Raw genomic sequence first — 98796 nt, 5'->3', positions numbered from 1 at the left:
TTATTCATTTTTTTTGTCATAATCAAGTATTGCATATAATTGTACCGTACTCATGATAATGATTTAGGATTGCTATATCGAAAATACATACAGTTGCCACTTGACTCAAATTTGTAATTCCCATGAAGCGCGGATTTGAGATGAAGCGGTTATAGTGCGATCGAGGCTAAAGGGCGAGATCCTTTTCCACGAGCATTTGAGTTAAAAGTAGACGCAATATTCGGTCATAGTTGAGTGAATTTAAATCATCTATGATAGCAATCCTATTTCAGTGGTGAACAATTTTTATGCCCAGCACGCGAGCGAGTCGAGGTGGGGGTTTTAACGATTTCCCCCCTTCCCCTTCTAGTTAAAAATCCCTCAGTTGAGCAGTTTGAACGGCAACTTCTTTAATCTGGGCACCGCGGCGCACCTTCAGTTCCAGAATTTGACCGATTTTGCTGTTTTCCACCAAATTTTGCAACTGTTCGGGCTCAGTCACTCCCTCACCGTCAATTTCAACGATGACATCCCCCTTGCGAACCCCTGCTGCCTCAGCAGGCGTATTTGGCACAACTCGCATCACTAACACCCCTTTCACTTCCGGCACAATTAAAGGAGCATTGGGGTCAGAATTATTCTCTCTGGCCATTTCAGGAGTCAAAGCAATCATCTGAATCCCCAAAAACGGATGGCTGACTTGTTCTCCCTTGGCTAACTGCGCGTAGATGGCCTTGGCTTTGTCGATCGGAATCGCAAAGCCAATACCCATTGCGTCGGCTCGAATCGCCGTGTTGATGCCAATCACTTCTCCTCTGCTGTTTAACAGCGGGCCACCGGAATTGCCGGGATTGATGGCGGCGTCGGTTTGAATGAAATCGAGCCGCTTGTCGGGAATGCCGACGGCTGCACTGGAGCGTTTGAGGGTGCTGATAATGCCCAAGGTGACGGTGTTGTCAAATCCCAGGGGGTTGCCCACGGCGATCGCCCAATCTCCCACTTTCACCGCGTCAGAATCTCCCAAGGTGGCCGTCGGCAGGTTTAATTGCTTGGTATTAATTTTGACAACAGCCAAATCTGTTACTTCGTCAGTACCTTGGACTTCTCCTGGAAATGTCCTGCCGTCGTTTAGGGTGACAGTCACTCGATCGGCTTTGTCAACTACGTGAGCGTTGGTTAAAACAATCCCGCTTTTGTCAATGATGAAGCCAGAACCTTGACCGCGTAAGCGTTCTTGTCTGGGGGTCATGCTGCGTAAATCTTCTCCCAAAAATCTACGGAAGAATGGGTCTTCCATTAAGGGGTCGAGGTTGCGACTGACAGTGCGCTCGGTATCAATGCGGACAACTGCCGGCCCGACTCGATCAACTGCCGCCGTCACAAAACTGCCGGTATCCCCCGGCAGTTCCCCGCCCCGTAGTGCTAACAGTTGCGGATTCGGGGGAGTGGCTGGGAAATTCTGGAACTGTAAGTTGGGCGGATTTGTGCCATCAGCGGCGGCAGCGGGTGCAGCATTGATTGTTAAAGCACTCAGGGCGATCGTCATTCCTAAAATTAGGGCGAACCAACGAGCACTGATTCGAGGTGCGGGGCGAAAAAACTTAAATAGTCGCATAGCGTCAATCTTTGTTAGTCTGGGTTAGTCTGGTAAACGTGTGCGATCGTGCGGACTCAATAATCTGCCACTATGAAGATCCTAAATATATTTAGACAGTTACAATACATGAGTCACGAACCCGCACCAACTCAACCTATTCTGAATTCTAACTTTTAAATTTCCTTCGTAACCCCCATGATTGTATCTGATACTTCTACTGACAAATCCTTGCCCTCAAATTCCCACCACCATCACGACGATAAATCAGTCCACCCTCACCATCACGATGAAGAATCGATGCGGCGGCTGGTAAATCGCTTGTCTCGGATTGAGGGACACGTCCGCGGCATTAAAACAATGGTGCAAGAAAACCGTCCCTGTCCCGAAGTTCTCGTGCAAATTGCTGCGGTTCGAGGCGCGCTCGATCGCGTGGCGAGAATCATTCTTGACGAACACTTAACAGAGTGCATTGCCCGAGCCGCTAAAGAAGGTAATATCGATACGGAAATCGAAGAGTTGAAAGCCGCTTTGGATCGGTTTTTGCCTTAGCCTCTGCCAATTTTTACATCCATATAACAAAACCTGCAAATTAGACAAAACTTGCAAGCTATGATTTATGGCGAATTTTTTGAGCATCTTTCAAAAACACGGGAAAACCATCCAATCTTCTCCCCCTCACCCTCATTGCCACAACATATAATTTATATGCTCAGCAGTTTAGGAGAGCGAGTTGTGTGAAAAAAGAATTAGTCAGGTTTGTCGTGATTACGCAACTCCTCAAAATCTTCAAAAGCTGACGGGAAACAATTAGATAATCGGTGCTTAATCCGACTTAGTATGAACTGTCTAGACTTTCGTCAGCTTGGCTTTTAGGTGGTATCTGACTGTTGCATAAACGGCTTTATAGGAAGCTTGGATGCTGTATTCCTGCTGCAACCACTCTTGAATCTCTCCATAGCTTTTAAAACCTTCCTGGGGGTCGCTGAGGCGCATTGCCAAACTAGCGCGGGCCAGAGGAGGAATGGCCGGCTTACGGCCGCCGCTGTGCTTTGTTTCGAGGAGTCCTTCGAGTCCGTCAGATCGGTACTTTCTCAGCCACCGCTGCACTGTAATTCGATTGACCCCGATCGTCATTGCCAATTCTTTAACTGTCTTAACATGACAAATTTTGAACAGGTAAAGTGCTTGAATTTTTTGAAATCCGCTGGCTGTTTTTTGTTCAGTTAACAGGTTTTTTAGTTCTTCAATTGTCTCTGTGATGCTAAGCTTACATACTCCAGCCATATCAATTACCTCAAGATTCGCGTTCTACAATACCTTTGTTGGACAATGGAGCCAAAGCTGCTCCTATCCTAAATGCTGACCTTTTGTTGGCCCTGAAGCCATACAAAAGCGATCGTTCTCATTAAACTTTTTCCTTCCGGGAGGCACTCAGACGCTCAGAAACCGCATTATTTTACCCTGGAGCAAGGTGGCAACGATTTTTTTTGGTAAAAAACCCGGTTTCGGGGTCAGTTTTGTATTTGATGGACAAGCGTCATTGCTAATACTGATAGCCGTTAACCGATCGACTCTAAGATTAGCGGCAATAGGTGACTCTTAAGGAATACCATTTATTCTTTTATTGTTAAACATCTATCATGGTTTTCCTGGTATCTATTGGTAATTTTTGCGAACGTATGGGCGATTTTTAGTCATTAGGTTCTAGCAAACAGGCGAATGTCTCTACACCAGCGATCGCATTTTTATACAGACATTCCCCTACTCCCAGAAGTACATTTCTGGCTTTCGCTGTGCGAGAAATCTTGATATATCAACACTCTCATCACCCGGAGTGGGTAGCGCCGAGTGACATTGCAACCTACTTTCACAGCAAGCGGGCAAGTATCCGTGAAACTACTGGCTTTATCGCCAATTGAGTAAAACACGACGAGGGTGGCATTGTCAATTTCTCAGCATTACAGTATAAGTATCGGCTATTTTTGCCCGCCTGCTGTGATCGAAAGCCGAGTTTCTATGTGATCCTACTAGCATTTTTTTGTGATCTTAGTCACACGAATACTCAGTAAGCTCAACTACCCACAAAAAGTTATGGGTAGTTGAGCACTTTCCACCTCAAATCTTGCAGATTGAGGGAAGTCTCACCCTGGGTGTGAATCTTTCAGAATCTAAAATTGCAGAACATCCGGTGTAACCAGCTTGCTGACAGTATTCTTCATTTAAAAGGTGTAGAGAAGCCACAATGAACGTTGACGAACTGCTCAAGCTATATGCAATAGGAGAAAGAAATTTTAGCGGGGTCTACCTGCACGAGGTCTACCTCTACGAAGCAGAATTGATAGGAGCCAATCTGTATGAAGCCGACCTGATAGGAGCCAATCTCAGCAAAGCCAAACTTAACAGAGTCAATTTTGGCAAAGCCAATTTGTGCAAGATTAATTTGAGCAAAGCAGACTTAGGTGGAGCCGACCTCACAGAAGCACTTTTAGTTGAAGCTAACCTGCATCGAGCTGAGTTGATGGGAGCGAATCTCAGTAAAGCAGACTTGAGCGGAGCTTCCCTGATCCAAGCAACTTTAATTGGAGCCAACATATCTAGGGCAACACTCAGTCATGCAGACTTGCACGGAGTAAATCTTTACGGAGTAAACTTGCGTAGGGCGGTACTCACAGAATGCGATTTAATTGGCGCAAACTTGAGCAAAGTAGACCTTAGCGGAGCCGACTTAATGGGGGCGAGTCTAATTAGGGCAGACTTGACTGAAGCGATTTTAAGTGCGTCAGACTTAAGCGGAGCAAACCTGTTGGGAGCAAACCTTACAAAAGTTAACTTGAGCGGAGTATATCTTAAGGGTACAACGATGCCCGACGGCACGATTCACGACTAATTTATTTGTTAATTTTTATGGTTGCCGAGAACAGCGGCTAAAGGGTAATGAGTAATTCATTACCCTAATTTATTGGCAGCGAAATCTTTATTTGACATTCAGGTAAGGCCGAGAACTTCAATGTAGGGTGCTGATGGCGGACAGAACTCCTACATACGGCAAGTCAAAAGATTTGTTGGGTGAACTTGTGTTATGGTGATTTTCAATTGCTTCGATAAAAGCTATTTTAGATTTAATATTTTGGATTTTGGACGGTTAAAATGAAACTCAGAATCTTCGCTGCTGCAACGCTGCTAAGCGCGATCGCCCCGATCGCTCCTGCTGCAGCCGAGAACATCCAACACACGCAACAATTACTAGCCACCCGACAGTGTCCCAACTGCGACCTCAGCAGTGCGGGCTTGGTTTTAGCAAACCTAACCGGAGCCAATCTCAAAGGTGCGGACTTGAGGTTGGCTAACCTCAGTCGAGCCAACCTGACGGGGGCTGACCTCAGCGGTGCCAACCTCAGCGGCACTAGCCTGTTTGGCGTCAACCTGACAGGGGCGAACCTCAGCGGTGCCAACCTCAGCGGTGCTGACTTGAGAAGTGCCTATCTCAGCGACGCCAATTTGCTCAACGCCAACTTAACTAACGCGCAACTGCTCGGAGTTAGAGGAATGCCAACCAATATCGGCACCGCTGAAGACTTCTACCGCTTGGGAGTGCTGGAAGCTCAAGCAGGAAACTACAGAAACGCCATTGATTATTACAATCAAGCCCTGAATCTGAAATCGGATTTAGCAGCCGTTTATTTTGCGCGCAGTATGTCTCGCGCTGACTTGGGAGACTTCGCCGGCGCGGCTCAAGACGCTGCAATAGCAAACCAACTCTTTGCAGCTCAAGGAAATCCGCAAGGTCAGGAGTTGTCAAAGCAGTTAGGCGAAGCCATTGTTGCACGTCAAAAGCCTACGGAACCCCGCACTTCCAGCCGGGGCGACTTTATGAGTCTTCTCGGTTCGATCGGTTCTGTGCTGGTGAAGTTGATCTTGCCTTGACGGTTACCTAATTCAGGGGAATCTCGATCCAGAACTCTGTACCATGACCGGGTACAGAAACACACTTAAGTACGCCTTGGTGTTTCTCAACTACAATTTGGTAACTGATAGACAGTCCTAAACCCGTGCCCCGACCGACGGGTTTAGTAGTAAAAAACGGATTAAATATGTGAGAGATTAACTCTTGGGGGATGCCGTGACCATTGTCGGCAATGCAAATTCCTACCGTTTTTTCATCGATTAATTCAGTGCGAATCCGAATGCAAGGGGATGGGAAATCAGGAATCAAACGCTCGGTGGTGGCATTTATATCTCCTGACTCGATAGGCCGTATTTGGGAGCTTAAATGTGTCGCCGCTGCACTTGCCGCTTTCAAGGGAAGATTTATAACTCGCTCTTTTTTTCCCATTTCTAGGGCGTCAAGGGCATTACCGATCAGATTCATAAATACCTGATTGAGCGAGCTGGCATAGCATTCTACTAAGGGCAAATTGCCGTATTCTTTAATAATTTCTACGGTGTTGCGCTCGGAGTTGGCTTTGATCCGGTGCTGCAAAATCAACAGGGTACTGTTGATGCCCTCGTGAATGTCAACGGCTTTTTTCTCGGCTTGATCGGTTCTGGAAAAATTACGCAAAGATACAACTAACTGGCGGATGCGCTCAACTCCAACTGTCATGGAACCCAAAATCTTTGGCAAATCTTCGGCAAGAAACTCGATGTCGATTGCTTCGGAGCACTCGCTAATTTCTGGGTTGGGATTGGGGTAGTGCTGGCGGTAGAGTTCCACCAAGCAGAGCAAATCTTTGGTGTATTCGCTGGCGTGGGACAGATTGCCGTAGATAAAGTTAACGGGGTTATTGATTTCGTGGGCGACTCCGGCCAGGAGTTGTCCGAGACTGGACATTTTTTCGGTTTGAATCAGTTGGGCTTGGGTATTGTGCAGTTCTGTGACTGTTTTAGCTAGCTGTTCGGCTTTTAATCGCTCGGCAGTTGCTGCGTTGAGACTTTCTTGATAAAGTTCTGCTTGGTGAATGGCGATCGCAGCTTGAGCCGCTAAATGTTGCACCAATTCCTGTTCTGCTGTTTGCCAAACTCTCGGCCCCGAACACTCATGGGCAATCAACAACCCCCACAATTGGGAATCTTTGCCTCTCATCGGCACAATTAAACTTCCTCTCACCTGCAACTCTTCCAAAAATTCGCGGTGACAGGGTGTTAAATCCTCAGTATAAATATCATTAATTGCTCGCACCCCTCCGGCTCGATAAAAGCAGTCTGAGAATTCGGGAAAGCATTGTTGTGGAGATGTGATACCTAAAATTGACCGCCACTGGCCGCAAACAGCTTCGACAACTACCTCGCCCTGTTTGTCGGCTGCAAATTGGTAGATTACCGTGCGATCGGTATCCAACAAAACTCTGACTTCTCGCACAATAGTTTGCAGTATGATTTTTAAATCTAAGGTGCTGCGAATCTGGTCTCTAACTCGCGTCAATACTTTGGCAAAGTCCAAGGATTGTTGCAATTGGGCGGTGCGTTCTTGAACTTGGCGCTCCAAGTTGGCATTCAGAGTCTGCACTTCTTTATAAAGAACGTACTGCCCAATTGCCGAACAAAATTGGCTGCCTATAGCTAAAGCTTGCTCAATTTCCTCGTACTTCCACTCGGGCGACTGACCTTTTTTTATTTCTCGCCAGAGTTCAAAGGATTGTCTGGGAAGGGTTTGTGCAGCGCTGGTGTCAAAGCGCCCCGCCCACATTGTTTCGGTATCTATTGCATTGCGAAAAATGGTCAAACAGCCGACTACTTGTTGTTTATAGTGGAGGGGAATTACCAGCAAACCCCTAATTTTAGTAGATTGGAAAGCGGGAACTAAAACTCTAAATAGAGGTTCTTTGTATAAGTCAGTAATTATCAAAACTGGGAATTGACAGTTAGTAAAAGTTGAAATTCTGGAAATTTCTTCACTATTTTTCAATCCTTTGGTTAGCCATTCATGCCAGAGGGGATGAGCTTCGATAGCCTTAACTTTTTCCCAATTGGGAAGTGTCGGTTGTTCTCCTGTGGTGAACAGTTCAAAGGTAGCCTCGCGGTGGGTCGGGGCAATTGCCAATTCTCCTTCAATCTTGGGAACGGATAACTTTTCACCGTTGATTTTCGACTGGTTGAGATAGAGTCTGCCACCGCTGCCGCCCAAAGCGGTGACGGTGGCTTCTAAACCCTGTTGCAGTTGAATGTTGACGTGACCGTACAACAGGGCTGCTATGCGGCTCACGGTAGCTTCGCGGGCGGCTTGAGAGCGGGTTTGCTGGAGGAGGAGCGCGTGGGCTATAGCGCTAGACAATTGATCTGATACGAGCTGAACTACTTCTAAATCTGCTGGTGAGATATTGAGGGGCGCAGAGTGGTGAGACACTAAAAGTCCCCACAGTTCGATGTGAATTTTTTGATTATTTCCTGGCTCGTATCGAGTCAGACACGTGGCCGCCTCGCAGATATCTGTTTTGCTGTTTGGCGACGCGATCCTACGGTGCAAAATCGGCACGACTAAGGAAAATTGCACTCCCATTGCCATCAGGTAAGCGGTGTGGCAAGGATCGAGCGCTCGGTAGTGCATCTCCTCCTTTACTAAAGGTTGACCGGTGTCTGCTGCATCGAGGGGACTCAGGACGATCGTCCCTGAGTTAACATCTATTATTGTCCGCTGGCGCAAAGCGACATACATCTCTCGGGCGCTCGCGGGAATGTCGTCTGCTGGAAAGTGGAGTCCTTTCAAGGAAGGGAGACAGTTGTTATTAATTGACTCGGCAACAACTTCTCCACTTCCGTCGGCACTAAACCTGTAAATCATAATGCGATCTGTTTTCAAAAAAGACCGCACTTCTGCTACCGTACTTGTTAAAATATCTTCTAATTCTAGAGATTGGCGGATGCGTTCAGTTATCCGCCGTATCAAAACTTCTCTGTCTAGTTTATAATGTAATTCTTCCGTATTTTCTGTGAGTTGCATAAATCTCCTTTTGTACTTATACAATGATAATAAGAAGTTTTGATGTGCTGTTGGAGCGTTCAAACTCAAATGGCTCACCCTGAGTTTTTGACTCAACCGATCTGTACAATTAATCGGTGGCGCATGGGTGAGAGACGACGGCGTATCGCCTCGGGTGGGCTGGGGCAAGTAAAATCTGCGATCGCGCCAGTTTAATCCTTGCCTTCAACAGGCAGAGCGACTCAAGCAAATAATTATTATTATTTTAATGCTCTTATAAATTTCTCGCAATCTTCAACTCTCACTATGAGAATTCTTCATTGTTAGGATAACTTGACATTTGTTGTATAACTTCATATAATGATAATTAACGAAAGAATTTGAGTTTCTATCAGTGCGCAAAGCGCTGACCAATTTCTTGGCGCACGCTCATCAGAATTTTACCCAAATGATTTTCACCGGTTCGGTCCCAGCCACAGCCCCAGTAGTAATCCGTTGGCGAATCCTCGACAATCACTCGATCCCCTGTGGCGAGTAGAATCGCTTGAATGTCTGTATGAGCGAGAAACTTAGTTAAAACTGCTTCGCGCATAATGGGAATTTTCACCGCTTCCCAATCATCGCGAATCCGGTGGTTGGGATCTCGACCTAGTTTAGCGGCTTCTTGAGGAGTTGCTACGGCTTGAATCGCCGCCACTAATCTTTTATCCGTGCTGACAAATTTTTGGGCTTGATAGTAATGTTCCACAGTCAACCAATATTGACCGTGGAGAGAAATCTCGTGTAGTGAAAAATTAGAAAAGCAGCCGTAAGGCTCCTCTACTTTATAAAAGTAAATTATCATTAGATTTGAGATTTTATATTTTACAGGATGTAGGTAGAATGTAATTATTTAAGCTGCCCCTGAAGCGCCTTACCGCGCTCTTAGTAACGTGTCAAACCACTTGTTGCCTCCAGGAGTATTTGAGATTGATTGTATAAGTAGCGCGGGGCTTGTACTAAAAACTCCTCGCATAGACTTTATTTAAAATAGCAGGTACGCTTTTAAACCCAGTTTATTGGAAAAAAGCGGGTTGGGCAAGTAAAAATCTAGGAATCAACAGGCTTTCTGAGGAATAAGCTGTTGTGCATTTAAGTTTTGTGTTGAGGGCGGGCTTTCCGGCCCACTCCACAAGAGTGAAAATTTATTGAGCCATGCAATTTAAAGGCGGATTAGCTTAGTGCGTAATTCCTATTTTTAAATTAAGGATTAAGAATTTGAAATCAAGAATAAGCAATGAGGATTTAAGAGTATTTATTATTCCCTCTTCCTTCATTATAAAACGGCCTCAGAAGAATGAAAAGCACGGTTAGCGATATCGGCATAACGCAGTTCGCTACACAAAATTTTGCTGATCAACTGAGTAGTCCTCGGAAAGTGGAGGCCCGCTTGATAAACCGCTCCTGTAAACTGATAGAAGGCTCGGGCCAAGCGACTAGCCCAAACCATATCAGTGTTGCATTCTTGGGCGATCGATTGAGTGTACGGCTCCTTAGCGTTGTCGGCACCTCCAAGAGCTAGATCAATCTCCTCAGCAGCCTTAAATCCGCTAACAATGGCAGGACGAATTCCTTCACCGGACAACTGGTAATGGGTGATTGGTCATGGGACAGGAGGAATTGGTAAGTTAATGAGTGTTAAATCTTGAGTTTTTAACTTACAACTCACAAATCATTAAGCGTTTGCTCGTTGTTCGCGGCCGTATCTCGGCAATCTCAAAACTATTCCTATTCCCCCTGCCAAATTACCGATTCCCTAAACAGTCGTGATATCTTTCTCTTTCGCTGCCAGAACTTCTTCTATTTTGCCAATGTACTTGTCCGTCAGCTTTTGAATTTTATCTTGTAAGTCCCGGGATTCATCTTTAGAGATATCGCTGCTTTTTTCCTGCTTGCGAATTGAGTCAACGGCATCGCGGCGGATATTGCGAATTGCAACTTTACCTTCTTCAGCAAACTTCCCGGCCATTTTGACAAATTCTTGGCGTCTGTCGCTCGTCAGCGGCGGAATGTTCAAGCGAATAACTGAACCGTCGTTGTTGGGAACGAGTCCTACATCGGACAGGGAAATTGCTTTTTCGATCGAGTTGAGCGCTGTGCGATCGAACGGTTGAATAGTAATCGTAGTCGCATCCGGGGTGCCGATGTTGGCAAGGGATTTGATCGGAGTTGGAGAGCCGTAGTAGTCTACCATGACTCGATCGAGGAGAGAGGCGTTGGCCCGTCCCGTCCGAATAGTATTAAAAGACCGTTGAGTAGCCTCAACTGCCTTTTGCATATGATCTTCTGCGTCAGCTAACTTCACAAAAACCTCCGACAAGAGTTCCAATAGATTCTCCCATTACAGCTCGGTAGATGTTGCCCGACACCGAGAGGTCAAATACCATAATAGGAATATTATTTTCTTTGCAAAGGGCGATCGCCGTACTGTCCATCACCCGCAAATCTTGATTCAAGACGTGGGCATAGGTGAGGGTTTGATACCTGCGCGCGTTGGGGTTGAGGTGGGGGTCGGAATCGTACACCCCATCTACCTTAGTAGCTTTAAAAATCACCTCTGCATCAATTTCAGCCGCCCGCAAAGCGGCTGTAGTATCAGTAGTAAAAAAAGGGTTGCCAGAACCGGCACCAAAAATCACTACTCGTTTTTTTTCGAGGTGGCGAATTGCCCGCCGCCGGATGTAGGGTTCAGCTACTTCTTGCATGGCGATCGCCGATTGCACCCTCGTTGGCACTCCTGCTTGTTCCAGGGCATCCTGCAAAGTGATAGCATTCATCACCGTCGCAATCATGCCCACATAATCAGCCGTTGCCCGATCCATCCCTGCCGAAGCCGCTTTCACCCCGCGAAAAATGTTGCCGCCACCGACAACAATCGCGATTTGAATGCCTTGCGACACGACTTTGGCAACTTCCTGGGCGATCGACTGAACGACTACCGGATCGATGCCGTAGCCCAAGCTACCCATAAGCGCTTCACCGCTGAGCTTCAGCAAAACTCGCTGATAAACCATCCCCATGCCGCCACTATTTTTTTACTCTTTTTGCCTCCACCATAAGATACCAGTACGGGTGCATTTTGAACATCAATTACCCAGAACAGACCCAAAAGTCTGTTCCAGAACAGTTGACTGAGAACGGTTGACTAAATTTAATCCTTGGGGACGAAATTAAGAGCAGCAGAATTCATGCAGTAACGCTGACCGGTAGGTTTCGGCCCGTCGTTAAATACGTGACCGAGATGAGCGTCGCAAACAGCGCACAGTACCTCTGTTCGGCGCATGAACAAGGTGTTATCCGACTCGCACTTGACATTTTCTTCGCTAACGGGAGCGTAGAAACTCGGCCAACCGGTACCGGAATCGTACTTTGTTTCTGATTTAAATAGCTCTGTGCCGCAGCAAATACACTTATAAGTTCCTGGTTTTTTGTTGTCGTGATATTCGCCGCTAAAAGCTCTTTCGGTTCCTTTTTTGCGGGTGACTTTAAATTGTTCTGGCGTGAGTTGTTGTTGCCATTCAGCGTCGGTTTTTTTAAATTTTTCAGTCATGATTAGAGGTTGGGTTAAGATGTATTTAGCTGTTGAGTGTTGACAGTTAACTGTTGAGTGTTGAGTGTTAACGGTATATTGCTAGTTAACTCAGGCTTCCATTAATATTAACCTAATTGGCTCGAAATGAACATACCAGGGAAAAGGATTGTCCTTAATAGCCCTCCACTTTTCCTTGAAAACTTCGGCTTGCAAGTGATAATCTTGGGAATCATTGGGAGGCGAGTGCAATTTGAGATATAATGTCACCCGGTGCGGAGTTTCCACAGTCGAGGCGATCCAACAAGCAAAAGTATTTTCACGATCGCACCCGCTAACAAAAATCAGTTGATGAGCCCGAATTCCCACAGAAACTAGAGATTTGGGAATGGGTTCGACTACACTCAGAGTACAGCCCCAGTCGATCGCCTCCACAAGAGTTTCTGCGATCGGTTTAGCTGCTGAGAAGTTCTTACAGCCAGTCAACTGGGCGACAGTGAAATTGCCTGGGCGATCGAAAATGTTCTCTTTGGTATCAAAGGCGATCGGCCTTCCCTCAGCCAATACCAACAGATTTTTGCACACCCGGTAAACTTCCTCTAAATTGTGGCTGACAAACAAAGTAATTCCCCGATAATTAGCCAGAGTCTGCATTAACTCCCGTTCAAGTTGACTGCGTAAGTGAGTATCCAAAGCAGAAAACGGTTCGTCTAACAGCAGCAATTCTGGAGAAGGGGCGATCGCCCTAGCCAAAGCCACCCGCTGCTGTTGGCCCCCCGAAAGTTCGTGCGGGTAACGGTTTTCCAGTCCCGACATTTGCACCGAAATTAATTGTTCTTTTACCCGAATTTTTTGATCGCTTTCAGATAAATGCTGCAAGCCAAACGCAATATTTTGAGCAACACTCAGGTGAGGAAATAAAGCATAGTTTTGAAACAAAAAACCGATGCGGCGGTCTTTAGAAGCTACATTAATACCCTGTGCTGAGTCAAATAAAACCCTGCCATTGACTGAAATTTGACCGCTCCTTGGAGTTTCCAAACCAGCGATGCAGCGCAGAGTCATGCTTTTGCCGGAACCCGACGCGCCCAAAATTCCCAGCACTTCCGGGCCGATATCGAAGCCGACATCCAAGGCAAAGCTGGAGAGAGGTTTAAAAATGCTTAAACAAAGTCCGATTTTCTGGTGTTGTTTTTGGGAATTTGTGGTAAAAATAGACGCGACTTTAGGAAGATTTGATTGCAGTCTTTGGCTAGAATTCGGTTTGGGCGCTCTCTTTTGTAAATCACTCCAAAAATTAACAGCAGTTAGCACGCTCAAAGAAATACTCAGAATAATCAAAACCCAAATAGCAGCTTGCCTCATATCCCCTGCTTCCACAGCAAAATAAATTGCCATCGGGATAGTTTGAGTTTGTCCGGGAATGTTCCCCGCTAACATCAGCGTCGCGCCGAATTCACCCAAAGCGCGAGCAAATGCGAGAATAGTTCCTGCTACAATTCCCGGCCATGCTAGCGGCAACATAATGCGCCAAAAGACTTGCCACTCCGAGGCTCCCAAAGTGCGGGCTGCATTGAGAAGATTGGCATCAATTTGCTCAAAAGCTCCCAAAGCAGTTTTGTACATGAGGGGAAATGATACAACTGTGGCAGTAATGGCGGCGGCTTGCCAAGTGAAAATTATAGTTAAGTCGAATTGTAGCAAGAATTGACCGATCGCCCCATTTCTCCCAAACAGCAGCAGCAGCAAAAATCCGACGACTGTCGGCGGCAAAACTAAGGGACAAATGAAAATCCCTTCAATTAAAGCTTTACCTCTGATGCGAGTTGAAAGCATCCACCGGGCGGCCGCTATTCCCAGGAAAAACGTGATAAATGTCGCAATAGCGGAGGCTTTTAGAGATATCCATAGCGGAGAAATATCAAATTCCATCTATAATAAATAAATCCGCGTTAATCAGCGCTTATCCGCTTTCATCAGCGGTAAAAAATCCATAATTAATTAGTTATCGAACTATGCCAAATCCGTATTTCTGAAATACTATTTTAGCCCGATCGCCCGCCAAAAAGTCAACAAACGCTTTCGCAGCAGCCGGATTGCGGCTGTTTCTAATAACTGCCAGCGGATAAACAATGGGCGAATGCAAATTTTCGGCAGCCGTTAGCAGCACAGTTACTTTGTCGGAGGCTTTGGCGTCAGTCGCATAAACTATGCCAGCATCAACGTTAGCGCTTTCGACGAATGTCAGCACTTGGCGGACGTTATTTCCTAGCACTAATTTTGGCTGGAGTTGCTGCCACAATCCAAGCTTACTTAGCATTTCCTGAGCGTATTGGCCCACAGGTACGCTTTTCGGTTCGCCGATCGCAATTTTCTTGATTCTGGCATCTGTCAACTGTTTGAAATCGCTCAAAGCAACACCGTTTTTGGGAGTAATCAAAACTAGGCGATTTGTCAGTAAATTGCGGCGCGTGTCGTTAATTAGCAGGTTAGATTGCTGCAAAGCATCCATTGGCTTGGTGGCGGCACTCAAAAATACATCTACCGGGGCGCCTTGCTGAATTTGCCGTTCTAGAGCACCGGAAGCACCAAAATTATAAGTAATAGTAAAATTCGGATTACTGCTTTGATAAACAGTTTTGATTTCCCCTAAAGCTTTCGAGAGACTGATAGCAGCGGATACGTTTAAAGAAGTGCGCGGCAGCGTATCGACTGAGGAAAAGTTCTTAAATAAGTTCCAACTAATCAGCAGTGCTACCATGAAGGCGACTGCGAGAATTAAGTTGGGAATACGTCTACTTTTTAAGTTCACAGAAAATTGTTTTGAATCTTTTTACTCCTTACCAGGCTCTGCCTAGTCAAGCAGATTCGGAGGCTGTACCTCCAATTTTCATCCAGTCTTTGACGAGGCAGAGCCTCTGGAGATAGGTTCCCAGGCACAGCCAGGGAACCAGTTAATAATTAGTGTCGGAACGTTAATTTTAAATCTGCCTATGCTCGCCATTTGACGGAACAGCCTATTGCCTCTGTAGTTGAAGGCTCAACGGGTTGACTGTTGAGCAATTGGTCGATCGCACTCCGCAGATAAGAAACCTGCACCGCCGCCGGATCGTCAGCGTTGTCGTCAATTAAACCTTTATAGCGCAGTTTGCCGTCTTGGTCTAACAAAAAAACCTCCGGCGTTTTAGAAGCCCCAAAACTTTCAGCCACATCTTGAGCAACATCTCGGATGTACGGGAAGTTGAGTTGATTGTTGGCTGCAAAAATTTTCATGTTCTCAAAACTGTCGTCGGGATACTGGTTTGCATCATTAGCATTAATCCCGATTAAAGTAACATCTCGATCTTGAAAATCTGCTTGAAGTTCTTTCATACGATTGAGATACAACTGCACGTAAGGGCAATGATTGCACATAAATATCACCGCGATCGCCCGAAATTTTTCTAAATATCGAGCTAAATGGTGAACTTCTTCGTCCACTCCCGGCAGTTCAAAATCGGGAGCGTAGCCGTTAATGGGAGTACCGGTTGTATCGATTAGTAAACTCATGTTTTCAGGAGGTGAAGAGCAGTATTTGCCAGCATGAAAGATGAAACTGTCAGCACGAATAAAATTGGCTGTTGTTTAGGTTTAGCTTAATTCTAGCCTTGCCAACAGCCTATTGTGATTCGTACTTGGGGATTTATTCCTCGTCTGGCTTTAGCCAACCTTGAGCCAGAGCTTGGTATCCAATAAGTTTGTATGCTAATTTGGCAGCGGTAAATTCTGAGACTACAGAATCTACAATAGGTGCTAATTCCATAATGTCACACCCGATTACTTCGTAGGACTCGAAGATGCGGCGCAAAAATGCGGTAAGGGAATACCAATTTAACCCGCCCGGTTCGGGTGTTCCCACCCCTGGAATTAAAGTCGGATCGATGCCGTCTAAGTCGATCGTCAAAAAGACTCGCTTAGTTGTGATGCTGGCAATTGCCCGATCGGCCCAATCCGGTTGAGTAGCGATTTCGCGAGCTCGAATCACGTTTAGCTGTTTTGCTTTAATCAAGTCGGCTTCTTCCTTGCAGATAGCGCGAATCCCGATTTGGAGTGTCGGTAAGCCCATATCTACAATACGTCGCATCACGCAAGCGTGGTTGTGAATCGAGCCTTCGTACTCGTGCCGCAAGTCGCCGTGGGCGTCGATTTGCACGACTGTGAAAGGTTCGTTCGGGTATGCTTGGCGATAACCTTCGACAACGCCGGCAGTGATGCTGTGTTCGCCTCCGAGGGAGATGACAAATTTATTTTCGGTAACTAGCTGGTGGACTGCGGCTTGGGTGACTTGCAGCATTTCTGAGGATGAAACCGGTTGCCTGTTGCGGGTATCGGCGATCGGCTCTTGTGTATAAATTCCGACATCGTAGCAAACTTCGGAATCTAGTTCTTCGTCATAGCACTCGAGTTGATGAGAAGCTTCTAGAAGTTTCGCTGGCCCGTTTTCGCACCCCCGGCGGTAAGTGGTGGTAGCTTCGTAGGGAATTGGTAAGATAACTACTTTGGCGGTGTCGTAGTCGGGTACAATTTCCGACCCCAGAAACGGTACGACAGCAGTGGAAATGATGGTTGGCATAAGGGAAATTTCAATAAGGCAAAGAAGTCAGCATCTTTAATCGTGACATAATATCGGCTCTAACTGCAAAGTCCGAAGGAAGAAGGAAGAAGGAAGAAGGAAGAGGGAAGAGGGGAGAGGGAAGGAAGGCTGAGGATTTATGCAGTGGGGGCCATCTCCCCGTGGTTGCCTCGAATTGCGATACCGTTTGTAGTAATGACTTGAGTTCTTTGCAGCCTTGCATTCATCTAAAATCTAAAATCTAAAATCTAAAATCGCATGACATCTTCTACTCCCACTTCGTCAACTGCTGTTGTCCCTCAAACTTGGCTGTGGAAAGGCTTTCCGATTTGCTACCAGGCTGCGGGTTCCCAGGGGCCTGCGGTGGTGTTTGTCCACGGTTTTGGTGCGTCTTGGGGCCACTGGCGCAAGAATTTGCCGGCGCTGGCTGCTGATTGCCGCTGTTATGCGATCGACCTCATCGGTTTTGGCGCTTCTGCTAAACCCGCGCCCAAACTTGAGATTGACTATACTTTTGAAACTTGGGGACAGCTAATTGCTGATTTTTGTCGGGAAGTTGCGGGCGGGCCGGCTTTTTTGGTGGGAAATTCGATCGGCTGCGTGGCAATTATGCAAGCCGCTGTGGATTTTCCCGATATTGCTTCTGGCGTAATTTTACTCAATTGTTCCCTGCGGTTGCTGCACGATCGCAAACGCGCCGAATTGCCTTGGTATCGCAGTTTTGGAGCGCCAATCGCACAAAAAGTTTTAAATGTCAAGTGGATAAGCCAACTATTTTTTAAACAATTAGCAACGCCAAAAACAGTAAAAAAAGTGCTTTTGCAAGCATATCGCCGTCCTGAAGCTGTCAGCGACGAACTGGTAAATATGCTGCTGGAACCTGCCAAAGACAGCGGCGCAGTCGAAGTATTTGTGGCATTTATCAGTTATTCTCAAGGCCCGCTACCGGAGGATTTGTTGCCACGTTTAAGCTGTCCGGCTTTGATTTTGTGGGGGACAGATGACCCTTGGGAGCCGATGGCATTGGGGCGAGAATTGGCAAAGTTTCCGGCTGTTGAAAAGTTTATTCCTTTGGAGGGAGTGGGACACTGCCCGCAAGATGAAGCGCCGGAATTGGTCAATCCTATTTTACTCGATTGGATTAAAGAGCGATCGGTAAGTGCAGAAAATTAGGGCTTTTACTTATTTCCGGCAGGAATAATTGGTTTGATTGAAACGCTTCGAGGTGCGTTAGCGAAGCGGCGCGTAAGCGCTCTTATCACGAAGGAAGAAGAAATTAGGACACGGCAGTGCCGTGTCCTCGGTATCATAAGGATTGCAGCCGGAATTGATATTACACAAAAAGGAAACTATCAGGAGTAAAGCCGCCTTGAATTACAGCAATTTGGTCAGATGTACCAGCCAAATTGATGGAGTTACCAACAATATTGTAGTCAGATAGACTCCCGCGTAACTGAATGCGATCGATTCCCTGTTGGAAATCCTGAATCAGTGCAAATCCTGTTCCCTGATAGTAGCTAATTGCCGCATCACCGAGAACAAAAATATCTCTACCCCGACCCCCAATCAGCACATCCGTATCATTGCTTCCCGGTGTAGCACTCAATGGATTTACTCCAATCAGGGTATCATTGCCGCGCAAACCTGAGAGTGTATCGTTACCATCTCCCCCTACTAAAGAATTGTTTTGGATGTTTCCGGTAAGGACATCTACATTCGGAGTACCTGTGACATTAACGAAATTCTCTACAGTAAAATTCAGAGTGCCGATACCGGGTAAATTGTTAACCCCCAAACGATTCTGCGACAAATCCACATTAATAGAAGCTGTGCCACTACCTGTAGAAGCATCGATGGTATTAATCTGTCCTAAAGGAGCAATTATTTGTTCTATATTTTGCAGGGTATCTGTACCGGCTGCGCCTTTATCTACAATACCTTTAGCCTCAATGGTAATGCCGCTGCCCAAGGAAAGATAGCTAATTGCATCCGTGCCAGCTCCTCCAGTTATGGTATCTGTGCCGCTACTGCCTAGGATAAAGTTATCTAAACTATCTCCGGTAATATTGTCGTTTCCTGCGGTGGTGCTAATACTGTTAGCTGGCGGAGGGGGTGGAGTTTGGTTTTGGGGAGGTAAAGCAGAATTCGTAAGTTGTGCGTCCTGATTTTGAGGACGAGGATTGCCCGGTGCGCCTTGGTTTTGAGGAGGAATATTGCCCATTTCGCCCTGGTTTTGAGGAGGAATATTGCCCATTTCGCCCTGGTTTTGAGGAGGAATATTGCCCATTTCGCCTTGATTTTGGGGAGGTTGGTTTGCCAGTGCGCCTTGGTTTTGGGGAGGTTGGTTGCCCGCTGCGCCTTGATTTTGGGGAGGTTGGTTGCCCGCTGCGCCTTGATTTTGAGGAGGAGGATTGCCCGGTGCGCCTTGGTTTTCGGGAGGATTGCCCGGTGTGCCTTGATTTTGGGGAGGTTGGTTGCCCGCTGCGCCTTGATTTTGAGGAGGAGGATTGCCCGGTGCGGCTTGATTTTGAGGAGGAGGATTGCCCGGTGCGGCTTGATTTTGGGGAGGTTGGTTGCCCGGTGCGGCTTGATTTTGGAGAGGTTGGTTGCCCAGTGCGCCTTGATTTTGAGGGGGATTGCCCGGTGCGCCTTGGTTTTGGGGAGGTTGGTTGCCCGCTGCGCCCTGATTTTGCCCTGGAGGATTGCCCGCTGCGCCTTGGTTTTCGGGAGGATTGCCCGGTGCGCCTTGGTTTTGAGGAGGTTGGTTGCCCGCTGCGTCTTGGTTTTGGGGAGGTTGGTTGCCCGCTGCGCCTTGATTTTGAGGAGGATTGCCCGGTGCATTGATTGAATTAGGAAATAGTTGTGGCATGATGTAATTACCCGGATTAGTTTTTTAAGTTTGAAGCAGTTGTCAGGCTAAAGAAATGAATTTTCGCTCGGCCTTTGAGTTAGTCTCTACAATCATTAAGTTGGTTGAATATGACATTTATCCCTGTCCTAGGATTACAGTTTTGTAATCTGGAGAAATTAGCGTTTTTCCGAATTTTGAGGTAAATTACGATCGCCGGGTGGACGCGGTGGAATGCCCAGAATTTTAATCAACTCTGCTTCGGTGACTCCCAACTTTTTCGCTGCACCGGGAATATCTAAACGAGGACGGGGCGGTGGGCTGGACGGGCGATTATTTTCGCTTGGTGGTTCCGGGGGTTTGGCGGGTAGGCCCAAAGCTTCGATTAACTCCGCTTCGGTGACTCCTAATTGTTTGGCTGCAGCGGAAAAATCTATACGGGGCGGGCGTCTCCGCTCTTGACTGGGTTCTGGTTGGCTCTGGGCTAGTACAGTATTAGAATTAGCTGTAGTTCGATCGGGAAAAGTCAAGCTGCTAAATCCCAGCAGCAAGGCTGTAGCAGGTAACGCGAGCAGTGAAGTAATTTTCATGAGAGTTACGATCGCCGACCTAAAAATGTTTATAACTACATCAAATTCCCCAAACATTACCTGCAACAGTGCGGATGGATTACAGTTTTGTAATTTAAGTAATTCCCTGATGGCCGTATAATCGCAACCGGATAGGTAAATTTATGAATGTTCTATACGTTGAAGATGAAGAAAAAATCGCCAATTTTGTTTGTATGGGCTTGAAAGAACAAGGCTTTGTTGTGGATTATTGCGATAATGGCAATGATGGCTACGATCGGGCGATGGATAATGAGTACGATGCGATCGTCCTTGATATTGTATTGCCGGGAAAAGATGGATTATCTATTCTCAAACATCTGCGAAAGGCGGGACGCAACGTACCCGTGATTTTATTAACGGCTCGCAATGAACTAGACGATCGCATTGAAGGGTTACATCTCGGTGCTGATGACTATTTAGCTAAACCGTTTTTTGTTGAGGAGTTAGTGGCTCGGATTTATGCTGTGGTGCGACGGGCTTCAGGCGGTGGGCAAAATATTCTGAGCGTTGGCCCAGTTAAGCTCGATCGCATTCTCCGAGAAGTTACTTGCGATCGCCATGCGGTAGAACTTACAAGCCGCGAGTTTAATCTGTTGGAATATCTAATGCGATCGCCCGGTAGGGTACTCACGCGCACACAAATCCTTGAACATATCTGGGGCTATGATTTCAACCCAAACACCAATGTAGTAGATGTATGTATTCAACGCATTCGCAAGAAAATTGAACCTATCGGCGGTACAGGATGGGTTGAGAGTGTGCGCGGCGTTGGCTATCGGTTTCGCAAACCAGATTCACCATCATGAAACTCCAATCTTTCCGTTTTCGTATTGCTCTATCCTCTTCTGTTCTTGCAAGTATTGCTCTGATTGGCTTTGGTGTTGTTTCGTGGTGGTTGATTTACGATGCTAAAGTCAAGCGTCTTGATGCTGGAATAGAAACTCAATTAATCCACGCTACCCGCCCGCGATCGCCCGAATGGGATGCTTATACTGATTCTTTGCCATTACTTTTGGGCATGAATGGAGAAACAACCGTGGCTTTGCTAGTGGCTCAAAGAGATGGTAATTTAATCTACAAATCGAGCCAGTGGCAAGATGGACTTGATGCGAATTCTATCTGGCGATCGTTGCCGCTACATCCTGGTAATCCTGACGTAATAGATGTTGAATCAGAACCTCCCCCCCGACAAAATCCACTATATCCACCACCTCCGGATCGCCTCAATTTATTTCCAGCGCCCGAAAGCAGACCCCCACACGATCGACCCCCACACGATCGACCCCCACACGATCGACCCCCACACGATCGACCCCCACACGATCGACCTCGACAGGATAGACCTCCATTTGATAGGCCGCCATTCGATTCACTTCATCCTCCTCAAGTGCCCAAACCTAAGCTAGCAACCCAGCATACTAGGACTGCAATTTGGCGTGTTGGCGCGATTAATTCTCCTTATAATCAAGCAGCCATCGCTGTTAACTTACAAGCGATCGATCGGGAAATGGCATCGATTCGCAATATCTTTCTAATTTCTATTCCCGTAGTGCTTTTACTCGTAGCGGGTGGAGCCTGGGTCATATCGCGGAGTATTCTCTATCCAATTGAGCGACTCACGATGGCAATTCGCAATGTTACCGTGCAGGGGCTAGATCGGCGCGTCCCTGACGGAGCAACCGATATAGAGTTTGTAGAATTAATTTTTGTGTTCAATCAGATGTTAGAACGCCTGGAACGAAGTTTTAAACAAGCTTCTCGTTTTAGTGGAGATGCTGCCCACGAATTAAAGACTCCGCTGGCAATTTTGCAAGGTCAACTAGAACGGGCTTTGCATCAAGTTGAATCTGGTTCTGAGGTGCAGCAAACGCTGAGTAATTTATTGGATGAAGTGCGCCGTTTGAGTGAAATAACCCGTAAACTCCTCTTACTTTCTCACGCCGATGCCGGACGTATGGGTTTACATTTGGTTAAGGTGAATATGTCGGCTTTGCTATCGGAAATTGCCGAAGATATGGAACTACTAGCACCGCATTTAGATGTGCAAATGGCAATTGCTCCTAATTTATATATCAAGGGCGATCGCGATTTGCTGGTGCAGGTTTTGCAAAATCTGGTTGGTAATGCGATTAAATATAATTTACCGAAGGGTTGGCTCAGGTTACAGGCTAACTGTCAGGGTAAAAGAGTAATTGTGAAAATTGTCAATAGTTCTCAGGATATTTCTTTGAGGGAGCGCGATCGCATTTTCGAGCGCTTCCATCGCGGTGACTCCACTCATATCCAAAAAATAGAAGGATCGGGATTGGGACTAAGTTTAGCAAGGGAAATCGCACGGGCCCACGGCGGCGATATCAAACTAGATGCTGCCATACTTGGTCAAACAGGGTTTATACTGAGCTTACCGGTGGGCGATCGCGATTAACCTTATAGCCGTGAAGCAGGACGAGTTATCTTAGCTAAGACTTGGGCTAATTCGGATTTTTAAACTTCATAGATCCCTAGTCCATCATAGGCCTGTTGAGGATTAATGCTCTTGCTGATAAGTACAGTAAAATACCATTACAAAGATGCCAAAAAAAATGGGTGCCAGTTGAAAAGTAAGGACAAATTGCCTGATCTAGAGTGCGGAATGAAAGGGCTAACAGAAATACCGCCGATGCTCCTAATAGAACAAATGGCTCACGCTTTTGCTGCTGATAGTGATATACTCCAAGCCCTAGTAACACTAAAAATGCAGGAGCATAAGAGAGAGAACCGTTGAGAACATTTGTAAACTTATTGCTGAAGTTGCTGGCAAAGAAAAATCCTACGAGCAATCCTCCTGCATATCCATATTTCATTCTAACTACTTGACGGCTATAGAGCCATAAAAACCCAAGCTGAAAGAGCATAATAGGAATCACATCTAGTAATCTTGCCCATTGTGTCGCAAATGTATGAAATAGGGCACTTCCAATACCAATACTGGTGGCTAAAGTAATCAATATCCAAATACCAGTGGGTACTTTTTGCTCTCGCCGAGCCAATTGAAAAATAGCCCAGGCTGCAATGAGGAAAGAAATATTAGATAGAGCATTTAGTGGTTCACTCCATAAACCAGGCATGGTACGTTCGCAGTAAATATCAATGTAATCATTCATCTCATGTCACTATTGTGGGAGTAGACTCAATACTAAAGCCAAAGTGTTAAAGTGAACAAAAAAAACTGTCTCTAATTTAATGACTGCCCCAATTTCTCCCCATCGCCGTTTTTTAAAATATCGAATTGCCCTGCTCATCAGTATAATCGTGATTATCCCTTTAGGTTACATAGTGAGATTTTCTCGCGGCCCTGCACCTGAATGGTTCAACGACTCTTTTGGGAGCATAGCTTATGAGGTATTTTGGATTTTGCTGGTTGTTCTGATATTGCCGCGATTTTCGCAAATTAGGGCGGCTGTAGCTGTGTGTCTAGCTACCTGCGGAGTAGAGTTTCTCCAACTGTGGACACCTCCGTTTTTACAAGCAATGCGAGCTACTTTACCCGGAAGGCTGATTTTGGGAAATCACTTTACTTGGTCAGATTTTATCTCTTATTTGGTGGGGAGTTTTTTAGGTTGGTTGTGGGCGCGATGGCTTCATTTCACTTGCTTCCGCTTGTAATTTGTACTGCATTTAAATTGTATATTTCCCTGACCATATCCAAAATCGTCACATCCTCTCCCCATCTCTCGAACGCCATAGACAATCTAGATGCACAAAAGCTTAATGATATGGTTGCGATTATTTTCACTCAATTCTAAGCGATCGGGTTAACTTAGAATTGAGAGTTTTTAGGAGTTGAAGTGGGAGCTATATTTCCGCGATCTCGCCATAGCAACAACGGAATGCTTAACGTTCCTAAAATCATTACAACTACAGTCAGAATCGCAACTAGCACACGATTTGGGCGATAATCACCTCGCTCAATTTGCCAGAATACTCGATTATAACGCCATGCTGCTAAGGCAATGACCGCAATCCCAAAAACGACCATACTCAGCCCTAAAGTTTCCGAGTTGAAGAAGGGATGGGAGGAAACTTCTTGCTGAGTCAGTGTAGCTTGAAATTGACGCAGAAATAAACTGAAGCGACTGATCGCAAACCCAAAACCAATTAAAGCCAGTGAAGTTCGTAACCATGCAAGAAATGTGCGTTCATTAGCCTGATGTTCCCGCTGTCGGTCTATTTTAGCACCCTTGTTCATCAACCCTACCTTTATAAAATATCTTAAGCTTTCCCTCGTTGATTATTGTTTCAGTTCAGATTGTGGAGGTAACTATCGGTATTGCGAGCGCGATCCATCATCACCAAAAAAGATAGTATCAGTAAATCGACAAAAAAGCGATCGCCTCCATCTCTACCAACAGAAAATAAGAGGACACAGCAATGCTGTGTCCCTACAAATACCCCAGTTAAAATCCAGTTTAAAAAGACTTAGCCGCACCGCCGGACTGAGCCTTTTTCTCCAACCAATCCTTACCCAATCTAATTGTCACGTCGGACTGCAAAGAACCGGTACTCTCAACCAGCACATCTCCAAAACCCAAAAACTGGCGAATCGCTTGAGCACCTTTAATATCGCCCTGTTGAGCTACTAGAGTAGTTACCTCCAGCGGTTCGGGCCAAGCTTTATAAACCTGAACATTCCGATAACCGGCTTGAGTCAAATTATTGACAAAAGCTTCAACAGCCGATGGATCGCCGGTACTATCTTGAATCGCCACCTTCAGAAAAGTCGAATCAGCATTCTCAATTTGCCAAGTATTTTGGCCGAAGTCAAAATGTTCTGCCACCAGAGTTTCGATGGCATATTGGTCTGGCAACCAAAAACTTGACTTGTAGTCCTTAGAATCGCTAAATTTACCGGGAACCATCAACATCTGTACGCCAGCGCGATCGGTTTGAGTAGCAAAACCAGCCAAAGCCACCAATTCTTCTATACTCAAATTCGTGTCAAGGTGAGATTGAATCACCGACAAAATCTTCGGTAGTCGAGACAGCAAACCTACATTTACTTCCTGCTCCACAAAAGCCCGCATCAACAATTGTTGGCGCTGCACCCGCCCGATATCGCCCAAATCGTCGTGCCGATAAAGTAAATATTGCACGATTTGTTCGCCGTTTAGTTTCTGCTTGCCCGCCTTTAAATCTATATATAAATGCTGGCTTTCATCGGTATACTTCATGTCTTTAGGGACATTAATAGTAATGCCACCAAGGGCATCTACCAAACTTTTTATGCCATGAATATTAACTGTGACATACCGGTCAATTCCCACACCGCCCAAGAGTCCGCTGACTGACTTCGCTGACGAAGCCGGGCCACCGTAGTAATTAGCTTCGTTGATTTTCACCTCGCCCCTGCCTTCAACATAGGTGCGGGTGTCTCGCGGAATGGAAAGCACGCTTAACTTTTTATTTTGAGGGTCAAACCTAACCAAAAGCATGGTATCGGTTAACCCCTTAAATGAGTTTTCCCAAACCTCGTGTCCGACATCTTTGTTGACACCTCCTTCGATGTCAGAGGTCAGAACTTTAAGTCCTAAAACTAAAATATTAACTGGCCGAGTCAGCTCCGGCATCTTCATGTTGAGCTTTGCCATGTCGCCTTGAGAAAATACTGCTGCTTCTTCAGGGCTCAACTTTTGTTGCTGAAGCGGCGTTGTGGAAAGGGACACCGCTAGCAATGCTCCGGCTGTGGCTGAGAGCATGGCTACTCCAGCCAAACCAAAACCAAAACCCAGCCAGCGGCCTCGATGGGGCTGGGAAGCTTTTTTGGTTGCAGGTTGAGCAGTTGATTGTTGGATAGGGTCTTGATTAGGAATTTTTTGAGCTGGCACTGGCTTCCTCACACACAACAAAAATAAAAAAGATAATGGCAATATGTAGTATCAAGCTGAAGACGCAATCAATCAATAGGGTAGGGGCTGAAAATAACCCTAAATTATGATAAATGTTTGCCTACTACTTGCTCGGCTACGCGACTAATTCCGGGCAACCATAGTGGTTGACGCTTCCAGAGGCGAACCATCAGTCCCAGAGCAACGATGAAGTAGCTGGTTGTTAGCAGGCTACTCATTAATAACATGGGAAGTGTCGAAGATTCCGCAGAAATCGCTCCAGCTTCTAAAAGAATATGTCCTAAGAGCCAACTAAAAGCAAGGGCAACTGCCAAGCGGCTGACGGCTTTGCGTTCGGGACTACCCTGACGGCGGTAAAGAGTCCACAGGGCGGGGAAAAAGCCGATGACTGGGATCATTAATACAAACAGACTGGCACGATCGAGTTCAGGATTTTCTAAGGGATCTGTTCTTTTCATAATTCGGTACTCAAAATTGGCAGAAGGTCAGATTTGGCACACAAGTTATTTGTTAGAGGGAAAATTTATATCCTAAACCAAAATTCCGAGAGCTGGGCTGGGGCGATCGCCAAACTTGTCTGTCAGAGGCAAAATTTTTCTGCCCTCCCAATCTCGCGACCGATCGTTGGCAACTTTTCGACCCGGAGACCCGTATTTTGATAAACTGGATACAGCACAGCAGTCAGGAGAACAGACTTAGCCATGACCCAATCCCAAAAACCCATCGTTATTGCTCCATCCATATTATCAGCCGATTTTAGCCGTCTTGGAGAAGAGATTCAGGCTGTCGATCGAGCTGGGGCTGACTGGATTCACGTAGATGTGATGGACGGTCGCTTTGTTCCTAATATTACTATCGGGCCACTGATTGTTGAGGCAATTCGCCCCGTTACTACCAAGGTGATCGATGTCCACTTGATGATTGTGGAGCCCGAGAAGTACGTCGAGGACTTCGCTAAGGCTGGTGCTGACATTATTTCGGTTCACGCCGAGCATAATGCTTCGCCTCATTTGCACCGCACCCTCGGCCAAATTCGGGAATTGGGCAAAATGGCTGGTGTGGTTCTGAATCCTTCGACGCCTTTGGAGTTGATCGAGTACGTGCTGGAACTTTGCGATTTGGTGCTGATTATGAGCGTCAATCCCGGCTTTGGCGGTCAAAGTTTTATCCCGGCTGTTTTGCCGAAAATTCGCCAGTTACGCAAAATGTGCGACGACAAGGGCCTCGATCCTTGGATTGAAGTAGATGGCGGTTTGAAGGGGAACAATACTTGGCAGGTTCTGGAAGCGGGCGCAAATGCGATCGTCGCTGGTTCTGCTGTGTTTAAGGCGAATGATTACGCAGCCGCGATCGAGGGTATCCGCCACAGCAAGCGCCCGACTCCTGAGTTGGCTGCGGTTTAATCAAAGATTCGATCGTGTCCGTCAAGTTACCAATAGACTTCTCCTCTGAAAGCAGATTTTGAACAGGCAACGAGGGCCTGTTCCACGATAATTATGGGAGAAGTCTAATAAAAAAAGTGGTTGGGCGTCAGGACGAATAGTCATTATAAAAAAATGGAAGAGCAAATTCTTCCATTTTTTTGTGGGCTATAGAGCAAAAGTATCGCCCGGATTGTGATGCAACTCAAGCTGTTTTACGATCGCACCCGCAACGTCAGGCGCACTGGATTCTCAATCGAGTGAGGAATGCGCCAGCTAAACAGCCATTTTTTAGTAATCGATTGAGGAATGCGCCAGTTAAACAACCATTTTTTGATGATTTTCAGCAACTCCACATCCGCCAAAGTCGAAGCATCAGCATCCACAACTATTCGGCTGGCGCGCACCTTACCGAAGACAATTTCTAACACCAATTCGCCATTGATACCGGGGGGCACAGTCAGAGTTTCCAAGTGTTCGTTTAAACTATCACGCACCACTTCATCCAACCCCGCAGCGCTAACAACTTCTACAGGTGATGTGCGGCGCCGGCGCGCCTTTGACGGTGCGATCGGGGCGCTGCAGGGGGCTGGTGCGGACACTTTCCGTTTCTCCATGCGGTTAAATTCGATACCGCGTGCTCGTTCTGCAGATCCTGCAGGTGGGGGAGCCTGCATAAACATTGCAACAGGTTGGGAAGCTGGACTTTCCAGCACCATAAAAGCCGTGTCGGCAAATACGCCCTCATATTCCACAGCTTCCGGCATTTCTACCGGCACATTCATCGAGATGGATTCCGTACCCGGTTCGACGCGCACATCATCGCTGACAGCCACAAAAGCCGTGTACTGCGACAGAAGCTGATAGGTTAGCGCCGTTTCTGTCACTGTTTCCACCCCCACCTTGGTTTCGTACTGCACCATCTGATTCATCAAATCTTTGATGCGGTGTCGCCCCCAAAGCTGGGCAACTGCCGGATTTCCAGGATCGGTAAAGTTCATTTCGTAGGTTTGGACGTACGGGTGTCCGCCTGCACTAACCCCTTTTATATGAAGTGTTCCAGCTTGGCGATCGCCCTTTTTTCCAAAGAGAACCAGCGGTTGTTCGGCAAATAAATCCGGCGCAACTGACGGATAAATTATCGGATTTTCGCCCTCTCCCTGCCAAGTAATTTCCAGATTTACCAACACCGGATTGTTGATTTGCCGGAAGAACTTTTCGACAAATTCGTTAACTGGTTCGTCATGCCGGATGATCCGCGATATTCCCCGCCCGATTTCCGCTATGCGATCGAGCAAAAAGCGATTGACGGAACTCCCCGCACCGAAACTGTACAGGCGATTCCCCGATTTGAGATGTTGCTGCACTTCGGCGAGAACTTCGTTTTCGTTGCCGATGTAACCGTCGCTGAGGAATACCACAGTTCGCAAGCGCCCGGATGGTGCGGGAAAATCGATCGCCGCCCGAATCCCGCCCAACATTTCCGTAGCACCGCCAGCATGGAGTTTGTTGATATATTCGATCGCCTTTTGCCGATTCTCTGCTGTATTCGGCAGGGGTTGTTCTGACAGTTGGCGCACGGCGGTGGAAAAATCCAGAATCGAGAAAGTATCTGCCGGATTCAGTCCGTTAATAAATTGCCGCAACAATGCCTGACATTGCTGCAAAGGCGCACCGGATTGCGAACCGGAAGTATCGACTAAAAATACGACATCTTTCGGAACAATTTCATCAGTTTTGTACTCGATCGCCGGAATCAAGTAAACTGCAAAATGCCCGCCGCGATCGTCGGCTTGAGTTAATACCGTAGATTGAGTTTCTCCACCCGCAATTTGATAGCGAACAATCAAATCTTTGTTGGGAATTGTATCTTGATTGCCCAACTGAACGCGCACCCTTAGCCCATTTTTTTGCTCGTTGGCTGTGGAAGTTTGGGGAGAGTCGAAATATTCAATTTGCAGTTGGTGGGATGGGGAATTGACGTTACGAATCGGTATGCCCGCCTCAATTTCCAGCGTCACGCCGATATCGTGTCCCGATCGCATTCCCGGCGGCAAAATCGGGGCATTCAGCCGCGACGCATCGGGAACAATATCGGTATCGGAATTAACTGTCATGGGGGCTGGGGCACTACCGCTGGCTGCCGTTTCATCCAGCGGCGTACCGGGAATATATCGCGGCCCGACAACCATCGGAAAGACGAATTCATAATCGCCAGCTAGAAATTTCAAGCTGTCGGTATAGCGAATCGTGACATCGATTTCTTCACCAGGTTTGATGTTGGCAAGGGACTGGGTGAAAATATTATCTCGCTCTTGTTCCAGCAAACCCGCAGTCCGCCCTTCTTGTTTGGCTTTTTCGTAAATTCGCTGTGCTTCTTCGCGTTTTTTGATGCTGCCTTTAATGGTGTTATGGCCGATTTTAATTTCCATTTCATCTACCGCTGCTTCTGCAGGTAGCGGAAAAATATAGACGGCTTCCAGCGGCTTGGTGAAAGGATTTTCAAATTTTTGCGAGACTTCAACTCGCGATAAATTTCCGGCTATTTTGGCTCTGACTTCTGTATGTTTCAGGGGAAAAACGAGTTGTTCTCCCTCCGGGGAACGCACGTATAATCCACTGGTTCGATCGGTTGGAGATGTCACGGGTGTCATGAGCTTATTCCTCCATCAGTGATATATGAGTTGAGAGATCGATCGCAAGACCATTATCGTGTCAGATCGATTTTTTGTATGCGATCGAGCAAAAGGACACGGCAATTCCCCTTTGTGTCAACAATCGCCTGAAAACCTTTTTATCTCTGGTTCACAGCGAAGTCTAGATCCCCGTGGCATCCCCCTGATAGTCGCAAAACTTTGAGAAGATTCTTGTCCCCTCCGACGATCGGGGCGAATCTGGCCTTAATCGTCAAACAGGATTCTCTGACTGGGTTTGACCTGTTGCGTGACACCCCGCTGGGCAGTGCTGTCTCCCTATCCCAAAATAATATTATAGGAACACCGCACTGCCCTCTCCTAATTTCTTATTTCGAGACAGATGCGAGAATGCTTTCCATCTCAGAAAGCTCGACCGCCCCGGAGAAAGTTTGGCCGTTCATAATAAAGAAGGGAGTCCCTTCAATGCCCAGTTGTTGAGCGAGTTGCACGTCTTTGGCAATGGCGGCTTCGGCGGCGGGGCTGTTGCGATCGGTGTTGAATTTATCTAATTTTAGATTGAGCTTTTGGGCGATCGATGTGTACAATGGCTCGCCTAACCCTTTCTGTCCTTCAAACAAAGCGCTGTAATATTCCCAGAATTTGCCCTGCTGTTGAGCAGCCCAAGCTGCTTTAGCTGCTGGCAGCGCTTGAGGGTGAATTGAAGTCAAGGGTAAATGCTTGTAAGCTAAAGTAACTTTGTCCTGGTGTTTTGCCATAAACTGCTTGACAGTATCGTGAGCGCGCGCGCAAAACGGACATTCAAAGTCAGAGAATTCTAAAAGTACAATCTGCTGCGAAGCTGAACCGGTGCTGGGAGAATCCCCGATCGAAGATTTGGGATTAGTTTTCATCTCCTGCAAAAATGACTGCTGCGCTGCTTTGAGAGACTGCTGCTGCTGTTGCTGGTACCCTTGTACCGACTCTAAAATTACTTGCGGGTTTTCGCGGATAACCTGCAAGACTTGCTCTTTGAACTTGGGATCGACTGAATTGCCAGCCGCTGACTGGGCGGGGGAACAACCGATAAATACAAGGCAACCTGCCAGGAGTACAGCCAAGCAGAAGGCTTGCTGGCTACGGAGTTTTCGCCAAATAGTGGATACGTTCATCTTTTTTTCTGATTCACGGCAACACTTAATCCTACATTTAATTTTGCGGAGTGTCAGGTATACCGCTGTTGACTGCTATCGAGCTATTTTTAGCTTTGACCAATAATTAGTCATTGGCAATCGGTAATTCGCAGTCGGTAATTTGCAAGGTTTGTTAATCACCCGGACACAGACTAACCTAATAATTAAGATTTAAATCACGGGAGTTTATTATAATATTATAATTTAGCCTCAAACGACCAAATAAAAAGGTTTGTAGTGATAACTTTACTCCTGATCAGCTTCTGAGGACTCAAGTCTTAACGACAAAGGCGCTCACGGTTATTTTACAGGAGTAGATATAAAATATAAAAATAAAAGGGCGATCGCTCCAGCGATCGTCCTTTTATTTGCTGCACGTATTATCCGCTTTTAGACTTGTCTGAATCGAAGATTATTTGCGGTTGTTGAGCCATTTAGCAGCAACTATTCCCAAAATACCAGCAACAACTGGATTTCCCAAAAACTTCATCAAACTCGGCTGTTCGGCCAGCACTTCTCGGAAAATATCCGGATGATTGTGATAGGTAAACGAGGCCAGCTTGGTAACATCGTCAGCATTCATGCGGCTGGCGTGGTGGGTAGAAAGTCCTAGCTGCTTTTCCAATTGGCGATCGTCCAATCCTCTCTTGCCCAAATGCTTGAAGAATTCGCGCGCCACGTCGTCGCGTTCGTTTGGCTTAATTTGGGCGATCGCCTTTTGCAATTCCGGTTCCAACTGAGCCGGCGGGAGGGAGTCGTGATTCAGGGAACGCCCGAATAATTGTTTGCGCTGAGCAGGCGAAGTTCTCTGAGCAAAATCGTCAAAGTTTTCGTAATCTTCACCAGTTGTCTCCGGCATCATTTCTCGATCGCCCTGGGCTAAATCGTTCATGATTTGACGCTTGTAATTATCGCTGCTACTCATGGTAACTCTCTTCCAATCTACACAACATTTCAGTCTTAAATTGAGATGCTTTCGCCTTCAAAAAACTGCGGAATCTTAAACCGCCACGCGGCTATCATTTAAGCTGGCTAACCAGGTCAAGACTTGTATTCAATCTGATTTGATTGCTGGTCGTACTTAGCAGTCAAAATCAGTTTTTTGTCAGGAGCATAAACCAAAACACTTACATCCTGATTTGGGAAATTGCGGTGAAAACCTTGTGCTAAAGATTTGGCCAAATCTTTCACTTCAGTCGGGCGGACTTGCGGGGTAATAACAACTCCCAATTTGTTATTGTCGCGAACGTAAGCATCCTGAACCAGGCCCTTAGCCGTTTTTGTTACCCATTGACCAAAATCTTGACCTGCGGCGGTATTTCCACGTTCTAGCTGCGCGTAATAACCCTGACTGCCGCCAATTGCTACAGGTACATCAGTCGGTTTTTGGGTTGAAACGCTGGGCGCGCAGGCAGTCGTAATAGCCAGCATTAAAACCAAGAGTAAGCCCGCAATTATTTTGCGACTCTGCTGCAATAAACTCACCTTTTTTACTCCCTTCTGAAAACAACTTGAATACTTGAAAGGGTCAGGTTGCTCGACCCTCTCAATTAGTATTAGGCTTAGTCTAGTTTCTTTTTGATCTCATCTTTTACATCTTCGATGGCGTGACCAGCTTCAGCTTTTGCCTGCTTGGCTTTGCCTTCTGCTTTATCCTTCGGGTCGCCAGTAACATTTCCTAGGGCTTCTTGAGCTTTGCCTGCGATGTTGTCGCCAGTTGCCTTTGCTCTATCTTCAGTGCTCATTGGTTTCTCCCTATCTGTATCTAATTTGACGTTTTTTACTTAATGAACTCATCATAGGTAACTAGGAGCTGCGTTGCACTCTACCTCTAGGAAGAAAAAATAAATAATAAATGGAATAGGGAATATGGCATAGGGAACAGTTATTTGCAGTCTTGAACTAACTGCGACTTTCATACTTAATTATTGTTTTTTTACCGTTTCGGCTGGCTGCAATCAAGTATTTTTGTAAAAAACTGTTGGAGGGTCGCCCGTGCGTGCAAGACTATTTTTTTCAACCCAAAAGAATTTATAATTTTAAAATTTTATTTAACTTTGCCTTAAAAAGACGGGTGTAGGCAAGACCATATCTTACCCCCACCCGAAAAAAAACTATTAGTTTTAATCTACCTTGTGATGACACTCTTTATCTATTTTTTGCTGAAGTTCTTCTTTCAACTGTTCGACAGCGCGCATAGTTTGAGCATCTTCTTGTTTTTGCTGACCGAGGGCTTTTTCTGTTTCCTCACCGAGCAATATTTCCCGCGATTTTGGTAGGGTGACTTGATTTTCGCTACCAATGTGAGTCGCGTTTTCTTCAGTATTCATTAGTTTTTCCCCTATTGTTTGCAAAAATTATTTTTAACAAGGGTACTTAGAAGTTAACCTTATCTCTATTATAAGGGAAATCACGAAGACTTCCCTCTGTCTGAAGGGAGATAGGGGCTGGTGAATAGTTTTGAGTTTTGAGTTTTGAGTTTTATAGTTAAGATAAATTACGGAAACTTCCATGAGCCCGAAAGGAGATAGGGGAAGGAGAATAGTGCGTGAGATAGCTTGGTGAGTCGCAAGGCGCGGGCAGTGAATGAGTTGGGGAAAGGGGAGGAGAGGGGAGAATTTTTTTGCGGCGCGATCGCCATAAGTACCTTGTGTCGTTTGTTTGATGAGGCTGTTTCGACATTTTTGATAGACTCCCCGACCGTCGCGAACGGAGAGTCAAATTTATGGTTCATCGAAGTCCACTTGCTATCTCAGGGTGCATCGTCAATAGTAGAGGGGGTCTTCTCCCCACACTTTCCCTCTTTCGAGGCAGATTCCTCTTGCCCACAGGTACCGTTTTGCCGATCCATCCCTAGCATATTCATTCCCTTTTTGTGGATAATTAAAGTCAGTGAAGGAGTCGCCTCCTCCACGGCTCTCCAAAACGGAACGTGATAGTTTCCCATCATTCCGCTCCTCAATAAAACGGCTGTTGTCATCAGTACGTCGTTACCAACATATCGTTTTCCCACGCCCAAAGCCTGGGTTCCACTGGTGGCTTAGGTTTAGCACTTTTTCAGCTAGATTTGTTAGCAAGACTGCCATCATTGGCAGTTTTTGGATCGTGGCAATGTCGATGGAGTAATTGTCAATTATCATACGATTCCCTTCCACCTTTCGATTTGGGGATGATGTTGTCAACCTCTATCGAATCTCCATCTTTGAAGTAGTTATCGCAGTGAGAAAATTTCCCTTTTTGTCGCTTGAGTAGTTTAGCCACTTTTATGGATATTTCGGGGTGTACTCCCATTCTTGAACTGGGAGCCTCTCACTGTTGCAGCCAAGCTAGAAATTGGAGTTGGGAGTCAGAAGCCAGGAGGAAAGAGGAAGAACGCAGGAGCCATAAAAAGTGTTTTTACAAATATGAGATGCTCCCAAACCACGCGACTTATTTATTACTTATGCAACTTTTATGCAGTGTCTTTTGTGACTTTCCTTCCTGGGGTAATAATAATTGGAAATCCGAGGATTTTGCCATTAACTTTGCTTGAGTTTTTTTGCTCAACAGGGAATTGTCGGATGTTGAATCCTAAGAAATCGAATCCGGGTTCTTCATTCAGGGTAAACGCATTCTAACTGGCACCCAATGTATGCTACAGTTAAAATCGTTCGGCATTTTGGATCAATGCTTGTAACTGTTCATACGCCAGACCCATTAATCGCTGTGTTTTTTTATGATTTTCTTCAATATGATTCAGGATGTCGCTCATGTTTATGTATAAAAAAAGGTCTTTTATGTTCTTTTACAACCTAATGTTACTATTTGGGAGATGTCTAAAGAAGAGTAGGTAAAAATAATTGAAACCGAAATGCCTAATTTTAATTTATAATTTCTCCCCGAATACAGCCGGACTATACAGCACTTCCTGGTGTTATGAGGTACAATAAGAATAGATAAAAAAAATACACCAATGAAAGCATATTCAGTAGATTTGCGAAAAAAAATAGTAGCAGCCCATCAAGAGCAGAAGCTGTCGATCCGAAAAACAGCAGAAATATTTGCCGTAAGTAAAAGCTTAGTTCAAAAGCTTGTCAAGCAACAAAAAATCGAGGGAAATTTACAGCCGAAACCTAGGGGTAAACCGAGATACAGTCATTTGAATAATGCGTCAACCGAATTAAGAGAAATAGTGGCAGCACATCCCGATGCAACCTTGGTAGAATTGTGTGAGTTATTTGCCCATAAGACGGGAAATTGGGTGGGTAGAACCGCCATGTGTAACGCCTTACAGAAGTTGGGATTAAATCGTAAAAAAAAACAGTGAAAAGTAGCCAAGCAGGCAGTGAAAGAGTCATGAAATTAAGGTTACAGTATTGGGAAAAAGTCAAGGATATTGAGCCCAACAATCTAGTTTTTTTAGATGAGACTGGAGTATTGCTAGGTTTAACCAGAACTCATGCACGTTCCCAACGAGGAAGTAGAGCCTATGCGGTCAAACCTTTGTATCGAGGTAAGAAAGTTACAGTAATTGGTGCAATTAGTCTCACGCAAGTAGTGGCATTAATGACCATGGACAACTCGATGGATAGCCAAGCATTTGAGGTGTTTATCGAGCAATGTTTAGTGCCACAATTGTGGTCGGGAGCAGTAGTAGTGATGGATAACTTACCAGCGCATAAAGTAGATTCAATTAAGCCTATGATTGAAGCGGTCGGTGCTTCCATCTTGTGTTTGTCCCCATACTCTCCTGATTTTAATCCAATTGAATTATGGTGGTCACAGCTCAAATCTTTATTGATCCAGTTTTCACCAACCACCACTAAAATGGTTGACACCATAATTGCTGTAGCTCTTGACTTAATTAATCCGAAACATCTTAAAAACTGGTTTACTAATTGCTGCTACTGTACCTCATAACACCCGGAAGGGCTGTAACTTAATTTAATTAGTATGGCATTAGACAAAATAATATATGACAAATCGATTTTTTACATAAATTTAAGACCTAGACTATTTATGGCAGATCCTTTTAAATGAAGGACAATTAATAATTAAATGGGAGCGCCCAATCAAAAACAACGGTAATCCTTGTATCACAGTTTAAATGTGCAACAGCTTAGAGGTGCTGCGCGGTTCTAAAAATCCAAAACTTTTGCAATGCCAGCACCACCAACTTTCTACTTATGGAATTGGTCAAAACTGAAGTATAGACGATTGATGGGAGAAAGGCTACTCTGCGGCACATCTTAGCCGTATCATCTGTTGTTTAGTTCACCCTACTTCATGCCACTTCACCTGAGTTCGGCTAACTCCAACCAACTCGTAGTAATTGAACAGCTTGCACGTTACTCATTGCGACTTCCCCAATGCCTTTTGCACAATAGCTGTAAAAGTTACAAACAGGCAGAAACAATGAAAGCTACTGGTAAGGTATATACAATTGATTTGGCTGGAAATCAGTATCAAAGCCCTCGCTACTTGCAAAGTCGGGCCAGGATTAACTCCCTCATCGACCATTATATGTCATTAGAAGTTTTGAGCGATCGACTTTCCGATCTACCCCAGCAATTTTCCACCCCGCATCCCCGCCCTTGGGAACCCATAGATTGGCAAGGAATCAATCGCGACCAAATTATTGGTGTCAAGCCAGAAATATTTTTACAAATTTTGGCAAGTGCGGCAGAAATTGAAGCTCCCATCCGCAGCTACGGTAGAGAAAGTTGGTGCTACTTACAGCATATTTACCCGCAAATGGCGCGGTTTATGGGAGGCATTTTTGATGCCAATGGCAACATTCTAGAGATAGGTGTCTGGGAAAAAGAAGAACGCCAACATTGCCCGACATTTAGGAAAATTTACCAGCAACTTACAGCAGAAAAACTGCAAGTTAAACCGAACTCTGTGAATGGCTGTCAATCCACAGGTGACGCTTGGCAAGATACCTACAAACACGTGATTAGTCGCCTGAGTACCGAGTGGGGAGCTACTTCTGTATATTTATGGTTGATGGTACACTCAACAGGAGCGTTGCAACAGGCAATTTCGCAGCCTTTACAGGATGAGATCAATCATTTGGCTAAGTTTTGGGGTTTCAGCCGCTGGGCCTTCTCCCAGAGTTACTTCAATCAACTGAAAGGCTCTACCAAAAACCTGATTGCTTTGCTGAAACACCATCAGATTGAACGCACGCACGGTAACGATGTGTTTAATACTTCACTTAGTCTCAAACAGCTTTCTTTGGTGTTGGAATTGACTTTTACATTCACGCGAGTGATGGTGCGTCTGCGGCGCTGGAACCGCGAGCTCAGTCGCAGTTATCTCAGACATTTGTTTGGTACTGCGCCGATGGTTGATGCACCGCGCAAGGCCGCTTAAATAGGACTTATGCACGGGAGCAATTTTTACACTATTTCTGGGGATAAGGTGCGGTGTGCTTCGCCCTACAGATAGTGTCTGTGGGTAAGTCCTGTTAACAAAATTAAACCCGAATTGCAAAATTAAACGATCGCACTTCAGAGACAATTGAAATTAAAAGGTACTATAAATCATGCAAACTACGATCGACCTTCCCGACAATCTCCCCCTGACTGAAGCCGATGTGAGGATAGAATTGGCGCTCGTACTTTATCAACAACACAGCCTCACTTTAGATAAAGTCGCTCAACTCGCTAAAATTTCAGCGGACGATTTCTACCAAATATTAATCGATCGCGATATCGTCACCCCGCCTGCAGATCCCGATGACGAACTGGCCGAACTCATACTAGCGAGCCTTCGCAACTCTATGCCACAAGTTAAAGAAGGCAAATTGCATCCTATTTCTGAACTGTGGGAGGGCATTGTAAAGCTTTATGGTTGAATTTATGGTTCCCACTCACAGATAGACTCTTGCGAAAGAGGGCAAGTTTTGGGAGCGATCTCATTGCCGCTGAGGCCGAGCACAGTCAGTTTAGTCAAGGATGCTAGCGGTTTGATATCGCCGATCACATTGCGACTGAGGTCGAGCGAACGTAGGTTAGTCAAGGATGCTAGCGGTTTGATGTCGCCGATTACATTGCCGCTGAGGTGGAGCCTAGTCAGGTTAGTCAGGGATGCTAGCGGTTTGATGTCGCCGATCTGATTGTCCAAGAGGTGGAGCGAACGTAGGTTAGTCAACGATGCTAGCGGTTGGATGTCCCCGATCCGATTGTCGCTGAGGTCGAGCCTAGTCAGGTTAGTCAAGGATGCTAGCGGTTTGATATCGCCGATCTGATTGTCCAAGAGCTCGAGCGAACGTAGGTTAGTCAACGATGCTAGCGGTTTGATGTCGCCGATCTGATTGTCGTTGAGGAAGAGCCAAGTCAGGTTAGTCAACGATGCTAACGGTTTGATATCGCCTATCTGATTGTCGCTGAGGAAGAGGATAGTCAGGTTAGTCAACGATGCTAGCGGTTTGATATCGCCTATCTGATTGTCGCTGAGGTCGAGGATAGTCAGGTTAGTCAACGATGCTAGCGGTTTGATGTCGCCGATTGGATTTTCGCTGAGGGAGAGCCTAGTCAGGTTAGTCAAGGATGCTAGCGGTTGGATGTCGCCGATCCGATTGTCGTTGAGGAAGAGCCAAGTCAGGTTAGTCAAGGATGCTAGCGGTTTGATATCGCCGATCTGATTGTCGAAGAGGTCGAGCTTCGTGAGACTAGAAAGTTTCCGATCGGCCGCATCGCAATCATTAGTCCCTGCTTCCTTCAACAACACGTCAACAGTATGTTTGGTTTCAGGACTCAAATCAGCTTTTTGGCGGCACCAATCCGCAAATGTTCGCTTGCTGTTTCCCAGTTGCGGCTCTGCTGCCCGCGCCGATAGTTCATTTGCAGATAATGCTAGGACGATCGCGCTCCAAATAACTACTCTTAATCTTGATAAAATCATATCTTTTTCCAACGATAAGCGTCACATATTTTAGGTGAAATTAAGGATACTATAAATTATGCAAATTACGATCGACCTTCCCGACAATCTCCCCCTGACTGAAGCCGATGTGAGGATAGAATTGGCGATCGAACTTTATCAGCAACACACGGCTCGTGACTGAAATATTGAAGTGCGATCGGGCGTCATTTTCAAGTTTTATGGTTTAGCTTGTGGTTCCCACTCACAGATAGACTCTGGCTTGAGAAGACAAGTCTTGGGAGCGATCGGATTTCCACTGAGATGGAGTTCTCTCAGGTTAGTCAAGGATTCCAACGGTTTGATATCGCTGATTTGATTGTCGCTAAGGCTGAGCAATCTCAGGTTAGTCAAGGATGCTAGCGGTTTGATGTCGATGATTTGATTGTCGCTAAGGGTGAGCCAGTCAAGGGTAGTCAAGGATGCTAGCGGTTTGATGTCGTTGATTTGATTGTCGCCAAGGGTGAGCAAAGTCAGGTTAGTCAAGGATGCTAGCGGTTTGATGTCAGTAATTTGATTGTTGGCCAGGGCGATCGTAGTCAGGTTAGTCAAGGATGCTAGCGGTTTGATGTCGTTGATTTGATTGTGGGCGAGCCCGATCACAGTCAGGTTAGTCAAGGATGCTAGCGGTTTGATGTCACTGATTTGATTGTTGGCGAGCCCGATCACAGTCAGGTTAGTCAAGGATGCTAGCGGTTTGATGTCGCTGATTTGATTGTTGTCGAGCCAGATCCAAGTCAGTTTAGTCAAGAATGCTAGTGGTTTGATGTCGCTGATTTGATTGCTCAGGAGGATGAGCCGAGTCAGGTTAGTCAAGGATTCTAGCGGTTTGATGTCGCTGATTTTATTGTCAATGAGTCTGAGTCCCGTGAGAGTCGAAAGTTTGCGATCGGCCGCACCGCACTCAGTAGTCTCAGCTTTCTGCAACAGCACATCAACAGTATGTTTGGTTTCAGGACTCAAAGAAGCTTTTTGGCGACACCAATCGGCAAATGTTCGTCTACTATTTCCCGTTTGTGTCTGTGCAACTTCGGCGGAAAGTAGATTCCCAGATAATGCTACGATCGCACTCAAAGCAACTACTATCAACCTTGGTAAATTCATCTGTTTCTGTGCAACTATAATTTTCCTCATTTTGTATCCCTAATTTTCTAAATAGACAATGGCAGGTTGGCAAACTGTCACGATACTGCCATAAAGTTGTAAAATAACTGCGATCTTAAACTTATAGCCAATAATTTTATCTCCATAAACTGAGGAAAATACCCTATGAACGGCCCAGCATCTTACACATCATCTCAAATGACCGATCGCGATCGCGCTAACCTTAGCCGCCTGATCGATTACACTTCCATTCAATCGATACCCGAATTTTGGGCGATAGTCAAACAAAAATTCGGTCAAACCGTTGCCCTCCACGACCCCCACAGCCAGCCAGAAATCAAACTCACCTACACCGACCTCTACCAACAAATCCAGCAATTCGCCGCCGGCCTCCAAGCCCTCGGCATCGAAGCCAATCCCGAAGAAGCAGTCCCTCCCCGCGTCGCCCTCTTCGCCGACAACAGCCCCCGCTGGCTGATAGCCGACCAAGGTATCATGATGGCCGGGGCAGCCAACGCCGTTCGAGGCGCCACCGCCGACCCTCAAGAACTCCTATACATCATCCAAGACAGCGGCAGCACCGCCTTGGTAGTCGAAAACCTGGCTTTGCTGACAAAACTGCAACACCGCCTCCCTGATTTGCCCATTCAACTCATCGTCCTCCTCTCCGACGAAGAACCGGAAACCAGCCCAACCCTAAGCACAGTCAAATTTTCCCAAGTCATGACCACAGGGGCCAACCGTCCCCTCAAACCCACCAACCACAAGCCTCAAAACCTCGCCACCCTCCTCTACACCAGCGGCACCACCGGCAAACCCAAAGGCGTCATGCTGACTCACGGGAACCTGCTGCACCAACTCAACACCTTGGGCACAGTTCTCCAGCCCGAAGCCGGCGAATCTGCCCTCAGCATTCTGCCCAGTTGGCACGCCTACGAACGCAGCGTCGAATACTTCCTGCTTTCTCAAGGATGCACGCAAATTTACACCAATATTCGCTATTTCAAACAAGACTTTAAAACTTACAAACCCCATTACATGGTCAGCGTTCCGCGCATCTGGGAATCGATTTATGAGGCTGTACAAAAGCAATTTCGGGAACAGCCACCTAAAAAACAAAAATTGGTGGATTTCCTGTTATCTGCCAGCCAGCAATACATCGAGGCCCGCCGCATTTTTCAAGGATTAACTCTCAATTTAAAACCTGCTTCTGCTACTGAAAAACTAATCGCCCGCACCAAAAGCATTCTGTTGTCGCCCGTACACGCCCTCGCCGAAAAATTGGTTTACCAAAAAGTCAGGCAAGCTACAGGGGGACGCTTAAAATGGGCGATTAGCGGCGGCGGTTCTTTGGCCGCGCATATAGACAATTTCTTTGAAATAGCCAATATCGGTTTGTTAGTGGGATATGGTTTAACCGAAACGTCCCCGGTTTTAACCGTCCGCCGCCCTTGGCACAATCTTAAAGGTTCCGCGGGACAGCCTCTAGCCCATACGGAAATTAAAATAGTAGACCCAGAAACCAGACAGCAACTGCCCACAGGCCAGCGCGGCTTGGTATTGGCGCGGGGGCCGCAAATTATGCAGGGCTACTATCTTAATCCCCAAGCGACTGCCAAGGCGATCGACCCCGAAGGCTGGTTCGACACCGGCGATTTGGGCTGGCTGACACCGGGAAACGACTTAATCTTGACCGGGCGGGCCAAAGATACGATCGTCCTCAGCAACGGCGAAAACATCGAACCCCAGCCCATAGAAGACGCCTGCCTCCGCAGCCCCTACATCGACCAAATTATGCTAGTAGGTCAAGACCAGAGATCCGTCGGCGCCTTAATTGTCCCCAATCAAGAAGCCGTGCAGAAATGGGCAGAAACTCAGAATCCCCCATTACACGAAATTGACTGGAATAGCAAGACAATTCAAGATTTATTCCGCAAAGAATTGAACCGAGAGGTGCAAAATCGCCCCGGATACCGCGCGGACGATCGCATCGGCCCGTTCCGGTTGATTCAGGAGCCATTTTCGATCGAAAATGGAATGTTGACCCAGACCCTGAAAATTAAGCGCCCGGTTGTGACGCAACACTACCGCGATATGATTGACGGGATGTTTTGAAATATTCGCAGGACTTGGGGAATGGAAAAGAAAAAATTACCCCAACACCCGAGTCCCGAGTCCGAGTCCTCAGTCCTCAGCCATTAGTTCATTTTTACCAACTAATGACTCATGACTAATGCCTAATTCCTAATTGACAAGCAACAACTTTATGGAACCACAATTACTCTTGAAGCGGTCGATTAACGTTAAAGTCGTCGTTACTCCCCGCTGGAAAGAAGAAGCTCAACAGCAACTCCAAGCCCAAATCAACCAAATAGACTCTCAGCTACAACAGTTAGAAATGCAAGGGCAGCGGATGATTTCAGAAATCAAACAGCAAAATCTACAGCCCCCAGGCCCGCAAGTACAGCAGCAAATAGAAAACATTCAAGTGCAGGTGAATCAAAGAAAAAGCGAACTGCTAGAACAGAAAAACCAAAACCTGCAACAGCTTCAGCAAGTGCAGGTGCTAGACCTCGAACAAGAAGTGAGTCAAGGTCAAATTGACGGCACATTCACTGTCGGGCTGGGAGAAAACTTGATTCAAAAAATGCAAGTAGAAATTCTCCTCCGCGACGGCATAGTGGAAGAAATTCGAGGTGATATTTAGAAATTGGTAAGTGGTAATTGGCGATCGGTAATTGGCAAGAGATTTTGAGTCAAGAGTCACCCCCCCAAATGCGAGACACTGGCATAATAATAAGTATTGCCGGTGGCCGATCGCCAATGATCAATTGCCAAATACCGATTACCTATTACCAACACAAAAGGACTTTTTACAGATGATTCGCGAAGTTTTCATGCCAGCCCTGAGTTCGACAATGACAGAGGGCAAAATTGTTTCCTGGGTCAAATCCGCCGGAGACAAAGTAGAAAAAGGCGAAACGGTGGTGGTGGTTGAATCCGACAAAGCCGACATGGACGTGGAGTCTTTCTACGAAGGCTATTTAGCAATAATTATCGTACCTGCGGGCGAAGTTGCTCCGGTGGGGGCGGCAATCGCCCTAGTAGCAGAAACAGAAGCCGAAATCGCCGTCGCTCAGCAGCAAGGAGCCGCCGCTCCAACCGCAGCCGCCGCCCCGGCTCCCAGCCCCGCTCCTGTGAGCGCAGCTACATCGTCAGCAGGTTTGCAGCAAAATGTTAGTCGCCAAAACGGCCGCAGCGTCGTGTCTCCCCGCGCTCGCAAATTAGCCAAAGAGTTTAAAGTAGATTTGAATTCTATCAAAGGCAGCGGGCCCAACGGTCGCATTGTCGCAGAGGATGTGGAAGCAGCAGCCGGCAAAGCCCAACCCGCTCCGGTTCAGCAAGCGGTAACAGTCCCCGCAGCACCCGCACCTGCAGCACCCGCAGCACCCGCCCCCGCCGCAGCCAAACCCGCACCCGCACCAGTCCCGGCGGTGGCACTTTCGGGCCAAAAAGTACCGATGAATGCGCTGCAAAATGCGGTGGTGCGGAATATGGAAGGAAGTTTGAGCGTGCCGTCTTTCCGCGTCGGTTACACAATTACTACTGATAATCTGGACAAACTCTACAAACAAATTAAGTCCAAGGGCGTCACGATGACGGCTATGCTGGCGAAGGCTGTAGCAGTAACTTTACAAAAACATCCTCTGCTGAATGCTTGTTATGTGGAATCGGGAATTCAATACCGCGCTGATATTAATGTGGCGGTAGCGGTGGCGATGGATGGCGGCGGTTTGATTACCCCGGTGTTGCAAAATGCCGATCGCCTCGATATTTATTCGCTTTCGCGCACTTGGAAGGATTTAGTCGATCGCGCCCGCACCAAGCAGTTGAAGCCTGATGAATACAGCACGGGAACTTTTACTCTTTCCAATTTGGGAATGTTTGGAGTAGACAAGTTTGACGCTATTTTGCCGCCGAATCAAGGCTCGATTTTGGCGATCGGCTCTTCGCGGCCGCAAGTAGTAGCTAATGAAGATGGTTTGATGGGAGTGAAGCGGCAAATGCAGGTGAATATTACTTGCGATCACCGGATTATTTACGGTGCTGATGCTGCATCTTTCTTGCAAGATTTAGCGAAGTTGATTGAGACTAATCCTCAATCTTTGACGCTTTAATTCGTTGACAGTTGACAGTTGACTGTCAACTGTCAATGGTTTACCATCAACTATGTTAAAGGAGCTAATATGGAAAGCTTCCAACAGCTAAGAGTTTATCAATTAGCTGAAAAAAATTCAAATTAAATATGGTTTATTGTTAAAAAGTGGGACGACTTTGCGAAGGATACGATGGGAAAACAAATAGTGCGATCGGCTGATAGTGTTAGTGCTAATCTTGCAGAAGGACATGGACGCTATAGCTATCAAGATAATCAGCGTTTTGTAAAAATTGCTCTTGGGTTCATTAAACGAAACAAGACATTGGTTGAGACTTGCCTACGCTCGCAATCTTTTGACTCAAGAACAGAGCGATCGACTGCATCCGTTATTAAATGAACTTTCACCAAAACTTAATTTCTATAGCCATTTTAAATCATTTGTGAATTTCTTACTCCCTCCCCTTACTAAGGGGAGGGTTGGGGTGGGGTAAAAAATTTACGACTCATGTAGGATTGCTATATCTTAACCCATTAACACCAAAACCCAAAGGTTAACAGTCAAGAGTCAAGAGTCAACAGCCAACAGTCAACAGTCAACACTCAACACTCAACACTCAACACTCAACCACCAACTAATTACTGGATCGCACAGTCAAAACTTGCGGCGGCGTCGCATCCGGCGGATACAAGAAATCCACCTGAACCAAACGGCGTTCCCCCGGCTTCATATTAACATTCACCAAAGGTTCCCCCTGCTGTCCCCTGCGCTGCACGATGTGAATGTAGCGCGTCAAAGTCTTGCCCGTATCATCCTTAAACATCACCCGCACCGTACCTCGGAAAAATATCCGATTTTCCGGAGGCTCATAAAACATCAATCCCCCCGATTCTGTATTTGCTTTAATCGGTGTTTGCATTTTAATGCTAACAGATTGGGATTCACCAGATTTGTTGTAAAGCGGAAAAGTTAAGTTGTATTGAATCCCGTAATTACAGTGAGCAGAATAAGCAGTATCGGGATAGCGAGCTAACATTTTTGCGCTTTGAACTTGACCTGTTCCAAAAGTACCCGTATCAGTGGTGCTCAAAGCATAAGAAAATGACTCGCCGCGCTTGGGAATAGTTAAATAATCAGTTCTCGAATTGTCCGTAATTTTAGCTTGCCACTGGGAACCTTCAGCTACTCCTGCCACGCGGTCATAAATTTTTTGCACCGGATTTTCGCCTCTGGGAGTTGGTGCTAAATCTCTGGGCCCGGCTAAACCTTTGGTATTTAAAATATTTTCCCACTCTTCTAATGTGGGATATTGTTCGACTCCTTCTTGGCTTTGAGGAGCAAACATTGCTAATGATGCTACATAAACCGAATTGCTGCTCGACATTCGCATCAAGGTCGATCGACCATTGGAAGAAGGCGTGACATTCCCCACAGGTATCGGCAAATTCATCAGCATTCGGCTCTGATTGGCCGGAATCTCGATCGCAGCGGGCAAAATGGCTTGTCTGTATCCCCGCAGGACATCGCTGGTGATGCGGCTTCCAGGCCCGGCAAACACAGTGCCGAATCGATTTTCTAAATACGACGGCAAATCGACAAACAAAGCATCCGGCCGAGTTAAATAAGTCGCTCCTTGCAAGACTTTTAAAGTAACAGGTTCGGAGTTAGGATTGTGTACAATTATTCCTTGAAATAAGGTGCGAGTTTCTTGGCGATTTTTAGCTTTGGCGATGTGGTGGGCGAAGATGTCAAATCGACCTTTGAAGGGAAAGTTTAAGTGTGCAGAAGGTACTTGTTTTCCTTCGGGCCCAAATGTGGAGAGCAAAATGCCTTCGGTTTGCACAACTTCGGGGCTGTTGCTGTTGAAAACAGGGATGCTGTCGAGTTTTCCCGGTAAAACGCGCACTTGCTGAGGCACCGTCACGGTGTTCAGCGGGGCGGTTGTTGGAGGCGCTGGCAAATCCAGTTCGTTTTCCGGTAGCGGGAATTCTCGCTCGATGATGACTTGTTGGGTCGCAGGTGCGGGGATTGTTTGAGCTAAGGGGAAAATTGGCAAAAACATTGCTGTGAGCGCGTTTAACTGAACTTGCAGAAGATTGCCACATAGCAACCGACACAGAACATTACCACAAGTTGGTTGATATTTTTGGGGATTTTTGGATGTTAGGTCTATTTTTGCAGCAATTCGGACATCGCAAATTTTTTGTTCTTCACCTTGACAAAATGTATAGCATAAATAAGAGCCAGAAGCACTATAGCTGCGCTGGCTCTTATGAGTTGATACTAGAAGTTAACCTGCATTCACTAGAAAAGCGATGAGCTTTTCTGCCGATGGATGGCCTGCACCCCTGAGACAATTTAAGCAAGAGCTTTTTTTGCCTGCTTGCGGCGGGCTGCTACTAAACTTCCCAACCCCATAACCATACCTGCGATAGTGGTTGGTTCGGGTACTGGCTCAGCATCAGCCGAAACTCCGGCCATAACTTTGTCACTCTCACCAACACTAGACCCAGCTACCTGTTGGAAGCGAACCCCTGCCTTGAGCGTACCATTTTGAAATCCCGTCAAGAAAGCACTTTCTGCCTGAGCCGCACTCAGACTGCTGCCAGTTAGCAAAAAGCTAACCAAAGTTGACTGATTTTTATATAAGCCTCCACTAGCGTTTCCACCATTAAAGCTATTGCGCGGAGTGCTAATGCCATAGTCGAAACCGTCTTGCAAACCGCTAATATCAACGTTTTTCCAAAACTCTGTAAAAGTGCTGCCTGCGGTAGATTTAACCGATGCAGTAGCGCCGCTCAATACGTCAAATGCCACGGCAACGAGAGAAGAGTCTGTTGCACCACCGGCTGTGAGCTGAGTGCCAGTGGTATTCTTGATGCCTAAATTCAGGAGCAAATCGGCTCCACTTTGGACAAAGTTGAAGTCCAATGTTGCAGTAGCGCCGGTGCCGATAACGTTGTCCCTGCGGTTGGTACTACCGTACTCAGGAGCCACGGATAAACTGAATGCTTGGGCTTGCGTTGCAGTTAGTAATGAAGAAGCAATCACTAAACCAGCGGTAGCTAGACACGCGGTTAGTGGTTGGGCGAAGTTGGTTTTCATAAGAGTAATACCTTTTTTATATCGTTGGGGGGATTGACTTTATTGATTTCTTTCGGTATCTGTTTACATCATCTATCATGTAAAGGTATTTGTCTATACATTTTTGATACCTTTACCAAAACAATATTCTTCGAGGTTTATTCTTGAACCTTTCGTAAACTTGGTTGTATCGCAAACGCTAGGATAATTGGTGCTGAGGCATTCCACGGCTAACTATCCGTTATTGCAACTTTCGGTAGCATCGGCTGTCACAACCCCTTACTACGTAATTTTACTATTTAGCAGTAATAATTTATACAAATAATGAGAAATATGTTGGTCGATCGCCAGATCTACGGCAAAGTAAAATTTAGTTGCACAGTCAGTAAATATAGAATTAGTAACTCTTCCCGGGCGCAGAAACTGGGTTTTAACGACTAAAATACGGCGTGGAGGGCCTGGGTATGGCTGAAAAAACCTGGTAGATCCCAGTCTCAGTGCGTAAGTCCACTACACTTAACGTTATGCAGATACAGCCCAAAAACGGATACAAGCCTCCGACTAATGTTGTGGAAAGATAAAAATTTTAGACTCTTGTTCAATTTCCCAGATTCATCTGTGAAGTAAATCTAAAATCTAAAATCTAAAATTTAAAATCTAAAATCTAAAATCGACACAATCCCCGCGTCCCCTAGCATTTGAGATTGCATCGGCTCGCCCACCACTGACACAATAACGTTAGTAACAGACAAATTTTCAATGACAATAATTTTAACCAACGACGACGGCATCAATGCTCCGGGCATTCAAGCACTTTTGCAGGCTGTAGAAGGCAAAACAATTATGGTGGCGTGGCTCCGCAGGGGCAATTGTCGGGCTGCGGGCATCAAGTGACTGCTCACAGTCCGATTCATGTCGATCGGCGATCAGAATTTGAATATGCTGGAGGGGGAACACCGGGAGACTGCGTTCGCATTGCTATTCATCACGTTTGTGCGAAACCGGATTTGGTGCTTTCGGGTATTAACGCGGGTGGCAATTTAGGCGTTGACGTGTATATTTCGGGTACGGTGGCGGCTGTGCGCGAAGCAGCGATGCACGGTATTCCGGGAATCGCAATTTCCCACCGGATTAAAAGGCCCCTCGAAATTGACTGGGATGTCGCTACTCGCTGGACATCGCGGGTATTGGCTCATTTGCTGAACCGGGAACTAAAGTCGGGGTGTTTCTGGAATGTGAATTTGCCGCATTTAGCGCCGGGAAGTGCGGAACCGGAAATTGTGTTTTGCCAGCCTTCGACGCAGCCACTGTCAGTGGTTTACCGGATGGAGGAAGAATACTTTTATTATGCCGGAGAATATGGGTCGCGCGATCGGGCGGCGGGGAGTGATGTTGAGGTGTGTTTTGATGGTAATATTGCGGTGACTGAGATATCGCTGTGATAGATTTGGGCGATCGAACTATATTTTTTTTCAATAAAGTCTAAATAGACGGTGTTAAATTTGATCGGGGAAGGAAGGTTTCATTCCAGAAACAGCTTTACAGCTTTATCGAAGCAAAAGCAATTTGAAAATAGCGGTTTAGCAGACACTGACTCGCAACAATCCAAAGCAGTTGATGCAGAAACCCGTCAAAGGGCGATCGCGATTGTTAAGAAGTTACTGGAAGCTGTGCTTGATGAAGCCGTTAAGTTTCTCGAATCATTGTATGTTAAGGGCGAGCCCGTCGAGTAGCGATCGTACTTTTTGTTTTTAGAAATTCAGCCGCTTTTCGGACAGCGTAAATATACACTCAACCACCAACTAATTACTGGATCGCACAGTCAAAACTTGCGGCGGCGTCGCATCCGGCGGATACAAGAAATCCACCTGAACCAAACGGCGTTCCCCCGGCTTCATATTAACATTTACCAAAGGTTCCCCCTGCTGTCCCCTGCGCTGCACGATGTGAATGTAGCGCGTCAAAGTCTTGCCCGTATCATCCTTAAACATCACCCGCACCGTACCTCGGAAAAATATCCGATTTTCCGGAGGATCGTAAAACATCAATCCCCCCGATTCTGTATTTGCTTTAATCGGTGTTTGCATTTTAATGCTAACAGATTGGGATTCACCAGATTTGTTGTAAAGCGGAAAAGTTAAGTTGTATTGAATCCCGTAATTTCCGTGAGCAGAATAAGCAGTATCGGGATAGCGAGCTAACATTTTTGCGCTTTGAACTTGACCAGTTCCAAAAGTACCCGTATCAGTGGTGCTCAAAGCATAGGAAAATGACTCGCCGCGCTTGGGAATAGTTAAATAATCGGTTCTCGAATTGTCCGTAATTTTAGCTTGCCACTGGGAACCTTCAGCTACTCCCGCCACGCGGCCGTAAATTTTTGGCACCGGATTTTCGTCTCTGGGAGTTGGTGCTAAATCTCTGGGCCCGGCTAAACCTTTGGTATTTAAAATATTTTCCCACTCTTCTAATGTGGGATATTGCTCGACTCCTCCTTGAGTTTTAGGAGCAAACATTGCTAATGATGCTACATAAACCGAATTGCTGCTCGACATTCGCATCAAGGTCGAGCGACCATTGGAAGAAGGCGTGACATTCCCCACAGGTATCGGCAAATTCATCAGCATTCGGCTCTGATTGGCCGGAATCTCGATCGCAGCGGGCAAAATGGCTTGTCTGTATCCCCGCAGGACATCGCTGGTGATGCGGCTTCCAGGCCCGGCAAACACAGTGCCGAATCGATTTTCTAAATACGACGGCAAATCGACAAACAAAGCATCCGGCCGAGTTAAATAAGTCGCTCCTTGCAAGACTTTTAAAGTAACAGGTTCGGAGTTAGGATTGTGTACAATTATTCCTTGAAATAAGGTGCGAGTTTCTTGTCGATTTTTAGCTTTGGCGATGTGGTGGGCGAAGATGTCAAATCGACCTTTGAAGGGAAAGTTTAAGTGTGCAGAAGGTACTTGTTTTCCTTCGGGCCCAAATGTGGACAGCAAAATGCCTTCGGTTTGCACAACTTCCGGGCTGTTGCTGTTGAAAACAGGGATGCTGTCGAGTTTTCCCGGTAAAACGCGCACTTGCTGAGGCACCGTCACGGTGTTCAGCGGGGCGGTTGTTGGAGGCGCTGGCAAATCCAGTTCGTTTTCCGGTAGCGGGAATTCTCGCTCGATGATGACTTGTTGGGTCGCAGGTGCGGGGATTGTTTGAGCTAAGGGGAAAATTGGCAAAAACATTGCTGTGAGCGCGTTTAACTGAACTTGCAGAAGATTGCCACATAGCAACCGACACAGAACATTACCACAAGTTGGTTTATATTTTTGGGGATTTTTGGATGTTAGGTGAATGTTTACGGTAAATTGGGCGATCGCCCAATTTAGGACTTTGGAGAAGTCGCGTCCAAGGAAGGCAATGGAGCGAGCCTCTTCGTCTCGATCGACTACACCCCCACTATACAAGTCCGGTGCAACCGGACTTGATATGACCAATTCCCAATTCCCAATCCCCAATTACCAACTAGCGTTATTTCTGTTTTATGACTACCAACGTAATGTCGTCAAAAACTTTATGTTTGTCAATATGTTGCAGCAGATGATCAATTACTGCTTGTCGAATTTCTTCAGCGGTTTTGTGGCGATTTTCTTTGGTCACTTGGCACAATCTTTCTATGCCGTAATACACTTTATTTATATTTACAGCTTCGGTAATTCCATCTGTGTAAAGCACTACTACATCCCCTGGATTAAGATGCACTTGAACTTGGGAAACAAAATCAGCAATATCTTCCTCTAGTCCCAGGGGAAAACCGAGTTCCAGTGTATCGATCAGTTCGATGTTACCATCAGTACGGACTACGATAACTTCTTCATGTTGACCGCTGAGGCTGAAGTTACTATCTTGATAATCTAACAAAGCCAAGGTCATGTTTTTAGAGGAGTCGATGCGCTCGATATTGGCATAAAGGGTGCGGTTTAACACATCAAGAAACTTCACCGGATCGGTTTCGTTCATTTGTTGGAGAGTGCGGACGGCGGTTTGCGCCATAATCATTAATACGCCACTTTCTAAACCATGTCCCGTAACATCGCCGATGCTAATTTTTACCTTATCATTTTGGGTTAGCACGTCGTAGTAGTCGCCGCCAACTTCATCGGCAGGTTGCATATATCCAGCTATTTCTAATCCTTTAATTTGAGCGAGTTCTGATTGTTTGGGCAAGATCATTTGTTGCAGTCGTTTAGTGACTTCTAACTCAGCACTGAGGCGGATGTTTTCGGCTTTAAGTTTGTTGTTAAGGGAGCTAATTTCCTGGTTTGCTTGGGCGAGTTGGGCGGTGCGTTGTTGCACCTTTTCTTCTAAAGTTTGATAGAGGCGGGCATTTTCGATGGAGATCGCAGCTTGGGCGGAAATGATGTTGAGGACTTCTAGGCGATCGCGCGTAAAAGCCCCCGCTGTTAAATTATTTTCTAGGTATAAGATGCCTACCAATTTACCTTGATTGATCAGGGGGCTACACAAGATAGATTTAGGTCGCTGCTGAATAATATACGGGTCAGATGCAAACCTGGTTTCAGTGGTTGCATCATCGATCGCAAGAGTTTCTTGCGTGCGTTCTACATAATTAACCAGCGAGATAGGAATCTCTTGACTTTCAGTCGCTGACTTGGAGATTAATTGACATCGTTCACCCGTACATTGAGCTTCAATTTTCCACTTACCTGCTGGGTCAGGTATGAGGAAATAAAATTTTTCCGCTCCAGCATTTTCCAGCAAGACTTGCATCAAATTCGAGAGCAATTCATCCAGATTAACTTTCCCTGAGAGCGCTTGGGAGGCTTTGATAATTGTTGATAAATCCAGAGCTTGTCCAGCACCTGAACTGGTAGAAGTGATAGTAGTTCTGCTCTGAACAATCGTTTCGTCTCCTCCACTCGCAAGGCTGTTTTTCCTACCGACGATAGGTGCGAGTAATTTAGCATGGCGCTCTTCTAAATCTTTAACTTTTGCCTGCGCGCCCCAGCGAATATAAGCATAGTAAGCGTCTATCATGTAGGTACGCGCTACTTTCTGACGACCTAAAGTTAAATAAAATTCTGCTGTTAGTTCATTGGCGAGGGCTTCATCCTGCACATATCCATTTTCCTTGGCTCCATCAATCGCCCGGTCGTAATATTCCATTGCTGAGAAAGATTCACCCAATACGCGGGCTTTTTCTGCTTCTACTAAGTCATACTTATGCTGGTAATTCATTGGGCAATGTTGCGCCCAATATTTCATCTTTTGCTGATTTTCTTCTACTTGTGTCAGATATTGTTGTTTCCTATTTTCGTTTTCACCAGAAAAACTACTATTTGCATACTGAGCAATTAAAGCAAGTGAATAGTAAAAAATATATTCAACAAAAAGAACTATATTGCGAACAAAATGCGAATATTGGGCAGCTAATTCAGCATTTTCTAAACACCCATAGTAATCTTTGAATAAATAAAACAAACGGGACTTAAAAAAATACAAGTAGAACAAACAAATTACATTTTGTTCTTCAATAAATTGCGGAATTTGTTCTACTTCATTAAAATTTTTACCAATTAATTTGCATTTATTTTCAGAATCTCCTCTAATATTCGATACAGCTTGACCAAATATTTTCAACAAATTCAACTGGTACACGTGCTTAAATTTGTTGACAAAATCAATATATTGCTCCAACCTCTCAGCCACAAATTCAAGATGTTCGCCAACAAAAAACAAGTGAGCACAGTAAAAGTCAGCCGTATGACAAGCAAATTCTATATCGCCAACTTCTAAACCGTCTTGAATTGCCTGACGCAAGGGTTCTATAGTATTCCTAGTATGTTGCTTCCAATGTTGGATAGTAATGCAAAATGTAAGCACTGCTTTACAACGATACTCTTTGGCATTCAGCTTATCTAATACATTCAAAGCTAGTTGACCGAGTTGATAGGCAAAATCTATGTCTGGAATTTGCCAAGTTACGATTCCACCATAGTTACAGTAGGCATAAATAGATGGGCTAGAATTTCCGTACTGACTGGAAAGCTCGATCATAGTATACAGAATTGGTAGAGATAGCTTGGCATCTCCAAAACAAGCAGGTGAGAATATGAGAAGCAAAATCTGCATAGCTGCCAGCTTGTAGCGATCGCTCATTTCTGGCAAGTTCGCTAACTCCTCGATATTTAACACTTGGGGGGGTGATTGGGATAGGGTCACTCCCAGCATTTCTAGAACTTGCAGCCCATTATCTAACGCAGATTGAATCTGGTTTTTAGCGAGGTTAAGCCTAATTTTCAGCACATATAAGTTGACTTGTTCGAGGATTGTTTTGGCTTGTTGGAGAGTGCGATCGCACAAAATTTCCGCTCGTTCTAAATTAGCATTAAGATATTCGGCTTCCGCTGCTTCCAGATAGAAGGTAAATGTCAGATCGTATTGACTTTCCCAGCTATCTTGACTCAGGAGTTCTAGACCTACATTCAAATAATTAACAGCGGCTTCATACGCAGTCGCTGCCTTTGCTTTCTGTCCAGCAATCAGGTTTAATTGGGCCAACTCATCTTTTTCTGACTGATTAGTTAGCAAATCTGTGCCAAAATTCAGTTGGTTAACAAAAGCAAAAATATTATCTTTTCGCTCTTGCTCTGTTGTATTATTCAGCAGCAGTTGACCAATTTTCAGGTGAGTGGCTTTTTTGTCTGAGTCGGGAATCAAAGAATAGGCTGCTTGTTGCACGCGGTCGTGCAAAAATTTGTAGTCAACTTTGATATCGTGTATAGATGCCAACTCTTCCTGGGCAAACACTAGAGGAATTTTGTAATTTTCAGACAGCGGCAGAATCAAACCTGCTTGCATTGCTTCCCACAAATGAGCAGCCGTCGCTAAGTTTGATTCTTCATTGACAATTGATAAAACTTCTAAGTTAAATTGGTTGCCGATACAAGCCGCTAGTTTTAATGCTTTCTGGGTTGTTTCTGGGAGTTTGCGAATATTTCTGGCAACCAGTTCAACAATATTGAAATCAGCAATACCAATTGCTTGAATTTGTTGAATATCCCACTCCCAGCGGTCTGTGTCTACCTGATAAACCAGCAGATTTTCCGAGTACAGGGTTTTGAGTAGCTGCGTTAAGAAAAACGGATTTCCTTGGGTTTTATTAAAAAGTAATTCAGAAAAAACTTTAATTTTGTCTGAGTTTACGCTGGCATCGAGAGTGTCGGCGATTAATTGATTGACGCTATCAAAAGCCAGCGCCTGAATGGTGATATTATTCACCACCGTTTCATTTTCTTGAATTTTTTCTATGGTCTGAATTAAAGGATGAACGGGACTGACTTCGTTATCTCGATAAGCTCCAATCGTTAATAAATATTTGCTATCTGGGTCAGTGACTAAGAGTTGGATTAACTTTAGAGATGCCGAATCTGCCCACTGTAAATCGTCTAGAAATATGACTAGCGGGTGTTCTGGTTGACAAAAAACGCGAATAAATTGTTGAAATACCAGATTAAATCTGTTTTGTGATTCCGAAGATCCCAGTTGAGTAACTTCCGGCTGTTTACCGATAATTAGTTCGACTTCGGGGATAACATCAATAATAACTTGACCGTTATTATCTAGCGCTTTTAATAAGTTTTCTTTCCAAATAGCAATCTGTTCAGAACTTTCGGTTAATAGCTGACGGACTAATTCTTGAAATGCTTGGATTAAAGCTGCATAGGGAATATTGCGCTTAAATTGGTCAAATTTACCCGCAATAAAATACCCCCTCGCTGCTACAATTGGTTTATGAACTTCATTGACGATTGAAGTTTTACCAATCCCGGAATAACCGGAAACCAACATCATCTCAGTGGCACCACGGCTGACTCGTCCAAAGGCATCTAGAAGAATTTGGACTTCGGTTTCTCTACCATAAAGCTTCTGGGGAATGAGTAATTGGTTGCCGCGATCGCGTTGACCGATGGGAAAATTTTCAATCTTTCCAGTTGTCTGCAATTGCTGCAAACAAGTTTCCAGGTCAAATTTTAATCCCGCCGCACTTTGATATCGGTCTTCCGCATTTTTTGCTAACAGTTTCATCACAATATCTGAAACCGCTTGAGGAATTTCTGCTACCTCTTTAGGTGGGACGGGTTGTTTGGCAATATGACAGTAAACCAACTCCATCGGATCGGTGGTATTAAATGGCAACTGGTTGGTCAGCATTTCATAGAAAGTCACTCCTAAAGAATAGAAGTCGGTGCGGTAGTCAATGGCTCGATTCATCCTCCCCGTTTGTTCGGGTGACATATAAGCAAGAGTCCCTTCTAGCAAGTTGGGATTGACAATAGTTTGCTGTTCTTTGGGTAAGGCGATCGCGATGCTAAAGTCAGTTATTTTGACTTCCGTCGTATCGGGGTTGATGATGATATTGCTAGGCTTAATATCTTTATGTATAATCCCTACTTTATGGACTTGACTGAGCGTTTCTACTAAATAAATCGCCATGGTTAAAAACTCTTGTAATTCGAGCTTTTTTATTTTCAAAAGTTCGCTAACAGATTGACCGCCAAAGTCTTCTAAGATTAAAGCAAAGCTATTGTGGTATGTAACCAGGTTGTAGGGCTTAACAATTCCTGGAACGTCTAATTTTTGGGGAATGGTGTATTCTTGTCTTAGGCGAGTAATCTCTTCAATGTGCGGATATTCATTTTTAATTATCTTGAGAATAACGGGCTGGCGATCGCGCTCTCTGATTCCTCGGTAAACAACTGTTCTGTCTCCTTCATAAAGTGTCTCTGCAATTGTGTAGCCGGGTAGAATAATCATATTTTTACTTTTTTTGTTTAAATATAAAAAGACTAGAGGTCAGGATGACCTAGTTTAAAGTAGCTTTGACCTCTAACCTTGTTAAATATATTACCGTTGCTCTCAGATCGATTTTAATTCTTTCTCAAAGTGAGGGTACACCTTTTCATCAAACAGATCCAGAATCTCCTGCGATCGCTTCTGAGCCACTAATTCCTGATAATCCTCCCTCACAGGCACGTTGTAGCTAGCTTGGCGGCGTCCAATACTTGGCAACCACGTCGTGTGCAAAGTTAACCCAAAGTTCAGAGAGGAATCGCTCAGTTTCCACTGCGGCCCCTGGTTGAGATTCCAAGCCTCGAAAATCCAGATCTCGTAGGTATTGTTCAACCAAACAGTGCAGGTAATGTAACCATCCGTTGAACTGTTACCATCACCGCGCGGTATAAACTGGGGCGAAAGACCGATACAACCAGGAGGAAATTCATAGGAATCGGCAATCTTCATCGATTCAGTTGAAGAAGTATCCATACGAAACAAGCTACTTGGTCTGCCTTCTTCTTGGGCAATTCTGAGCAATTCCTCTAGTGGCACTTCTCTGGACGGATAGTCTTTGAAAAAATCAACCATAAACTTACTGACTAGATCCTTCCAGAGTCCCAAAGAGATCCAGTAGATATTATCAAGCTTACCTGGTGGCATGGTGGGATAAAGAGGCGAAGGAAGTCGGTCAAGATAAGCATAAAGTGCTACTCCCCAAGTACACTTGCACTCTTCTGCTTCAGGGATAAATTTCTCTGGAATAACCTTCTGTTCAACGATTTCTCCAGTTTCTCCGTTAATGACGTAGCGTCCGACGCGACTGATGTCCATCTCGCTTTGTTCCATCCCGTGTGGGCGAGGTAACTTAGGATCGTCGTCGAAATAAGGAGAATCATCATAGGCACGTATCCATTCAGACACATCCCAGGCACAAGTATGTGCTGCATGAAGGGTAATTAGTTGTTCGGGATTGTCGTAATCTACGAGAAAGTGGGTAATCTCTAGAGGAATTTCTACTTTTTGGACAGTCACCGTCGGTACGTCCTCCTTGCGATCGCTAACTCCAGATTTTTGGCCTTTGGTTAAGCGATCGCGAGGTACGAGATATACAGGAGTTGTTGCTAACTCCATGACATCCAGTTTTTTTCGCAAGCATTCTTCTAACCTTTTGTTTTTCGGAAAAGGGTTGTTAATTATCTGCTCTATCCCTGTCCTGAAAGAGGTATCCACAATTATCACGTAATCTTTAGAAAATCCAATTTGGTGAATGCTTTGCTTAATTTTTACGGGCGAACCATCAGGCAAGACTAGCTGCCATCGCTCTAGTTCTCCTTTACCATCCCAGCGAATTAGATAAATAAAATCTTCTGGAAGCTTGAATTTTTCCACATAAGTTTTAGCTGGTGGAAAAACTTTCTTTACTTGTTTCGCTAGTTTATTTGCCGTATTAGTTACGATGCCGAGAAAAGTTTTTAATGACATCCCATAATTGACCGTGAACATTTCGCTTTTGCGAACGTCAAATACGGGGTGAGCAGTGCTAAGCACGGGTGAAAAGGGAAAATTCAAGCACTGCAAGGGAAAATTCAGCTCAATTTCTCCTCGCCACTCTTTGTTCCAGCCTACAGGAGTTGCCACTTCAAGAGTTTCTGTATCAATTTCGTAATGACGACCCGCATCATAGGCAACTAGCAGGCGTTCTTGGGAGTCCCCAGCAAATTTCATTGGCAGGAAAGCAATACTTAAATCGTTGCGAGAACCAAGACACCAAGAAAACCTGATGATGCCATGATTGCGGAATTGATACTTGGCATATTTTTCACCAGGTTGGCTTGCTTCATCCGCATAGTAATCTGGTGGTCTGATAATCCGTGTAGTTAATAAAACTTCACCCTTTTGCTGGAAGTCCAGTCGGTAAATCATACCGTCGCCGCTTAAGAATGAGTCTCCATTTGTAAAGGGAAGACCTCCTGATTCAATGGTTCCGACTGGTGCAATGATAAAGACATGACCCCGCAAGTCATCTGGTAAGTCTTTCTCACCCATCTTGGTAATATTTAGTTTGATGTCGGTGAGTTCATTCCGTTTAGCTTTGACAAGCGATTCGGGAACTGGGGGACAGCCTGCTTTGGTATTGCTTGTAGTGGGTTCGTTCATGTAGCTCTCCTGAGTGAAAATGTAATAATGGTAACAGTGTAGATAAGTATTTGATTTATGAATGGGAAATGAGGACTGTAACTTAGATACTATCTTTGATAAAGATTTGATATCTATTCTCCCATCCCCTGCGTCAAAGCCCAATTGGAATCGACATTAACTTATTATCGGCTCTCTCGTACTTCTGGTGATAACGCAAGCTAATAATTTAGCACGATCGAGGGTTTCAACGTTCAGTCTCAGATACTTAGTATCATCTGCTACTTTTAACACCAAGCATCGCGGAGAGCCGAGGAAAAAATTATGTGATTAGATCTTTGCATCGACACTGATGTCATGAATGCTGCACTGGGACAAGCGTAACAAGTCGCTTTAGCTGTCATATCAAGGTGCGACTGGGCTAAAATGTGGCGCGCCACATTTCTGGGGCAACTGTTCAATTAATGCCATGATATAAATGTGTGGCAATGCTCATACTGACGATCGCCACCAATCAACAACCAATTTGGGCTAGAACTATCAGAAGGTTGCCAGCCTCTGCGCTCTCAAATCGGTTCTATAAAACCGACACATAATGACGATAATTTTAACCAACGACGACGGCATCGATGCTCCAGGGATTCAGGCACTTTTGCAGGCTGTAGAAGGCAAAACAATTATGGTGGCTCCGCAGGGGCAATTGTCGGGCTGCGGGCATCAAGTGACGGCTCACAGTCCGATTCATGTCGATCGGCGATCGGAATTTGAATATGCTGTAGGGGGAACACCGGCCGATTGCGTGCGTATTGCTATTCATCACGTTTGTGCGAAGCCGGATTTGGTGCTTTCGGGTATTAACGCGGGTGGCAATTTGGGGGTTGACGTGTATATTTCGGGTACGGTTGCGGCTGTGCGCGAAGCAGCGATGCACGGTATTCCGGGAATCGCAATTTCCCACCGGATTAAAAGGCCCCTCGAAATTGACTGGGATGTCGCTACTCGCTGGACATCGCGGGTGTTGGCTCATTTGCTGAACCGGGAACTAAAGTCGGGGTGTTTCTGGAATGTGAATTTGCCGCATTTAGCGCCGGGAAGTGCGGAACCGGAAATTGTGTTTTGCCAGCCTTCGACGCAGCCACTGCCAGTGGTTTACCGGATGGAGGGAGAATACTTTTATTATGCGGGAGAGTATGGATCGCGCGATCGGGCGGCGGGGACTGATGTTGACGTGTGTTTTGAGGGTAATATTGCAGTTACTGAGATATCGCTGTGATAGATTTGATGGGATTTGATGGGATTGGGCGATCGAACTATTTTTTTTGTCAACAAAGCGGAAGTAGGTAGGTTAACTTTGGTATCACTTACCCTCAATATCCCAAAACAGGATAAAATGTTTGTACTTAATTTTTAGAGTCACGTAAGTCAACAAATGAGTCCTAACGCAGAAGCGAATTCTCCGAGCATCTTAAAACGCAAAGCGAGCAGCACTTTTGGTCGTGGCAAAGTAGCTAATCTCAATACCAATTTTAATTTTTCTGCATGGAGTGACGAATACGTTACTTTATATCTCGGCGATAGTCTCCAGCACTACGACAATTGGGAGCGACCTACTGTCATCGTTTCAGATGGAGCTTACGGTATTCTTGGGTTTGAAGGAGACACGTCCGATCACATTGATTTACCTAATTGGTATCAACCTCATATCGAAGCATGGTCAAAAGCAGCCATACCCTGTACAACACTCTGGTTTTGGAATTCAGAGATTGGTTGGGCTATTGTGCATCCACTTCTAGAAAAATATGGTTGGCGCTATGTCAATTCCAATATTTGGAACAAGGGAAAAGGTCATATCGCAGGGAATGTTAACACACAGAAAATTCGCAGGTTTCCCGTCGTTACAGAAGTCTGCGTTCAATACGTTAGAGAAGTAACAGTTAATGAACTTACCTTAAAAGCATGGTTATTACGAGAATGGAAACGCTCAGGATTGCCGTTACGACGGGCAAACGATGCTTGCGGGGTAGTGGATGCAGCAACCAGGAAATACTTCGATCAAGGGCATTTGTGGTATTTTCCTCCGACCGAGATGTTTGAAAAGTTAGTCAACTATGCAAATGAGTATGGTAATCCTCAAGGAAAACCCTACTTTTCTCTGGATGGTAATCAGTCTTTAACGGGACAAGAATGGAGCAAAATGCGATCTAAATTTAGATGCCCTCACGGTTTTACAAACGTTTGGGAGCGTCAAGCTTTACGGGGCGATGAGAGAGTTAAGACTATCTCTGGAAAAGCATTACATCTCAACCAAAAACCTCTGGATCTGATGAACCTTATTGTTGAGGCATCCAGCGATGAAAACGATGTTATATGGGAACCTTTTGGTGGACTCTTCAGTGCAGCTTTGTCAGCACGTACACTCAAAAGAAAAGCCTTTTCTTGCGAGATAGACCCCGACTATTTCTACTATGGTGTACAGAGATTTAATCAATAATTTCATCAATACTATCTTCTCTAATCTGTAGATAATCTTGTAGGGATTTCTTGATGCTGTCTTCTAGGCGACTTGATAAAAGCTTATTCCACCGACCAACGGTCATACCGGAAACTTCAGTATTGTAGACACGTCGCTTAAATTCCTCAATGCCTGGATGTACAATTCTGTCCATCTTTGCAAAATTTGTATCTAGTCTATATTCATAGCGTATGCGTAGCTCCCGCAGAAGGCGCTGATACTCTCTAGTGGGTTTGTAGACTTTTCCTTGAGTACCCCATGAATCAACTATTTTCTTAGCTTCTAAAAACTCCTCAGCAGAGCCTTGGAATTTATATCCACTGGTGTTTGTTTGTTGCAAATTTGCTGTTCTTTGAGTTGTATCTTCCGGCTCTAAAACAAGATAATCAGGCGGATTGTGATAGTGGGTATCTCTCGCTACAGCTACCTATAAACCAGAGACAACGCACACATCAAGAATGCGAGGCTTGCCATAGATGATTTTATCGGGTAGCCATGCCAGGATAGCAACGTAGGTCTGATCGAACCTAAAGTGATTTTGACTATCTTTGAAACGTGCTGTTATCTCTGTTGCTAGTGGGAACCACGCTTTAAGTTCTAATCCTGGCGTTGGTTGAACTATGCCGAGGAAAATAGTATCTGGAAAGCCAGGATCTTGCCTATGCCACTTTCCAAATTCAGTGAACTCATTTTGTTGATTCAAGAATTCAACGGTGTTAAATTCGATTAAATTTCCGACTAAGGGGGAAAGCTTTGAGATAACTTTAGACAGGTTCACCGCTGCATCTACGGTAACAGGTTTAGATACATCTAAAACGTCGAAAGTGTTACCCTATAAGCGATCTAGATATTGGGAGGCAAGTCTGATTACATCTTGGGTATTCATATCTCGCTCTCACAAGAGGCTTCAGATATTTTTTGTGAAATTTTCCTAATAATATCGCAAGGATCTACACCAATTACATGAGCAACTAACAGAAACTCAATTACATCTAACCGTCGTTCACCGTTTTCATATTTGGCTACGAAAGACTGGGGCTTTTTAAGAGATTTAGCAACAGACTCCTGAGTTAGTTGCGCTTCTTTACGAGCCGCAATCATCCAGCAACGGAATGTTTCATATTCATCGCTAAAAACAGATTTCATTATACTTTGGGTTTAGCACTGCATATTCCCTATATATAATAAACCTGTTTTCGGATAATCCCAAAACAGGATATGTAAATCTGTTAAAAATCGATACTAATGACAATTAAACAAAATTAGTCGCAATTCCGAGAGTGGCAGCTATCTCTACTTGCGGCCCTCGGTGCTACCATAATTTTTTTTGTCATCTTTCGGCTTAGCAACACCATCAGGTTGTTTCTTTGGCTTTTTGACTTCTTTATTGCTTTTTCTTTCTTTTGACATGATCATTCCTCAATTTAGACTCAGCATAACATAGATTGACACATTTGCCTAACTGCCAGTAGAGGGGGTGATCCTATACAGATATTACTCGCTGTTAGTTTTGTACAATCTGCACTATATTATCTGCTAGGTTTTGAACGAATACCCTCTACCGTTAGGCATATCGATAAATTCCTCAGAAGTAGAATGTCTGAAATTACTTTTAACCCCGATGATTCAAGGAAATATTGAAAAGCACGATCGTCTAACTGCTGCGAGACAACAGAGAAAAATTCTCGCTGATTGAGCTGTTGTTCCACCTCTAATTTTAATAAAAAATGACAGTAGATAAAATATGGAGCGATGACCATGCCAGCCTTCGCGACACCGGGCGCAAAAACAACAAACAACTTTGCAGTCTCGGTTTAAAAAAGCTGTTAGCCACAGTGGACAACAAGAATATTGATTTTACTATTGATCAACACTTCGGACAGTGTTTGATGGCTTACATACTGAGAATAACGGTTTCACGGATCTCAGTACGATCGCAACCCTTGCCGAAGGACTCTAGAGGTTAAGTAAATCAAGGGTTTCAGGCTAGGACCTCAAGACGGTCGGGACTCTGGAAAAGCACAAAGTATATGTATAAATATAAAGTGAATTGTTCAGCTTTCTTGAAAGTGCGATCGCGTCCGCTCCTTTTGAGATAAAATACTTATAAAGAGTGTTTATTTCTAGATAAATTTCCGCTATTAGGAATGTGACCCGTATGGAAGTAACCGAGCTGCTCAAAGAGTACGAAAATGGAAACAGAGACTTTGCTGACGCAAACCTCAGCGGAGCAAACCTCAGCGGAGCTATGTTGGTTGGCGTAAACCTTTCGAGGGCTAACCTGTCTGGAGCTAACCTGAGTCGGGCCCATCTGACCAAAGCAGAACTCAACGGCGCAAACCTTTACAGGGCAAATCTGAGTTTTGCCAAAATGGGTCAAGCCAGGCTAGCCGACGCAGAGCTTACAAAAGCCAATCTCAGCGGAGCTTTCCTCGTCAAAGCAAAACTGCCCAGGGCAAAGTTGAGTGGCGCCCAACTCATCGGTAGCAACCTGCGGAGCGCCATCCTCTGGAACGCCAATTTGTGTACAGCCGACCTGCAATTCATAAACCTGCGGGGCGCCAACCTCACGGGAGCCAACCTCAACTGGGCAAACTGCGGAGGGGCAAAACTCAGCGGTGCAAAGCTTTTTGGCGCTCAACTAACAGGCATCTATCTTAGGAAAGCTTACATCAATGGCATCGACATGAGCAGGACGGATCTCAATGGTGTCAACCTGAGCGAAGCCAAACTAAACGGGGTAAACCTGGAAGGCTCGAACTTATTAGCTGCCAATCTCAGCGGGGCTCAGTTGCGGGGCGTCAAGTTGATGGGAGCAGATTTAACCCGGGCAAATCTGGTGGGAGTTTCTTTGGTGCAGGCAAACCTCGATTGGGCTAGGCTGTGCTATGCAGACTTGAGCGAAGCCGACTTGAGCGGGGCAACATTCACGGGAACCAACTTTGAGGGTACTCAGTTAGCCGGCTCAACAATGCCCCCATCTTTGAGCAATGATGTTTACTTAACTGCAGCACGTGGTGTCGCAGCTTAGGCAACGCTAAAAATTAATCTCGCATCCGAGTGGGCGACTCTCGCATTGGTTTAACTTTTGATGCAGACATCATTACTTTTGTGAGAGTGCTGCACCGACAAGAAATTTACTGATATTTGCGAGAGTTTGTAGCATCACAATTGAGTTCACCCGATTAATTTTGCGACTCGCAAAGCAGAGGTAATGGCTCCTTCGTGCAAACCATCCCCCAAATAAGCTCCCGCATGATAAGTGTTGTTTTCGCCATTAGTCTCGATAACTTCATCTCGATATCGAAAAGACTCGACAGTGTACAGCGGCGTGTGATGTTTCTGAATGTGAATAATGTGGTTTTGGGCGATCGACTTTTCGAGTTGAAAAGCTAAACTGTACTCTCGTGGGGATGAGATGTCGCAAAGCTGATTCAAGCTCGCATTATATCCCCATCCCTTGTCCGTCTCGAAAAAATCAAATTCTGATAACTTGCGGATACCGTAGCGATCGTACATTGATGTATCCGAATGCAGTACAGTGGTTGCATAATTGGCTTTCCACGCCGAAAATCGCTTCGTTTCCGCCTCCGTCGGATCAGACAATAGCCTCATAACTTGATCTGGTGGCATCGCAAAAACCACCTTATCAAATTCCTGGATTTCCCCATCAGAAAGCACGATTTTTACAGCATCCGCACTTCTAAAAATATTGGCAATCTCCACATTTAGCAGTATATCGCCCTTAAATCGCTCCAAAATCTTTTCAATGTAAGAATACACACCGCCTTTAATCCTCACCCAGTTGACTGAGGCATATTCGCGCAAAACAGGCATCGCTAATTCTGCCGGAAAATTGTCGAGCAATTCAAAGGGTATCGAGTAGCTGTACATCGTCAGCAACTTCAGCCAATAATTGCGGACGCACGAGCTTTTCAAAGACTCAGAAAGCGGCACATCGTAGAAATCATGCTGTTTAGCAAACCGCATTTTTAAAATAAATCCCGCCGACCGAGCGTAGAGACTCTCAAGTCGCAAATACTCGCTCAGGCGTTGAATCCCGGTAAAATTCTTTCGGATAGATACCGCAGACAAAAAGTGAGTGCCATCTTGAAGAAACAGCGCGGAACCAATCTGCACGGGTTCTAATTCCACGTCTAGCTCCTGCATAAAAGCCACGAAATTGTAAAATACAGTAGGAAATTCCAGCACCCCATTTTCTAATATTTCACTGCACTCCGATTGATTGGGTACAACATTTTTGTTCAGCGTCCGAATATGTCCGCCTAAAATCGGCTGCTTTTCCAACACAGTGACGTGATGACCCTGTTTATCGAGCCAGTAGGCTGCTGCCATACCACTGGCTCCGCCCCCAACAATTGCAATTCTCATAGTTCACTCCTAGATTGATAGAAGGAAGTTCGGCAACGGATTCGCTCGACGGATGTAACGGATGTCAGGAAGAAGGAAGAAGGAAGAAGGAAGAAGGAAGAAGGAAGAAGGAAGAAGGAAGAAGGAATAAATTTTAGTTTGCAGGTAGAACCTGGAAACGCATTTCACTGTTGCTGTGCCTCGTCATTTTTAAGAGGAGGCAGAGCGTCCAGAAATTCATTCCTTGGCAGAGCCAAGGAACGAGATAATAAGAGCAGAAATGAGAGATTTTTAAGATGAGGCAGAGCAAGAGTGAAATTCATTCCTTGGCTTTGCCAAGGAACGAGAGAAACAGGAAAATAACCAATTGCCAATTTTCCTTAGCCTAAAATCGCATCGCCGGATAAACGTTGGTAAAGCAGCGCCCCCGTCCAAAATGTCGGCGCAAAGCCTGGATAGCCCGAGGAGGCGTTGCAGAAATAGAAATTGTTGAGGGATGTTTCATGATTTAGTCGATCGACTCCCATGTTGCGCGGCGTCAGGCTGGAACCGTAGGAATTACCGTTAGGACACCAACAGAAGCGCTCGTTAGTCGTCGGACTTCCGGTAATATGAAAGACCATGTGTTTGCGGAAATTCGGAACATAGTGTTTTTCAACAACATCTAAAATCGAGTCCAGAATCTCTTGCTTCTTCTGTCTGTAAGCTTTGCGATCGCTATCCCAAAGTTGTTTAAAATAGCTGTAATTAGCAACAGTCAGAAATTCGACAATTTGACAATCTTCTGGACAATCCCCCGGCGCTTCCGTCAGTAAAGTTGGCGTTGTAATTGCAAAGCTCGGACGAGAAAAATCATTGCGATCGTACATTTGAGCAAAAGCTTCATTTAGATCCAAGTGTTCCGAATGAAACGTATTCCACTTGCCAAATCCATACTCTCGGAGATCGATATCTTTGACAACGCAGTACACCATGTAGTTAGATGCAGAATACTCATAGTTGAGTTTCCGCCGCACTTTTTTAGAGAACAGTTCCTCTCCAATCATCTTGGCCGCTCTTTTCGGGTCAAGGTTGCAAATCACCGTGTCGCCCGTGAATTCATGGGTTTGATGGGTGGTCAAATCCATCGCTTCAACTCCGGTTACTGTTCTGTTTGTGACCCTAAAATTCGTGACTTCATGGTTTAGTCGAACTTTCCCCCCGTTGGATTCAATGACATTAACTAAAGAATTGATGACATCTTCAAAATGCTGCGTCGGGTAAAATGCGCCTTCTTGATAGCCTCTAAACAAGGCAATCCAAGCATAGAAAGAAAGCTGATTTGGAGGCAGCAAAAAATCCGGCCATTGCAGGGCTAATAGGGTTTGGGCGGCTTGCGGGAGTTGGAATTTGTCGAAAACGTCCTGAAGTGTACTGTTGAGGTGTTGGACGGCACAGAATACGTCACCGAAGTTTTTGAGCAATTCAATTGGTTTGACGGGAGGAGCGAGTTTTCTGAGTCCCTCGCCGGTTTTCTCGACTTCGTTGACGAATTGGCGAATTCTCTCGCCCGCTTCGGGAAACAGCGCGGACAATCTGCGGATCAGTTCCTCTGGTTCCGAGGGAATATCCAGCGCATACCCCGGCATTCTCATGTGGTCGTAGCCATTCGGATCGTACCGTTCAAAGGTGACATCTCGATCGAGGCCGAGTTTTTTGAGAACTCGATTGACGGTATGTCCTTCGCCGCAGTCCCAAACGTAGTGGAATTGGGCATTAAAGGTGTATTTTTTGGCCATCGTAAAGGTGTGACCAAAGCCTCCGGGATGCTCGTGAGCTTCGAGGATGTGTACGGTTTTGCCGGAGTTTGCCATCAAAGCTCCGAAAACCAGTGCTGATAAACCACTGCCGACGATGAGGTAATCTGTTTTCATGGTAAATTTCCTCGATCGATTGAATGGGGCGATCGTTGTCTATTTAAACTAACTATCAATTCTGAGAAAATTCTGAAGTCCAGCAACAATTTTTTGAGGCGCGCTGGTTTAAGGATTGTCTTAAAGTCTGAGTACGGTTGCTGTTAAGCTTAATTAACCTGTTGTGGATAGAACTTATAGCTGCTGAGGCGGACTGGAAAGCCCGCCACACAAGGGAAGAAACGGGGTTTATAGCTGTGTTGGTAACTATTAAGGCATAGAGTAGCCTACCTAATTAGGACGATTTTAATTAGAGGCGCGATCGCTTATTTGTGCGGCACAATCACATCAAAAAAAGCATCCTCCAAATCATAACCAAACATCTGCGACATCGCCATCAACTTCGATTTACTGGGGATTCCCTGCTGATTCAACCAATCAGTCAACACAAAAATTTTGTTCATCAAAAACATTTCCAAAGCTTCAGGATTGTACTGAATACCTTGGGTTCGGTGAAACTGGTGCGGCACCAACATCGCGGCATAGCGCGCCAATTCTCCCGCTTTCCAATCGAGCAAAAATGGCAGCCAAGGGTAACAAGCATCCAAGCGAATAAACCACAGCCGCACTTCGGGAATTTCCGAAATTTCTCGCGGATCTAACTCTTCGCGCGGATACTCAATTTCAAATTGTAGCTGTTGTTCGTTTTGGGCGATCGCTCCTTCGGCCAGCCACTTTTCAATCACAGTCCGCACCGGAGACAAATCTAAACTGTTTATGCGCTCGGCATCTACCGCTATCATAATACTCATAAAATTTCAACCTTATAGAATTAAGTTTTATCTATAATACCACTAATCACCAATCACCAATTATATCAAATCTCTTAAATCCCCTACACCAGAACTCTTGCAGAACTTCGCAAAATATTTTGAAAAGCCTCTGCGTTAATCCCCGTTAATCTACGCTTTCCCTCTTGCATCAAAGATTTATGCAATCTTTTCTACTACTCGTTGCCCAGCCATCAGCCATTTTTCCCAAACTTGCTATCTTGCAAAGAATTACCAATCCCCTGGATAATTCCCCGCCCTATCAAACCAATTCCCCGCCCTATAACCTGAGTCAAAACGTAAACAACGCCAGCACCCAACAGCGAAATAACTGCGCGAACTCTAGGTGCGATCGCATCCCTGGTTTCCAGCAGCAAAGTCAACGCTAACTGCCACCCAGAAAGCTGTGCTAACTCCTGATTTCTCGGAGAATAAATAGAAATTTTCTTAATTCCAGAATCACCCAAAACAAACAGCCAAAACCTGCTTTCAAAAATAGCTTTCGGTTCCACAAAATATCTATCCCAGCTATATCTCCACGACAAATCATTCCGAAATTTCTCAATTTCTCGCGTCGAAATCAACTTACCATCGTAAAAAATTTGCTTGATTTCTTCAATATTTGCCAAATTATTTAGTAGAGGCTGTACCACTCCGCTAGCAACTTGAATTGCCAAATTTTCTAACAAAGCTTCAGCTCGCTGCATGGCTTCCGGGCTGCCAGCAACACAAGAAATATTGTCAACTGTTAGAGGAATTTCAAATAGCAAATGTGCAAAAAAATCAATTGTCATCGGTATTTTATCAAGGATTTCTGCTGCAACTACATCAGCATCTGCCAGCAGCATCGGCACAACTTCTACCCCGCTGCCTGCCAAGAGATAAGCAGCGATTTCCCCTTGACTTTCTCCCAGTTTCAAGCTGGTTTGAGTGCCATCAAAAACCAGATTTTCTTCGGTTTGCAGTGTATAGTATCTGCCAAAAAAATCTATGATTGTCGCCTGCCACAAATCCCGTAAAATAGCAGGCATTTTTTGCGACAATTGAGTTTGCTGCACTTGCGAAAAGCGTAATTCCTCCAGCAAATCCTTTAACTTCCGCAGGATGGAACTCATCAATTCAAGCTTTTTGGGCGATCGCAAAATGTCGATTTCTAAAGGCAAGCCAGTCAAATTCACCAAATCAAACTGCAATTTAGCTGCCACAGAGTCAAACAAGCTACCTTGCCAATTAGTTGCAACCACCAAAGATTCAGCCGAAACTTGGGAATTCGCTAATTGCGATTGAGAATTATTTAACAAATTCTCGCCTCTAATTTCTTCTTTCTCCCCTCTGTTTTCTTCCTTCTGCTTTCTTCCTTCTTCCTTCTCGCCTTTTCCTTCAAATAATAACTGACTTACAATCCAGCGAGCTGCCAGCAATTCTCTGCGGCGCCCGCTGAGTACAACCCCATCTAAAATAGAGGGCAAATCTGTCGGCTCTGCAGCTCTGATCTCTTGCAAATCAGCTTGGACAGCCGCCAAAGTTGCATCTATTTCCCGTAGTCCAGAAAGACAAAAATAAGCCAGCATTTTTTTGTGTACTGGCGTATCAACTGTTGAATTACCTGCATTTTTATCTGCAATTGCTGCGGAGTTTTCTACTGTTTGAACCCCCGCTGGATTTATTTCTATTCCGGAGTTAGCTGCCGTATCCGTCGCCCAATAAGTGCGACCAGATGCCACCGCGCGAATAGCTTCCATTGTCAAGGAAATATCTCTACCTTTAGGACAATAGCCATTCGCGCCCGTAGCCTGTACCTCCGGCAACAGCTCCGGTGTCAGCGGCCCGCCTAGCAGCAACAGGGGCAGGTTGGGGTACAAACTTTTGAGTTCGCGACAAAATGCCAGCGTCTCTGTTTGACCCGATCGCAAATTTAGGGTCTCAACAGCCAAAATTACCAAATCTCCAGGCTTCTTGGCTGTTTCAGAGCCGAGGGAGCGAGCTTCTAGAACCCGCAAAGCCTCGTTTCCCATTGAAACCTCTGCGACAACTTGCAAGTCTGGATACTGCTCGCAAGCGACTCGCAGCCCCAGCCGGAAAATGGGGTCGCCATCGATCGTCAGCAGTTGGAAATTACTCACTTGATTTTAGATTGGAGATTTTAAAGCTCGATCGCGCGAAAACCCAATTACTCGGGGATCAAATTAGCATCAGGAGGCCCAGCCGATTCCGGAATCGAGGGCGGCGCGGGTTCTGGAGCCGGAGCCGGAGGAGGAGCAGCAGGTTCCGGAGCCGGAGCCGGGGCCTCTTCTCTCGCGGGTGGATAGTAAGGTTCCGGCTCCGGAGCAGGCGGATTGTAAGGTTCTGGCTCCCTCGCGGGCGGATAGTAAGGTTCCGGCTCCGGAGCAGGCGGATTGTAAGGCTCGGGAGCCGGGGCCTCTTCTCTCGCAGGCGGATAGTAAGGCTCTGGTTCTGGCGCGTACTCCTCCTGTCGAGGAGCTGGCGCGTACTCCTCCTGTTGAGGAGCTGGCGCGTACTCCTCCTGTCGAGGAGCTGGCGCGTACTCCTCCTGTTGAGGAGCTGGCGCGTACTCGCGAGCGGGTTCCGGCGGCGGCGCACTGTTGGCTCTAAGTTCAGCACTCCAGCGCCCGATCGCACCTGCCGCCTCTGAATACAGCGCCCTACCGTAACCGATTTGGGAAGCGGTATCGATCGCCGCTCCTAGACTACCTTGAGATGCCAATGCCGAAGCTCGATCGAGAATCGGCCTATCTTGAGCAACTTGCAGTTCGCTCACCCACTGATAGACATTATCCTGAGCTTTCGCGTACAAAGTCCTACCGCTCTTAATTTGCGAAGCTTTTTCAATAGCAGCACTAAGTTTTCCTTGCTTCGCCAGGGCGATCGCTTCATCCAAAAAAGGCTGATCTTGAATAACTTCTATGCGTTTCGTCCACTGAGCCAAGAGAGTTTGCGCTTCTATCCTGCGGGGACGGTTTTGAGCAACCAGGACTAACTGAGCCATACCGCCCTTTAGTCCTTCAACCGTTTGCGCTTCTGCCAACTGCTTCGCCAGAGTCAGAAAAGATTGGTCTTCGATCCGCTGAATGTCCCGGCGCCAAGCAGCCACCAAAGTTTGAGCGTGAATCCGCCGCGGTTGCTTAAGTCCAATGGTTTGCGCTTGCTCGATCGCGAGTCCAAACGTCCCTATCTGACCGAAACTAGCGATCGTACTCGCCACTTGCAGTCGCAGCAAATCTTGAAACTGCACCTGCAAATTTTCAATTTGAACTTGAGCTTGCTTGTACAGAGGGCGACCCGGAGCTATTTGGCTAGCAGCCCCCTGCCCTTCAAGCAAGCTAAAAATGTGTTGTGGCAGCGGAGTTGATATCGACTGGTTCCACGTCACTGCCTGAGCCCTACCCAACTGCATCAAATCTTGAGCTTCCGCAAATAGTAGCGAATCCTGTGGCACAACTGAAGCAGCCTCGATCGCCCCCGGCAGGTCTTTCGCCCCCAACCGCTTAGTAGCCATTGCCAGCAAAGTCCGACTCCATCCCTCAATTTCCTTTTCAGCTTTAGCGCGGGCAAAAAGCTGCGAGTCTATTTTGCGAGCCAGGACTATCGCCTCAGCGAACTTTTGCGGAGTCTCGTCCTTCGCCAAATCTCTAGCCTCTTGCAAGCGCTGCCAGCCGTTTCTTTCCAAAGAAATCTGCTGGATCAGCTCGTTGTAACGCTTCTGACTCCAGAAAATATTTTCCAGCTTGAACAAAGCTTGAGCATAATCCCAAGCCTTCCTTAAATCCTCACTTTTCAAAGCTGCTAGGGCTGTATCGTAGAGTTTTTGGCCCTCCTGCCAATTTTTTTCCCAAGCCGTAACAGCCTCTTCTACCTCGGGGTAAGACGGACTGGTTTTCGGAATTTTCGCCACAATCTCTAGGGCGCCTTTCAAATCGCCCCTCTCAATTTTTGCCCTGGCAAATCCCAGAATGGCTTTCGACCATTCCCCTATCAAATGCTGACCCTGCGAGTATAGCGGATGTTCTTTCGGCCAAGCCTGAACCAGTGCCATTGCCGATTCTAGCTGTTCTAGCTTGCCCGACTTAGCAGCTTGTTGAGCGCAGTAAAGTCGCTCTCCGTCGGCCGCCAACGGCGACAGTTGCTGGCAATTGGGCGGTGGCGGCATCGTCAGCAACCAGAGAAATGCAGCGGCACCGGTTACTCCAAATCCCACCAGGAGACTCAGCCAGATAAGCTGCCACTGCCAAAAAGTTCTTTTTCCCTCGGTCGGCTGGGCCGTTACGAAGGAACTCGCATCGCCTGTCGCCTCTGCACTGAACTGTGCCGTCGGTTTAGGGGATGGGTTGTATTGCGGTGGTGTGTGGAATTGGTCAGATTGTCGTCTCGCCATTACTTCAGCCTGTCCTGTAATGCGCACTCTTCACGTGACACTCCCACATCAAATCTATAGATTGTGATGTGGGCTTCTGACTCCTGTTAAGGAGATCGAGAACTTCCTTCAAGGTACTGGCAATCTTTCCCTCTACGGCGTTTTATAGTGAGGTTCGTGTCTGGCCCCACTGGTTGCTTCCGAGTATTTTAGGCTCTCGAAGCACGTAAATCATACCAGTTATCAAACAGTTATTGACAGATCCCGGGGCCGTTTAGCAGAAAAAACAGTAGAAAGCCCCCTCAGTCCATAAATTTTAGATTTTTAGATTTTAGATTTTAGATTTTAGAATTGACTCTGCACGTGAATTGTGGGAGGGATTCAACTAAGCTCTCATATTAAATCCGGGTCAGAAATTCCACTATCGGACTCAGCGGTTGAAACCGCAACTACACAAACTTTGCTCCGCTCCAAGCCGATTAAAAAATAAAGGGGGTATAAAGCCGGATTTGGTCTACACTTTTATTTGTAGGGGGTAGGATTGATTTTTTGGGTTTAGTCGTAAATTTTATTCCCGATCGCCAAACTTGCCGATCGAGTTTCATTTTTCTGTTTTCCTTTTTTTATACTGTTTTTTATACTGTGCCGAATTCCGGCGGGCGACGCAAAACAACCGATCGAGCGCAGCTAAATACTTAAATCATTTTATACGACCGACCGGCCGCTCACAAAGCTCTGTTTTGCTTCCAACAGCGGCGGCTTTATCGTTTACGAAGCCTTTGGCGTATCGCTGACACTCGATGCTTGCGTAGCGGACTCGGCCGAGCGATATCCGTAGAAATCTATCCGGTAGTCTACAATTCTGACACCCGTTTGCTGTTGGATTTGCTCGATCAAGTCGATCGGCAGTTCCACATGAACGTCTAGAATCTGAGACGTATCAAGACAATTGACGTGAGAGTGAGAGTCGCTGACGTTGCCGTACAAGCGTCCTTCCGAGCGTTCTATGCACTCAATAATCCCTTCTCTCGACAAAGCTTCTAGATTTTGATACACAGAAGTATGCCCGATCGAATGCGCTTGTTTGTTGAGGCGATCGTAAATTTCGCGAGCCGAGAGGTGTTCTTTTGCCTCCCACAAAAGTTCTAGAATAAATCGACGCTGGCGGCTCAAGCGCATTCCCATCGCCTGACAGCGGTTTAAAGCATCTTCTAATGAACGAATTGGTTTCACAGCTACCGCCTTATAAAGCCTGCTCGATTTTTAATTCTGGTACAACATTGCACGCCTACATATCCACTAATTCTAACGCAGGGTTGCCCAACAGTAGAAGGTAGAGGGCAAAAATCTCGAATGAGTGAATTTTTTCGAGTTGCTGTTCAACCCAGGCTGCCAGCACCCACCAGAAAATTATCTGCCTCACCAATATTGCTTTGACTCTATCTTCTACTGCAACACCTCCTAGTTCGAGGATTTGATGGCGTTAACCAGTAACTTGGCGATTTCCGAGAGTTGCTTTTTGTTGAAAGTTTTGAGCAAAAGCTTGACTACCGCCTTCGGTTCGGCGGGAAGTGCTACTTGCTTCGACGCTGCGGCGGGGGCGGCTGGGGCGGCTGGGGCGCTTGCCTCTGCTGGTTTTGGGCTTGCTGCCAAAAGTAGCAAATTTTTACTCGGAACGATCGTCTTGACTTTCCCCACTTGTACTAAATCGCCAGCTTCCTTGAGTTCTTTGATAATCAGGGGAGCTAAGACTTTATAAGAGTTTTTGGGATTAACGATCGCTGCTCTAGCTGTTTTTACTAAATTTTGCCAAGTCTCAATTTTACCTCCCAACTTATAGAGGCGAACGCACACAGCCGTCAACTCAGAGCGACTAGCAGCCGATTCTTTCTGCTTGAACACCTGCAACATTTCTTTGAGTAAAGTCATCACTTCAACAGCAAAATTGGCCGGTACCCCGCCCGCTGTTGGAGCGGGCGTACCAGACCCAGCAGCCTGCACTTTACCCGACGCCAATTTATTGAGGTGAGTTTCGAGTTGAGCAAAAACAGGCATCACCTGCTGCACGAGTTTTTCTCCCTCCTCATTCCTCAAGCCGAAAGGCCCCTCCAGTCGCCCCAGCAAGTCCTTAAGTGTATCAACTCCCTTTAAAAATAGGGATTCTGCCGTTTGGTCAACCTGCTTGACGGGCCCGTCCTTGAGCACCTTAAAACAATCTTCCAAGCGGTGAGCGGTTGTTTTAATACTATCTAAGCCGAGCATAGCCGCCCCCCCTTTCACGGAATGGGCGGCTCGAAACATCTCTTGGACGCTTTCGGGGTCTTTCATCGTGGACTTTAAATCCACTAAACCATTTTCTAGAGTATCGAGGTGCTCCTTAGCCTCCTCTATAAACAAACGCATAATTCGGTCTTGCTGATCTGACACGACAGTCCTCCTAACAATCTCAGCACCCTCCAGAAAGCACCCTCTTCGCGGGAAAAAACGCGACTCATGGCTAAAGTCGGAAGCTCCCATGCAAAACATTCTAGCCTGCCTCAGCTAGCAGACTCAAAATACTGGTGTCAGGGCAATCTTAGATCTAAAACTGGTGCGGTGGAGATTGAGCCTAGAGTTCTGAGGGAGTATCTGGAGCGACTTCAATACCCATTCCTTGTTTCATCATCTGCTGAGCCGTAATCAAGTCGCTTAACTCCTTGACTTCGACGCCGATGTCTTGGCAAGCCTTTTTCAGTTCCCGCTCGAAGGTGTTGAGGTCGCCTCCGTAGCCGCAAAGCTTCGCGGCTGTGGCGATTCCTTGTTGGGCGTTAGCTTTGGCGCAGTCGATCAATTCAATGCCTTTGAGGGGTTGGGAGGATGCCATAATTTCAAGCCACAATTTATATTTTCTCCCACTGTACCTAGAAGGTTGAGGTCGATCGATCTATCGAAAGGCATGAAAAATCCTGTCTTTGCTGTGTGTTACCAATTCATAGCTATTTGTATGGGATTTCCGGGCCACAGAGCAGTAGTTAGGATTTTCTAACCCGCATATTCCGAGCAGAAACCAGGTTTTTGCGTAAGTCCTCAGGTTTGTTGCTAAAACGAAGTCATAACGAGTATGATTTAACTACAAGCAAAAAAGAGAGCCGCCATGAGGATAGAAGAAATTCCCCTCAACCAAATTCGCCGCCCCCTGCCGCGAGTTAACGACCAAACCAAAGTAGCCGCCCTCATGGAATCCATCCGCGAGGTAGGCTTAAACGAACCCATCGATGTGCTAGAAGTAGATGGTCAGTATTACGGATTTTCCGGCTGCCACCGCTACGAAGCTTGCCAGCGTCTCGGTTTAGAAACTATCCGCTGTAATGTACGCCGAGCTCCCCGTGCCGTGTTGCAGATGCACTTAGCCTGAGCCTCTCAATAGAAATTCACCACAGGCAAAGATATTCGATCGACAATCACTAATAACAAGCTAAAAACCTATGACTACCAACAACCACAAACAACATCTTTACCCGACCCGCATCGATATGTCAGCCGCCACCCGCTCTCAAGTAGTCGGGCTGCTCAACGCCACGCTAGCCACGACTCTGGACTTAAAAACTCAAGTCAAGCAAGCTCACTGGAACGTTAAAGGCATGGATTTCTACCAGTTGCACTTGCTGTTTGACGAAATGGCAACAGAACTCGAAGAATACATCGATTTGGTTGCCGAACGGGTCACAGCTTTGGGCGGTTTGGCTGTAGGAACAGCCCGCACAGCCGCCGCCGATTCGATTTTGCCAGAATTTCCTTTCGACATTTTAGACGGCAAAGAATATGTGACGGCTTTAGCCGATCGCTACGCGCCCTACGCCAAACACCTGCGAGTCGCCATCGACAAAGCAGCGGAACTCGGCGACGCCGATACAGCGGATCTCTACACCGAAATTTCGCGGACAATTGACAAGCGTTTGTGGTTCCTAGAAGCGCATTTGCAAGGTTCTGCGACAACTGCAACAGCCACAACCCCGGAAAAAGTAGGCGTCAGATAGCCACAAAAACATTTGTGGGGTGGACACGGGAGCCCGCCCCAAAGATGTATTTCCTTAAGGCTCGTAACAGTTTACGATCGAGAATATGTCCATTTATCAATTTGGATGACTTTTTCGTGGCAGCTAATATTCCCGATTATGCTCTTCAACTGCAACGCCTGATTGAACAGGCCGGGCTTTCGAGCGATCGAGAACTCAGCCAAAAAGCAGGAGTTCCCGAAATTCAGGTCATCCGCCTGCGTCGCGGCTTAGCTTTGAAAACCCGAGCCGACATCTTGCTCAAAATTAGTCAAGCTTTGCAAATTTCCTTACCCGAACTACTGGCAACCTTGACGCCAGACTATGTAGAGTTAGAAAAGGCACCACCGACAGCCGTAGAACAAGAATATCAGCGCCTGCAAGCTTTGATCGAACAGCAGCGAGAATCTTTGATGCAGGAATTCCAGCTATCTAGCGTGCAAATTTTAGAATCTTGGATGTTGCAGTGGCCGACTGCTGCTAGCAAAGCTCAGGAAAATCACAACTTGCGGGCTCAGAAACTACTGCCCTTGCTGCGGCCAGTCGAGCAGTTATTAGAGCATTGGGGAGTGGAGTCGATCGCCCCAGTCGGAGCCCAAATTCCCTACAACCCCCAACAGCACCAGCTCATGGAAGGAACAGCCGAGCCCGGAGAACCCGTCAAAGTCCGCTACACAGGCTACAGACAAGGCGACAAACTGCTCTACCGCGCCAAAGTTAGCCCAGTTTGATTAATACCAGAAGGCATTCGGCAGAACAAAGATTCTCCCTATCTCAAAATTCACTCCCGGCGAAGCGCTGCGACTGCGATCGGCGTTACGATCCGCGAAGATCACCCTCTTTTGCACTCAAAACTATTCTCTCGCTCTCAGACTCTGGCGCTTTCCCCCTCTGTTATTTGGCTCGGAGTCCATCTCGCAGCTATACTAGCCTAGTCTGGCTAGAAATTCTGACATTCCCACCGCAAAATATGAGTCCTGTAGTTAAAATTATTCAGCCCTCTGGCATTTTAGACGGCACCAAGGCAAGTCAATTCCGCCAAGAGATTAGCGACCTAGTGGAAGCGGGAGCCGATGTGGTATTGATAGACTTCACTGATGTGACATTTATGGATAGTTCTGGTTTAGGCGCTTTAGTTTTGGCGCTCAAAACAGTCCGGGCCGCTGGGAGTCAATTAGTTGTCTGTTCTATCAACGAGCAAATCCGCATCTTATTTGAACTCACCAGCATGGATCGAGTTTTCGAGATATTTCAGACCCGCGATGCTTTTAATAGCAAAATTCTCTCAACTAACTAAATCTTTGGGCTGCTGCCTTCTTGCTATTTGGTCACAGATGCAGTGCAAGAAGTCAGCTAGCCAAAGTTTACCTTGAGTAAAGACCAATCATCATCAAAAACTGCTTTAGCGTTCAACTTTTGAATGTAGTTCAAAACCAGCTCTAACTGGTCGGCACTTGCACCGTTGTAAGCTGCTAACAGGTCGATGAAAGGGTCAAGCCCCCAGATATTGCCGTCAGGTTGGTGGATCTCGTATACCCCGTCGCTAAAGATGTAGAGAGTGCTCAAATCCTCGACATCGCAGCAATTATCGACATAGGGGGCGTCGGGGAACATCCCGACCGGCATTCCGGGGGTTTTTAATCGCTGGATTTTAGCCGTGCTCGCAGGCGACTGGGAAATCAACACGGCCGGTGGATGGCCGGCGCTAGCATAAACTAGCTGGCGAGAAATACGGTTGTAAACCCCATACCAGATGGTGAAATACTTGTCATTTTGGTAGCTCATCTGGAAGGTGGTGTTGAGGGCGCGCAAAACGTCGCTGGGTTTGTAGTAGTCTATGTTGGGGAGCGTGCGCGATCGCAGCAAATTCAGCACGGCCACCGAAGGCAGCGCCGCCCGCAAACCGTGACCGGCTACGTCGAGTAAGTAAATCGCCAAATAATCAGCATCTAGCCAGTTGTAGTCGAAGCAATCTCCCCCCAACTGCCGGGAGGGAATGAATTTCGCCTCAATGCTGAAAGGTTCCGTCATCGGATCTGGCAGCAGCGATTGCACGTACTCGGCGGCCTCGGCTAACTCTGCTTCCAGACTTTGCTTGGCAATTTTCAAATCTCGGCTGAGTTGGTGCAGCCGCAATCCGGCGCGTACTCTCGCCTGTAATTCGTTGAGTTCGATCGGCTTGGAGATAAAATCGTCGGCACCAGCGTCGAGCCCTTTGACTCGATCGGCGATCGAACCCAAAGAAGTCAACAAAAAGAATTGTGTAGTTGACAGATCCGGATCTGCCTTAACTCGACGGCAGACATCGATGCCGGTCAAGCGCGGCATGATCCAATCGCAAATTATCAGGGCCGGACGCAATTTTTGCGCCTGGGCTACACCGTCTTCGCCATTGCTTGCTACTGTTACTTCGTAACCCTGTTTTTTCAGGGTTCTTCTCAGCAGTTCTTGAACAGCCGTATCATCGTCAATAACCAGAATTTGAAACATGGGCACTTAGGTACTACAAGTTTTTCAAGGTCTGGGGGTCATTTAAAATATATCCTGTCAGCGCCCTTGTCTGAGATTGAGTATAGTTGATTGACATCGCTTTCGAGGTAATTGCTTTTGAGGGCGGGTCGTTGAGTTCAATTTACGTTAAAATTTGATGGAAATTTGGCGCGATCGAACTTCACTCAGTTTATACTCAGAATATAAATTTTTATAGACTTTTATTTGCCACAGGCGCTGGTTGACAGGAAAGTCCTATTTATGGTATAGTGACTAACCGATTAGTGGATTAGACATCGCTCGACGGCCCACCAAAGCTAGTATCGTCAAACTACCATTCAATTTTGCCGCCGTTGTATTTTGTCTCATCGTATTTTTTCTGGTTGTATTTTGCCCACCGGCCGATGAAGAACTTCTGTGGTGAGCGTGATTGAATTAAAGGGTTCCGAAAAGTTGCCGATGCTAAAAAAAGCGGATCTTCAAGTCAATACAGGTCTGAATGGATTAAGCTGGGTTTTGTCGTGGTTTGCACAATTGTACGACTCGCGAATTCCTACAAGTGTGTGGATACGGTGTCAGTTAGCTTTGGCTGAGGGCTTTACGAATGCGGTGCGTCACGCCCACAAGGGCAAACCAGCGGATTTGCCTGTTGACATTCAGGTGGCTGTGTTCGCTGAATCTTTAGAGATTAAAATTTGGGACTCGGGCGATCCGTTTGATTTAGAGAAAAAAATCAAAGATATTTCGGAAAAAGTCGATATTCACTCTCCGGGCGGGCGAGGCCTAAAATTGATTAAAGACATCGCAGACAGTATTAGTTACGAGAGAACGGCTGATGGACGGAACTGTTTGTCGATCGTCAAAAATTATACTGCTGTCTCAATGCCGAATAATGAAGATGATATTTTGGAAGTGGTAGAGGAAATTTTTGATTAATGGGTTCATCGGGTTTTAAACGCGGGACAGAGGATTAAGCCACAGCAGAATTGTCCGTTTTAATTCATTTAATTCTCGATACACTTCTTGTTTGACCCATTGCCCGATCGCATCGAAGGGTGTAAAAATTTGACCCACAGGCCAGCTAACATCTTGCCCCAAGGGCGTTTGATGGTTGCCAGTCAGAGTCTGAACTGTAATCATGTCGGGAAATCGTGCTTTTAGCAGTTTGGTCAACAGCAGGGTTTGGTCGATGTTGTCACCGTTAAATTTGACTAAAAGATTGCGCCGGATTTGATACCTATCTTGGACGAGGCGATTGGTGTCTTGGGGGGACGGGGTAAACTCGACTTTAAAGACGGGGGAAATTTGCTCGACGATCGGGATTGCTTCGGATGCCGCATAATTGTTGAAAGAAATCAGAATATTGCCTGCCCTTTCTATGTCAAACACAGAACCGATCAGCAAGTGCAGTTTGCATCCCATGCTGTGTCCCATACCGTAGATGGGGAGATAGGAAGATTTGAGCAATTTAGTGGCGCGCAGGCGATCGAGGGCATTTTCAAATTTGTTGAGGACATCGCGGGCGATCGCAATATGATCTAAAGTATTGACAAACGGCGTTGCTATTACAACATATCCTTGAGTCCCCAAAGCTTCTAACAGCCAGCGATAGGTGAGTTGCGGTGCTGTCGCCACAAATGCACCGCCGAGAAAATGTACGATCGCGATCGGTCTTGAAGGAATTAATACCCAGTTGCCAGAAACTTCTTGCCAGTCCATAAATTCAATCTAATTCCAAATAAAAAGGCGATCGTCCTCTGAAGGTAGAAGGCAGAATGTTTTATAAATTTTTCCTTTTATTTTATGCATCAAAAAGGGGTTTGCTACCCATTTTTGAATTCCCAAAACTTTCCTTTTTACTTATACATTATTTATTCTAACTGTTGTGGGGTCAAATAGCACGGCTGGCGATCGCTGCTATTTTCGCCCTGTATAGAGTTGAAGCTGGCGGCCGAATAAATCAAGGCTGACATCCACGACTTTCAAAAATTTTTATATTGTCCCCCACCGCACGACCGCAAGCCACTGTAGCCGGTAGTGCGGGTAATTGACCCGACAGAATATTAACAGTCAAATACGGCTCAAAACGCCAATATCAGGTATTAACCTGCGCCTGAGCGATCGGCGTCCATTCGGCTTTATTGGCAGCACCTAATTTCTTGACTAAACCCGCATATAGCAGTTATCAATAAAGTTAGGTATGCCCTATGCCCACGGAGGCCTATGCCCGCTTATCAAGCGTGCACCTCATGTTAATGAGAAAGGCTATACAACTATAACATCCTTTAGGACAGCCCCCCAATTTCAGACGAGCGCTGGGGGTTTAATTGTGGCGAATGATTGATACCTTCTGCGGTTTGATGACTCAAATTTTCGTGAGTCTTCATCCATTTCCACTTGTGCACAGTAGCTTGAGGATTGAGCACTGTGGTAGCCACTCCGTAAACAATAGTCGGCAAAACCTCCCGATTTAACCAACTTTGTCCCAGCTTTCTCATGTAGTGCAGTGCCAAAACTTCTCGAAATTTGTTAAGCCTTTGCAAAAGCGGCAAATTCTTAAAACATAACTGTTCGTACTCCTGCAGTGATAACTCTTTTTCTCCCCGCAAGCGCCGAAGTTGGTTTTCCTTGACACAATCAGAAGCTATGCGCTTTTTGAGCCAGTGCTTATCTGTGAGAGAGTTCCCTCTAATTCGATAATTTCCCAAAGGTTCTGTCGCCGCTAGCAAGCCATACTTTTGAGCAAGTTTGGTAAATAATTCTGTATCTTCTCCTACCTCCCAATCTTCTGGAAACCCGCCTTCTTGGACTAGAATATAGCGATCAACTACAACAGAAGACGGGAAAACCCAAGGACTTTCGCCTGTCTCCTTAATCGCCTGCATTTCTGCTTTAGTTGTAGGATAGGTGGGAATATAACTCAACTTCTTACCGTGCTTGTCTAAATACCGCAAAGCGTGAGCCACAGCTTTGACTTCGGGATTCTCTGCAAGCATCTTCAAACAAACTTCTAACTTATTGGGTTCCCAGGTATCGTCGCTGTCGATAAACGCTACATACTCGCCTGTGGCGCGATATATCATTAAATTTCTCGACTTAGAAACCCCGTAATTTTGGGAATTCCTGAAGTATTGAATTCTCGAATTTTGCTCTACCAACTTAGCAGCAACTTGGTCAGTAGCGTCAGTAGAGCAGTCATCAACAATTAAAATTTCTATATTTTTGTGAGTACCATTAAGTACGGAGGCAACTGTCTCGGCCAGAGTGTCGGCAGCATTGAATGCAGGAATGATGACACTGACTTTTTGGTTATTCATAACTTGCATTAAGGTGTGGTTTGGTAGTTGTTCGCCGAAGTATAGTATCGAAGCCGACACTCTGACTCATTTACGTGCAAGTACCTGTAGTCAGGAAACTTGCCTACATACTGCCAATATAACAGGTTTACCAACCTGAGTGTTATCTACCATAAGGAGGGGACAGCCCTTAGCAGGCGGAGTGCAGACTCTTATTTTGCGGGCTATTTGTCTGACACAAAGGCGACGGCTGCGATGGATTGAGGGTTTTGTCCGGGGACTGGAGTTGTCCTAAATTCGATGGATCTTTTTGCTTTAATACGGCTTACCCACAAAAACCCTGCCTCACCCAAAATTATTGGTTTGAGAACTATAGAGCTACTAAAAAACCTGGTTTCTGACTCAGAGCGATTCCGGCTAATCGCTGAGCATAAAATTGTTTGTCATGCGCCAGGGGCGGGCGAGGGAGGACTTTGATTCCTCACTACAAACCTAATTATAATTATTTAATCAAACTTGAGAGCAAAATTGGGTAAATCCTGTTTTATTGATTAACTAACCAGTCGAACAACTGCCCAAAAACGGCTATGCTAAGTCTGCTATGTGTTGCCTTGCCATAGCAATCACCTATACTGATTTTTTTGCTGTTGCTTAATAGGCTAGGAAAAAAAATAAATTGAAAATTCCGAAGCCTTGTGAATACTGTTTATATGATTTGCCTCTTTAGTTTTTTCTAGCGTAAATCAGCAACGCCGTTTTTCTGCGTTCATCAGCTTTTTGCAATCAGGATTTTCTCAAAAAAAATGCTTTTTCCAACTTATTTACTTATTAAGTTACCATAAGCTGTCCCTCCTTTCTCTCTTCCTCTTGTACCGTTAGAGCCTCCCAGCGTCAAATTGTTTTCCCGTCTGCCATAACAGGTAATTTATCTGCTGTTGAACTCAGTACGGCTCGGTCTTAGGGAAGACGATCATAAAATTATACTGTAAAAAATCCTCGCCTCACCAGTAAAAAATGTTGCCAAATTTCTTGAGCAAAGTGCAAATTTATACTTGTTGCCTAACAGTGTGGGTGTTGGGTGGCTGCCAGCAGCTACAGGCAACCTTGCAGCAGCAGCGCAGCAAACAGGGGATGGCAGTTTCTGCTCATCCTCTGGCGAGCGCTGCGGGGCTGGCCCTGCTGCAACAAGGCGGCAATGCAGTGGATGCGGCGGCTGCTACGGCTTTGGCGATTTCAGTGGTGGAGCCTTTTTCGGCGGGTATCGGCGGCGGGGGTTTTTTGCTGCTGCGGCGGGCCGAAACGGGGACTGTGCAAGCGCTGGATTTCCGGGAACGAGCTCCGAAACGGGCGACGCGGGATATGTACCTCGACAAGCAAGGCAAGGTGCGGCAAAGGGCAAGTCTGGACGGGCATTTGGCGGCTGGTATTCCGGGCACTGTTGCTGGACTTTATACGGTCCACCGCGAGTATGGTAAGTTGCCTTGGGCCCAGGTGGTGGCGCCGGCGATCGCCCTGGCAGAAAAAGGCTTTTCGGTAAGTTCGCGTTTTACCACGGCTACCGGGCGACGAGAGGACGTGCTCAAAAAAAACCGGGCGGCGCGGGAGGTTTTTACTCGTGGTGGCATTTTATACCAGCCGGGTGAGCTTTTGGTGCAGCGGGATTTGGCGCGGACTTTGCGGCAGATTGCACAAAATCCGCAGAGTTTTTATACCGGGGACATTGCGCGGGCGATCGCCGCCGACATGGCTAAAAACGGCGGCATTATCACTTTGGAAGATTTGAAAAACTATACGCCGATTTGGCGGAATCCGGTTTGCGGGAACTTTCGGACTTACGAAATTTGCGCCATGTCGCCTCCTTCTTCCGGCGGCGTTCATTTGTTGCAAATCTTAAATATTCTGGAAGATACGGATCTCAAGAGGTTGGGGAGGCAAAGTCCAGATACGCTACATTTACTGGCGGAGAGCATGAGGATTGCTTATGCTGACCGGGCTGAGTATCTGGGCGACCCAGATTTTTTGAGGGTACCTGTCAAAGCTCTGACTAGCAGCAATTATGGCAAATTGAGACGATCGCAAATCCAAATGTCAAAAGCCAGACCCTCCAGCGAGGTAAAGGCTGTTGACGCTCAAACTTTGAACCGTCTTCTGTGGGAGTCTCCCGAAACTACCCACCTCACGGTAGTTGACAAAGAGCGCAATGTAGTAAGCTTGACATTTACGGTGAATGGCGGTTTAGGGGCTGGAGTCGTGGCGGCGGGTACGGGAATTTTGCTCAACAACGAGATGGATGATTTTGCAGCCGCGCCGGGAGTGCCGAATTTGTTTGGTTTGGTGGGCGGGGAGGCAAATTCGATCGCCCCGAGGAAAACTCCTTTATCGAGCATGACGCCGGTCATCGTGACAGAAAATGGCAAATTTCGCCTCGCTGCGGGGGCTCCCGGAGGCAGCACGATTATTACCACCGTGTTGCAAATTGTACTGAACGTATTGGTTTACGACATGAATGTCGGCGATGCTGTGTCTGCACCTCGGATACACCACCAGTGGCAGCCCGATCGCCTGAGGGTGGAACGGGGAGGTTTTGAGGCTGCGACGCTTTCGGAGTTGCGGTGGCGGGGACACCAGATTGTCGAAGATGACGGCTGGGGAAATGCCAATGCGATCGTCCTGACTGCCGACGGTTGGTTGGAAGGGGCTGCCGATCGGCGTGGCGAAGGAGAAGCAAGGGGGTTTTAGTTATCAGGTAGTCGATTAGAGATTTTAGATTTTAGAACTTCGGCGAGCCGTCGAGTCGCACTCAGTCGAAAAATTTTAAATTTACTCCAGAGATGAATCTGGGATGTTGAACTAGGGTCAAAAATTTTGATCTCTCTACGACAGGAATTGGGGGCTTATATAGTTTTTTTTGACGAGGTCATCTTTCATAAGTCATCAGTCATTAGCTATTAGTCATTAGTGATTAGTCATTAGTGATTAGTCATTTTGGACATGACCAAAGGTATCAAAACCCGGTTTATTTTGTCTCCAGTGCGTAATTACTGAAATTATTAGTCTGTGTACGTGTATTTTTGCATCCGTATTTTTGCGCTGATGTTTATTGGCTGACTAATTGCCAAGAATTACCAAAAAAGTTAACCATAAAAAGCGTATATACACTTATGTGTAAAGTTATTGTAAAGGCACTAGACATTGATACTTATATAATGTAAAAATTAAGTTGTGCATAGGATCAGGTTTGTATCTTCCAGGAAAAATTTATGATAATTACTCACAAAATTGCTGCCTTAACAGCTACATTAACTACTGCTCTGAGTTTGTTGGCAGCACCAGCCATGCCATTTTCGGTAGGGGCAACTAATAACACTGAGACTTTAAAAAATAATTTATTGGGGACTAATACAGCCGGGTTGAGTAATTTCTCTGTTTCAATTAAAGGTAATTCGGCTGCTTTTGGTACTTTCACTAATGACCCCTTCGGTTTGACATCAGGTGTTGTTCTGAGCACTGGTAAAGTCGCCGATATACGGGGTAAGAATCGGAAAGATAACTTCACGACCACAAAGCTCAGCGATTTAAGCACAGACTTTGGACCTGAAGGTGAAGAGGGGGATTTGACTCAGCTAAACCTCAGCTTTTTTGCTAATAGCACGGTCGAAAAGTTAGTTTTTCAATATGTATTTGCTTCTGAGGAGTTTCCTGAATTCGGCAATTCTGAATTTAATGACGATTTTGAACTACTGTTGAACGGCACTAATTTGGCAAAATTGAGCGACGGAAAAACAGTTACGATTAATAATCTTGTTCCCGATCCATATAATCGCTCTACATATCACTCAGACTATATTGACAACCCAAGTTTGACAGGTATTGCTGCTAACATCGTTAAGCTCGACGGTTTTACTAAAATTTTAGGTTTTGAGGGTTTGCTCAAGCAAAATCAGACGAATGTTCTCAGCATTCGCATTAAAGATGTGGGCGATGGCAAGTTAGATTCTGCTGTATTTATTAAAGGCGGTTCTGTGGAGGCGGTTCAAGCTGAGCCGGTTCCCGAACCGATGACTGTGGGGGGTTTGATGGCGGGAGGCGCTATGCTGGCTGCTGGACGAAAGTTACGCAATCGCCGTGGCGGAAATAATTAATAACGGAAGGAAGTTCGGCAACGGATTATGTAACGGATGTAACGGATAAAAGGAAGAAGGAAGAAGGAAGAAGGGAAGAAGGGAAGAAGGAAGAAGAAAGTTCGGCAACGGATTATGTAACGGATAAAAGGAAGAAGGAAGAAGGAAGAAGGGAAGAAGGGAGAAGGAAGAAGGAAAAAACAGAACAGGAAGCATTTTGGCGGTTGCTGTAATATGAATCTCGATTAGCCGTGTTGGAGACAGAAACGGGGTTTGATGAATGAAAAGACCTCGTTGCAGTTATGGAACCGCGTAAAAAAACTCGGTTTGTGCGATCGCGATCGCGTAATATCATGTCAAGTAATTTAACCCTTATGGGTACGCAGCGAGGAATGCAAGTCCTCATACAATTCTGACGACTAATGCCCTCACTACGAACCAATTTTATGGCGGTTTTTCTAGCGGACACAATATAAGTTTTTATCCCAAATTCGCAAAGTGCGGATTTTTTTGTATTTGGAGTTGCAGCAAATATTGCGGGTAAAACCCGCGTCTACAACCACTCACTAAAAACTAAATAATTTAGCTATGAACAGTACCGTCGGGTAAGATTGTACCTGTTAATGTAGTCCGGGTAAGTTTGACCATAACTCGATCGCCGTAACCGATTTTCGCTCCTGTTAAGTCAGCACCGCTCAAGTCAGCACCGCTCAAATCGGCTCCGATTAAGTTGCTTTCTCTCAAGTTGGCATTGATCAAACAAGCTCCTAACAAATTGGCCCTGAACAAGTTTGCTTGATGCAAATTCGCGCCTGTGAGATTGACGTTGTGTAGAAAAGCATCACTTAAGTCGGCTTCACTCAGGTTTGCATTGCTCAAGTTTCTTCCTGAAAAATCCTTTTCTTTTAAGGAAGCTCCTTTGAAGTTGGAACCGCTTAAATCGGGAGCTTGCGGCCCAGCTTGGCGGTAAGACTGAGATGGCGGCGGCTGCGATTGGTAGCGGGACGCCTCTGAATACGGACCTGCAGGGTTTCCCCCATAGTTTCCTGGATAATTTCCAGGATATTTTCCTGAAGAGGGTTCAGAAGAGTAGCGGGGTTCTTTAGGGTTGGCCGGTGGTGGCTGGGTGTTTTGGTGCTGGGTGTTTGGATACTGAGTATTTCTGTACTGAGTGTTTTGGTACTGAGCGTTTTGGTACTGAGTATTGGGTTGCTGATTGTTTTGGTACTGAGTATTGGGTTGCTGAGTGTTTTGGTACTGAGTATTGGGTTGCTGAGTATTGGGTTGCTGGGTAGTTTGTTGCTGAGTGTTTCTGTACTGAGTATTTTGTTGCTGGGTAGTTTGTTGCTGGGTATTTTGTTGCTGAGTGTTTCTGTACTGAGCGTTTTGTTGCTGGGTATTTTGTTGCTGGGTATTTTGTTGCTGAGTGTTTCTGTACTGAGCGTTTTGTTGCTGGGTAGTTTGTTGCTGAGTGTTTCTGTACTGAGCGTTTTGTTGCTGGGTAGTTTGTTGCTGGGTGTGTTTGTGCTGGGTGCTTTGTTGCTGGGTGTGTTTGTGCTGAGTATGTTTGTGCTGAACGTTCTGATTCTGACCTCTTGGTTGAATCGATCGCAATTGTTCGCGAGCTTGATTAATTTCCTTAATCTTTTCTTCAGCTTTCTGTAGTAGTCTGGGATTGTCTTTGGGGATGCGATCGGGGTGCCAAATGAACGCTAAATCCTTGTAGGCTTGGCTAATTTCTTCTCTGGAAGCTCCCGGCAACAGTCCCAGCACTTTATAGTATTGGTCGAGGTCGTTCATTGTACCACCTTTCGCTTTAAGAAATTAGGAATTAAAAATTAAGATCGGAGCAAAAGCCGTTCTCAAAGCTTGCTTGTCCGATCGTACATTAGATGAACAATAACTCAGCTAAGCCGCTGCTGGCAAAAATTCTCGAATTCGCTGCAAGTATGTTGCGGCATCCTCCAGCATCGGAAAGTGAGCCGTATTCGGAATTATAACAAATTCTACTTTTTTGCTGAGAGAGGCTGCTTGCTCTCCCATGACGGCGGGGATAATTTGGTCGAATTCTCCGGCCACAAGCAGTGTGGGAACACTCAGCCGCGCAAATTCTTGGGGCATTTCCTCGGCTGCTCTTTTGCTGACGGCCGTCACCATTGTACCTATAGCAGCTTGCTCGTCTGCCATTAAAAAATCCTTGAGAAACGCCAGACTTACCTCTGTGGGCAGGGAACGGCGCAAAAACCGGGCCATAAATAGCCGATCGGCAAAAGGGATCGATGCCAGCCAAGAAGGTCTAAATTTTACCACATAGCCACCGAATTTGTGAAAAGTTGTAAAAGATTTTTCATCGTATTCAAAAATCCCGCTGCAAGTGAGAATTGCTTTTTCTACTTTTTCGGGGTAAAGGTTGAGAAATAAAGTAGCAATTGAAGCCCCTGTGGAGTGAGCATTGAGAAAGACGCGGCTTAAATTCAAAGCTTCTAATAATTCAGCTAAGTCCCGGGCGTAGGTTTCGAGTTCGTAGCTGGACTCAGGAGGCTCTTTCGGCAAAGGCGATCGACCAAAACCTCTCATATCGTAGAGCAAACAATCAAAATCATCAGCAATAGCCCGGGCCGTGCTTTCCCAGTAGCGCGCCGAGCCCGCCCAGCCGTGCAGAAATACCATCACGGGTTTCCCGCTAGGTTGGGCCGTGTTATCTGCCGTTATCCACTCGTAATAATGTTCTACACCGCGAATTGAAATGAAAGACATGATATTGATTTGGGATTCTTAGATTTTAGATTTTAGATTTTAACTCATAATTGTTCAGTAAATACCCAAATTCCCGACTTTTTTAAAAAGTCAGGAATCTCAAAACTACATCCCTCAAAAAAATCTGCGTTAATCTGCGTCAATCTGCCCACATCTGCGGTCAAAAATCACCCACATAAAAACTAATCATAAATCTTAAGCAGCAGAAGCAGCCAGCCAAAATAAACCATCTACCAAAAGCGTGCTTAACACAGCGCCACTGAAAGCGCGCCAGTGCAGTTCTCGATCGCGCAAACTCAGCAAACCGACTGTTAGCAGCACAGCGATTAAAACTAGAGCGCAACCTATGCCCCAAGGAGTTTCAATTTGACCGATCGCACTTTGAAAAATCGGCATAGCTAATTCCGGTTCCGCGTGCATCACTTGCCGCCAGTAGGGCATCAACCCAGTTAAATAAAAATATAAATCAGTAATCGCAGTACCCAAGAGCGAACCTAAATAAAAATAGCCGCCCACTTTTCCCCAAGATTTGCCCAAGCACCAAATAGCAAAAGGCAAGCCAATTGATTCTATAGGTAGATGTAAAATTGGTTCCCATCTAAACCAGCCCCAATAGATAGAACCTGCCAGCCAACATCCGGCAAATCCTAATAATAAATCTCCCCAAAGTTGGGTTTTGGGGCGGAAAATTAGAATTAAACTCAGAACGAACCAGGGGATAGTTGACAGCAAACTGATGGTTGGATATAAACGCACTAACGGTGCTTGCACGAATACTGGAATTGAGACTAAAAATGCTGAGGCACCAAATATCAACCACTGTTTGATGCTGTTTGTTGTGGCTGAAGTGACAGAATTGTCGAGGCGGGCGATGGTGGCAATAGGTGCGATCGCGGATGATACTAAATTAAGATTAAACAACTGATTGGACTCCGTATTGTTTCAATAGGTGGACTAAAAATTTTGCTGCGGTTGTGGGTGCGACAGTCTCAACGCCGGCGGCGGTTTGGCTGAGGTGCCAGCCTTTTGCCGTTTGGGGAGCTCGCCATAAATCCAAATGTTCGATCGCGGGATCTGCATAAAAGCTTTCTCCACCGCCACCGAGAATTGCTGAACTCCAGTGCGTAAAGCGATCGTGGCTGATGCGGTGGATGGGAAAATTGCCCCCCAGAGGTACTCCCCAACCGTCTAAGGCAAAAAATGCCCCGACTTTGCCGCCGAGTTGCTGCCACATCCAAGCCGCCCCGATCGCCCCGGCTACTCCTGCCGAAAAGCTGACAAATACTAGACTTTCTCCTGCTAACTCTTCCCTGCACAAAAAGTGCAATATGTCAAGAGCTGAAAAAGGCGGATATTTATGAGCGGGAAAAATCTTGACACGATCGACTATTTGCTGGTTTTGGCGATCGGCTGCCAGTCCCCAAAGCCCCGAAAGTCCCGCCAGGAAACAGTCGGTTAGCTTTGGTTCGTGGACTCCGGGGCAAATTACCAGTCTCATAGTTCGTCAAGAAAGTTAATATAGTTCGCAACATAACTTTATCATATGCCTACTATATCATATACTACCCCTGGGGATAGGGTGTTAAACTTATAATAGAGTCAAGTTTGAAGAGTATCCCCCCAAGTTAAAAGCTGGGAACGCTCCAAACCGCATTAATCTGAGGCAAGGTCAGGGAGTCTTAAGAAAACATAAAACTTATCCCCCCCAGCCCCATTCCCTGTCAAGCTTAGCAAAGCCTGATTCTAGTTTTAAGCAGTTCTGTATTTAGATTTAACTTTTCTGGCGGCGTCGAAGCCGACCCCACAAAAGCTTAAAGAAACAGGATTGTGAAAATTAGAGGCCTGCCAGCTTAGCTGGCGTACGAATTTCGGGTCAGGGTCAAAAAACCGACTTAGGACTGATGCTCATCAATCCGGTTTCTAGGATAAATAAGAGGTTTGACCAGGAAGTATGGGCGCAGAAACCGGGAATCAGCCCCGCGCACGCCAGTCGTGCGATCGCAAAAAATGAAAAATCTCAGATTCACCCTTCATCCTGCCTGGATCTCTTAGAATAAATAAAATTGAGGAATACAAAGTGGTTGCTTCTCCAGAAAAAATCGATTTCAAAACATCTGCAGCACCCGCAAGTAACGATCGGGTTGCTGTATTGCTGATGGGTTACGGCGAAGTCGAAAGCTACGACGATTTTGCCAACTACAACGAACAAGCTTTAAATTTGCTTACGGCAAAGTTTGCGCCAGTACCGCTTTGGATTTATCCGCCGCTGGCCAAGATTTTAGCAATCTTTGACTTGCACGAGTGGAGTCACCAACACGGTCAATTCGTTTCGCCGCACAATGCTATTTTTGAACAGCAGCGCGCCGGGATTGAAAAGAATTTACAGGAAAAATGGGGCGATAAAGTAAAAGTGTTCAAAGCTTTTAACTTTTGCGCGCCGTTTTTGCCGGAACAAGTAATTCCGCAAATTAAAGCAGAAGGATTTGACAAAATTCTGATTTACCCGCTGTTGGTTGTTGATTCTGTTTTCACCAGCGGCATTGCAGTCGAACAGGTGAATAAAGCTTTAGCACAAACCTTTGATGGTAAGGAACATTGGGTAAAAGGACAGCGCTACATTCCTTCTTTTTACGATGAACCTGCTTACATCGATTTGATGGCGCGTTTGGTTGAAGAGGAAATTAAGAACGATTTAGCTGTAGCGCATTTGCCTTCTCAGATTGGGATTGTGCTGATGAATCACGGTTGTCCGCACAAGGCGAAGGGCTTTACTTCAGGAATTGTGGAAAGTCAAGCTTTGTACGATCGCGTGCGTGAACGTTTGATGTATCGCTATCCTTTGATTTCGGTGGGTTGGCTGAATCACGACACGCCGCTGATTGAGTGGACGCAGCCGGATGCGACTTTGGCTGCGAAGAATTTGATTGATTTGGGCGCAACTGCGATCGTGTTTATGCCGATCGGATTTGCGACAGAAAATCACGAAACATTGTTAGATGTTGACCACATTATTGAGTCTTTGCAGAAACAGCGTCAAGGAGTTACTTACCGCAAATTACCTTGCGTAAATGACCATCCAGAGTTTCTGAAAATGGCGGCCGAGTGGGCAAATCCGCAGATTGAAGCGTTGTTGAGTGAGACTGCGGTTGCTGTTAATCCGAGTTTGGCTTCCACACACCGCGAACACAGCCATTCTCACGGCGATCATGGTCATTCTCATGGCGATCACGGTCATTCTCACGGGCACGGGCATTCTCATGGTGAACATGGTCATTCTCATGGCGGGCACGGCCATTCTCACGGGCACGAGCACAGTCATTAATTAGTTGAGTTAAAAAGTCGATCGCCCTTTGCTTGTTTTAGAGAAGGGGCGATCGACTTTTTTATTGAGGGAGCGATCGCAATTTTAGAAAAAAGTATGAAGAAAAAAGTTCCCCACTTTGTTAAAAGCCAGGTATTACCAACCGTTGTTTATTGCTGGAATGTTGGAGGAAGAATACCGGATTTAAATCAACCTCATTGGTCTGTTGATATAGACTCTAATCCTTATAGGATATACTGTGAATATATGGCTAATGTTGCCAAATCGTCTCGTGGCTTTACTTATGATGAAGCAGAAAAATGGTTATCTGAAACTTTGATTAAATTAGACTTAAATCGATTTGCTAAATGATTAATTTCGATTAATAAATCAGGTTTCTGAAAACAAAACTGCCAAAAACTGCACAGTTATCGACATCAGACTTATTAAAGACCCTACAATCATTGGATATACTGTTATTCCTGGATGCGGAAAAGCATGGTAAATTCCCCTCATACTCACCACATTGTCTGAATAGTGGTTAACGCTTGAATTTTCGCGTCGCGGGTGACTAAGGGAAGACTCAATGATAAAGCAGTAGCGGCAATAATTCTGTCTGGCATATCAGGCACCATATCGCGGGGAATCTGACGCAGAGTTTGTGCTGTTATTAAATCCAGAGAGGCTATTTCTAACCCAGTCCCCGAATCAGATAAAGCATTAATTAACTGCCGAAAAGCCTCTTCGGGCAATCGATACCTTTCCACTAGATAGCCTATTTCTACCACAGAAATCGCCGATACATAAATTGGAGAGTTTTCTGCTAATGCTGCATCCAAAGCATTCATTGCGGCTGGCGATAATCGAGCAGTCTCCCGCAAATACCAGATAATTGTATGAGTGTCGGCGACAACGGCTGTCATTAAATATCCTCTCTTGGAAAATCTTTCCACATTTCTTTTCTAGCTTGGGCAATATCTTCTTCCGTGATATTGATATCTAAATTAGCCCACATTCATTTGACGCTTTTTAGTGGTTGTTTAAGAAGAGTTTTTTGTTGAAGAAATTCAGCAAAATCTAAAACTTCTTGCTGCCGTTCCGGGGGCAATGCTCGCAACTTATCTAAAACTGCTTGCTCTAAATTCATCGTTTATTTTCCTCCGTAATTACTCCAAAATAATCGTCACGTCTTTGCTGGGAAAATCTAAAAAATGTTTTTTCAACCTGACTATTTTTTATTTAACCGTAATTTACTGGCATCCGAGTACCCTCTGCTTTTAGTATATAACCAATTTATTCTGAAAAGTACCATCCATAGCGTTCATATTCGTCGCCTCCGAAATCTAGGATAACATCACTGTTTAACCTGAGATTTGGCATCATTGTCAATAAGCCTTTGATGGGTGTCCTAGAAGCCCACCGCACAATAACATTTAACTATCGTGGAACAGGCCGGAAAGCCTGCTTTTGAGAATAGTTTAAAATGTGGGTTTAACTAGACATACTCTTCATTTGAGCAGAATCCTTAAGCTACAGACTATACTAATTGATTTGCGATCGCCCCAACAAACTTATCAATCTCCGCCTCAGTGGTAAAATAGTGAACGCAAGCCCGCACACAATCAGGATTAAGAATAGTCCTTACCATAATTCCCTGTTTTTCCAACAAATCGACCAGCTTTTTGTGCGGCATCCCATTAGTTAATCGAAACGAAACCAAACCAGCTTCCGGCGCAGATGTCCGCAAACATTCCACATCGGGAAGTTCAGACAAACGCTCCCAGAGATACTTACTCAAACGGCAAATTTCTGCATACCTTTCCTCGATCGTACCCCATTCATGTTGCAGGGCGATGGCACTCCGCAAACCCCCATACAAAGGATAAGCCGAAGTCGCAATTTCATAGCGCTGCGATCCAGACTTCCAGCCAAGGACTTTAGCATTAGCATCCGTCACAATTCCCCGCCAACCGATAAACACCGGATGCAAATCTGCCAAAGCTTCAGCACTCACATAAAGCCCCCCCAAACCCTCCGGGCCACACCACCATTTATGACCCGTAAAAGCATAAAAGTCAACCCCGGATTCAATCAAATTTAAAGGCAAAACCCCCACAGATTGAGCCGCATCAACTAATACTTTAGCTCCTGTTTGATGACACACTTTCACAATCTCAGCCAGAGGCAAAACTTGGCCAGTATTCCACAAAATGTGACTGATAACCAACAAGCGAGTATTTGGCCGCAAACTATTAGCAATCACCGCCACCGGATCGCCTTCATTCAAAGTAGCCGCCAACGGACAAATCGAAACCTCAATGTTGAAACGGCGCTGAAGTTCCATTACACTAGCTACAATGCCGGGGTGTTCGCAATCAGAAAGCAGCAAATGGTCGCCTGCTTTCCAGTCAATGCCCCACAGCGCAATATTGCAGCCGACGGTGACATCTTCAGTTAGGGCGATGGTTTCAGGAGGTACCGTCAACTCAGATGCGATCGCACGTCGCGTCAGCATCGCCTCCTGAACCACCCAAGCCCCCACCTCCCCCGAAAACGGCCCTCCAAGCTGCACCCGTTTGTAAGCCTCATAAATCGCCTCTAAAGCAGGCTCAGGCAGCGGCCCTTGTCCGCCGTAGTTAAAATAAGCTTTATTGGCCAAAGCAGGGAATTTTTGCCGGTGATTGTCCTTTGTCATTTTTTTTGGGTAATTATTGATAGCGTTAATATTGAATAACTAATGCTGTGAATTTTATACCTTTTGCCTGATACTCTATGCCTTGCGAATACTAAATGTTAATAACTGACAAACTGCTACTTTCCTATCAGCGATGCCATCTCCGAGCATTTTTAGACACTTGCGGAGACTGGAAACAACTAGATCCCCCCAGCGACTTTTTGCTGAAACTGATGCGCGACAGCGCGGCATACCAGCAGCAAGCTTTGGAACACGAGACTTACCAACAACCATATTATCCTAGAGGTGATTGGGAAGCTGGCGCGGCCGCTACATTGAGTTTAATGCAGCAAGGGGTCGATCGCATTTACCGAGGAGTTCTGATCCAGGGCGAATTCGGCCAAACCAACGGCGCAACAACTTCTATGGTAGGAATTGACAGTCAATATTTCCCCGAATTTGGCGAAATCCCCGAAACTCCCGTTCATCTTTCATCCTCCAATCTTTCCTCTTCAAACATTACCCTAATCAGCCGCCCCCATTTATTAATCAAACAGCCGGGACAATCAAAATTTGGCGATTGGAGTTATATTACTGCGGATATTTGGCTTAGCAAGCGACCAAAACAAGAGTATCAAATTATCGCAGCTTTTCACGCCCAAGTTTTAGCTTCCGTACAGGAAACAATGCCCGATACTGCGTGGCTGATGCTGCGAAAAAAAGGGCTGTGGGCGGTGAATCTCGACCAGCGAACTCCTCAGATGTTCGAGATTTTAGACAACTGCATTCAGATGATAGAAAATCGGGATAAACCAGAGGTTTTCATTTCCCGGCAAAAGTGCAATCTTTGCGGTTGGTATACTATCTGTCACGCAGAAGCCGAATCTATTAAACATCTTTCCTTATTGCCGGGAGTTACTGCCAGCCGCTATGCTAGACTAAAAACTCTCGAAATTACTGATGTAGAACCTCTCGCTAATGCTAGTTCCCAACTGCTAGCTGAGTATCCAGAATTCCCCGACAGAGTTGCCTTTGATGTAGTGCAGCAAGCTAAATCGCACTTGCTAAATCAACCACTGTTGCGGGAAGAAGGAAGAGGGAAGAAGGAAGAAGGAAGAAGGGAAGACGAAGAGGAAGGAAGAGGGGAAGAGGCAGAAGTTAATCAATTTATAATAATACCCGAAGTGGTTGAGAAGAGTTTAGCAAAAGTTAATCTTGTTCAGGAAAAGACTACAGAAAATAAACCTTCCATATCTTCTCTACCTGCACCAATTCTCCGCAAGAAACCAATTCCCTATTCCCAATCTGTCTTTTTGCCGATCGCCCCAATCGAACTCTACTTTGACATTGAAGCGGAACCCGAGTTAAACCTAGATTACCTCCACGGAGTCTTAGTTGTTGACAGATCCAACAATACGGAAAAATTTCACGGCTTTTTAGCAGAATCAGCAGCAGAGGAAGGTGCAATCTGGGAGCAGTTTTTAGAATTAATGTGGACTTATCCCATTGCTCCAATTTTCCATTTTTGCGACTACGAAGTCAAGACTTTTAAGCGGCTGGCTAAACTTTACAATACTCCAGCTTATTTGTGGAAACCAGTGCTGAAACGGTTTGTAGATATTCACAAACAAGTGACGCAAAAAGCGATTATGCCGGTGGAAAGCTACGCACTCAAACCAATTGCCCGCTGGCTGGGTTTTGACTGGCGAGATGCTAAGGCTAATGGTGCTCAGTGCGTCTGCTGGTACGACGATTGGCTTAAAACCGGTGATCGATCGCTCTTGGAGGCGATCGTCCGCTACAATGAGGACGACTGTCGTGCTACTTATGTGGTTAAAGATTGGTTGACCAATTTTTTGCTAAATCATGAGCCGTGATTTTCTGATTTAATGAACCGCTTTCGTCGCGGCGCGAAGAAAGAGAAGAGGAAGATAGGTAATAATGTATTTATTGGTAAAATGCGAAAGCTAGGAAAAGCAACTATATTTATTGTCTGTTTTTTGATGGCAGCAAGTGTTGCTATTTGGGTAAACCAGTCAGCCAAATCTTTCGCTGTTACGAAAATAGATTTTATCGGCAGAGCAATATTTCCTACAGGTTCTCCGTTTCAGGGGACGGAAATTGGCGGAATTTCGGGCATTAGTTATGATGCCGAGAAACAAGTTTATTATGCCATTTCTGATGACCGCAGCAGCAAGGCTCCGGCGCGCTTCTATACTCTCAAAATCAACTTGCAATCTGGTAAACTGCAAAAAGAGCAAATTACTTTTACTGGTGTCACTACTTTATTAGATGAAAACGGCAAAGCTTTTCGTGAATTAAGTTTAGATACGGAAGCGATAGCTTTTACTGGCAATAGCGTGTTTGTTTCTTCTGAGGGAGATGTCGATCGCCAAATAAATCCTTTTATCAAAGAGTTCTCCCTCGATGGTAAACTGCTGAAAACGCTGGCAATTCCCGAACTATTTTTGCCCGACGACAAAGGCACTAAAGGCATCCGCAACAATCTATCATTTGAAAGTTTAACTTTAACGCCCGATCGCAAATACCTATTTACAGCTACCGAAAATGCCTTGGTTCAAGATGGCGCCGTAGCTTCCCTGGAAACCGGGAGCCCGTGCCGGATTTTGCGCTACGATGCGGTGAGCGGCAATCCAGAAGCATCGTTTCTCTACATCACCGAACCGCTACCCGCTGGTGCGAATCCTGTGGGAAAATTAACTAGCAACGGTTTAGTGGATTTGTTGGCGATCGACGATAACCGCTTGCTGAGTTTAGAGCGTGCTTTTTCCCTGGAAACCGGCACAACTATCAGAATTTTTGAGATTTCTCTGGAAAAGGGCGATCGTATTGAAGGACTCGAAAGCCTCAAAAGCCGTCTCAGCGAGGTTTCTCCCGCTCAAAAACGCCTGCTGCTGGATTTGGAAACGCTGAAAATTCCCCTAGACAACATTGAGGGGTTGACATTTGGCCCCGCCCTAGCGGATGCTAGCAGAGGTCTGATTTTGGTGAGCGACAACAACTTCAGTCCCCTGCAAGAGACTCAAATTTTGGGCTTCCAAATAAAAGTTCAAAAAACCTCTTGACAAAAGGTGAAGTGATAGGCATAATAGAAATTGTGCCTGAAAAAACGGCAAAACGAGGGACAGTAGTTCAATTGGTTAGAGCACCGCCCTGTCACGGCGGAAGTTGCGGGTTCGAGCCCCGTCTGTCCCGTTCAAAAGAGAAAATGTTCAGATTGCTGAAAAAAGCTATCGCAATTTCTTATAGATTATAAATCGATGGTTAGTTGAACATTTCACTACTCAATAAATGGGTAGAGATACGGAAGTCTCTGGATATCATCTCTAATCAGGTGACATCTGGAGACTTTCCGTATGTCATCCGCTTACAGAAACAGCCTTGGACGCTTCAAAACCAAAGCAACGGGATTTTTTGCCGTTGACGCGGGCTGTAACGAATTATTCTCGCAAAAAAACCCGGTTTCTGGCCGCCCGGGAGTCCACTACTAAGAAAGAGTTGCGGAAACTTGATGTTATATTTTAGTTGTTGGTATATGAATTATCTAAATTTTAGCTATAGCAATCCTAAATGATTTTCTATATTTATAAACAATCCTAAATAATTTTCTGTGTGTAAGTATATTGACG

General features: G+C 45.8%; 88 protein-coding genes, 1 tRNA gene and 2 pseudogenes. 37 read left to right on the top strand and 54 right to left on the bottom strand.

The features are described 5' to 3' along the window. Nucleotides 1–349: 349 nt before the first annotated feature. Nucleotides 350–1594, bottom strand: coding sequence for an HhoA/HhoB/HtrA family serine endopeptidase (locus QUA42_RS15395; RefSeq protein ID WP_333138033.1), 1245 nt, complete (start codon nucleotides 1592–1594; stop codon nucleotides 350–352). A 177-nt stretch (nucleotides 1595–1771) separates the two neighbouring features. On the opposite strand from QUA42_RS15395, the gene QUA42_RS15390 reads away from it, so the two are divergent. Next, nucleotides 1772–2125 carry a metal-sensitive transcriptional regulator gene (locus QUA42_RS15390; RefSeq protein ID WP_333138032.1) on the top strand — a complete coding sequence of 118 codons (354 nt, stop codon included), beginning with the start codon at nucleotides 1772–1774 and terminating at the stop codon, nucleotides 2123–2125. Between the two features lie 297 nt (nucleotides 2126–2422). On the opposite strand, the gene QUA42_RS15385 is transcribed toward QUA42_RS15390, so the two are convergent. Then, on the bottom strand, nucleotides 2423–2860 hold the full coding sequence (locus QUA42_RS15385) for a helix-turn-helix domain-containing protein (protein WP_333138031.1): 438 nt from the start codon (nucleotides 2858–2860) through the stop codon (nucleotides 2423–2425). A gap of 958 nt (nucleotides 2861–3818) precedes the next feature. Here QUA42_RS15385 and QUA42_RS15380 point away from each other — a divergent pair. Together QUA42_RS15380 and QUA42_RS15375 are read left to right on the top strand one after the other, a co-directional pair. Next, nucleotides 3819–4463, top strand: coding sequence for a pentapeptide repeat-containing protein (locus QUA42_RS15380; RefSeq protein ID WP_333034648.1), 645 nt, complete (start codon nucleotides 3819–3821; stop codon nucleotides 4461–4463). Nucleotides 4464–4723: 260 nt separating this feature from the next. Next, nucleotides 4724–5500, top strand: a complete 777-nt coding sequence (locus tag QUA42_RS15375; RefSeq protein ID WP_333138030.1) for a pentapeptide repeat-containing protein — start codon at nucleotides 4724–4726, stop codon at nucleotides 5498–5500. A 7-nt stretch (nucleotides 5501–5507) separates the two neighbouring features. On the opposite strand, the gene QUA42_RS15370 is transcribed toward QUA42_RS15375, so the two are convergent. The 10 genes from QUA42_RS15370 to speB form a co-directional block, all read right to left on the bottom strand. Continuing rightward, entirely contained in the window at nucleotides 5508–8513 is a 3006-nt protein-coding gene (locus QUA42_RS15370; protein ID WP_333138029.1) for a GAF domain-containing protein, read from the bottom strand. A gap of 370 nt (nucleotides 8514–8883) precedes the next feature. Continuing rightward, nucleotides 8884–9336: an NADAR domain-containing protein gene (locus tag QUA42_RS15365; RefSeq protein ID WP_333138028.1), complete on the bottom strand. Its 453-nt coding sequence runs from the start codon at nucleotides 9334–9336 to the stop codon at nucleotides 8884–8886. 471 nt (nucleotides 9337–9807) lie between these two features. After that, nucleotides 9808–10116: a hypothetical protein gene (locus QUA42_RS15360; protein ID WP_333138027.1), complete on the bottom strand. Its 309-nt coding sequence runs from the start codon at nucleotides 10114–10116 to the stop codon at nucleotides 9808–9810. Between the two features lie 171 nt (nucleotides 10117–10287). After that, the gene (frr, locus tag QUA42_RS15355) at nucleotides 10288–10836 is read right to left on the bottom strand and encodes a ribosome recycling factor (RefSeq protein ID WP_333034638.1); all 549 of its coding nucleotides are present in this window, start codon (nucleotides 10834–10836) and stop codon (nucleotides 10288–10290) included. Further along, nucleotides 10823–11551: a UMP kinase gene (gene pyrH / locus QUA42_RS15350; protein ID WP_071884014.1), complete on the bottom strand. Its 729-nt coding sequence runs from the start codon at nucleotides 11549–11551 to the stop codon at nucleotides 10823–10825. The genes frr and pyrH overlap by 14 nt, the downstream gene beginning before the upstream one ends. Nucleotides 11552–11682: 131 nt before the next feature. Further along, entirely contained in the window at nucleotides 11683–12081 is a 399-nt protein-coding gene (gene msrB / locus QUA42_RS15345; RefSeq protein WP_333138026.1) for a peptide-methionine (R)-S-oxide reductase MsrB, read from the bottom strand. Nucleotides 12082–12171: 90 nt separating this feature from the next. Then, nucleotides 12172–13992, bottom strand: coding sequence for a molybdate ABC transporter permease subunit (gene modB / locus QUA42_RS15340; RefSeq protein ID WP_333138025.1), 1821 nt, complete (start codon nucleotides 13990–13992; stop codon nucleotides 12172–12174). 73 nt (nucleotides 13993–14065) lie between these two features. Beyond that, the gene (gene modA / locus QUA42_RS15335) at nucleotides 14066–14872 is read right to left on the bottom strand and encodes a molybdate ABC transporter substrate-binding protein (protein ID WP_333138024.1); all 807 of its coding nucleotides are present in this window, start codon (nucleotides 14870–14872) and stop codon (nucleotides 14066–14068) included. A gap of 179 nt (nucleotides 14873–15051) precedes the next feature. Beyond that, the gene (locus QUA42_RS15330) at nucleotides 15052–15609 is read right to left on the bottom strand and encodes a thioredoxin family protein (RefSeq protein ID WP_333068721.1); all 558 of its coding nucleotides are present in this window, start codon (nucleotides 15607–15609) and stop codon (nucleotides 15052–15054) included. A 133-nt stretch (nucleotides 15610–15742) separates the two neighbouring features. Then, complete coding sequence (gene speB / locus QUA42_RS15325; protein WP_333063361.1) at nucleotides 15743–16672, bottom strand: agmatinase; 930 nt, start codon at nucleotides 16670–16672, stop codon at nucleotides 15743–15745. 258 nt (nucleotides 16673–16930) lie between these two features. Between speB and QUA42_RS15320 the strand changes: the two genes are divergently transcribed. Next, nucleotides 16931–17845, top strand: a complete 915-nt coding sequence (locus tag QUA42_RS15320; RefSeq protein WP_333138023.1) for an alpha/beta fold hydrolase — start codon at nucleotides 16931–16933, stop codon at nucleotides 17843–17845. Nucleotides 17846–18005: 160 nt separating this feature from the next. On the opposite strand, the gene QUA42_RS15315 is transcribed toward QUA42_RS15320, so the two are convergent. Together QUA42_RS15315 and QUA42_RS15310 are read right to left on the bottom strand one after the other, a co-directional pair. Beyond that, a complete protein-coding gene (locus QUA42_RS15315) occupies nucleotides 18006–19541 on the bottom strand; it encodes a M10 family metallopeptidase C-terminal domain-containing protein (protein ID WP_333138022.1) in 1536 nt (511 codons plus the stop codon). Nucleotides 19542–19699: 158 nt separating this feature from the next. After that, entirely contained in the window at nucleotides 19700–20110 is a 411-nt protein-coding gene (locus QUA42_RS15310) for a hypothetical protein (RefSeq protein ID WP_333138021.1), read from the bottom strand. 143 nt (nucleotides 20111–20253) lie between these two features. On the opposite strand from QUA42_RS15310, the gene QUA42_RS15305 reads away from it, so the two are divergent. Continuing rightward, nucleotides 20254–20937, top strand: coding sequence for a response regulator transcription factor (locus tag QUA42_RS15305; RefSeq protein WP_333068726.1), 684 nt, complete (start codon nucleotides 20254–20256; stop codon nucleotides 20935–20937). Further along, entirely contained in the window at nucleotides 20934–22556 is a 1623-nt protein-coding gene (locus QUA42_RS15300) for an ATP-binding protein (protein WP_333138020.1), read from the top strand. Before QUA42_RS15305 ends, QUA42_RS15300 begins: the two co-directional genes overlap by 4 nt. A gap of 76 nt (nucleotides 22557–22632) precedes the next feature. Here QUA42_RS15300 and QUA42_RS15295 read toward each other — a convergent pair whose 3' ends face one another. Further along, nucleotides 22633–23274, bottom strand: coding sequence for a ceramidase domain-containing protein (locus tag QUA42_RS15295; protein ID WP_333138019.1), 642 nt, complete (start codon nucleotides 23272–23274; stop codon nucleotides 22633–22635). 79 nt (nucleotides 23275–23353) lie between these two features. On the opposite strand from QUA42_RS15295, the gene QUA42_RS15290 reads away from it, so the two are divergent. Next, nucleotides 23354–23776 carry a DUF2809 domain-containing protein gene (locus QUA42_RS15290; RefSeq protein ID WP_333138018.1) on the top strand — a complete coding sequence of 141 codons (423 nt, stop codon included), beginning with the start codon at nucleotides 23354–23356 and terminating at the stop codon, nucleotides 23774–23776. 154 nt (nucleotides 23777–23930) lie between these two features. On the opposite strand, the gene QUA42_RS15285 is transcribed toward QUA42_RS15290, so the two are convergent. The 3 genes from QUA42_RS15285 to QUA42_RS15275 form a co-directional block, all read right to left on the bottom strand. Next, the gene (locus tag QUA42_RS15285; protein WP_333138017.1) at nucleotides 23931–24359 is read right to left on the bottom strand and encodes a DUF202 domain-containing protein; all 429 of its coding nucleotides are present in this window, start codon (nucleotides 24357–24359) and stop codon (nucleotides 23931–23933) included. Nucleotides 24360–24579: 220 nt separating this feature from the next. Further along, nucleotides 24580–25995 carry an LCP family protein gene (locus QUA42_RS15280; RefSeq protein WP_333138016.1) on the bottom strand — a complete coding sequence of 472 codons (1416 nt, stop codon included), beginning with the start codon at nucleotides 25993–25995 and terminating at the stop codon, nucleotides 24580–24582. 104 nt (nucleotides 25996–26099) lie between these two features. Beyond that, nucleotides 26100–26474 carry a hypothetical protein gene (locus tag QUA42_RS15275; protein WP_333138015.1) on the bottom strand — a complete coding sequence of 125 codons (375 nt, stop codon included), beginning with the start codon at nucleotides 26472–26474 and terminating at the stop codon, nucleotides 26100–26102. A 243-nt stretch (nucleotides 26475–26717) separates the two neighbouring features. On the opposite strand from QUA42_RS15275, the gene rpe reads away from it, so the two are divergent. After that, on the top strand, nucleotides 26718–27419 hold the full coding sequence (gene rpe, locus QUA42_RS15270) for a ribulose-phosphate 3-epimerase (protein WP_006632078.1): 702 nt from the start codon (nucleotides 26718–26720) through the stop codon (nucleotides 27417–27419). Nucleotides 27420–27652: 233 nt separating this feature from the next. Here rpe and QUA42_RS15265 read toward each other — a convergent pair whose 3' ends face one another. From QUA42_RS15265 to QUA42_RS27795, 8 genes and pseudogenes are all read right to left on the bottom strand, one after another. Further along, nucleotides 27653–30091: a VIT domain-containing protein gene (locus QUA42_RS15265; protein ID WP_333138014.1), complete on the bottom strand. Its 2439-nt coding sequence runs from the start codon at nucleotides 30089–30091 to the stop codon at nucleotides 27653–27655. A gap of 368 nt (nucleotides 30092–30459) precedes the next feature. Next, nucleotides 30460–31242, bottom strand: coding sequence for a DsbA family protein (locus tag QUA42_RS15260; RefSeq protein ID WP_333138013.1), 783 nt, complete (start codon nucleotides 31240–31242; stop codon nucleotides 30460–30462). Between the two features lie 433 nt (nucleotides 31243–31675). Next, complete coding sequence (locus QUA42_RS15255) at nucleotides 31676–32188, bottom strand: hypothetical protein (RefSeq protein ID WP_333034605.1); 513 nt, start codon at nucleotides 32186–32188, stop codon at nucleotides 31676–31678. A 116-nt stretch (nucleotides 32189–32304) separates the two neighbouring features. After that, complete coding sequence (locus tag QUA42_RS15250; RefSeq protein WP_333034603.1) at nucleotides 32305–32748, bottom strand: hypothetical protein; 444 nt, start codon at nucleotides 32746–32748, stop codon at nucleotides 32305–32307. Between the two features lie 77 nt (nucleotides 32749–32825). Further along, nucleotides 32826–33008 carry a CsbD family protein gene (locus QUA42_RS15245; protein WP_333138012.1) on the bottom strand — a complete coding sequence of 61 codons (183 nt, stop codon included), beginning with the start codon at nucleotides 33006–33008 and terminating at the stop codon, nucleotides 32826–32828. A gap of 378 nt (nucleotides 33009–33386) precedes the next feature. After that, on the bottom strand, nucleotides 33387–33593 hold the full coding sequence (locus QUA42_RS15240; RefSeq protein ID WP_333138011.1) for a hypothetical protein: 207 nt from the start codon (nucleotides 33591–33593) through the stop codon (nucleotides 33387–33389). A gap of 422 nt (nucleotides 33594–34015) precedes the next feature. Next, nucleotides 34016–34276: a hypothetical protein gene (locus QUA42_RS15235; RefSeq protein ID WP_333138010.1), complete on the bottom strand. Its 261-nt coding sequence runs from the start codon at nucleotides 34274–34276 to the stop codon at nucleotides 34016–34018. Then, nucleotides 34243–34563, bottom strand: a pseudogene (locus tag QUA42_RS27795) (HNH endonuclease); the annotation flags it as partial. The gene QUA42_RS15235 and the pseudogene QUA42_RS27795, both read right to left, overlap by 34 nt. Before the next feature lie 652 nt (nucleotides 34564–35215). Here QUA42_RS27795 and QUA42_RS15230 point away from each other — a divergent pair. The 5 genes from QUA42_RS15230 to QUA42_RS15210 all read left to right on the top strand — a co-directional run bounded on the left by QUA42_RS15230 (nucleotide 35216) and on the right by QUA42_RS15210 (nucleotide 38104). Continuing rightward, nucleotides 35216–35569, top strand: a complete 354-nt coding sequence (locus QUA42_RS15230; protein ID WP_333138009.1) for an IS630 transposase-related protein — start codon at nucleotides 35216–35218, stop codon at nucleotides 35567–35569. Then, a complete protein-coding gene (locus tag QUA42_RS15225; protein WP_333138008.1) occupies nucleotides 35566–36162 on the top strand; it encodes an IS630 family transposase in 597 nt (198 codons plus the stop codon). The genes QUA42_RS15230 and QUA42_RS15225 overlap by 4 nt, the downstream gene beginning before the upstream one ends. Nucleotides 36163–36349: 187 nt before the next feature. Continuing rightward, entirely contained in the window at nucleotides 36350–36448 is a 99-nt protein-coding gene (locus QUA42_RS15220) for an RQC domain-containing protein (RefSeq protein WP_333138007.1), read from the top strand. A 209-nt stretch (nucleotides 36449–36657) separates the two neighbouring features. Further along, nucleotides 36658–37620: a hypothetical protein gene (locus QUA42_RS15215; RefSeq protein WP_333138006.1), complete on the top strand. Its 963-nt coding sequence runs from the start codon at nucleotides 36658–36660 to the stop codon at nucleotides 37618–37620. Nucleotides 37621–37792: 172 nt separating this feature from the next. Further along, nucleotides 37793–38104: a UPF0175 family protein gene (locus tag QUA42_RS15210; RefSeq protein WP_333138005.1), complete on the top strand. Its 312-nt coding sequence runs from the start codon at nucleotides 37793–37795 to the stop codon at nucleotides 38102–38104. A 2-nt stretch (nucleotides 38105–38106) separates the two neighbouring features. Here the strand turns inward: QUA42_RS15210 and QUA42_RS15205 are convergent, their stop codons facing one another. Both QUA42_RS15205 and QUA42_RS15200 read right to left on the bottom strand, forming a co-directional pair. Further along, nucleotides 38107–39153, bottom strand: a complete 1047-nt coding sequence (locus tag QUA42_RS15205) for a leucine-rich repeat domain-containing protein (RefSeq protein WP_333138004.1) — start codon at nucleotides 39151–39153, stop codon at nucleotides 38107–38109. 198 nt (nucleotides 39154–39351) lie between these two features. Continuing rightward, on the bottom strand, nucleotides 39352–40305 hold the full coding sequence (locus QUA42_RS15200; protein ID WP_333138003.1) for a leucine-rich repeat domain-containing protein: 954 nt from the start codon (nucleotides 40303–40305) through the stop codon (nucleotides 39352–39354). Between the two features lie 135 nt (nucleotides 40306–40440). Between QUA42_RS15200 and QUA42_RS15195 the strand changes: the two genes are divergently transcribed. The 5 genes from QUA42_RS15195 to QUA42_RS27785 all read left to right on the top strand — a co-directional run bounded on the left by QUA42_RS15195 (nucleotide 40441) and on the right by QUA42_RS27785 (nucleotide 44925). Beyond that, nucleotides 40441–42390: a long-chain fatty acid--CoA ligase gene (locus tag QUA42_RS15195; protein ID WP_333138002.1), complete on the top strand. Its 1950-nt coding sequence runs from the start codon at nucleotides 40441–40443 to the stop codon at nucleotides 42388–42390. Nucleotides 42391–42541: 151 nt separating this feature from the next. Next, complete coding sequence (locus tag QUA42_RS15190; protein ID WP_333138001.1) at nucleotides 42542–42982, top strand: YlqD family protein; 441 nt, start codon at nucleotides 42542–42544, stop codon at nucleotides 42980–42982. Between the two features lie 172 nt (nucleotides 42983–43154). Beyond that, nucleotides 43155–44453, top strand: a complete 1299-nt coding sequence (locus tag QUA42_RS15185) for a dihydrolipoamide acetyltransferase family protein (RefSeq protein ID WP_333138000.1) — start codon at nucleotides 43155–43157, stop codon at nucleotides 44451–44453. A gap of 171 nt (nucleotides 44454–44624) precedes the next feature. Next, on the top strand, nucleotides 44625–44831 hold the full coding sequence (locus QUA42_RS27790) for a four helix bundle protein (RefSeq protein ID WP_445301319.1): 207 nt from the start codon (nucleotides 44625–44627) through the stop codon (nucleotides 44829–44831). Continuing rightward, nucleotides 44761–44925, top strand: coding sequence for a hypothetical protein (locus tag QUA42_RS27785; RefSeq protein ID WP_445301318.1), 165 nt, complete (start codon nucleotides 44761–44763; stop codon nucleotides 44923–44925). The genes QUA42_RS27790 and QUA42_RS27785 overlap by 71 nt, the downstream gene beginning before the upstream one ends. A gap of 141 nt (nucleotides 44926–45066) precedes the next feature. Here the strand turns inward: QUA42_RS27785 and QUA42_RS15175 are convergent, their stop codons facing one another. Beyond that, nucleotides 45067–46494: a DUF3370 domain-containing protein gene (locus QUA42_RS15175; protein WP_333137999.1), complete on the bottom strand. Its 1428-nt coding sequence runs from the start codon at nucleotides 46492–46494 to the stop codon at nucleotides 45067–45069. 296 nt (nucleotides 46495–46790) lie between these two features. After that, nucleotides 46791–47537 carry a PEP-CTERM sorting domain-containing protein gene (locus QUA42_RS15170; RefSeq protein ID WP_333137998.1) on the bottom strand — a complete coding sequence of 249 codons (747 nt, stop codon included), beginning with the start codon at nucleotides 47535–47537 and terminating at the stop codon, nucleotides 46791–46793. A gap of 738 nt (nucleotides 47538–48275) precedes the next feature. On the opposite strand from QUA42_RS15170, the pseudogene surE (QUA42_RS15165) reads away from it, so the two are divergent. Both surE (QUA42_RS15165) and QUA42_RS15160 read left to right on the top strand, forming a co-directional pair. Beyond that, nucleotides 48276–48958 (top strand): annotated as a pseudogene (surE, locus tag QUA42_RS15165) (5'/3'-nucleotidase SurE). Between the two features lie 51 nt (nucleotides 48959–49009). Next, nucleotides 49010–49249 carry a hypothetical protein gene (locus tag QUA42_RS15160; RefSeq protein WP_333137997.1) on the top strand — a complete coding sequence of 80 codons (240 nt, stop codon included), beginning with the start codon at nucleotides 49010–49012 and terminating at the stop codon, nucleotides 49247–49249. 69 nt (nucleotides 49250–49318) lie between these two features. Here QUA42_RS15160 and QUA42_RS15155 read toward each other — a convergent pair whose 3' ends face one another. The 3 genes from QUA42_RS15155 to QUA42_RS15145 form a co-directional block, all read right to left on the bottom strand. Next, nucleotides 49319–50746 (bottom strand): DUF3370 domain-containing protein, encoded by a 1428-nt coding sequence (locus QUA42_RS15155; protein ID WP_445301320.1) that lies wholly within the window; start codon nucleotides 50744–50746, stop codon nucleotides 49319–49321. Between the two features lie 286 nt (nucleotides 50747–51032). Further along, nucleotides 51033–56339, bottom strand: coding sequence for an AAA family ATPase (locus tag QUA42_RS15150; protein WP_333137995.1), 5307 nt, complete (start codon nucleotides 56337–56339; stop codon nucleotides 51033–51035). A 102-nt stretch (nucleotides 56340–56441) separates the two neighbouring features. Further along, complete coding sequence (locus QUA42_RS15145) at nucleotides 56442–58517, bottom strand: carotenoid oxygenase family protein (protein WP_333137994.1); 2076 nt, start codon at nucleotides 58515–58517, stop codon at nucleotides 56442–56444. Nucleotides 58518–59091: 574 nt separating this feature from the next. Between QUA42_RS15145 and surE (QUA42_RS15140) the strand changes: the two genes are divergently transcribed. Both surE (QUA42_RS15140) and QUA42_RS15135 read left to right on the top strand, forming a co-directional pair. Continuing rightward, entirely contained in the window at nucleotides 59092–59769 is a 678-nt protein-coding gene (gene surE / locus QUA42_RS15140; RefSeq protein WP_333137993.1) for a 5'/3'-nucleotidase SurE, read from the top strand. 156 nt (nucleotides 59770–59925) lie between these two features. Beyond that, nucleotides 59926–60987, top strand: a complete 1062-nt coding sequence (locus QUA42_RS15135; protein ID WP_333137992.1) for a DNA methyltransferase — start codon at nucleotides 59926–59928, stop codon at nucleotides 60985–60987. Here QUA42_RS15135 and QUA42_RS15130 read toward each other — a convergent pair. From QUA42_RS15130 to QUA42_RS15120, 3 genes are all read right to left on the bottom strand, one after another. Then, entirely contained in the window at nucleotides 60977–61348 is a 372-nt protein-coding gene (locus QUA42_RS15130) for a hypothetical protein (RefSeq protein ID WP_333137991.1), read from the bottom strand. The genes QUA42_RS15135 and QUA42_RS15130 overlap by 11 nt on opposite strands. A gap of 87 nt (nucleotides 61349–61435) precedes the next feature. Continuing rightward, nucleotides 61436–61786, bottom strand: a complete 351-nt coding sequence (locus QUA42_RS15125; RefSeq protein WP_333137990.1) for a hypothetical protein — start codon at nucleotides 61784–61786, stop codon at nucleotides 61436–61438. 104 nt (nucleotides 61787–61890) lie between these two features. After that, complete coding sequence (locus QUA42_RS15120; protein WP_333137989.1) at nucleotides 61891–62154, bottom strand: helix-turn-helix transcriptional regulator; 264 nt, start codon at nucleotides 62152–62154, stop codon at nucleotides 61891–61893. A gap of 581 nt (nucleotides 62155–62735) precedes the next feature. On the opposite strand from QUA42_RS15120, the gene QUA42_RS15115 reads away from it, so the two are divergent. Both QUA42_RS15115 and QUA42_RS15110 read left to right on the top strand, forming a co-directional pair. Continuing rightward, on the top strand, nucleotides 62736–62975 hold the full coding sequence (locus tag QUA42_RS15115; protein WP_333137988.1) for a hypothetical protein: 240 nt from the start codon (nucleotides 62736–62738) through the stop codon (nucleotides 62973–62975). A 191-nt stretch (nucleotides 62976–63166) separates the two neighbouring features. Continuing rightward, nucleotides 63167–64039: a pentapeptide repeat-containing protein gene (locus QUA42_RS15110; protein ID WP_333137987.1), complete on the top strand. Its 873-nt coding sequence runs from the start codon at nucleotides 63167–63169 to the stop codon at nucleotides 64037–64039. A gap of 146 nt (nucleotides 64040–64185) precedes the next feature. On the opposite strand, the gene QUA42_RS15105 is transcribed toward QUA42_RS15110, so the two are convergent. From QUA42_RS15105 to QUA42_RS15085, 5 genes are all read right to left on the bottom strand, one after another. Continuing rightward, entirely contained in the window at nucleotides 64186–65400 is a 1215-nt protein-coding gene (locus tag QUA42_RS15105) for an FAD-dependent oxidoreductase (RefSeq protein ID WP_333137986.1), read from the bottom strand. Nucleotides 65401–65759: 359 nt separating this feature from the next. After that, nucleotides 65760–67292 (bottom strand): NAD(P)/FAD-dependent oxidoreductase, encoded by a 1533-nt coding sequence (locus QUA42_RS15100; RefSeq protein WP_333137985.1) that lies wholly within the window; start codon nucleotides 67290–67292, stop codon nucleotides 65760–65762. A 305-nt stretch (nucleotides 67293–67597) separates the two neighbouring features. Beyond that, nucleotides 67598–68083, bottom strand: coding sequence for a CRR6 family NdhI maturation factor (locus QUA42_RS15095; protein WP_333137984.1), 486 nt, complete (start codon nucleotides 68081–68083; stop codon nucleotides 67598–67600). A 212-nt stretch (nucleotides 68084–68295) separates the two neighbouring features. Beyond that, nucleotides 68296–70224 carry a DUF3685 domain-containing protein gene (locus QUA42_RS15090; protein ID WP_333137983.1) on the bottom strand — a complete coding sequence of 643 codons (1929 nt, stop codon included), beginning with the start codon at nucleotides 70222–70224 and terminating at the stop codon, nucleotides 68296–68298. A gap of 47 nt (nucleotides 70225–70271) precedes the next feature. Further along, the gene (locus tag QUA42_RS15085; protein ID WP_333137982.1) at nucleotides 70272–72494 is read right to left on the bottom strand and encodes a hypothetical protein; all 2223 of its coding nucleotides are present in this window, start codon (nucleotides 72492–72494) and stop codon (nucleotides 70272–70274) included. A gap of 528 nt (nucleotides 72495–73022) precedes the next feature. On the opposite strand from QUA42_RS15085, the gene QUA42_RS15080 reads away from it, so the two are divergent. Continuing rightward, the gene (locus QUA42_RS15080) at nucleotides 73023–73172 is read left to right on the top strand and encodes a hypothetical protein (RefSeq protein ID WP_333137981.1); all 150 of its coding nucleotides are present in this window, start codon (nucleotides 73023–73025) and stop codon (nucleotides 73170–73172) included. A gap of 69 nt (nucleotides 73173–73241) precedes the next feature. Here the strand turns inward: QUA42_RS15080 and QUA42_RS15075 are convergent, their stop codons facing one another. From QUA42_RS15075 to QUA42_RS15065, 3 genes are all read right to left on the bottom strand, one after another. After that, nucleotides 73242–73706, bottom strand: coding sequence for a Fur family transcriptional regulator (locus QUA42_RS15075; protein ID WP_333137980.1), 465 nt, complete (start codon nucleotides 73704–73706; stop codon nucleotides 73242–73244). A gap of 228 nt (nucleotides 73707–73934) precedes the next feature. Next, nucleotides 73935–74999: an Hpt domain-containing protein gene (locus QUA42_RS15070; RefSeq protein WP_333137979.1), complete on the bottom strand. Its 1065-nt coding sequence runs from the start codon at nucleotides 74997–74999 to the stop codon at nucleotides 73935–73937. An 82-nt stretch (nucleotides 75000–75081) separates the two neighbouring features. Next, entirely contained in the window at nucleotides 75082–75336 is a 255-nt protein-coding gene (locus QUA42_RS15065; protein WP_190656149.1) for a hypothetical protein, read from the bottom strand. Nucleotides 75337–75606: 270 nt separating this feature from the next. Here QUA42_RS15065 and QUA42_RS15060 point away from each other — a divergent pair, with 270 nt between their 5' ends. The 4 genes from QUA42_RS15060 (at nucleotide 75607) to QUA42_RS15045 (ending at nucleotide 77804) form a co-directional block, all read left to right on the top strand. Next, on the top strand, nucleotides 75607–75867 hold the full coding sequence (locus tag QUA42_RS15060) for a sulfiredoxin (RefSeq protein WP_333076422.1): 261 nt from the start codon (nucleotides 75607–75609) through the stop codon (nucleotides 75865–75867). Between the two features lie 70 nt (nucleotides 75868–75937). After that, the gene (gene dps / locus QUA42_RS15055; RefSeq protein WP_333137978.1) at nucleotides 75938–76489 is read left to right on the top strand and encodes a DNA starvation/stationary phase protection protein Dps; all 552 of its coding nucleotides are present in this window, start codon (nucleotides 75938–75940) and stop codon (nucleotides 76487–76489) included. 44 nt (nucleotides 76490–76533) lie between these two features. Then, nucleotides 76534–77238, top strand: a complete 705-nt coding sequence (locus tag QUA42_RS15050; RefSeq protein WP_333137977.1) for a hypothetical protein — start codon at nucleotides 76534–76536, stop codon at nucleotides 77236–77238. A gap of 239 nt (nucleotides 77239–77477) precedes the next feature. Further along, nucleotides 77478–77804 (top strand): STAS domain-containing protein, encoded by a 327-nt coding sequence (locus QUA42_RS15045; RefSeq protein WP_041623653.1) that lies wholly within the window; start codon nucleotides 77478–77480, stop codon nucleotides 77802–77804. Nucleotides 77805–77860: 56 nt separating this feature from the next. On the opposite strand, the gene QUA42_RS15040 is transcribed toward QUA42_RS15045, so the two are convergent. After that, nucleotides 77861–78997: a SpoIIE family protein phosphatase gene (locus QUA42_RS15040; RefSeq protein WP_333060566.1), complete on the bottom strand. Its 1137-nt coding sequence runs from the start codon at nucleotides 78995–78997 to the stop codon at nucleotides 77861–77863. A 417-nt stretch (nucleotides 78998–79414) separates the two neighbouring features. Between QUA42_RS15040 and QUA42_RS15035 the strand changes: the two genes are divergently transcribed. Next, nucleotides 79415–79933: an anti-sigma regulatory factor gene (locus QUA42_RS15035; protein WP_333137976.1), complete on the top strand. Its 519-nt coding sequence runs from the start codon at nucleotides 79415–79417 to the stop codon at nucleotides 79931–79933. Between the two features lie 15 nt (nucleotides 79934–79948). On the opposite strand, the gene QUA42_RS15030 is transcribed toward QUA42_RS15035, so the two are convergent. Both QUA42_RS15030 and QUA42_RS15025 read right to left on the bottom strand, forming a co-directional pair. Then, complete coding sequence (locus tag QUA42_RS15030) at nucleotides 79949–80716, bottom strand: DUF1350 family protein (RefSeq protein ID WP_333137975.1); 768 nt, start codon at nucleotides 80714–80716, stop codon at nucleotides 79949–79951. A gap of 566 nt (nucleotides 80717–81282) precedes the next feature. Then, nucleotides 81283–82314: a glycosyltransferase family 2 protein gene (locus QUA42_RS15025; RefSeq protein WP_333137974.1), complete on the bottom strand. Its 1032-nt coding sequence runs from the start codon at nucleotides 82312–82314 to the stop codon at nucleotides 81283–81285. A gap of 993 nt (nucleotides 82315–83307) precedes the next feature. On the opposite strand from QUA42_RS15025, the gene ggt reads away from it, so the two are divergent. Together ggt and QUA42_RS15015 are read left to right on the top strand one after the other, a co-directional pair. Next, nucleotides 83308–85032: a gamma-glutamyltransferase gene (gene ggt, locus QUA42_RS15020; protein WP_333137973.1), complete on the top strand. Its 1725-nt coding sequence runs from the start codon at nucleotides 83308–83310 to the stop codon at nucleotides 85030–85032. 521 nt (nucleotides 85033–85553) lie between these two features. Then, nucleotides 85554–86435 carry a choice-of-anchor L family PEP-CTERM protein gene (locus tag QUA42_RS15015; protein WP_333137972.1) on the top strand — a complete coding sequence of 294 codons (882 nt, stop codon included), beginning with the start codon at nucleotides 85554–85556 and terminating at the stop codon, nucleotides 86433–86435. Between the two features lie 561 nt (nucleotides 86436–86996). On the opposite strand, the gene QUA42_RS15010 is transcribed toward QUA42_RS15015, so the two are convergent. The 4 genes from QUA42_RS15010 to QUA42_RS14995 form a co-directional block, all read right to left on the bottom strand. After that, complete coding sequence (locus QUA42_RS15010) at nucleotides 86997–88214, bottom strand: pentapeptide repeat-containing protein (RefSeq protein WP_333137971.1); 1218 nt, start codon at nucleotides 88212–88214, stop codon at nucleotides 86997–86999. 108 nt (nucleotides 88215–88322) lie between these two features. Then, on the bottom strand, nucleotides 88323–89171 hold the full coding sequence (locus QUA42_RS15005; RefSeq protein ID WP_333137970.1) for an alpha/beta hydrolase: 849 nt from the start codon (nucleotides 89169–89171) through the stop codon (nucleotides 88323–88325). Nucleotides 89172–89366: 195 nt separating this feature from the next. Beyond that, the gene (locus tag QUA42_RS15000; protein WP_333137969.1) at nucleotides 89367–90092 is read right to left on the bottom strand and encodes a DUF3120 domain-containing protein; all 726 of its coding nucleotides are present in this window, start codon (nucleotides 90090–90092) and stop codon (nucleotides 89367–89369) included. Beyond that, nucleotides 90085–90669, bottom strand: coding sequence for a hypothetical protein (locus QUA42_RS14995; RefSeq protein WP_333137968.1), 585 nt, complete (start codon nucleotides 90667–90669; stop codon nucleotides 90085–90087). The genes QUA42_RS15000 and QUA42_RS14995 overlap by 8 nt, the downstream gene beginning before the upstream one ends. A gap of 579 nt (nucleotides 90670–91248) precedes the next feature. On the opposite strand from QUA42_RS14995, the gene QUA42_RS14990 reads away from it, so the two are divergent. Both QUA42_RS14990 and QUA42_RS14985 read left to right on the top strand, forming a co-directional pair. Beyond that, nucleotides 91249–92493: a ferrochelatase gene (locus QUA42_RS14990; RefSeq protein WP_333137967.1), complete on the top strand. Its 1245-nt coding sequence runs from the start codon at nucleotides 91249–91251 to the stop codon at nucleotides 92491–92493. Nucleotides 92494–92589: 96 nt separating this feature from the next. Beyond that, complete coding sequence (locus tag QUA42_RS14985) at nucleotides 92590–92844, top strand: hypothetical protein (RefSeq protein WP_333137966.1); 255 nt, start codon at nucleotides 92590–92592, stop codon at nucleotides 92842–92844. A gap of 146 nt (nucleotides 92845–92990) precedes the next feature. On the opposite strand, the gene QUA42_RS14980 is transcribed toward QUA42_RS14985, so the two are convergent. The 3 genes from QUA42_RS14980 to QUA42_RS14970 all read right to left on the bottom strand — a co-directional run bounded on the left by QUA42_RS14980 (nucleotide 92991) and on the right by QUA42_RS14970 (nucleotide 95167). Beyond that, the gene (locus tag QUA42_RS14980) at nucleotides 92991–93395 is read right to left on the bottom strand and encodes a type II toxin-antitoxin system VapC family toxin (protein ID WP_333137965.1); all 405 of its coding nucleotides are present in this window, start codon (nucleotides 93393–93395) and stop codon (nucleotides 92991–92993) included. A 92-nt stretch (nucleotides 93396–93487) separates the two neighbouring features. Then, entirely contained in the window at nucleotides 93488–93619 is a 132-nt protein-coding gene (locus QUA42_RS14975; protein WP_333137964.1) for a DUF2281 domain-containing protein, read from the bottom strand. Between the two features lie 390 nt (nucleotides 93620–94009). Beyond that, nucleotides 94010–95167: an aminotransferase class V-fold PLP-dependent enzyme gene (locus tag QUA42_RS14970; RefSeq protein ID WP_333137963.1), complete on the bottom strand. Its 1158-nt coding sequence runs from the start codon at nucleotides 95165–95167 to the stop codon at nucleotides 94010–94012. A 95-nt stretch (nucleotides 95168–95262) separates the two neighbouring features. Between QUA42_RS14970 and QUA42_RS14965 the strand changes: the two genes are divergently transcribed. From QUA42_RS14965 to QUA42_RS14955, 3 genes are all read left to right on the top strand, one after another. Next, nucleotides 95263–97023, top strand: coding sequence for a TM0106 family RecB-like putative nuclease (locus QUA42_RS14965; protein WP_333137962.1), 1761 nt, complete (start codon nucleotides 95263–95265; stop codon nucleotides 97021–97023). Nucleotides 97024–97035: 12 nt separating this feature from the next. Then, entirely contained in the window at nucleotides 97036–98232 is a 1197-nt protein-coding gene (locus QUA42_RS14960) for an esterase-like activity of phytase family protein (RefSeq protein WP_333137961.1), read from the top strand. 56 nt (nucleotides 98233–98288) lie between these two features. Next, nucleotides 98289–98362 (top strand) — tRNA-Asp (locus tag QUA42_RS14955). Nucleotides 98363–98796: the final 434 nt, after the last annotated feature.

Source organism: Microcoleus sp. Pol11C2, from assembly GCF_036701505.1.
GTDB lineage: Bacteria > Cyanobacteriota > Cyanobacteriia > Cyanobacteriales > Microcoleaceae > Microcoleus.
This window is presented reverse-complemented; position numbering and strand designations above follow the sequence as displayed.

Coding starts and splice junctions, on each gene's coding strand:
- QUA42_RS15095 (WP_333137984.1), bottom strand. CDS start 68,083: ATGAGTATTATGATAGCGGTAGATGCCGAGCGCATAAACAGTTTAGAT.
- QUA42_RS15240 (WP_333138011.1), bottom strand. CDS start 33,593: ATGAATACTGAAGAAAACGCGACTCACATTGGTAGCGAAAATCAAGTC.
- QUA42_RS14985 (WP_333137966.1), top strand. CDS start 92,590: ATGAAGAAAAAAGTTCCCCACTTTGTTAAAAGCCAGGTATTACCAACC.
- QUA42_RS14960 (WP_333137961.1), top strand. CDS start 97,036: ATGAACCGCTTTCGTCGCGGCGCGAAGAAAGAGAAGAGGAAGATAGGT.
- QUA42_RS15315 (WP_333138022.1), bottom strand. CDS start 19,541: ATGCCACAACTATTTCCTAATTCAATCAATGCACCGGGCAATCCTCCT.
- QUA42_RS15295 (WP_333138019.1), bottom strand. CDS start 23,274: ATGAATGATTACATTGATATTTACTGCGAACGTACCATGCCTGGTTTA.
- rpe (WP_006632078.1), top strand. CDS start 26,718: ATGACCCAATCCCAAAAACCCATCGTTATTGCTCCATCCATATTATCA.
- modB (WP_333138025.1), bottom strand. CDS start 13,992: ATGGAATTTGATATTTCTCCGCTATGGATATCTCTAAAAGCCTCCGCT.
- QUA42_RS15175 (WP_333137999.1), bottom strand. CDS start 46,494: ATGTTTTTGCCAATTTTCCCCTTAGCTCAAACAATCCCCGCACCTGCG.
- QUA42_RS15375 (WP_333138030.1), top strand. CDS start 4,724: ATGAAACTCAGAATCTTCGCTGCTGCAACGCTGCTAAGCGCGATCGCC.
- ggt (WP_333137973.1), top strand. CDS start 83,308: ATGTTGCCAAATTTCTTGAGCAAAGTGCAAATTTATACTTGTTGCCTA.
- QUA42_RS15005 (WP_333137970.1), bottom strand. CDS start 89,171: ATGTCTTTCATTTCAATTCGCGGTGTAGAACATTATTACGAGTGGATA.
- QUA42_RS15195 (WP_333138002.1), top strand. CDS start 40,441: ATGAACGGCCCAGCATCTTACACATCATCTCAAATGACCGATCGCGAT.
- QUA42_RS15230 (WP_333138009.1), top strand. CDS start 35,216: ATGAAAGCATATTCAGTAGATTTGCGAAAAAAAATAGTAGCAGCCCAT.
- QUA42_RS15100 (WP_333137985.1), bottom strand. CDS start 67,292: ATGAAAACAGATTACCTCATCGTCGGCAGTGGTTTATCAGCACTGGTT.
- QUA42_RS15015 (WP_333137972.1), top strand. CDS start 85,554: ATGATAATTACTCACAAAATTGCTGCCTTAACAGCTACATTAACTACT.
- QUA42_RS15025 (WP_333137974.1), bottom strand. CDS start 82,314: ATGAATAACCAAAAAGTCAGTGTCATCATTCCTGCATTCAATGCTGCC.
- dps (WP_333137978.1), top strand. CDS start 75,938: ATGACTACCAACAACCACAAACAACATCTTTACCCGACCCGCATCGAT.
- QUA42_RS15115 (WP_333137988.1), top strand. CDS start 62,736: ATGACAGTAGATAAAATATGGAGCGATGACCATGCCAGCCTTCGCGAC.
- QUA42_RS15105 (WP_333137986.1), bottom strand. CDS start 65,400: ATGAGAATTGCAATTGTTGGGGGCGGAGCCAGTGGTATGGCAGCAGCC.
- QUA42_RS15370 (WP_333138029.1), bottom strand. CDS start 8,513: ATGCAACTCACAGAAAATACGGAAGAATTACATTATAAACTAGACAGA.
- QUA42_RS15185 (WP_333138000.1), top strand. CDS start 43,155: ATGATTCGCGAAGTTTTCATGCCAGCCCTGAGTTCGACAATGACAGAG.
- QUA42_RS15120 (WP_333137989.1), bottom strand. CDS start 62,154: ATGAAATCTGTTTTTAGCGATGAATATGAAACATTCCGTTGCTGGATG.
- QUA42_RS15050 (WP_333137977.1), top strand. CDS start 76,534: ATGTATTTCCTTAAGGCTCGTAACAGTTTACGATCGAGAATATGTCCA.
- QUA42_RS15285 (WP_333138017.1), bottom strand. CDS start 24,359: ATGAACAAGGGTGCTAAAATAGACCGACAGCGGGAACATCAGGCTAAT.
- QUA42_RS15380 (WP_333034648.1), top strand. CDS start 3,819: ATGAACGTTGACGAACTGCTCAAGCTATATGCAATAGGAGAAAGAAAT.
- QUA42_RS15210 (WP_333138005.1), top strand. CDS start 37,793: ATGCAAACTACGATCGACCTTCCCGACAATCTCCCCCTGACTGAAGCC.
- QUA42_RS15110 (WP_333137987.1), top strand. CDS start 63,167: ATGGAAGTAACCGAGCTGCTCAAAGAGTACGAAAATGGAAACAGAGAC.
- QUA42_RS15150 (WP_333137995.1), bottom strand. CDS start 56,339: ATGATTATTCTACCCGGCTACACAATTGCAGAGACACTTTATGAAGGA.
- QUA42_RS15030 (WP_333137975.1), bottom strand. CDS start 80,716: ATGGACTGGCAAGAAGTTTCTGGCAACTGGGTATTAATTCCTTCAAGA.
- QUA42_RS15255 (WP_333034605.1), bottom strand. CDS start 32,188: ATGAGTAGCAGCGATAATTACAAGCGTCAAATCATGAACGATTTAGCC.
- QUA42_RS15330 (WP_333068721.1), bottom strand. CDS start 15,609: ATGAGTTTACTAATCGATACAACCGGTACTCCCATTAACGGCTACGCT.
- QUA42_RS15265 (WP_333138014.1), bottom strand. CDS start 30,091: ATGACACCCGTGACATCTCCAACCGATCGAACCAGTGGATTATACGTG.
- speB (WP_333063361.1), bottom strand. CDS start 16,672: ATGCCAACCATCATTTCCACTGCTGTCGTACCGTTTCTGGGGTCGGAA.
- QUA42_RS15200 (WP_333138003.1), bottom strand. CDS start 40,305: ATGAGGAAAATTATAGTTGCACAGAAACAGATGAATTTACCAAGGTTG.
- QUA42_RS15065 (WP_190656149.1), bottom strand. CDS start 75,336: ATGGCATCCTCCCAACCCCTCAAAGGCATTGAATTGATCGACTGCGCC.
- QUA42_RS15390 (WP_333138032.1), top strand. CDS start 1,772: ATGATTGTATCTGATACTTCTACTGACAAATCCTTGCCCTCAAATTCC.
- QUA42_RS15215 (WP_333138006.1), top strand. CDS start 36,658: ATGAAAGCTACTGGTAAGGTATATACAATTGATTTGGCTGGAAATCAG.
- QUA42_RS15385 (WP_333138031.1), bottom strand. CDS start 2,860: ATGGCTGGAGTATGTAAGCTTAGCATCACAGAGACAATTGAAGAACTA.
- QUA42_RS15070 (WP_333137979.1), bottom strand. CDS start 74,999: ATGTTTTGCATGGGAGCTTCCGACTTTAGCCATGAGTCGCGTTTTTTC.
- surE (WP_333137993.1), top strand. CDS start 59,092: ATGACGATAATTTTAACCAACGACGACGGCATCGATGCTCCAGGGATT.
- QUA42_RS14980 (WP_333137965.1), bottom strand. CDS start 93,395: ATGACAGCCGTTGTCGCCGACACTCATACAATTATCTGGTATTTGCGG.
- QUA42_RS15045 (WP_041623653.1), top strand. CDS start 77,478: ATGAGTCCTGTAGTTAAAATTATTCAGCCCTCTGGCATTTTAGACGGC.
- QUA42_RS15010 (WP_333137971.1), bottom strand. CDS start 88,214: ATGAACGACCTCGACCAATACTATAAAGTGCTGGGACTGTTGCCGGGA.
- QUA42_RS15040 (WP_333060566.1), bottom strand. CDS start 78,997: ATGTTTCAAATTCTGGTTATTGACGATGATACGGCTGTTCAAGAACTG.
- QUA42_RS15320 (WP_333138023.1), top strand. CDS start 16,931: ATGACATCTTCTACTCCCACTTCGTCAACTGCTGTTGTCCCTCAAACT.
- QUA42_RS15220 (WP_333138007.1), top strand. CDS start 36,350: ATGTGCAACAGCTTAGAGGTGCTGCGCGGTTCTAAAAATCCAAAACTT.
- QUA42_RS15310 (WP_333138021.1), bottom strand. CDS start 20,110: ATGAAAATTACTTCACTGCTCGCGTTACCTGCTACAGCCTTGCTGCTG.
- QUA42_RS15260 (WP_333138013.1), bottom strand. CDS start 31,242: ATGAACGTATCCACTATTTGGCGAAAACTCCGTAGCCAGCAAGCCTTC.
- QUA42_RS15170 (WP_333137998.1), bottom strand. CDS start 47,537: ATGAAAACCAACTTCGCCCAACCACTAACCGCGTGTCTAGCTACCGCT.
- QUA42_RS15290 (WP_333138018.1), top strand. CDS start 23,354: ATGACTGCCCCAATTTCTCCCCATCGCCGTTTTTTAAAATATCGAATT.
- QUA42_RS15275 (WP_333138015.1), bottom strand. CDS start 26,474: ATGAAAAGAACAGATCCCTTAGAAAATCCTGAACTCGATCGTGCCAGT.
- QUA42_RS15245 (WP_333138012.1), bottom strand. CDS start 33,008: ATGAGCACTGAAGATAGAGCAAAGGCAACTGGCGACAACATCGCAGGC.
- QUA42_RS14975 (WP_333137964.1), bottom strand. CDS start 93,619: ATGAATTTAGAGCAAGCAGTTTTAGATAAGTTGCGAGCATTGCCCCCG.
- QUA42_RS15395 (WP_333138033.1), bottom strand. CDS start 1,594: ATGCGACTATTTAAGTTTTTTCGCCCCGCACCTCGAATCAGTGCTCGT.
- QUA42_RS15205 (WP_333138004.1), bottom strand. CDS start 39,153: ATGATTTTATCAAGATTAAGAGTAGTTATTTGGAGCGCGATCGTCCTA.
- QUA42_RS15060 (WP_333076422.1), top strand. CDS start 75,607: ATGAGGATAGAAGAAATTCCCCTCAACCAAATTCGCCGCCCCCTGCCG.
- QUA42_RS15155 (WP_445301320.1), bottom strand. CDS start 50,746: ATGTTTTTGCCAATTTTCCCCTTAGCTCAAACAATCCCCGCACCTGCG.
- pyrH (WP_071884014.1), bottom strand. CDS start 11,551: ATGGGGATGGTTTATCAGCGAGTTTTGCTGAAGCTCAGCGGTGAAGCG.
- msrB (WP_333138026.1), bottom strand. CDS start 12,081: ATGACTGAAAAATTTAAAAAAACCGACGCTGAATGGCAACAACAACTC.
- QUA42_RS27790 (WP_445301319.1), top strand. CDS start 44,625: ATGGGAAAACAAATAGTGCGATCGGCTGATAGTGTTAGTGCTAATCTT.
- QUA42_RS15305 (WP_333068726.1), top strand. CDS start 20,254: ATGAATGTTCTATACGTTGAAGATGAAGAAAAAATCGCCAATTTTGTT.
- QUA42_RS14970 (WP_333137963.1), bottom strand. CDS start 95,167: ATGACAAAGGACAATCACCGGCAAAAATTCCCTGCTTTGGCCAATAAA.
- QUA42_RS14995 (WP_333137968.1), bottom strand. CDS start 90,669: ATGAGACTGGTAATTTGCCCCGGAGTCCACGAACCAAAGCTAACCGAC.
- QUA42_RS15145 (WP_333137994.1), bottom strand. CDS start 58,517: ATGAACGAACCCACTACAAGCAATACCAAAGCAGGCTGTCCCCCAGTT.
- QUA42_RS15135 (WP_333137992.1), top strand. CDS start 59,926: ATGAGTCCTAACGCAGAAGCGAATTCTCCGAGCATCTTAAAACGCAAA.
- QUA42_RS15190 (WP_333138001.1), top strand. CDS start 42,542: ATGGAACCACAATTACTCTTGAAGCGGTCGATTAACGTTAAAGTCGTC.
- QUA42_RS15365 (WP_333138028.1), bottom strand. CDS start 9,336: ATGATAATTTACTTTTATAAAGTAGAGGAGCCTTACGGCTGCTTTTCT.
- QUA42_RS15300 (WP_333138020.1), top strand. CDS start 20,934: ATGAAACTCCAATCTTTCCGTTTTCGTATTGCTCTATCCTCTTCTGTT.
- QUA42_RS15085 (WP_333137982.1), bottom strand. CDS start 72,494: ATGGCGAGACGACAATCTGACCAATTCCACACACCACCGCAATACAAC.
- QUA42_RS14965 (WP_333137962.1), top strand. CDS start 95,263: ATGTTAATAACTGACAAACTGCTACTTTCCTATCAGCGATGCCATCTC.